Here is a 97,540-nt window from a genome sequence, read left to right as displayed (position 1 = left end):
AGGGAGCTTCGGCGGCGGGCCGAGTTCTGGATGGGGATGACTCAAGAGACTCTCCTGACCACGCGCGCCACCGCCCGGTGATAGGGGCCTGTGACGCGCGTGACTGTGTGCATGGGTCGGTATTCAGTTATCACCAATGTGCGCGGCGATGCGCGACGCCTGTCATGTCCGTGGTCTAGATCTGTACCCCGCCGGCGGTCAGATCCCTGCGCAACTGCTCCGTCTCCTGGGTGGTGAGCCCCACCAGGGGGAGCCGCAGGGGGCCGCCCGGCAGGTCGAGCAGGGCCAGGGCCGCCTTGGAGGTGATCACGCCCTGGGTGCGGAACATGCCGGTGAAGACCGGCAGCAGCCGCTGGTGGATCTCCGTGGCCTTCGCCACATCTCCTCCGGTGTACGCCTCGACCAGCGCGCGCAGCTCGGGGGTCACCACATGGCCCACGACGGACACCAGGCCCACCGCTCCCACGGACAGGAGCGGCAGGTTGAGCATGTCGTCGCCTGAGTACCAGGCGAGGCCCGTGGTGGCGATGGCCCAGCTGGCACGGCCCAGGTCGCCCTTGGCGTCCTTGTTGGCGACGATCCTGGGGTGCTCGGCGAGACGGACCATCGTCTCCGTGTCGATAGGCACACCGCTGCGGCCCGGGATGTCGTAGAGCATCACCGGCAGTTCGGTGGCGTCGGCGACGGCGGTGAAGTGCTGGTAGAGGCCCTCCTGCGGGGGCTTGTTGTAGTACGGGGTCACCGTGAGCAGCCCGTGCGCGCCGGCCTGTGCCGCGGCGCGGGCCAGCTCCACGCTGTGCCTGGTGTCGTTGGTGCCGACTCCGGCCACCACATGGGCGCGGTCGCCGACGGCCTCGACCACGGCGCGCACCAGCTCGGATTTCTCCCCGTCGCTGGTGGTGGGGGACTCACCCGTGGTGCCGTTGACGATCAGGCCCTCGTTGCCCGCGTCCACGAGGTGGACGGCGAGGCGCTGGGCGCCGTCGAGGTCGAGCGATCCATCTCCCGTGAAAGGGGAGACCATGGCGGTCAGAATCCGCCCGAAGGGGATCTGCGGTGTGGAGGTCGGAGCCATAGGTTCCACGCTACTCGTAGCTCAGCGTGCGGTGGCCCATCGGGGCGGGGCAACCTGGGGAACCCGGCACTGCCTGCTCGGGGGTTCAGGCAGCGCCGGGTCCGTTCAATCACCCTAGATGAACTTCGCGAAATGTCGCAATACGGACACCTCGACTGCCCGCCCGCCGGCCGGGGGCCGCCTCAGGGCGCCACTCGGCCGTTGGCGTTGAACGCCTCGTAGGTCAGCGGCATCAACCGAGCCCACTCCGCCTCCATCAGCTCCGCCACCATCTCGATCTCCCGCTGCGGGAAGGACGGCGTGCGGGCCCGCTCGTCCTTCGTGCGCAGGCCGAGGAAGTGCATCAGGGAGCGGGCGTTGCAGGTGGCGTACATCGTGGAGTAGAGGCCGACGGGGAGCGCCGCCCTGGCCACCTCGCGGGCCACCCCGGACTCAAGCAGCTCCTGGTAGGCGGCGTAGGAGTGGCTGTACGAATCCTCCAGCGTCTTGCCGACCAGCGCGTGCTGCTCGGGCGAGCCGGAGACGAACTCGTACTTCCCGGGGCGGCCCCGCTGGACCAGCCGGCGCTCCTCGTCCGGCACATAGAACACGGGGGCGAGCTGGCGGTAGCGACCGCTCTCCTCGTTGTACGACCAGCCGACGCGGTGCCGATGGAACTCGCGGAAGACGAAGATCGGGGCGCTGACGAAGAAGGTCATCGAGTTGTGCTCGAAGGGGCTGCCATGGCGGTCCCGCAGCAGGTAGTTGATCAACCCCTTGGAACGCTCGGGGTCCTTCCCGATCTCGTCGAGGGACCGCTCCCCCAGCGTGGAGACGCGGGCGGCCAGGAGCACGTCCGTGTCAGAGGCCGCGTGTTTGACCAGCTCCACGGTCATGTCGCTGCGAAAACTGGGGGTCTCGGGCATCTGCCGGGGTCCTTCCGATGGCCGTGCGAGTGGGGCGACCCCACCCTAAGGGGGACCACTGACAGTCCCCTGAGATCGGTGACAAAACGGATTCAGGCCGCCGAGTCGGACTCTTCGCCTGATATTTTTGTTTCTAGGCCGATCAGGGGAAGGGGCAATGACATGTCAGACGCACCAGAGCCGATGGGCTCGCACTTCCAGGGCGACCCATGGCACGACGACTACGGCGTCCTGCCCGCGCCCACGCGGCGTCGCCCCTCGGGCGCGCGGCTGGCCGGCAGCATCCTGGTCACCCTTGTGGTGATATCGGGCCTGGTGGGAGCCTTGCTCCTGGCCACGCCCGCGCTGGACACGGAGGATCGTGGGGTCCCGGAGGCGCCGGAGGCGGCCGAGACCCGCTGAGCGCGATAGCCTCACCGTTCGCAGCACTTCGACTTCACTGTGATGCGCTTGTGATACGAACGAGGAACAGCCGTGCCCCTGACTTTTCTCTCGGCCGAGCACGACGCACAGGCCGATGCCACTGAATCGCCCCTGCCCCACGGGCAGCAGGACCACTGGAGGCGCCCCTACCGGCCGGGCCCCTGGCGGGTGGCCGGTGCGGCCGTCGCCCTGCTGCTCGCCGCCTATGTCCTGATCTCCGCGGTGATCATCGCGGTCGCCGGCACCCCGAGGGGAGCGCTGGCCACGGCGGTGATCGCCCTGCTGGGGATCGTCTTCGCGCTCCGCCTGCTGCGGGTCGGGATCTGGGTCAGCTCCCGTGGCGTGCGTCGGGTGGGCATGTTCACCACCAGGACCCTCCGCTGGCGCGAGGTGACCGCCGTGCGCACCGTGCAGCAGCCGGTGAAGTGGCTGGGCCTGCCCCGCAGCGTGCAGGGCCAGGCCGTGGAGGTCGAACGCCGCAGGGGCGGACCGCTGCGGACGTTGTTGACCGACCACAACGCCGACTTCCTCACCCGGCCCGACGCCTTCGAGCGCGCCGCCGACGTGTTGGAGGCATGGGCCGACGAGTACCGCTGACCGAAGGCGGGCCGAAACGTTCCGGCACCACCGGGAGCGGGCTCCGTCAGGGTCAGCCGCGCTCCGCCGCCCCGGTCGCGCGCCTCGCGCGCGGCGGGGTGCGCCCGGCGTGCAGGGCGATGGCATGGCTCATGGCCCCGCGTGCCCTGGGCGTGTCCCTGGCGTCGTGGTAGGCGAGCGCCAGCCGGAACCAGCGGCGCCAGTCCTCGGGGGCGGCCTCCACCTCGGCCCGCCGCTCGGCGAAGGCCGCGTCGGCCGCCGCCCGGTCGATCCTGCCGCCCGGCGTGCGCGGCAGATCGTCCACCGGCAGCCCTCCCTCGGCGTCCAGCTCACGGCCGAGCCGGTTGGCGCACAGCACGAAGTGGAAGCTGCGCCAGAGGAACCATCCCCCGATCAGCGGCAGGGCGAGGACGGCGACGCCCAGCGTCACCGTCGCCCAGGTGCCTTCCCGCAGCAGCAGCACCGCGCGGTGGCCCGTCAGCCCGAAGTAGCCGATCAGCAGGGCGCTGACCAGGAAATAACCCGCCTTGGCCGCCATGGCTAGCCGTCCAGGTCCAGGAAGTGCTCCAGCCCGAGGGTCAGCCCGGGGGCTTCGACCACCTTGCGGACGCCCAACAGCACGCCCGGCATGAACGAGGCCCGGTTCATCGAGTCGTGCCGGATGGTGAGGACCTCCCCCGCGTCCCCGAGGATCACCTCCTGATGGGCGACCAGGCCGCGCAGCCGCACCGAGTGGACCGGGACGCCGTCGACCGTCGCGCCGCGCGCGCCGTCCAGCGCGGTGCTGGTGGCGTCCGGCTGGTCGGCGAGGCCCGCCGCGCGGCGGGCCTCGCCGACCAGCTCGGCCGTGCGCACCGCCGTGCCGCTGGGAGCGTCCGCCTTGCCGGGGTGATGGGACTCGACGATCTCCACGGACTCGAAGAAACGGGCGGCCTGCTGGGCGAACCGCATGCTGAGCACCGCGCCGATGCCGAAGTTCGGCGCGATCAGCACGCCCGTGGCCGGCGATTCGGCCAGCCAGCCGCGCACGGCCGCGAGCCGCTCGTCGTTCCACCCCGAGGTGCCGACCACGCCGTGGATGCCGTGCCGGACGCAGAACGCCAGGTTGTCCAGCACCACTTCGGGACGGGTCAGTTCGACGGCCACCTCGGCGCCCGCCTCGGTCAGGGTCTCCAGCCGGTCGTCCCGGCCCAGCGCGGCGACCAGCTCCAGGTCCTTCGCGTCGGAGACCGCGCGTACGGCCTCCGATCCCATGCGTCCCTGGGCGCCGATCACGGCGACCCGCAGCTTGCCCATCGTTCCCTGGCCTCTCGTTTCTCTTCGGATGCTGTGTCGCCCGCGCCGGGACGGTGTCAGACGGCCACGGCGGCCGGCAGCCTGGCCGCCTGCCGGTCCGTGAGCCGGCCGATCACGGAGAGCGAGGGCTGCTGCCCCAGCACCTCGGCGGCCACCTTGCGCACGTCGTCGGGGGTGACGGCCGCGATCCGGGTCAGCAGGTCGTCCACCGAGAGCTGCTCGCCCCAGCAGATCTCGCTCTTCCCCAGCCGGTGCATCAGCGAGCCGGTGTCCTCAAGGCCGAGCACCGTGGACCCGGCCAGCTGGCCGATCGCGCGGCGGGTCTCGTCCTCGTCGATGCCCTGCCGGGCGACCTCGGTCAGCTGCTCGCGGCAGAGCTCAAGGACCTCGCCGACCTGGGCCGGCCGGCAGCCGGCGTAGATGCCGAAGAGTCCGCAGTCGGCGTAGCCGGAGGTGTGGCTGTAGACGCTGTAGGCGAGGCCGCGCTTCTCGCGGATCTCCTGGAAGAGCCGCGAACTCATGCCACCGCCCAGGGCCGTGGAGAGCACCGACAGCGCCCAGCGGCGCTCGTCGTTCCTGGAGACGCCCGGCATGCCCAGCACCAGGTGGACCTGTTCGGTGCGCCGGTCGATCACGTCCAGGCGGCCGGCCGTGCTGATGCCGTGGCGGCCCGAGCGCGGCGGGGCCGGCTCGGCCGAGGCCGCCCCCGAAAGGGCTCCGCCCCGCTCGAATGCCTTCCGCACCCGCTCGACCACCGTCTCGTGGTCGACGTTGCCGGCGGCGGTGACCACCAGACGGGTCGGGTCGTAGTGGGCGCGGTAGAAGTCGGCGATGCCGTCCCTGCTGAGCCCGTTGACCGTCTCCACCGTGCCGAGCACCGGGCGGCCGAGTGGGCTGTCGCCGAGCAGGGTGTGCGCGAAGAGGTCGTGCACCCCGTCGCTCGGGTCGTCGTCGGTCATCGCGATCTCCTCAAGGATGACCCCGCGCTCGGCCTCCACCTCCTCGGGCGCGATCAGCGAGTCGGTGAGCATGTCGCAGACGACGTCGATGGCCAACGGCAGGTCGGTGTCCAGCACACGGGCGTAGTAGCAGGTGAACTCCTTCGTGGTGAAGGCGTTCATCTCGCCGCCGACCTCTTCGATCACCGAGGAGATCTCCAGCGCGCTGCGCGTGGCCGTGCCCTTGAAGAGCAGGTGTTCCAGGTAGTGGGTGGCGCCGTTCAGCTCCGGGGTCTCGTCCCTTGAGCCGACGGCGGCCCAGATCCCGAAGGAGGCGGAGCGGACGGAGGGGACCGCCTCGGTGACCACCCGCAGCCCGCCGGGCAGCACCGTCTTGCGCACCGTGCCGGTGCCGCCGACGCCGCGGGGCAGGGTGGGGCGGGAACGGCGTGGACGGGGCACGGCCCGCCCCACCGTGGCGGTGGGGCGGGCCGTCGCGTGACGAGGTGCGCGAGTCACTTCTCGGTAGCGTCCTTCTCCTCGTCGGCGTCGCCGTCCGCGCCCTCGGCCTCGTCGAGGACGGGGATCAGCGACAGCTTGCCGCGCTGGTCGATCTCGGCGATCTCGACCTGGACCTTCTGGCCGACGCCGAGCACGTCGTCGACGTTCTCCACCCGCTTGCCGCCGGCGAGCTTGCGGATCTGCGAGATGTGCAGCAGACCGTCCTTGCCCGGGAGGAGCGAGACGAAGGCGCCGAAGGTCGTCGTCTTGACCACGGTGCCCAGGTACCGCTCGCCGACCTCGGGCATCGTCGGGTTGGCGATGCCGTTGATCGTGGTGCGGGCGGCCTCGGCGGCGGGGCCGTCGGCGGCGCCGATGTAGATGGTGCCGTCGTCCTCGATGGTGATGTCGGCGCCCGTGTCCTCCTGGATCTGGTTGATCATCTTGCCCTTGGGGCCGATGACCTCACCGATCTTGTCCACCGGGATCTTCACCGTGATGATCCTGGGGGCGTTGGGGGACATCTCGTCCGGAACGTCGATGGCCTCGCTCATCACGTCCAGGATGTGCAGCCGGGCGTCCCGCGCCTGCTTGAGCGCGGCGGCCAGCACGGAGGCCGGGATCCCGTCGAGCTTGGTGTCCAGCTGGAGCGCGGTGACGAACTGCTTGGTGCCGGCGACCTTGAAGTCCATGTCGCCGAACGCGTCCTCGGCGCCGAGGATGTCGGTCAGCGTCACGTAGTGCGTCTCGCCCTCGATCTCCTGCGAGATGAGGCCCATGGCGATACCGGCGACCGGCGCCTTCAGCGGGACGCCGGCGTTCAGCAGCGACATGGTGGAGGCGCAGACCGAGCCCATCGACGTGGAGCCGTTGGAGCTCAGCGCCTCGGAGACCTGCCTGATGGCGTAGGGGAACTCCTCGCGGGTGGGGAGCACCGGGGTCAGCGCACGCTCGGCCAGCGCGCCGTGACCGATCTCACGCCGCTTGGGCGAGCCGACCCGACCGGTCTCACCGGTGGAGTAGGGCGGGAAGTTGTAGTTGTGCATGTACCGCTTGCGGGTCACCGGGGAGAGGGTGTCCAGCTGCTGCTCCATGCGCAGCATGTTGAGCGTGGTGACGCCCAGGATCTGCGTCTCGCCGCGCTCGAAGAGCGCCGAGCCGTGCACCCGCGGGATCGCCTCGACCTCGGCGGCCAGGGTGCGGATGTCGGTGACGCCACGGCCGTCGATGCGGACCTTGTCACGGATGACGCGCTCCCGCACGACCTGCTTGGTCAGCGAGCGGTAGGCGGCGGAGATCTCCTTCTCGCGCCCCTCGAACTGGGAGAGCAGCTTCTCCGCGGCGACCGACTTGAGCCGGTCCAGCTCGGCCTCGCGCTCCTGCTTGCCCGCGATGGTCAGCGCCCTGGCCAGCTCGTCGCGGACGGCGTTGCTCAGCGCCTCGAAGACGTCGTCCTGGTAGTCCAGGAAGACCGGGAACTCGCCGGTGGGCTTGGCGGCCTTGGCCGCCAGGTCCGACTGGGCACGGCAGAGGACCTTGATGAACGGCTTGGCCGCCTCCAGGCCGGCCGCGACGACCTCCTCGGTGGGGGCCGGGGCACCGCCCTTGACCAGCTCGATGGTCTTCTCCGTGGCCTCGGCCTCGACCATCATGATCGCCACGTCGCCGTCGGGGAGCACCCGGCCGGCCACGACCATGTCGAAGACGGCGTCCTCCAGCTCGGTGTGCGTGGGGAAGGCCACCCACTGGCCGCGGATCAGGGCCACCCGGGTGCCGCCGATGGGGCCGGAGAACGGCAGCCCGGCGAGCTGGGTGGAACAGGAGGCGGCGTTGATCGCGACCACGTCGTAGAGGTGGTCGGGGTTGAGCGCCATGATCGTCTCGACGATCTGGATCTCGTTGCGCAGGCCCTTGCGGAACGACGGGCGCAGCGGCCGGTCGATCAGCCGGCAGGTGAGGATGGCGTCCTCGGAGGGGCGGCCCTCGCGACGGAAGAAGGAGCCGGGGATCTTGCCCGCGGCGTACATCCGCTCCTCGACGTCGACCGTGAGGGGGAAGAAGTCCAGCTGGTCCTTCGGGTTCTTCGAGGCCGTGGTCGCGGAGAGGACCATGGTGTCGTCGTCCAGATAGGCGACGGCGGAGCCGGCGGCCTGCCTGGCCAGCCGGCCGGTCTCGAAGCGGATGGTGCGGGTGCCGAAGGCGCCGTTGTCGATCACGGCTTCGGCGTAGTGAGTCTCGTTCTCCACCTTGTTGAATCTCCTCTTCTTCGCTCCCGCCGTCGTCGGCTGGAGCGGGTGGGTGGAGCACCTCCCGACGGGCCGGCCATCGATCGAAGCTCCCGGGACACCGCCCGGGGGCCACTACCGAAGACCGGCGACGGTATGAAGGCGCTCCGCCTGATACGTACGTGGTGCTTCGTGGTGCTTACAGTCCGCTGGACACCAGCCTACAAAGCCGACGGTTGCCCAGCCTCTTCTCAGCCGTTTCGGGGCGAAGCTCCGGATACGGCGAAGGGAGCGGCCCCGCGTGGGTGACCGCTCCCTCTGGGGCGTCTTACCTCGCGCCCGCCGCGCCACGGCGGATGCCGAGCCGCTCCACCAGCGCACGGAAGCGCTGGATGTCCTTGCTCGCGAGGTACTTCAGCAGCCGGCGGCGCTGGCCGACCAGCAGCAGCAGACCACGGCGGGAGTGGTGGTCGTGCTTGTGCACCTTCAGGTGCTCGGTGAGGTCGGAGATGCGCCGGGACAGCAGCGCGACCTGGACCTCGGGGGAGCCGGTGTCGCCCTCCTGGGTGGCGAACTCGGCGATGATCTTCTGCTTCGTGGCGGCGTCAAGAGACGACACACGTACTCCTCGGGGTGGTTTATCACGAGCCACCGAGTGTTCCCTGGTCTGAACCACAGGGAAGCTTCCGATACTCGGGAGGCGGGGTCCGCTGAGCGCTTCCTCCAGAGAGAATCCGGGGGCGCGTACGCAAACGGCCGCTAAGCAGGCTACAACAGGTTGGCACGCTGAGCACACTCGGGCACCCTGGACGCCCGTCCGGCCGGCGGCGGGGGCGGCTCGCGGGGCGCGGACGCCATGGGCGCCCCGCGGATCGGGCGCCGGTTCCTCCGCGGTGGCTTCCGCTGGCGGTGTCCGCTGCGCGGGGCCAGGCTCCGGGGTGCGGCGGCGGGAGGTCAGCATGATGATCATACCCGCGCCGGTGCGCGGGGGCGGGCCCGCCCGGCTGCCGCGCCGGGGCTCACCCGCAGGTTGTGCGAGCAGCGCGGGGCGGCGCGGGTAACTCGGCCGTGCGCTCCCCCCGTTGTGGGCCATTCGGTGGCGGATGGGCACGGCTTATGCTGCTCGGGTGACTTCGACACAGCAGGGGACACGGCAGGGGCTCACGCCCAGACAGGCCCGCCGGTTGCGGATGGCCATCGCCGGGGTGGCGATGGTCGCGATGGCGATCGTGCTGGTCGTGCGGCTGGGCGACGGCTCGTCCCTGCAGTCCATAGGACTCTACGGCGCCGCCTTCGTCCTCAGCGGCGCCGTGATCGAGATGAGCCGCCGGGGGCGCACCCGACTGGGCATGGCCGTGCTGGTGGCCGGCTTCGTGCTGGTGCTGGGGGCCGACTGGTACCTGCTGTCCGTCTAGGGCGAGCCCTTCCCCGGCCGCCGGCGAGGCCGGGTTCGGCCCCTGGGATCCCCGGGTGCGTGACAGTGCGCTGCGTTACGATCACCTACGGGTTCGGCGCGAGGCCGATCGCCAGACGTCCGCGCGAATGTGCGTGGAGGAGTGGGGAGTTGCCTGCATGGCCGCGACCGAGACGCCGGAAGAGATCGCCGCGCGCAAGGAGCGCGAGAAGAACGAGTTGTACGCGCTCGACATCTCGGGCGTCGAGTGGCTCAGCGCCCCCGGGGGCCCCGAGGACGAGAAGGTGGAGATCGCCTACCTGCCCGGTGGCGGCGTGGGGATGCGCAACTCCAAGGATCCCGAGACGGTGCTGCGCTTCACCGCCGCCGAGTGGGAGGCGTTCGTGCTCGGCGCCAGGGACGGCGAGTTCGACATCGACTGACGGGGCGGCCGGCGCGCGGTGGCTCGGCCACCCGGCCGGTCAACGCCTGACGCAGGTGTAGGTGCCGAAGAGCCGGCCCTCGTAGTGGGCTTCCGCGATGTCGAACCCGGCGGCGTCCAGCATCGGTTCGAAAAGCCAACGGTAGGTACTGTGTTCGGTGCGGATGTGCTCGGCGTAGTCATCGGCGGTGTATCCCCGGGTCGCGTCCTCGGACGCACCGGCCATCCAGTCCGCGAAGACCGCCTCGGCCTGCGCGGGGGCGAAGTCGTAGACGAGGTCGCGGACGCGGAGCACCCCGCCCGGGCGCAGCAGTCCGGCCATCCGCCGCAGGGCGATCGTCTTCCAGAAGTCGGGCAGTTGGTGCAGCGCGTGCCGGGTGTGGATCGCGTCCAGCGGCCCTCCCTCGTGGCGGTAGCTGAGGAAGCCGGCGCGCACCACGTCGACCTGGGACGACTCCCCCGTCTCGGCACGTCCCCGCAGCGCGCCGACCATCGCGGGCGAGATGTCGACCGCGATCACCCGCCGGAAGACGGCGGCGGCGGCGAACGCGAACCGCCCGGTGCCGGCACCGAGGTCGAGCACCGTCCCCTCGGCACCGACGCCGTGCCGGCGCAGTGCCTCGATGTCGTCGCCCGGGTCGGGGAAGCCCTGCTTCCTGTCGAAGTTGGCGACGAACTCCTCGTCGAGGTGTTCGGGGCCCGCGTGGGCCAGCTCGTCGAGCATCCAGGGTGCGGACATGCGGGGGACTGTGCCACAAGCCCGCAACGCGCGCACCGGGATATCGACTTGGCCGCCACGGCCCCGCTCCCCCGGCCGCTCACCCCGGGCGAGGCAGGGGAGGGCTAGGGGAGTTGGACCGGGACGATTAGGGTGAGGGTGGGCGCCGTGGAAAGGCGTGGGACACCGCTCCAGGACCGGCGTCCGGCGGAACCGCGGGGGAGTCCCGGCCCGTCCTCCGCATAGCGGCCCCGTGGGTGGGGAGCAGAGCAGCAGAACAGTAGCGGGAGGCGTCGTGAACAGCGATCGGGATCAGGTTCGCAAGCCCGGGGAGGAGACCTCCGGCGCCGAACAGCCCGATGACGAACTCCTTGAGGAGGAGTCCGAGCACACCGGGCAGTTCACCATCGACTACACCCCGCCCGCCTGGTACGCGGGCGGCGGCGCGAGTCAGGGCAACGCCGGGGCGCGCGAGGGCGATACGCCCGCCCGGGGCGCCGATCCCGGCGGTTCGTCCCCGGCCCCGGCCTCCCCAGGCGTGCCCGCGCCAGCCGCTCCGCCCGCCTTCCCTGGACCGCCGCCGGCTCCGCCGGAGGCGACGACTCCCCGCCCGGGCGAGCCGCCCTCGGCGCCGAGCCCGGAGCCGACCGAGGTGGGCGCGGACGATCTGGAGAGCGGGGCGACGATGCAGATCTCCGCCTCCGCCATCCGCAGGGCCCTCGGCGATTCCGCTTCGGACACGGGGCAGCGGCGGGGCGAGGAGCCTGCGCCGACTCCCGAACGGCCGCCCGCCGCTGGGCGGCCGGCCCCACCCTCTCCCTCCGGCGGGCTGCCCGGCGGGCTTCCGCCGCTGCCTCCGGACTTCCAGCTCAGACCGCCGACCCCCGACTCGCCTCCGCCGTCCTCGCCCCTGGCGGGCGCCGGCGCGGGGGGCAAGCCCACCGGCGGTTCGTCCGAACCGCCGGACATCGAGGTGGAGTTCACCAAGCCGTCGGAGGAGCCCCAGTTGAACGCCGGGAAGACGCCCGAGGATTCGGGTCCGAGCTCGCCGCCCATGGGCATGCCGGTGCCGCTGCCGCCCAAGCCCCCTGGGCAGGACCGACAGGACGGCCAGGACGGGCAGGAGGCGGCCCCGCACGGGGATCCTCGGCAGGGCGGCAGCGCGCCCGCCTCCCCGTTCCCCACCCCGCCGAACGCGGGCGGCGCCTCGACCAGCCCGCCGGACCCCTGGTCGTCGCCGGCGAAGCCGCCGACCGGCGGGCCCGCCGAAGCGGCCCCGCCGGCGCCGAGCCCCGCCGACGCCTGGCCGACGCCGCCCGACCCCACCTCGGGTGGGCTGGTGGCGCAGCCGCCCACCGCGATCGGCAGCTGGCCCGCGCTCGCGGCGCGGGCCGCCGACGACGCGCCGCCGGCCGGCGGCCCGGCCGAGCCGCCGAAGCCGCCGGGCTCGGCGCTGGCGCCCTGGGGCGCGCCGCCGGCGCCCAGCGGCGACCAGCCCGGGCAGGCGCCGGGCGCCGTGCCGCCCCCGGCGCCCGGTGGTTGGGGTGCGCCTCCCGGCCAGCCGGGGCAGGCGCAGCCGCCGCATCCGGCCGCTCCCAACCAGCCAGTCCCGCCCGCCGCGCCGCAGCCGCAGGTGGGCCCGCCCGGCGTGCCCGGCTACCCGGGCGGCCCCCAGCCGGGTGGCCCGCCGGCGCTGCCCCAGGGCCAGCAGCAACAGCCCGCGCAGCCGGGGTATCCGCAGGCCCAGCCGCAGCAGCCGCACCCGGGGCAGTACCCGCCGGGGCAGGCGCCCGGCCAAGCCCAGGGCCAGCTCCCCGGCCAGTTCCCCGGCCAGGCGCCGTACCAGGGACAACCCCCCGCGCAGGGGCAGCAGCAGGCCCCGGCCGCGTTGCCGCCCGGGCAGCCGCAGCAGTTCCCCGGCGCCGGTCCCGAGCAGTACCCGAACCAGGTGCAGCCGGGCGCGCTGGGCTACACCGCGTCCGTCGAGCTGTCGTCGGATCGGCTGATCCAGAGCAAGCGCAACAACAAGCAGCGTTCGCAGCCGGCTTCCAAGCCGGGCTCGCGGTTCCGGCTCGGCGGCAAGGCGGCCGAGGTCGAGCGGCAGCGCAAGCTGAACATCATCAGGACGCCGGTGCTGTCGTGCTACCGGATCGCGGTGATCAGCCTCAAGGGCGGCGTCGGCAAGACCACGACCACCACGGCGCTGGGCGCGACGCTCGCCAGTGAGCGGCAGGACAAGGTCATCGCGATCGACGCCAACCCGGACGCCGGCACGCTGGGCCGCCGGGTGCGGCGGGAGACCGGCGCCACCATCCGCGATCTGGTGGCGGCCCTGCCGCATCTCAACAACTACATGGACATCCGGCGCTTCACCTCACAGGCGCCCTCGGGCCTGGAGATCCTCGCCAACGACGTGGACCCGGCGGTCTCCACCACCTTCAACGACGAGGACTACCGCCGCGTCATCGACGTGCTGGGCCAGCAGTATCCGGTGATCCTCACGGACTCGGGCACGGGGCTGCTCTACAGCGCGATGCGGGGCGTGCTCGACCTGGCCCACCAGCTGATCATCGTCTCCACGCCCTCGGTCGACGGCGCCAGCAGCGCGAGCACCACGCTCGACTGGCTGGCCGCGCACGGCTACGGGGATCTGGTGCGGCGCAGCGTCACCGTGATCTCCGGGGTCAGGGAGACGGGCCGGCTGGTCAAGGTCGAGGACATCGTGGCGCACTTCCAGACCCGTTGCCGGGGCGTGGTGGTGGCCCCGTTCGACGAACACCTGGCCGCCGGCGCCGAGTTGGACCTGGATCTGATGCGGCCCAAGACCCGTCAGGCGTACTTCGACCTGGCCGCGTTGATCACGGAGGACTTCGCCAGGATGCAGCAGGAGCAGGGGCTGTGGACGCCGGACGGCGGCATGCCCCCGCAGGTCGCTCCCCCGCTGCCCGGCCAACAGCCGCCGCACCAGGCCGGCTACGGCTACCCGCAGCAGGGGCAGCAGCCGGGCTACGGCTACCCGCAGCAGCAGCCGCCGCAGCCCGGCTACGGCTTCCCCCAGCAGCAGCCCCCGCAACACCAGCAGCAACAGCCGCCGCAGGGCGGGCCCGGCGGGTATCCGGGCGCTCCCGGGCCGGGGCAGCCGGGCGCGTGGCGCCCGCCGCAGCCGCCGGGCAACTGACGACGGCGCGCGTTCCGCGCCGGCCGGGCCAGCGGGCTCAGCCGGCGCGGGTCAGCGCGCGCACCCGCTCGATGTCCTGGTGGATCTGCGCGAGGAAGGCGTCGAGCGAGTCGAAGGTCTCCTGGCCGCGCACGAAGGCGCCGAACTCCACGGCCACCCACTGCCCGTACAGCTCCAGGTCGGTGCGGTCCAGCGCGTATGCCTCGACGGTGCGCGCGGTGCCGTGGAAGTGCGGGTTGGTACCGACCGAGACGGCCGCCGGCAGCCGTTCGCCGTCGGCCAGCAGCCAGCCCGCGTAGACCCCGTCGGCCGGCACGGCCGAGTGGGGCACCAGATCCAGGTTGGCGGTGGGGATGCCCAGGTCACGGCCGCGCCTGGCGCCGTGCACCACCTCGCCCTCGACGCGGTGCGGGCGGCCGAGCACCTCGGCCGCGCTGGCCACCTCGCCCTCGGCGATCAGCCGGCGGGCGAGCGACGAGGAGAACGGCTCGCCGCCGCCGGCCGTGCCGCGTGCGAAGAGGTCGACGACCCGCACCTCGAAGCCATAGGTCTCCCCCAGCTCCGCCAGGGTGTCCACGGTGCCGGCGGCGCGGTGGCCGAAGCGGAAGTTGGGCCCCTCGACGACCAGCCGCGCCCTGAGCCGTTCGACCAGCACCTTCACCACGAACTCGGCGGGCGAGAGCTGCGAGAACTCCTTGGTGAACGGGAGCACCAGCACCGCGTCCACGCCGAGCCCCGCCATCAGCTCGGCGCGCCGATCGTGCGGGGCGAGCAGCGGCGGATGGGTCCCGGGGCGGGTGACTTCCTTGGGGTGCGGGTTGAAGGTCACGACCACGCTCGGCAGCCCCAACTCCCGGGCCTCGGCGACCGCCTGCCCGATGATCAACTGATGCCCGCTGTGCACACCGTCGTACGAACCGATGGTGACGACGCTGCGCCCCCAGTCCCCGGGGACATCCGCCATGTCACGCCAGCGCTGCACCGTTTCGCTCCTCGCCGCCTCTTGTGTGTCCTGCCGGTCCACGGTACCCGGAGCGCTCGGACGGGGAACGTCCGCCTCACCTCCGCGCACGGCGCCGGAGCCGGGCCTCAGACGAAGACCGCGAGGCTTCTGCTGCGCTCCCCGTCCGTCTCGACCAGGGCCAGGAAACGGCCGTCGGGATCGAACACGGCGACCGGTCCGGCGGGCAGCTCCGGGGTGGCGATCCTGGCCCCGTTGCCCAGCAGGGTGGCCTGCCGCTGGTCCACGTCCCACCGGGGGAACGCGGCGGCGGCCGTCTCGGCCAGCGGCGAAACGGCCAGTTCGGCGCGGAGCTCGTCCAGGGTACGGGCGTCCGTCAGCGCGTAGGGGCCGACCCGGGTGCGCCGTAGGGCGGTGAGATGGCCGCCGCAGCCGAGCGCGGCACCGAGGTCCCGCGCCAGCGCGCGGACATAGGTGCCGGACGAGCAGACCACGCGCGCGGTCAGATCGGTGACGGGGGTGCCGTCCGCCGCGGTCAGCTCACGCGCGGGACCGGTCTCGAACGTGTGCACGGTGACCGGCCTGGGCGGCAGGATGACGTCCTCGCCGTCGCGCATCCGCTGGTAGGAGCGCTTCCCGTCGATCTTGACGGCGCTGACCTTCGCCGGCACCTGCATCAGCGCGCCGGTGAGCGCGGCCACCTCCTGGGCCACGGCCGCCGCGTCGAGCCCCACGGCGCCGAGGGCCTCGGTGGCCTCGCCCTCGGCGTCGTCGGTCACGGTGGACTGGCCCAGCCTGATGGTGGCCTGGTACTCCTTCTCCCGGAGCGCCAGATGACCGAGCAGCCGGGTGGCGCGCCCCAGGCCGAGGAGCAGCACCCCGGTGGCCATCGGGTCGAGCGTGCCGGCGTGGCCGACGCGGCGGGTGCGGGCGATGCCGCGCACCACGGCGACGACATCATGGGAGGTGTGGCCGGCCGGCTTGTCGACCACGACGAGCCCGTCGGGGCCGTCCGCCGACCTGCGGCGGCTCATCGCTCGGTGTCGGTTTCGGCCTCGGAGCCGGCGTCCGGCGTGGCCGGCTCGTCGTCCTCCCGGGCCTCCTCCTTGACATACGGGTCGGCGCCCGCCGCGTAGGTGGCCCCCGCCGCCTCCTGGCGCAGCCGCTCGTCACGCTCCCGCGTCCGGTCGAAGAGGCTGTCCATGGTGCGGGTCGTCTCGGGAAGCGCGTCCGGCACGAAGGTGAGGCTCGGCGTGTGCTTGACGCCGGCCGCCGCGCCGACCGCCGAGCGCAGTGCCCCCTTGGCGCTGCGCAGCCCGGCGGCCACCTCCTCGCGGTCCGCCTCGTCGCCGTAGACCGTGTAGAAGACCGTCGCCTCCCGCAGATCCCCGGTGACCCGGGTGTCGGTGATGGTGACCCGGGTGCCGAGGCGGGGGTCCTTGATGCCCCGGTGCAGCTTCTCGGCCACCACCTCCCGGATGAGGTCAGCCAGCCGCTTCGCCCGCGCCCTGTCCGCCACGGTCCCTCTCCTCGCTCTTGCTCTTGCTCTCTCGTTTCACGACCGCCGTGCGGTGGCCGCTACTCGTCGTCCTCGCCGTGGATCCGCCGCCGCACGGACAGCAGCTCCACCTCGGGGCGGCCGGCCACCAGCCGCTCGCACTCGTCCAGCAGGCCGGACAGGTGCCCGGAGTCCCCGGACACGGCGGCGAGCCCGATGGTCGCCCGGCGATGCAGGTCCTGGTCGCCCACCTCGGCGACGCTCACCCGGAATCTCCGGTGCAGTTCGGCCACGATCGGCCGTATTACCGCACGCTTCTGCTTGAGCGAGTGAACGTCGCCCAGCAGCAGGTCAAAGGACAGTGTCCCGGTATACATACCGAAGATCGTAACGGGCAGGGCCGGGGCGGCTCGACGAGGTTTCCCCCGCCGAGCCGGCCCCGGCCCCAGCTGTCAGGCGCGCGGCTTCTCGCGCATCTCGTAGGTGGCGATGACGTCGTCGATCTTGATGTCGTTGAAGTTCCCGAGGTTGATACCGCCCTCGAAGCCTTCCCTGATCTCCGTCACATCGTCCTTGAAGCGGCGCAGACCCTCGATGTTGAGGTTCTCCGCGATCACCTTGCTGTCGCGGACCAGGCGGGCCTTGGTGTTCCGCCTGACCTCGCCCGAGCGGATGAGCACACCCGCGATGTTGCCGAGCTTGGAGGAGCGGAAGACCTCGCGGATCTCCGCGGTGCCCAGCTCGACCTCCTCGTACTCCGGCTTGAGCATGCCCTTCAGGGCCGACTCGATCTCCTCGATCGCCTGGTAGATGACCGAGTAGTACCGGACGTCCACGCCCTCGCGCTCGGCGGCCTGGGTGGCCCGACCCTCGGCGCGGACGTTGAAGCCGATGACGATCGCGTCGGAGCCGGCCGCCAGGTCGATGTCGGTCTCGGTGACCGCGCCGACCCCACGGTGCAGGACCCGCAGGTCGACACCCTCGCCGACGTCCAGCTGGAGCAGCGAGGCCTCCAGGGCCTCGACCGAACCGGAGGCGTCGCCCTTGATGATGAGGTTGAGCTGCTGGATCTCGCCGGCCGCGAGCACCTTGTCCAGGTCTTCGAGGGAGACCCTGCGGGTGCGCTTGGCGAACGCCGCGTTCCGCTCGCGGGCGGCGCGCTTCTCGGCGATCTGCCGCGCGGTGCGGTCCTCGCCGACCACCAGGAAGTTGTCCCCGGCGCCCGGCACGTTGGTCAGACCCTGCACCAGCACCGGCGTGGCGGGGCCGGCCTCCTGGACGTTGCGCCCGGCGTCGTCGAGCATCGCCCGGACGCGGCCGTGCGCGTCGCCGGCGACCATCGTGTCGCCGACCCGCAGCGTGCCGCGCTGCACCAGCACGGTGGCCACGGCGCCTCGGCCACGGTCCAGATGAGCCTCGATCGCGATGCCCTGGGCCGCCTGGCGGGGGTTGGCCCGCAGGTCGAGGGTGGCGTCAGCGGTGAGGATCACCGCTTCGAGCAGGCCCTCGATGTTGGTGCCCTGCTTGGCGGAGATGTCGACGAACATCGTGTCGCCGCCGTACTCCTCGGCCACCAGCCCGAACTCGGTGAGCTGACCGCGCACCTTCGTCGGGTCGGCGCCCTCGACGTCGATCTTGTTGACCGCGACCACGATCGGCACCTCGGCCGCCTTGGCGTGGTTGAGCGCCTCGACCGTCTGCGGCATCACGCCGTCGTTGGCCGCGACCACCAGGATGGCGATGTCCGTGGACTTCGCACCACGGGCCCGCATGGCGGTGAACGCCTCGTGACCCGGGGTGTCGATGAAGGTGATCCGCCGGTCCACGCTGTTGACCTCGGTGGAGACCTGGTAGGCACCGATGTGCTGGGTGATGCCGCCGGCCTCGCCCTCGATGACGTTGGTCTTGCGGATCGCGTCCAGCAGACGGGTCTTACCGTGGTCGACGTGGCCCATGACGGTGACCACCGGCGGCCTGGAGGTGAGGGCGTCCTCGCCGCCCTCGTCCTCGCCGAACTCGATGTCGAAGGACTCCAGCAGCTCGCGGTCCTCCTCCTCGGGGCTGACGATCTGAACGGTGTAGTTCATCTCGTCGGCGAGGAGTTGCAGCGTCGCGTCGGAGACGGACTGCGTCGCGGTGACCATCTCGCCCAGGTTGAACAGCACCTGGACCAGGGACGCCGGGTTGGCGTTGATCTTCTCGGCGAAGTCGGTCAGCGAGGCGCCACGGGAGAGGCGGATGACCTCGCCCTTGCCGCGCGGCAGCATCACGCCACCGATCGACGGGGCCTGCATGGCCTCGTACTCCTGGCGACGCTGGCGCTTCGACTTGCGACCACGGCGCGCCGGGCCGCCGGGGCGACCGAAGGCGCCCTGTGTGCCGCCACGGCCACCCGGACCACCGGGACGGCCGCCGAAGCCACCGGGACGACCGGCGAAACCGCCGCCGCCACCGGGACGCGCGCCGGGACCGCCGCCACCACCGGGACGGCCGCCGAAGCCACCGCCGCCGCCACCGCCGCCGGGACGGTTGCCGCCACGGCCGGCGAAGCCGCCGCCACCGCCACCGGGACGCGCGCCGGGACCGCCGCCACCACCGGGACGGCCACCGGGACCGCCGCCGCCGGGACGACCGCCGGCCGAGGGCCGCTGCGGCATCATGCCCGGGTTCGGGCGGTTACCGCCCGGGCCCGGACGGGGACCGGCGCCGCCGCCCTGCGGACGCGGCATGTTGCCCGGCGTGGCACGACCGCCACCCGGGGCCTGCGGACGCGGACCGCCCTGCGACGGGCCGCCGGGGCGCGGGGCGCCGCCGCCCTGCGCGGGGCCGGCCGGGCGCGGCCCGGGACGCGGCGACTGCTGGGGGCGCGCCATGCCGGTGGAACCACCGGTGGAGAACGGGTTGTTGCCCGGGCGCGGGCCCGCCGGACGACCGCCGGACGGCTTGGGCCCGGCCGGCTTGCCGCCGGAGGGCTTCTGCGGGCCACCGGGCTTGGGGCCCGTGGGCCGCTGGGCCGGCTTGGGGGACTGCTGCCCCGGGCGCGGACCCGCCGGCCTGGCCGGCGCGGCGGCCTCGCCCTGCGGGGCGGTGAACTCGGGGGACGCCGGGGCGGCCGGCGTCTGCGGGGCCGGAGCCTGCGGAGCCGGCGCGGGCGCCGCCGGGCCCGGCCTGGGCGCGGAACCGCCCGGCTTCGGGGCGGGGCCACCCGGCTTGGGGGCACCGGCGCCTGGGCGCGGCGCGCCCGGCTTGGGGGCGCCCGGCCTGGGGGCTCCCGGCTTGGGGGCGGGGCCACCCGGCTTGGGGGCTCCCGGCTTCGCGGGTCGACGGCTGGCGCCGCCGTTGCCCGCACTCAGTGCGTCAGTCAGTTTGCGTACAACCGGCGCCTCGATCGTCGAGGACGCCGAACGGACGAACTCTCCCAGCTCCTGGAGTTTGGCCATGACGACCTTGCTCTCAACTCCAAGCTCCTTGGCGAGCTCGTATACCCGGACCTTAGCCACTTCGCTCCTTATACGGTCCGGGGGTCGGTCGTCCGCCGGACCTTCGCTACTTCACGGGCGTACTCATCGCGTACTCATCGAGTGCTCATCGCAATCTCGACCTACTTCCAACTCGCGAGGTACCTGACCATGCGGACCTCCCGCACAGTGCTCATGACAGTTCTTACGGTCTTACGGTTCTTGCGGTGTCGCCTGGCCGACCGCCGATCGCAGAGGTCCGACGTCGAGCGGCCCCTGGACCCGGAAGGCCCGTGGGAACGCCCGGCGGCGCACCGCCTGCTCAAGACAGGCCGGCATGGGATGCACATAGGCGCCCCGACCGGGCAGCGTACCGCGAAGATCGGGGACACAGCGATCCTCGATCACCACCACACGCAGCAGTCCGTCCCGCGAGAGACGCTGCCGACACCCGACACAGGTGCGCTCAGGGCAGGCTGGTGCATGGCTCCGGCCAGACACTAAGGATTCTACCTCCCCGTACCCCCGCCCAACGAACGGGCCGGGCACCGATGATCTGCTCAACGCCGGACGCGGCCCCGGTTCTTCCCCCGAGGCCGCTGGTCGGCCTACTGACCGGCGGTTTCGCCCTGTTCGGTGTCCGGGCGGATGTCGATCCGCCAGCCGGTCAGCCGAGCGGCCAGGCGCGCGTTCTGGCCTTCCTTCCCGATGGCCAGCGAGAGCTGGTAGTCGGGCACGGTGACCCGGGCGGACCTGGCCGCCTCGTCCACCACGTCGACCCGGTTGACCCGGGCCGGCGAGAGCGCGTTGGCGACCAGCTGGGCCGGATCGTCCGACCAGTCCACGATGTCGATCTTCTCGCCGTGCAACTCGGCCATCACGGCGCGCACCCGGCCGCCCATCGGGCCGATGCAGGCGCCCTTGGCGTTGAGCCCGGGACGCGTCGACCGCACCGCGATCTTGGTGCGGTGGCCGGCCTCCCTGGCGATGGCGGCGATCTCGACGGAGCCGTCGGCGATCTCCGGCACCTCCAGCTCGAAGAGCTTCTTCACCAGGCTGGGGTGCGTGCGGGAGAGCGTGACGGACGGGCCGCGAGCCCCCTTGACCACCCGCACCACATAGCAGCGCACCCGCGCGCCGTGCGTGTACTCCTCGCCCGGCACCTGCTCCTGCGGCGGCAGGATGGCCTCAAGACGGCCGATGTCCACCAGCACGCTCTTGGGATCACGGCCCTGCTGCACGACGCCGGCCACCACATCGCCCTCGCGGCCCGCGTACTCGCCGAAGGTGACGTCCTCCTCGGCGTCCCGCAGCCGTTGCAGGATGACCTGCTTGGCCGTGGTCGCCGCGATCCGGCCGAAGCCCTGCGGGGTGTCGTCGAACTCCTTGGGCTGCGCCTCGGCGTCGCCGTCCGGGAGATCCTCCGGATCCTCCTTGGCCCAGACCGTCACATGGCCGGTCTTGCGGTCCAACACCACCCGCGCCGAACGGCTGCCGCCCTCGCTGCGGTGATAGGCGATCAGAAGAGCCGACTCGATCGCCTCGACCAGCAGGTCGAAGGAGATCTCCTTCTCCCGGACGAGCCCCCGGAGGGCACTCATGTCGATATCCACGGTTACGCCTCCTTCAGGCTCTCGTCAGCGGAATCGGCCGACTGCTTGTCGGCCGCCTTGCGGTTGAACTCCAGCTCGACCCGCGCCTTGGCGATCTCGGAGAAGGCGAACCGGCGGACCGTGGGCTTGCGCCCCTTCTCCCCCGGCACCTCGACCACCACACCCTCGTCGTCCACCTCGGTCAGCCGGGCGGTGAGGTCGGCGCCCTGGTGCGGGCGCAGCCACAGCAGCCGGCCAGCCGAGCGGCGGTAGTGCCTCGGCTCGGTGAGCGGGCGCTCGGCGCCGGGCGAGGTGACCTCCAGCACATAGGGGGTGCCGCCCATGATGTCCGTGTCGTCCAGCGCCTGGGACACCTCGCGGCTCAGCTCGGCGCACGCGTCGAGCCCCACGCCCTCGTCGGTGTCGACCACCACAGCCAGGACCCGGCGCCGCCCAGCCGTGGTGATCTTCACTTCCTCAAGATCCATCGCGTGCTGGGTGGCCAGCGGCTGGACCAACTCCCGCAGCCTGTCGATCTGGGTGCTCATCCGGGTGACTCCTCGGCCGCGTCTGCTGTTGTGGGACGGCGCTCGGTTGGCTGTCTCGTCCCAGCAGCCTATCGCCTGCCGGGTCGATCGCCGACCGCCGTGGCCCGGGTGCTGGCACGCCGGGAGGTGGGGTGGCACCGGGATACCGGGAGGGCACGGGTACGCTCACGGGGCGGTGATCTTCCCGGCCGGGGCCGGGGGACGCCGGCCCGCCCCAACGAGGCGCTCCGACACGGAAAACTGTGGGAAAACGGGAAAACGGGGAAACCATGTCCATGGGCCTGCCCAGACGTTCGCTCCTGGCCGCCGGCGCGGCCCTCTCGCTGACCGCGACTCTCACCGGCTGTTCCACGGACGCGGGGGCAAGGCCCGGCGGGCCGGCCGTATCGGCCGTCAGCGTGCAGGGGCTGCGGCGGCGCACCGCGCGCCGGAGCACGGCGCTGGTCTCCCGGTACGACGCGACGGCCGAGGCGCATCCGGCCCTGGCCGAGGCGCTGACGCCGTTCCGGGACGTCGCCGTCGCCCATCTGCGGGCGCTCAGCGACGGCACGGCGAGCGCCCCCGCCGGGGCCGCCCCCGAGGTGCCGGCCGAGCCGGCCGAAGCGGTGGGCGCGCTGATCGAGGACGAGCGGCGCACCTCGGAGGAACGGCTGGCCGCGCTCGACGAGGCGCCGCCCGAACTGGCCAGGCTGCTGGCCTCGTTGGCGGCGGCCGGCGCCGCCCAGGCACAGCTGCTGGAAGGGGTGCGGGCATGAGGTCGGCCGACGAGGAGGCGGCGCCGGCGCTGGAGGCGACCCAGGCCGCGCTGGCCGCCGAGCACGCCGCCGTCTACGGCTACGGCGTGGTCGGGGCGCGGCTCGGCGAGGAGCGCGGCGACGAGGCGCGGGAGGCGTACGAGGCGCACCGCGCGCGGCGGGACGCGCTCCAGGGGACGGTGCGGGATCTCGGCGCCAGCCCGGTGGCCTCGGCCGCCGGCTACGCGCTGCCGTTCGAGGTCGCCGACGAGGCGGGCGCCGTGCGGCTGGCCGTCGAGTTGGAGACCAGGCTGGCGGGTGCCTACGCCGATCTGGTGCTGGTCGCCGAGGGGAAGGCGCGGCGCGAGGCGGCGGGCGCGCTGCGCGACGCGGCGGTGCTGGCGGCCCGCTGGGGCGGTCGGGTCGAGGCGTTCCCCGGTCTGACGGAGTATCGCGAGGAGAGCCAGGGGGATGGCTGAGGTCATGGAGTCGGCACGGGGACTGGCGCCGCCGCGGCGGCTGGCGGAGGCGTTGGGTCAGCGCGAGGCCGGCTGGTCCGCCGGGCTGCCCGCGCTGGTGGAGGAGATGTGCGCGCGCTTCGCGCTGACGTGGGAGCGCGTGGTCGAGCCGGGCGGGCGCAGCAGTGTGGCGGTGTTGGTGCGCCGCGCGGACGGTTCGCGGGCCGCGCTGAAGCTGCTGGCCCCCGGCGGTCCTGGCGAACCGTCGCCCGCCGTCCTTGAGTTGGCGGCGCTGCGCCGCTGGGACGGTCTGGGCGCGGTGCGGGCGCTCGACGCGGCGCCGGAGGCGGGCGCGCTGCTGTTGGAGCGGCTGCACGGGGAGACGTCGCTGCGCTCGCTGCCGGACGCCAAGGCGACGCTGGAGGCGGTGTCGACGTTGCGGCGGCTGTGGGTGGAGCCGGGCGAGGGGCATCCGTTCCCCTCGGTGGCCGAGCACACGGCGGCCGAGTTGCCGGCGCTGCGCGCGGCGGCGGCCTCCGACGCGGGACCGCTGGTGGAGCTGGCCCTGGCGGCCAGGGACGAGCTGCTGGCCGATCCGCCGGAGGAGCTGCTGCTGCACGGGGACTTCCGGCAGGGCTCGGTGTTGGCGTCGGACGCCGAGCGCGCCAGATGGCTGACGGTGGGGCCGCGCCCGGTGGTGGGTGAGCGGGCCTTCGACCTGGCGCGGCTGGTGCGGGATCGGCTGCACGATCTGATGGCGTCGCCCGGCGCCGCCGCGATCGCGCGGCGGCGGGTGACCAGGCTGGCGGATTCGGTCGAGGCCGATCCGGAGCGGCTGCGCCGCTGGGCGCTGTATCGGGGGGTGGCCTCGGGGGTACGGCAGTCGGCCGCCGGGCGGCGGACGGACGGCGAGGCCCTCTTTGAGTTCGCCAGCTGGTTGTGAGCCAGCTGGCGGTGAGCCGGCTGGCGGTGAGCCGGCTGGCGGTGAGCCAGCTCGCCGGGCAAGGGGCTGCCCCGCTCAGGGGCGCAGCAGCGGCAGGGGTGCCCCCATCACGGCGTAGGGGCTGGGCGCGGCGGGGAAGAGCACCCGGCGGGCGAGGTCGCGGTAGCCGAGCTTGCGGTAGAGGGCCCGGGCGGGCGACTCGGTGTCGATCGCGGAGAGGATCGACCTGGGCTCGGTGGCCTGGTCGGTGAGCGTGGTGATCAACCGGCGTCCTATGCCCCGGTGTTGGTAGGCCGGCAGCACATGGAGCTCGGTGATGGTGAAGGAGCCCTCCAGCCAGTCCTCGTTCCCCTCGCGCCGCAGATAGGGCTCCACGACCGTCGACCACCACTGCACCCGGTCGTTGGGCATGCCGTAGACGAAGCCGACGAGCCGGCCGTCCGCGCGCAGCGTGGCGCCCAGGGAGCGGGAGCCCGGGGTGGCCAGATGGCGCAGCACGATATGCCGGCGCACCTCCACCTCCTCCCGGCTGAGCCCGAACGCCTCGGCCTGGACGGCCAGCGCCTCGTCCACCCGGCTGGCCAGGTCGAGCGGTCCAACGGTGATCTCGTCGGAGGCGTCCACTGCGGCCTCACCGGGAGAAGGTGTCATGCCCGGAGGCTAACGCGCCGCGCGGACACCCGTCGCGTCCGCCCACCCCTCCGCGCGCGGGGCGGGTCGGAGCGGACGCGCCCTAGAAGAGGACGCTCATCAGGGCGCCCACCTCGGTGAAGCCGAGCCGCCGGTAGACGGCGAGCGCGGGGGCGTTGAAGTCGTTGGCGTAGAGGCTGACCAGGGGGGCGGTCTCCGTCAGGGCGTGCCGCAGCACGGTGGCGAGCCCCCGGGTGGCCAGGCCCTCGCCGCGCCGGTCGGGCGCGGTCCACACGCCCTGGAGTTGGCAGCACTGGGGGGTGACGGCGCCGATCTCGGCCTTGAAGACGACCCGGCCGTCCTCCACCCGGGCGAAGCAGCGGCCGGCGCCGACGATCTCGGCGACCCTGGCCTGATAGGTGAGCCCGCCGTCCTCGGCGTCCAGCGGGGAGATGCCGACCTCCTCGGTGAACATGTCCACGGCCGCGGGCAGCACCAGGGGCATCTCGTCCTTGCGCATCCGCCGCACCTCGGGGTCGGGGGCGACCTCGGGCGGGACGGAGCGCGTGGCCAGCAGCGGCTGGCGGCGGCGGACCTCCCTGGCCGGCCCCCAGTGCGGTTCCAGCAGGCTCCACAGCCTGGCGGTCGCGGGGACGGGGCCGACGATGGAGGAGCAGCGCCGACCCTGGGCCCTGGCGCGGGCGGCGAAGGCCAGGACGGCCTCGTCGTCCGCCTGGATGGGCACCAGATTGGCGCCCGCGTAGCAGAGGGCGGTGAGCCGGCCCTGCCGGTAGTGCCCCCACATCTCGCCGCCGAGGAAGGGCGGTTCGAGGCGGGAGTCGAGCACGCGGGCGGTGACGAAGGCGTTGGCCACCGGGTCCTCGTCGAGCACGGCGAGGACCGGGCTCAGCTCCTGGGGCGCGATGACCCGGACGGAAGGAGTGGTCAGCACGGGGACGGCCTCGCGGTCGCTGTGTCCGATGGGTGCCGGCACTGTACCGCGCGCTGGCCCCTCGTCGAGGGGCCAGCGCGGGAACGGGCGCGGGGCTCAGCCGACGGCGACCTCGGGCTCGCCGGCGGCGACGCCGTCGCGCTCCATCTGCTCGGCGATCTTCATGGCCTCGTCGATCAGGGTCTCCACGATCTTGGACTCGGGCACGGTCTTGATGACCTCGCCCTTGACGAAGATCTGGCCCTTGCCGTTGCCGGACGCGACGCCGAGGTCGGCCTCCCTGGCCTCGCCCGGACCGTTGACGACACAGCCCATGACGGCGACGCGGAGCGGCACCTCCATGCCGTCCAGGCCGGCGGTGACCTCCTCGGCCAGCTTGTAGACGTCCACCTGGGCCCGCCCGCAGGAGGGGCAGGAGACGATCTCCAGGCGGCGCTCGCGCAGGCCGAGGGACTCCAGGATCTGCGCGCCGACCTTGATCTCCTCGGCCGGCGGCGCGGAGAGGGAGACCCGGATGGTGTCGCCGATGCCCTCGCTGAGCAGGGCGCCGAAGGCGACCGCGGACTTGATGGTGCCCTGGAACGCGGGCCCCGCCTCGGTGACGCCCAGGTGCAGCGGGTAGTCGCACTGCGCGGCCAACTGACGGTAGGCGTTGACCATCACCACGGGGTCGTTGTGCTTGACGGAGATCTTGATGTCCCGGAAGCCGTGCTCCTCGAAGAGCGAGCACTCCCAGAGCGCCGACTCCACCAGGGCCTCGGGCGTGGCCTTGCCGTACTTGGCGAGCAGCCGCCGGTCCAGGGAGCCGGCGTTGACCCCGATCCGGATCGGGGTGCCGGCGTCGCCGGCGACCCTGGCGATCTCCTTGACCTTGTCGTCGAACTGCTTGATGTTGCCCGGGTTGACCCGGACCGCGGCGCAGCCGGCATCGATGGCGGCGAAGACGTACTTGGGCTGGAAGTGGATATCGGCGATCACGGGGATCTGCGACTTGCGCGCGATCGTCGCCAACGCGTCCGCGTCGTCCTGCGTGGGCACGGCCACCCGGACGATCTGGCAGCCCGAGGCGGTGAGTTCAGCGATCTGTTGCAGGGTGGAACCGATGTCCGAGGTGCGGGTGGTGGTCATCGACTGCACGGAGACCGGGGCGTCACCCCCTACCGCGACGGAGCCGACCTGGATCTGACGGCTGACGCGGCGTTCGGCCAGTTTGGTCGGTACTGACGGCATTCCCAGCGAGATGGCTGTCATGGATGTGTGCAACCCCCGGTGCGAATCGGGACCCGGAATTGGGCGTACTCCGGCCACAGAGCCTACGGCACTCACCCCGCCAGCCGTACGGGGCTGACGATATCCGCGGCCAGCACCAACAGCGTGAAACAGACGAATACCCCGGCGACGACATACGCCAACGGCATCAGTTTGGCCACATCGAAGGGCCCGGGGTCGGGCCGCCTGGTGACCCTGGCCGTCTTCCTGCGCAACGACTCCCAGAGGGCGCCGGCGATATGGCCGCCGTCCAGGGGCAGCAGCGGCAGCATGTTGAAGAGGAAGAGGGAGAGGTTGAAGCCGGCGACCAGGAAGAGGGCGGTGGCGATCTGCTGGCTGGCCGGGATGTCCAGCGTGAAGATCTCGCCGCCGACCCGGGCCGCTCCCACCACGCCCATCGGGCCGTTCTGGTCTCGCTCCTCCTGGCCGGTGATCGAGTGCCAGAGGTTGGGGATCTTGGACGGCAGAGCGAGCATGGCGTCCACGCCCGTGGTCATGATCTCGCCCATGCGGTCCACGGCCTGGGGGAAGTCCTGCTTGACCACGCCGCTGGCCGGTGAGAAGCCGAGGAAGCCGGCGGTGATGAACTCGCCCTCGACGAGGCCGCCGTTGCCGTCGGTCTTGCCCACCTGGTTCTCGATGAGGTTGGCCCGCAGCTCCATCCGCTCGCCGTCCCGGTCGACCGTGATGGTGGCGGCGCCGACGGTGTCCCTGATGCGCTGCTGGAGGTCGCCCCACTCGTCCACCGGCTGGCCCTGGAAGGCCACGATCTCGTCGCCGGGGAGCAGCCCCGCCTCGGCGGCCGGGGCCGGGATGTCGCCCGGGCGGCACTCGCGGGGCTCCTCGTTCTGCGCGACCACGCACTCGGAGACGGTGGCCACGGTGGTGGTCTGGGTGTTGATGCCGAAGCCCATGAGCACGCCGAGGAAGATCACCACGGCGAGGATGAGGTTCATCGCCGGCCCGGCGAACATCACGATGACGCGCTTCCAGGGCTTGCGGGTGTAGAACAGCCGCTTCTCGTCGCCCGGCTTCAGCTCCTCGAAGGCCGCCGCCCTGGCGTCCTCGATCATGCCGCGGAACGGAGAGGTGGAGCGCTGTCTGATGGCGCCGTCGGGGCCCGGGGGGAACATGCCGATCATCCGGATATAGCCGCCGAGTGGCACGGCCTTGACCCCGAACTCCGTCTCGCCACGCTTGCGGGAGAAGATCGTCGGCCCGAAACCGACCATGAACTGCGGGACCCGCACGCCGAACATCCGCGCCGTGGAGAAGTGGCCGAATTCATGCCATGCGATGGAGAACAGCAGCCCGAAGACGAAAACGAGTATGCCGAGGATGAACATCAGGGCCGTCATACCGTCATCTCCTGGATCAGCATCTTCCCTCGGCTCCCTCGCCGCCTCGGGGCGGTCGCCCCGCTCACCGGCGGGCCCTCGTCGCGCCGCCGCCCGGGTGCGCCCCGACCAGCTCGCGCGTGCGCAGCCGTGCCGCGCGCTCCGCTTCGAGGACGTCCGAGAGGGTGAGGGAGGTTCCCCCGGCCTCCGAGCCCCGTTCGTCCACCACCCGCGCCACGGTGTCCACGATCCCCGTGAACGGCAGCCGGCCGGCGAGGAACGCGTCCACGCACTCCTCGTTGGCCGCGTTGAACACCGCGGGCGCGACACCGCCGAGGCTACCGACCCGGCAGGCGAGCGGCACCGAGGGGAAGGCATCCGTGTCCAGCGGGAAGAACTCCCAGGTGCTCGCCTTGGTCCAGTCGCAGCCGGGGGTGGCGCCCGGCACCCGCGCCGGCCAGCCGAGCGCCAGAGCGATCGGCAGCCGCATGTCCGGCGGGCTGGCCTGGATCAGCGTCGAGCCGTCGACGAACTCGACCATCGAGTGCACATAGGACTGGGGGTGGACGACCACCTCGATCCGCTCGAACGGGATCCCGTAGAGCAGATGCGCCTCGATGACCTCAAGCCCCTTGTTGACCAGGGTCGCCGAGTTGACGGTGATCACCGGGCCCATCCGCCAGGTGGGATGGGCGAGGGCGTCGTCGGGCGTCACCTCGGCCAGCTCGGCTCTGGTCCGGCCGCGGAACGGGCCGCCGCTGGCCGTCACCAGCAGCCGGTTCACCTCGGGCACCGTGCCGCCGAGCAGCGCCTGGAAGAGCGCCGAGTGCTCGGAGTCCACCGGGATGATCTGGCCGGGCTCGGCCACCTCCCGCACCAGCGGACCGCCGACGATCAGCGACTCCTTGTTGGCCAGGGCCAGCAGGTGTCCCGCGCTCAGCGCCGCCAGGGTGGGGGCGAGCCCGATCGAGCCGGTGATGCCGTTGAGCACGGTGTGGCAGGGACGGGACGCCAACTCGGCCGCCGCGTCGGGGCCGGCGAGCACCTCGGGCAGCGGCTCCCCCACCCCGTACTGCGCGCGCAGCGTCTCGCGCAGCTCCGTGGCCAGCTCGGAGCGGGCGATGGCCACCGTGCTCACCTGGAGCCGGTGGGCCTGGCCGGCCAGCAGATCCAGCCGGTCGCCGCCGGCGGAGAGCCCGGTGACCCGGAACAGCCCCGGATTGCGCAGCACCACGTCGACGGCCTGGGTGCCGATGGAGCCGGTGGAGCCGAGGATCGTCACCTCGCGTGGCCCGTCGGGCGGTGGCTGCGCCGGATACCTCAGATGCGGGTGGGCGAGACAGGCGGGGATCTCGGTCATCTGCCTATTGTCACCATGCCCCGCGGCACCCCGGCGCCGGGCCCTGGTCAGGACCACGGCGCGGGGACCGGTTCCGGCCGGCCGGCGGCCGGCTACGAGGCGCGGGGAACGGGCCGGTGGAGATCGGGGTGCGGGGAGGGGCCCGACGGGGTCTCGGCGATCCAGGGCCCCTCGCCCGAGGGATCGGGAACGCCGGCCTCCAGCCAGGTGTGCTTGCCCTCGATGACGGAACGGACCAGCCGCCCGTCGGAGCGGTCCGTGTTGTGCCAGAGCCGGGGGAACAGCTCCTCGATCCGCAGGTGCGCCTGGCGGCAGAAGGCGTCGGCCAGCTGGTACGCCTCGGCGCCGCTCTCGCCCCTGGCGCGCAGCCGCTCGGCGTGCACGCACGCCGCCGAGATGGCGAACAGCTCGGCGCCGATGTCCACCACCCGGCCGAGGAAGCTCTGCTTGCCCTCCAGCCGCCCCTGCCAGCGGGACATCCCGTAGAAGACGGCGCGGGCCAGCCGGCGGGCCGTGCGTTCGGCGTAGCGCAGATGGAACGAGAGGTCGGGGTGGTCGGAGACCCGGAAGTCACCGTAGGAGAGGGGAAGATGGCCGCGCCCGGTGGCCAGCGACGGCAGCCAGCGGGCATAGAAGCCGCCGGCGGCCACGGCCGCCTTGCGCTTGCGAGTGAGGTTGGCGTCGGGGTCGACGAGATCGCCGGCGACCTTCAGATGGGCGTCCACCGCCTCCCTGGCGATCAGCAGCCGCATGATCTCGCTTGAGCCCTCGAAGACCCGGTTGATCCGGGTGTCCCGCAGCAACTGCTCGACGGGGACGCCGCGTTCGCCCCTGGCGGCCAGCGAGTCCGCCGTCTCGAAGCCGCGCCCGCCCCGGATCTGCACCAGCTCGTCGGCGATCCGCCAGGCCATCTCGCTGCCGTAGAGCTTGGCGACGGCGGCCTCGATCCTGATGTCGACGCGCTCCTCGTCCGCCAGCTCGCCCGACAGCTCGACCATGGCCTCCAGCGCGAAGGTGGTGGCGGCGATGAACGCGATCTTGGCGCCGATCGCCTCGTGCCTGGCGAGCGGCCGCCCCCACTGGACCCGGGCGGTCGACCACTCGCGGGCCACCTTGAGGCTCCACTTCCCCGCGCCGACGCACATCGCCGGCAGCGCGAGGCGGCCGGTGTTGAGGGTGGTCAGGGCGATCCGCAGCCCCTGCCCCTCCTCCCCGATCCGCTGCGCGGCCGGGACCCTGACCTGGTACAGCCTCGTCACGCCGTTCTCGATGCCGCGTAGGCCCATGAAGGCGTTGCGGGCCTCGACGGTGATCCCGGGTGAGTCCGCCTCCACCACGAAGGCGCTGATGCCGCCCGGGTGCCCGGGCCGCTCGGGCACCGAGGCCAGCACGACGAGCAGCTCCGCGATGACCCCGTTGGTCGTCCACAGCTTGACGCCGTCCAGGAGGTAGTCGTCGCCGTCGGGGGTGGCGGTGGCACCGAGCCTGGCGGGGTCGGAGCCGACATCGGGCTCGGTCAGCAGGAAGGCGGAGATGGCCCCCGCGGCGCAGCGGGGCAGATAGGCGCGGCGCTGCTCCTCGGTACCGAAGAGGCTGAGCGGCTGGGGGACGCCGATGGACTGGTGGGCGGAGAGCAGCGCGCCAAGAGCCGGGCTGGCCGTGCCGACCAGGGCCAACGCGCGGCCGTAGGCGAGATGGCTCAGGCCGAGGCCGCCGTACTCCGGGGCGATCCGCATGCCGAAGGCGCCCAGCTCGCGCAGCCCTTCGATCAGCTCGTCGGGGACGCGGGCGTCGCGTTCGATCGCGGCGCCGTCGACCCGCTCGGCGACGAAGGCGCCGAGCCGGGCCAGGAAGCGCTCGCCGTCGGCCGCCTCGGCCGGCTCCGGCTCGGGACGGGGATGGATCAGGTCGAGCCGTAGCCGACCGAGGAACAGCTCCTTGGCGAAGCTGGGCCGGCGCCACTCCGGGTCACGGGCCGCCTCGGCGATCCTTCTGGCCTCGCGTTCGGTGGTCAACTCATGTCACCTCACCGTCGAGATCGGGACATCCGCATTTCCACGCCGCGTTCCGGGCGCCGCCGGGCAGACGCGTTCTCGGGGACTTCGGCCGGGACACCGCGCGGGTCGGCGGTGGGCCGAACGACGGCCGGCACTCGCGGGCTCGACCGTTCACCGCCTGGGGGGAGTACTGGTGCGTATGTACCCGTTGCGCGGTGGTTCGCACCTGTTCCGAAGGGGTTTTCCCGGCCCATCGCTCGCGGCCGGGTGACCCCTCGCCACGTTCTGTCAGCCCCCGGTGCTACTTTCGGTGGTGGAATCGGGGGGTATCCATGGGTGTTCGGGAACGCGTCGCGGTGGGCCGGGTGGGCCGGGCATGCCCCCCGTGAACGCGGCGGTGGAGGACGACGGCTGGGGCCCGTGGGAGGGCCACGGCGTGGCCGTACGACGCTGCCACCACTGCGCCGCCGAGCCCGCCGTGCGGGCCGATCTCCGGCAGCTGACCGGCCCGCTGTTCTTCCAGCGGATCACCAGCCTGCGCGTTCCCTGCTGTCGGGAGTGCGGCCTCTTCTGGTTCGGGGAGTTGACCAGCCGCACGCTGCTGCGGGGCTGGTCGACGGTCCTGCTGGCGCCGGTGAACGTGGTGTTCCTCGCGCTGAACCTGGTCGCCTACGCGCGTCTGCTGCGGCTGCCGCCCGGCCGGGGCGGCCCCTGGGGGTGGGTGCTGCGCCCGGGGGGCGACGGCCCGTCAGGCCCGCGCCACCCGTGGCGGCAGGCGCTCGCCGGCGTCCTCTGCCTGCTGGTCGGCGTCGCAGTCCTCGGCTACCTGGTGTTCCTCCGGGTGCGTGCGGGCTAGCTAGCGCGCCCGGAGGATCAGCCGTCCGTCTGAAAGGACCGCACCCGACATGACCACCGACGTCATCGCGTTGACCGAAGCCGAGCCGGACCGGGACGCGCTGCTGCACGCCCTGGACTGCGCCGGGCCGCGGGCCAAGGAGATCGCGTCGAGCGGCGAGCTGCTCCGGTTGCTCGGCCCTGACCACAGCGCCGTGCTGGCCCTGCGGACGCCGCGGTGGGTGGGGGTCCCCGGCGAGGTGGCCCGGATGTTGGGGGCGGATCAGGGGCTGCCGGACGCGCCGGTCTGGTGGACCGAGGCCCGCAGCCATCTGGACGCCGACCGCGCCCACCGGGTCTGCGGCACCTTCGCCTCCCGGCTGGTCGAGCGCGCCGGCGGGCGGGTGTGGCCGGCCGCCGCGCGGATCGAGGACCACGAGCGGGCGGCCGAGCCAGGACCGCTGCCCGCCGTCGTCGCCGAGCAGCCGGCGGTGCACGAGGTGACGAGACTGACCGCCTCGGTGACGCAGGACCGCCCGGTGGTGGGCGTCTCCGACTGGCTGCTGAACGCCCTCGACGCGGTGGAGGCCAGCGTCCCGCGCCGCACCCTGTATCTGCTCACGCCGCCGGGCACCCGGCTGACGCTCCCCCTGTACGAGATGCTCGCCGGCCATGCGCTGCGCTGGCTGATACCGGACGGCGACCACTTCTACGACGGCCGCTCCGGCCTGCTGCTGAGCTGGCAGGGTCGGCCGGGCGACACCTCGCACCAGGACGACCGCGACTACCGGAAGGTGGCCGGCCGGGACGGCCGGCCGCTCAGCGCCGAGGTGTGGCGGGCCTCGGCCAAGCCCTACTTCGGCGCCGTGGGCCCGGGGGCGTCAGGGGAGCTGGCCTTCGCCGCCACCCCGCAGCGGCGCCTGTCGCTGCGGATCCGCACCCGGCACACGCCGTCGGCGGCGCTGCGGCTCGGCGCGACGGCGGAGGCGGCCTGGACGGCGCTGACCGGTCGGCCGCCGGCCGGCTGGGGCACCGGCGAGCCGGTGGGCGACCTCTGGTCGATCGAGGAGCTGACCGCGCTGGCCAGGGAGCGGGCACCGGAGCCGTCCCGGCTGGTGATCGTCGGCCACCAGGACCAGCCGGCCATCGCCACCCTGCGGATCACCCGCGACCGGCTGGGCGTCGAGCAGGATCTCTCGGTCACCTTCGGCTACGAGAGGCGGGACGACGTTCCCGACCAGCGTCGGCTGACGGCGCTCGCCGAGGAGCTGTCGACCGGTCATGGGCTGCGCACCATGCGGGTGCTCCACCGGGCCGCCAGCGCGGATCTGCTGGTCGCCCCCCCTCTTCCAGGGAGTTCCGGCCCCCCTCGGCGTGGCCGTCGGCCCGAAGGAGGCCGAGATCCCGGCCGGGGCGTTCCCGGCCGACGGGGGAGGGCCGCGGTCGGTGCGGCTCGGCGGCGGGGAGGAGGCAGGCCGCTACTTCCCGCTGGGTGGCCGGCCCGCCGACTGGCAGGAGGTGGACACGCTGCGCGAACGGCTCGTGCCCTCGCGGGCGGCGGACGACCCCGATCACGGCACGGGCCGGCAGGGCGCCGACGGGCAGGAGCCGCCGGACGACTGGCTGAGCCCACCGGACACCCCGTCCCAGCCGGCCGAGCGGGCCGAACCCGACCAGAGCGTGGCGATGGCTTGGCCGGTGGGCCTGGCGCGGATGCTGCTGTACGCGCAGTGCTGCTATGCGGCGTTCGTCTACCTGATCGTCACCTCGCTCGCCGATCCGCTGGGGGAAGGGCTGTTCTGGCTGTTCTGGACGCCCGTGCTCGCTGTGAGCGCCGCGCTGATGGCCGGGCGTCCGATGCTGTTCGGGGGGCAAGGGGTGCGCGCGCTCACCGCAGGCGTGGCGGTGGCCGGCCTGTCCATCCCGATAGCGATGGATCTCCACGATCCCGCCCCGGCGCATCGGGCCATCCAGGTGGTGATCTCCGTCCTGCTGCTGCGAGCGATGTTCGCGCCGTCGACCAGGGTCTGGTTCGAGACGCCGCTGGCGAGGAGGTATCTGCCGTCCCAGCACCTCGCCGGGCAGGCCCGGGTGTGGCAGCCCGGGTCGGCGGTCGTGACGGCGGCGGCGGCGCTGTCGCTGATCGTGCTGGCGGGGGCGCTGTCGAACGTGGTGGATCTCGATGTCCGCCCCGGGGACAGCCGGCCGAGGCCCGATCAGTCGCCGGTCCAGGAGTTCGAGTATCCCGACCCCCTCGACCTGCCCTGGCCCCACGGCTCCACCGTTCCCGAGCGGTTGTTTCCCGACGATCCGTCGGAAGGACGATGACGTGGTTCGCGTCCGCGTGCCGGTCTCCGGCGCACCCCTCTTCCCGGCGGGTTTTCCTCGTCCGGGACCGGGAGTTGAAGCGCTTCGACAGATCCCTGGACACCCCTCCGTGGCGGGATTAAGGTCGTCGGCATGACGTGCGGTGGGCGCACCGAGGCGCCGTCGAAGCGCTTCAAACCCACCGCCGCGCACCACCGCCCCCCGCCTATGGTTCCTGGAGAGAATATGGTCACCCTCGCCGAGGTCGCCCGGCACGCGGGCGTCTCTGCCAGCACGGTGAGCTACGTCCTCAGCGGCAAGCGGACCATCTCCCTGCCGACCAGGGAGCGGGTGGAGCGCAGCATCAGGGAGTTGGGCTACCACCCCAACGCCGGCGCCAGGGCGCTGGCCAGCAGCAAGTCGAACATCATCGCCCTGATGATGCCGCTTCGGACTGACATGTACCTGCCGGTGATGATGGAGATCGCCATCGCGGTGGCGACCACCGCGCGTGAACACTCCCACGACGTGCTGTTGCTCACCGGCCAGGAGGGCCCGGACGCGGCCAGGCGGGTGGTGGGCAGCGGCCTCGCCGACGCGATGATCCTGATGGACGTGGAGCTGGAGGACCAGCGCCTGCCGCTGGTGCGGGTGACGCCCCGGCCCGCCGTGCTGATCGGGCTGCCGTCCGACACCACCGATCTCACCTGTGTGGACCTGGACTTCGAGGCGACCGGGCGGCTCTGCGTCGACCATCTCTCCTCGCTGGGCCATCGGGACATCGCGGTGGTGGGCGAGGCGGCGGCGGTCTACGAGCGGCGCACCGGGTTCGCCGAGCGGACGGTGCGGGGTGTGCGCCAACGCTCGGACGAGCTGGGCATGCGGGTGCTGCACCGGCCGTGCGACGGCTCCTACGAGTCGGTCGCCGGCACGTTGGCCAGGATCTTCGACGAGCGGCCAGCCACCACCGGCATCGTGGTGCAGAACGAGGCGGCGATCGAGCCGCTGCTCAGCCTGCTGCGGCAGCAGGGGCGGGCGGTGCCGGAGGACATATCGGTGGTCGCGGTCTGCCCCGAGCAGGTCGCCGCCGGCACCTCGGTGGCGCTGACCTCGGTGGCGATCCCCGCCCAGGAGATGGGCCGGCTGGCCGTCGAGCTGGTGATGGCCAGGGCCTCGGCCGCCGGGCAGACACCGTCCGCCGTCCCGCCGCGCATCGAGCTGCTGCCGCCGGCGCTCACGCTCCGGGCCAGCACGGGCCCCGCGCCCGCGGCTCGCTGAGCCACGGGCGCGGGGTCGGGCGTCTCAGCCGCCGCTGACCGTGAAGTCGTTGGTGACGAAGGTGAGTCCGCCGGCCGACGAGGTGATCTCGTAGCCGAACTGCACGTCGCCGATGACCTCGTCCTGGCTCATCCAGCCCTGTTCGGTGATCCAGTCCAGGATCGGCAGCAGATCCACCTGCCCCGAGCTGGAGTTGCCGTCCTGGCGCAGGAACGAGTAGACGTTGTTGTGCCCGTTGCTGCCGTTGTAGACGTCCCAGGTGGGGCCGCCGAGGGTGGCCTCACCGACCGGGGAGCCCAACGGGCCCACGGGGCCGTACCAGTTCATCCACAGCATGATCTCGTGGTCGTAGTTCTCGTCCCACAGGTCGTACGCCGTGTTGTAGGCGCCGGCGGCGGGGACGGTCACGTCGTAGGTGCTGGTGAGCGAGCCGATCTCCTCGATCGGCTGGTTCACGATCCACTTCGCGTTGGGGTAGGACTTGATGCCGCCGGTGTTGGGGTGGTCGGCGGTCACCGTCCAGCTGCTGCCGGAGTCGGCCTCGACGCACTGGGTGCCCGCGCCGTCGCCCCATATGTTGTTGTAGACGATGTAGCCGTCGTCCGACGTCCAGTTGCCCCACTGTTCGCAGGTCTCCCAGACGGCCGCGTTGGCCGTGCCGGCGGAGAGGCCGACGACGGTGGTCAACGCGATGGCGGGGGCCAGCAGCAGGGTGCGGGTTCTCATGGATAGCTCCTTCACTCGGTGGGGGGTGAGCCGGTCGGAGAGAGTCAGGGGGGACGGGGGCGCGGTTTCGGTCAGCCCTTCACCGCGCCGATCAACATGCCCTTCTTGAAGTGCCGTTGGACGAAGGGCGAGAGCACGGCGACCGGCAGCAGGGCCAGCACCATCACCGCGGTCTGCACCGCCAGGCTGGGGATCTGCCCGGTGCCGATCACCTGGGCCATCCCGGCCGGCCGCTCGCCCTCGATGACGATCTGCTGGAGGACGTTCTGGAGCGGGAGCTTCTCCTGGTCCTGGATGTAGATGAAGCCGTTGAACCAGTTGCTCCAGTAGCCGACGGCGTAGAAGAGCGAGATCACCGCGAGCACCGCGCGGGAGAGCGGCAGGACGATGCCCCACAGGATGCGGAACTCCCCGGCGCCGTCGATCCTGGCGCTGTCCACGATCTCCTGGCCGACGTTCATGAAGAACGCCCGCAGCACCAGGATGTTGAAGACGTTGACCGCCATCGGCAGGATCAGCGCGGCATAGCTGTTCATCAGGCCGAGGGTCTGGATCAGCAGATACGAGGGAATCAGCCCGGCGCCGCCGAAGAACATGGTGGCCAGCAGGGTCATCAGCAGCGGCCGGTGCCAGAGCGAGCCCATCCGGGAGAGGCCGTAGGCGGCCAGCACCGAGATGGTCATGCTGAAGACCGTGCCGACCACGGTGATGCCGACGGCGATGACCATGGAACGGGCCACCTGTCCGCCGCTGAGCAGCTCCCGGTAGGCGGCCAGGCTGAAGCCGTCCGGCCAGACCACGAGACCGCCGGCGCGCGAGATGGTCTCCGCGTCGGAGAGGCTGGTGACCACCACGATCCACAGGGGGAAGAGGATCGCGAGCAGCGCGATGCCCAGGATGACGCCCTTGGCGGTGAGCCCGACCTTCGTCGGCTGCTCCTCCCACGGCGGCCTGCGGCGCCTCCCGATCTCTTCGTCGTCCTCGACGAGAACGCTGGTGTCGCTCATGAGCGCTTGTACACCCCCTGCTCACCCATCGCGTGGGCGACTCGGTTGGCGGCGAGGACCAGCAGCAGGCTGAAGACGCCCTTGACGATGCCGATGGCCGCCGCGTAGCTGAACTGGCCGTTCTGGATGCCGGTGTTCCACACATAGGTGTCCAGCACCTCGGCGGCCCCCGGGCCGACGGCCGTTCGTTGGATCATGAACTGCTCCATGCCGACGGTCAGCATGTTGCCCACCTGGAGGACCAGCAGCAGCGCGATCACCGGGCGGAGGGCGGGCAGGGTGATGTGCCAGATGCGGCGCCACCGGCCGGCGCCGTCCACGGCGGCCGACTCGTACAGCTCCTGGTTGATGGTGGAGAGCGCGGCGAGGAAGACGATGATGCCCCAGCCGGCGTCCTTCCAGATGACCTGGAAGGTGATCAGGAACTTGAAGAAGCCGGGGTCGGTCATCAGGTCGAAGCCGTCGTCCCAGCCGTTGTCGCGCAGCGACTGGGCGACGAGTCCCGCGCCGCCGAGGATCTGCTGGAAGACGGTGATGACCAGCACCCAGGAGAAGAAGTGCGGCAGATAGAGCACGGCCTGGGCCCAGGCCCTGACCTTGCTGTGCAGGATGCTGTTGATCAGGATGGCCAACGCGATGGGGACGGGGAAGAAGAAGACCAGTTGGAGCGCGGAGAAGACCAGCGTGTTCTGGAGGGCGTCCCAGAAGTAGCTGTCGTTGATCATCCGGTCGAACTGTTCCAGCCCCACCCAGGCGCTGTTGGCCATGCTCTCGAAGAAGCCGTCGCCCGCGTAGGGGCTGAAGTACTGGAAGGCGATGACGTTCCCGGCGATCGGGATGTACGCGAAGACCAGCAGCGCGGCGATACAGGGCAGCGTCATCAGGATGAGGAAGCGGTCCCGCCGCAGCCGGTGCCGGAAGGTGACGCCGCCCCTCAGCCGTGGGTCGCCACGGCGGCGGGAGCGGGAGCGCGGGCGGGGAACACGTCCACGGACGGGAGGCCGCTCCGGCTCGGGATCCGGCTCGGTGGCCGCCCGGGACACCGTGCTGTTGGACACGGGGATCTCCTTGGTTCTCGACGCCGGAACGCCCCACCCGGCCGGGGCTGTCGGGCCGGGTGGGGGGCTTTCGGCGGTGGCGGTTGCCTCAGGCGGACTGGTCGTCGAGCAGGCGCTGGTACCAGTCGCGCAGCTCGTTCCCGCCGTTGCGGCTCCACTCGGCGACCGCGTCCTGCATGTCGCTGATCGAGCGGCGGCCCCGGACCACGTCGTCCTCCAGGTCCTCGAACTGGTCGTTGAGGTTGGTGAACTGGTCGGGCTCCTGGATCTGCCGGCCGTAGAAGATCGTCTCCTTGACATAGGGCATCTGCCGCCGCAACCAGCCCGTCCAGTCCTCCACCAGCTGGGGCACGTCGGAGGCCGCGATGTAGTGGCCGGGCGAGGCGATGAAGACGTAGGTGTCGGGGACGACCTCCTCCTCGCCCTGCGCGGTGCGCACCCGCTGCTCGTCCTCGATGGTGTGGTGGACGCCCTCGACGCCGAAGGTGCGCAGCAGGTTCTCCCGGGTGCCGTAGGGCGCGGCGCAGTAGTTGGCGATCTCCAGGGCCTCGCGGACGCGCTCCTCGGGCAGGTTCTTGTTGACGAAGGTCCACAGGCTGGAGCCGTTGCCCGCGTAGAGCACCGGGTCCTCGCCGCCGACGCCGAAGTAGTCGAAGGCGTTCATCCTGAAGTCCGGGTTGGAGGTGCGCTGCTCGGTGAGGGTGTTGTGCCAGACGCCCTGCCCCTGGTTGAGCATCAGCGACTCACCGGAGGTGAAGCGGACCAGCGCGTCGCCCTGGTTGGCCACTCCGTCCGGGTGCACCACGCCGGCGTCGAAGAGGCGCCTGGTCCAGTCGAGCGCCTCCAGATAGGCGTCCGTCTCGAAGCGGTTGACCAACCTGCCGTCCACCTCCTCCCAGTACTGCGGCTTGTCGGGGAGCACCCCGTGGATGATGAACGAGGACCACTTCATGTCCTCGCAGGCCCAGACGCGGTTGCGGGCGGAGGTGATGTCCTGGCAGAAGGAGAGGAAGTCCTCGGCGCTGGTGGGCGGTGACCAGCCGTTGGCCTCGAAGATGTCCTGCCGGTAGAAGGGGATCACGCCGCCGATGGGCGGGGCCGGCATGGGCAGGCCGCGCAGCGCGCCCCCGAAGATCGACGACTCCCAGGCCGCGGTCGGCACGGCGGCGAGGTTGGGGTACTCCAGCACCCGGTCCCCGGAGAGGTAGGGCCCGAGGTCGGCGAAGCGGCTGCTGATGGCGCGCGGTATCTGGCCCTGGAGCTCCCAGCCCGGCACACAGACCAGGTCGGGGATGTCGCTCCCGGCGAGCACGGCGCCCAGCTTCTCGCCGTAGGTGTTGCCGTCCTGGGTCTGCCAGTTGATCCGCACCCCGATGGCCTCGTCCATCGCCGTCCAGTAGTCGTTCCCCGACGAGGGCGGGGTGCCCCACAGCGGGGTCATCACCCGGAACTCGCCGCCGGAGCCCTTGGGTTGGGGAACGGTGACGCCCATCTCCTCGGTGGTGATGAAGGAGGTGTAGCCGGGGCTCGAACCGTTTTCCGCCGGGATGTCGGGCTCGAAGGCCACGTCGGAGGCGCGGTAGGTCGGAAGGATGCCCTCCAACTCGGTCTCCGCGACGCGGCCCTCACCCCCGCCGCCGCCCGAGGCGCCGTCCGACGAGCAGGCGGTCAGCAGCGGGACACCACCCGCCGTCGCGGCGGCTGCCACCGCTGTCGAGGCGAGGAACCGTCTTCTGCTGGGCGCGGAGGGGGAGTTCGGCATGGCGGGAAACCCTTCCAAGGTTCGGCCGCTTCGGGACCCCGTGGAGGACTGTCTGGTCGAAGCGCTTCGATGTTGCGCCGAGGTTAAGACCCCCCAGCGGGGCGCACAAGCCCTGTTTCAGAGAAAGTTGAGGGGGCGGGCGACGCCATGGAAAGCAGGGGAGACATGATGCGGAACGGCGGCGGCCTTCTGGGGCTTGACAGGGGGCCGACGGAAAACCGAGCATCGAAGCGCTTCGAAAAACCAGGTCGCCGTGGGGACCACGCACCCTCGGGGCATCCGTCACCACCACCGTCTGGGGAGCCTCCTTTGACTGCCGAGCCACCGCCGTTCCGTGATGCCGGGCTGACCGTTCCCGAGCGGGTGGCCGACCTGTTGGGTCGGCTGAGTCCCGACGAGCGGATCGCCCTGCTGCACCAGTTCGCGCCCGCCGTGCCCCGGCTCGGCCTGGCGGCGTTCCGCACCGGGCAGGAGGCGCTGCACGGGGTGGCCTGGATGGGCACGGCCACCGTCTTCCCGCAGGCCGTGGGGCTTGGCGCGACCTGGAACCCGGAGCTGGTGCGGCGGGTCGGCGAGGCCACCGGGCGGGAGGTGCGGGCGATGGCCGCCAAGGACCAGAGAGTCGGCCTCAATGTCTGGTCCCCCACCGTCAACCCGCTGCGGCACCCGCTGTGGGGCCGCAACGAGGAGGGCTACGCGGAGGACGCCCGGCTCACCGGAACGCTGGCCGCCGCCTACACCCGGGGGCTGGTCGGCGACCATCCGGTGTACTGGCGCACCGCGCCCGTCCTCAAGCACTGGCTGGCGCACAACCACGAGGTGGACCGGGACACGGCCAGCACCTCGCTCCGGGCGCGGGTGCTGCGTGAGTACGAACTCCTCGCCTTCGCCGGGCCGGTGCGCGCCGGCGCGGTGGCCGGGGTGATGCCGGCGTACAACCTGGTCAACGGCCGGCCCAACCATCTCTCGCCGCTGCTCGACCTGCTGCGCGAGCTGGCCGACATCCCGCTGGTGGTCTGCTCCGACGCGGGCGCGCCCTCCAACATCGCGAACTCGCAGGGCTACCTCCCCGACCAGGCGTCGGGGCTTGCCGCCTCGCTGCGCGCCGGCGTCGACAGCTTCACCGACCACGGCGAGGACTCCGCCCCCACCGTGACCGCGTTGACCGAGGCGCTGCGGCGCGGCCTGCTCACCGAGGAGGACATCGACCGGGCGGCGACCCGGCTGCTGACGATGCGCCTGCGGCTGGGCGAGTTCGACCCCGAGGCGCACCCGTTCGACCGGGAGGCGGCCCACGACACCGTGGAGCACCGGGAGTTGGCGACGCTGGCCGCCGAGCAGGCGGTGGTGCTGCTGAAGAACGACGGGCTGCTGCCGCTGCCGGCCGGCCGCTCGGTCGCGGTGCTCGGCCCGCTGGCCGACGAGGTGAAGCTGGACTGGTACAGCGGCTCGCCGCCGTACCGGGTCAGCCCGGTGGACGGGCTGCGCGCCCATCCGGCGGTGGGCGCCGTCACCTTCGACGACGGCGCCGATCTGGTGCGGCTGCGCGCCGACGCCGGCTGGGTCGTCGTGCCCACGACCCCCGTGGCGGCCGAAGGGCCGGCGGACCAGGCCGCGTTGGACCCGGCGCTGCTGGCCGGGCGCACCGATCTGCCGCCCCTGACCGTGGACGGCATCGCCTCCGCCTCCACCCTGCGGCTGGTCGACTGGGGCGGCGGCGCGCTGACGCTGCGGGCGGCCGACGGGCGCTATCTGTCGGTCGCCGATGACGGCCTGGTGCGCGCCTCGGCCGAGCGGCCCGGTGGCTGGGTGGTGCGGGAGGTGTTCGGTCTCGAACCGCACGGCGCTGGTCACCTCCTGGTCCATCGGGCAAGCGGTCGTCCGGTGTCGGTCGCCGCCGACGGCCTGAAGGTTGCCGCCGAGGGGGAACCCGGCACGGTGTTCACGGTGGAGACGGTCCGCGACGGGCGCGCCGCGGTCGCCGAGGCGGCGCGGGCCGCCGACGTGGTGGTGCTGGTGCTGGGCAACGATCCGCATATCAACGGGCGGGAGACGGAGGACCGCACCACGCTGCGGCTGCCGGAGCGGCAGGAGGCGCTCTGGCGCGCGGCGCACGCCGCCAACCCCAGGACGGCGCTGGTGCTCTCGTCGTCCTATCCGTACGCGGTGCCGGAGGCGGACGCCGCGCTGCCCGCGCTGCTGTGGACCGCGCACGGCGGGCAGGAGGCGGGCACGGCGCTGGCCCGGGTGCTGTACGGGGATGTCTCACCGGCCGGCCGGCTGCCCCAGACCTGGTACGGCGACGACGCTGAGCTGCCGCCCATCAGGGACTACGACCTGATCACCGCGCGCGCCACCTACCTCTACCACGACGGCGATCCGCTCTACCCGTTCGGTCACGGCCTCGGCTACACCTCGTTCGAGTACCACGGTCTTACGGTGCGCGCCGAGGGCGAGACGCTGGTCGCCGAGGTGACGCTCGGCAATGTCGGGCCCAGGGACGGCGACGAGGTGGTGCAGCTGTACGCCGGCTCGATCGATGCGGCGCTGCCCCGGCCGCACCGTTGGCTGATCGCGCACCAGCGGCTCACCCTGGCCGCCGGCGAGCGGCGCCGGGTGCGGCTGACCGCCCCGCTGACCGAGGCGCTGGGCATGTGGGACGTGGCGCACTCCCGGTGGGTCGTGCCGCCGGGCGGCTACGAGCTGGCGGTCGGCGCCTCCAGCCGGGACATCCGCCGGCGGGCCCCCTGGCGGGTGGCCGGGGAGCCGCCCGCGCCCCGCCCGGTGCGCGAACGCGGCCTCCTCGCGGCCGACTTCGACGAGGTCACGGGGGCCGAGCTGGTCGACGCCAGCCGCACCTCGGGCGACGCGGTGGCCCCCACCGACCCGGCGCGTCCGGCGGTGCTCCGCTTCCGCGCCTGCGATCTGGGCGCCGGCGTCACATCCGGCACGGTGCGCGCGGCCAGCGTCGCCGGCGGCTCGGGCACCGTGGAGCTGGCGGACGCGGAGGCCGGTGTCCTCGCCACCTGGGCGGTGCCGGACACCGGCGACGTCTACCGCTACGCGCCGGTCACCGTCGATCTGGCGCGTCCCCTCGCCGGGGTACGGGAGCTGCGGCTGACGCTACGGGGCGAGGTGCGGGTGACGGGGATCGACTTCGGCTGACCGGCGTCCGAGGCCGCTTCACGTCCCCAACCTCACAGGGCGATAGATTCAGGCCGTGCCCCTGGGTCTGGGCCAGCCGCCGTAGTGCACCGCCCTGGTGGGCAGCACCACCCGGCGGGGTGGCGGGGCGGGGCCGGTGGGGCGCATCCGGTCGATCAGCAACCGGCCGGCCTCGCTGCCGAGTTCGTCGCTGTCGTAGGCCTGGACGGTGAGCGGCAGGCCCAGCACGTCGGCGAGTTCGAAGTCGTCGAAGCCGGCGAGCGCCACGTCCTGCCCGGCCGCCGTCACCGCGCGGAAGGCGCCGATGGTGTTGCGGTTGTTGGAGCAGAACAGCGCGGTCGGCGGCTCGGCCAGGGCCAGCAGCTCGGACGCGGCGTTCATGGCCGCTTCGACGTCCTGCTGTCCCTGGCGGACATGGCGCTCGTCCGCCCGCACGCCGGCCGCCGCCAGTGCCTCGCGGTAGCCGCGCAGCCGTTCCTCGCTGGTGTAGACGGCGGCCGGCGGGCCCAGGAAGCCCACCCTGCGGTGGCCGGCGGCCAGCAGCCGGGCGGTCGCGTTCCTGGCGCCGCCGAAGTCGTCCACCAGCACGTGGTCGGCGTCGAACCCGACGGGCGGCCGGCTGGCGCAGACCACGGGGACACCGGCGTCGACGGCGGCGGCCAGATGCCGCTGGTCGCCGCTGGCCGGGACGACGACGATGCCGTCCACCCGTCGCCCCACCAGATCGGCGACCAGCTCCCGTTCGTTGTCCAGATCCTGTCTGGTGTTCCCTATCACCGTCTTCAGACCCTGCTGACCCACGACGCTGTCCACGCCCAACGCCAGCCGCGAGTAGAAGGGGTTGGCGAGGTTGGTGACGACCAGGCCGACGAGGCCGCTGCCCCGGCCGAGACGGAGGCTGCGGGCCACCGTGTTGGGCCGGTACCCCAGCTCGGAGATGCCGGCCAGCACCTTCTCCCGGGTGGCCGGCGACACCCTGGGGTCGTCGCGCAGCACCCGGGTGACCGTCATGGCGCTGACCCCGGCGCGCCCCGCGACGTCCCGCAGCGTCGGTCGGTCGCCCGGGGGCCTGGCCGCTGCTGCCATGGTGGCCAGCCTCCTTCCTTGGGCCGCCGGCCGGGTCTCAGCCTTCGGCGGCGATATGCGCGGCGCCCAACAGGGGGGCGTCGGAGTTCAGTTCGCTCGTGGTGATGGTAGCCAGCGTGGGCACCTCGCCGAGCCCGGCGCGCAACGCGGGGCCGAGCACGTCGAAGGAGCCGGCCATCGAGCCGCCGACGACCAGGGCGGTGGCACCGAACGCGGTCAGGCAGGGCGCGAGCGCCCGGCCGAGACCGGTGAACGCCGCGTCCAGCACCCGCGAGGCCCGCGCCTCCCCGCGCCTGGCCCGCTCGGCGATGCCCATGACGTCCAGGCCCGGCTCGCCGTAGTCGGCGAGGATCGCGCGGCGGGAGACGGACTCCTCCAGCGGCCGGCCCGCCACCCGCAGCAGATCGGCACGCCCCTCGGGCGGGACGCCGGGGCCTTCCTCCCGGATCCGTCCCTCGGCCAGGAACGCCGAGCCGACGCCGGTGCCCAGGGTGATCCCCACGCACCGCTCCCGGCCGCGGGCCGCACCGGCGAGCCACTCCCCCAGCAGGAAGGCGTGCGCGTCGTTGCCGAAGACCACCCCGGCGGGCGGCCCGGGGAGTCCTTCGGCCAGGGCCAGGCCGACGTCGACCCCCCGCAGGCTGTCGAACTTGCCGACGCTCTCGAACCGGCCGATCCCCCGCCGGTAGTCGAACGGCCCGGGGGTGGCCACCCCCCAGACGGCGCCCCGCGCCGCCTCGGGCGGCAGGCCGAGGCCGGCCGCGCAGCGCAGCAGCGTGTCGAGGATCGGCCCGGCGTCGCCCCGCCCGTCCAGCGGGTCGCGCCGCTGGGCCGTCACGGACCGCCGCGCCGGGTCGACCAGCGCGGCGGTCACATGGGTGCCCCCGATGTCGAGGACCGGGATCACCGGACCAGCGCCTTCACGACCCGGGCGCCGCCGGCGTGCGGCAGCAGGCGGTAGCCGCCCACGGCCGCCGGCAGGGTCAACGTCTCGGCGAACGCCAGCTCGTGCTCGTCGCCCGCGTCCGTGGTGACCGTCACCCCGGCGCCCTCGACGACGTTCAGCACATGGAACCGGTCCGCCGTGTCGTCGCGCACCGTCGCCCCGTCGTCCAGGGTGAACCGCCGCACCTCGTAGAAGATCTCGGCCAGTTCGCCCAGCACCTCCTCCCGCCAGCCTGGGCCCTCGCGCAGCGTGCGGGGCGCGGGCACCAGATCGCGTGCGACCGCGTCGCCTCGCCGTTCGGTGTCCAGGTTGGCCAGCGCGTGTTCGTGGGGCAGCGGGCGCGGCTTCCCGTCGGCGGCCGGCCGGAGCCAGTCGTAGAACCTGAGGCTGTAGAGGTACGGGGTGGCGCTGATCTCCAGCACCAGGTTGCCGGCGCCGCTGGAGTGCGGGGTGCCGGCGGGGATCAGGAAGAGCTGCCCCTGTTCGGCGGGGAAGGTCCGCACATGGTCCTCGGGCCGGATCGGCGTCCCCTCGGCGGCCGAGGCGCGCACCTCGGCGGCGAACCCGGCGATGTCGGCGTCCTCCCGCAGCCCGAGGAACACCCGGCTCCCCGGCGTGCCGACCGTCACGTAGTACGTCTCGTGCTGGGTGTAGGACCAGCCGAGGCGCTCACGCATGAAGCGCTCCCGGGGATGGCAGTGCACCGAGAGGTCGCCCCCGTCGACCGTGTCGAGGTAGTCGAAGCGGATGGGGAAGGACGTGCCGAACGTGGCGTGTGCCGCGCCGCCCAGCAGCTCGCGCGGGTGGCGTACGCACAGCAGCTGGAACGGCACCTCCACCTGGCGGTCGGCGTCCGCACCGATCAGGACTCCGGACTCGGGGGCGATCAGCTCATAGCCGAGCGCCGTGTTGCGCGCCCCAGGCGCGAAGCCCAGCTCGCGCTGCGCCCAGTGCCCGCCCCACGGCGTGGAGTTGAAGTACGGGCGGGTGCGGACCGGGCGGCGGGCCAGCGCCGCGAGGGTGGCGCGCAGCCCGTCGCCGTCCAACAGGCTGGGCTCCTCGGGCTGTTGCGGGTCGAGCCAGCCGTCGATCCGGTCGACCAGCGCGTCCCGGTGCGCGTCGAGCATCGGCCAGTCCACATAGAACAGCCGGCGCAGCTCGGCCGGTTCGCCCGGCAGGCCGAGGTTCTCCCCCGCGCCGCCGGCGATCGCCGCCTCGGCGTACCGCTTGGGCAGGTCGACATACCAGAGCGACTGGTGCTCGACCAGCGCCGCGCCGGGTCCGTAGACCAGCAGCAGCCCGCCGGTGGCGGGGGGCGCCGTGGGCGGTTCGTCGAAGAGCGCGGCGAGCGGGGCGTCGGCGAGCTTGGGGAAGTACGGGTCGTCGCGCCCCGGCGGCACGGTGCGGCGCCGCACCTCGGCGGGCTCCGCGTAGCCCGCGCGCACGTCGAGGGTGGTCACCTCCCTGCCCTGGGCGGCGAGTTCGCCGGCCAGCCGGTCGACGAGCGGGGTCCAGTCCAGGCAGGCCGGGCCGTCGAGGGCCACCACGGCCGGCGACGCCGGCAACCTGTCGGTCACCGCGCGCCAGCCGGTGGCCAGATCGGCCCCCGGGGCCGGGGCGTAACGCGGATCGAGCCGGTACACACGTTCTCCTAGGTGCTTCTCGGTGGTTCTGTGCTGTTCTGTGCTGTGCCGTGCTTCTTGTGGGGTCGGCGGCACGCCGGTCAGCGTCGGCGGAGGAGGACCCCGGTGGTGCCGAGCGGCTCCAGGGGGACGTCGATCCGTCCCTCCGCGACGGTCAACGCGTCGGTGGGCTCGCCGAGATAGCTGGCCAGCTGGGCGGAGTCCACCGGGAAGCCGAGGCGCACCTGGCAGACGGACGCCTCCTCGGCGAACGACTGGAGGCGCAGCAGCACCCCGCCGTCCGCGTCGGGCGTGGTGGCGCCGACCAGCCGGACCCTGGGGTCGTCGATCTCGACGAGGCCCAACGTGGCGACGGCCTCCCGTTCGCCCGCCGTGCCCCTGGCCCGCACGGCGTGCAGCGGCCGGCTGGTGGCGGCGGCGGTGCGCGCGCCGAGGCCCGCGCCCGCGGCGCCCGAGGCGCAGGCCACGCTGTAGCGGAAGGGCAGGGTGAACGCCTGCTGGCTGGGGAAGTTGGTGTCCCAGAGGTTGTTGTGGATCCAGGAGAAGACGGTCGCCGGCTCGTCCTCGTCCAGCGTCTTCGGGAACGGCGCGTAGGGCAGCGCGATATTGCCGAACTGCACCAGCGGCGCGTCCTGCGTGGACCAGGCGACCGTCAGCCCGTTCTCCTCCCAGGTCACCCAGCGGCGGATCGCGCGCATGTGCTGGGCCGACCCCGGGACGACCGGCAGCCCGCTGCCGGTGACCCCGCCGGACGCCTCCATCCGCACGGTGGGGTTCTCGAAGGCGAAGGGGAAGGCGAAGTAGGCGCTCTCCTTGCCGAGCGTCGCGTCCTTGTCGACGACGTTCTCCACGTCGAGGCGGGCGATGCCGTGCGGCAGGGTCAGCGTGGTGCGCACCGTGTGGGCGCCGGCCGGGCGGGTCTCGAAGACCAGGATCTCGGCCACGGCCGTGGTCCGCCGGTCGATCAGCGCCGCCGGCGGCGCCACCGCCCGGGCGCCCAGGTGCTCCAGCCGGTCGGACGCGGTGGTCCTGCTGGAGTTGTGGTTGAACGCGCCGGCCGTGGTGTAGCTGTCGTGCAGATAGCCGTTGAAGCCGACGACCGGGTCCCGCGCGACCAGCTCGGTGCCGGTCGCCCTGTCCACCAGCGAGGCGATACAGGCCCTGGCCAGATCGACCCGCACCCGCAGGAACGCGTTCTCAAGCACGGTGGCGTCCGCCCTGGCCAGCGCCCTGGCGGCGGTCTCGGCCGGGTTCTCCCTGTTGCTGCCGCCGGTCGGGTTCCAGCCGGTCGCCGACCTCAGCCGCGCGCCCGCCGCGCCGTCCGTCGCGCTCGCCTCGGCGGCCACCACGTCGAGCCGTACCGAGCCGGCCGCCGGCACCTCGTCGACCCGCGCCAACAAGAAGCGTCCGGCGTCCCGGTGGGTGTCGTTGACCTGGGGGCGCTCCTCGTGCGGGACGCGCTCCCCGGTGCGCGCGTCGACCAGCTCCACCGGCTGCTCCAGCGGGACGCTGCTCTCCGGCAGGAAGATCTCCGCGACCTCGGTGCGCGTGAAGGAGCAGGTGTTCACCACATGGAACGAGGCGGCCACGCCCGCCGGTTGGGCGAGGCGCTGGCCGAGCCTGGCCGAGGCGCGGTTGAGCAGCGACTGCCCGTCGTCGTGTCCCCGCCTGGCCTGGGCATACTTCCAGTGCCACTGGTCCTCGCCCGAGTGGCCGTGGTCATGGCCGTGGGTCCACGGGTCGCCGGCGCCCCAGGTGTGCTCGTCGAAGAGCGAAACGGCCTCGTACACCTCACCGGCCGCCACGCTGTCGTCGGCCGGTCCGGCCGCGCCCAGCACCCCGGCGAAGGTGCCGAGCGTCTGCGCGTCGGCGACCACGCCCTGCGCGGTACGGGCCAGCGACAGCGGCATCGCCCCCGAACCGACGCCGTCCACCCACCAGTCGGTCCAGTCGCCCTCGAATGTCTGGATCCGGTCGCCGAGCCGGGACTCGGCGTCGGCGAAGAAGTCCTCGTTCCGCGACAGGCGCAGCTTGGGATAGGCCCAGGTCTCGTTCCAGCGCCGCACGGTCTCGGCGATGATCCGGCGGGGCGGCGCGTTGTCGCCGAACTTGCCCTGCACCCGCAGGTGCAGCACATCCCACGGGTAGGGCTCGCGGGAGATCGTCTCCTGGTCCATGGACCAGCCGAAGACGCCCCCGGGGTACGGGTAGGGGTTGCTGGCCAGCGAGGTCAGATAGGCCGGCAGCAGATCGTCCACCTGCCCGTAGTCGGTGTCGAAGCCGAGCAGCGGGCCCTCCATATAGGCCAGCCCGTGCGGGGTGTCCGTCATCCACACCAGCACGCTGCGCCCGCTGGGCGCCTTCCACCGGAAGAGCCTCGGCAGGTTCTCCCCGCCGACCAGATGCGGCACGGAGCGCCCGGCCCAGTTGTGGGCCACCGACAGGTAGCGCACGCCGGCCGACGCCAACGCGTCCACCATGCCGACCACATGGCCGGGCACATCGGTCTGCATGGCCGAGGTGAACGTGACGCCGTACCGCCGCGCGACCTCGCGGGACAGCCGCAGCAGCTCGTGGAGCTCGTCCGTGGAACAGGTCTCGCTGTGCAGGTTGAACGGCATCGCGGTCAGCTCGATGCGGCCCTGCCGCACCCGGCGGGCGAACTCCTCGACCTGCTCGGCCGGTCGGGCGTCCGCCCACTGCTTGAACGACCACAGCGACTCGACGCACCAGCGGAACCGCGAGTCCTCCGACCAGTCGTCGGTCTCCCCCGTCAGTTCGAGGCAGGAGTCGAGGAAGGACAGATGCTCGGCCAGCACCCGGCCCTGTGGGTCGGTGTAGCCGATGTCCAGATGCGAGTGGTGGATCAGATGCAGCGTCCACTGCCGCTGCGGGGTCAACGTCACCTCGACGCCGTCCGACGACGCGGGCAGGCTCACGGTGACCGTCTCCGGCGCGGACACCGCGGGCACCAGCAGTCGGACCGAGCCGCCGGGGCCGGCCATCCGCTCCACCGGCAGCGCGGTGCCCGCCGCGGTCCGCACGGCCAGCGGCCCCGGCTCCCAGCCGGCGGCCTCGGCGGTGACGCGCAGCGACTGAAGGAGCCCGCCGTCGGCCGCCCGGCGCAGCAACGGCTCCTCGGTCAGCCGGACCGGGGTGGTGCCGAGCACCCCCTCGGCGGACACCACCCGGGCCCGGAGGCTCTCCCGTATCCGGTCGTTGTCCCAGGCGGTGGTGCGAACGAGAGCGCGCGTGGTCATGAGATTCACTCCAGGATCTGCGGGTTTCGCTTGCGGGCTTGGCTCGGCTCGGTCGGGGTCAGCTGGCGTTGGTGGTGATGCCGCGCAGGAAGAGGCCGCGGAACACCAGGAAGACGAGCAGGGTCGGCACGGACACGATCAGCGCCCCGGCCAGGATCACCGGCGGCCCCGAGGAGCCGTAGGCGGTGTTGAGCGTGGTCAGGGCCGCCATCACGGGTTGGACCTCGGGGCTGCGGCTGAGCGTGATGCCGAACAGCAGGTCGTTCCAGACGGCGGTGAACTGGAAGATGAACGCCGCGCCCAAGCCGGGCAGCAGCAGCGGCACATGGATCTGCCAGAACAGCCGCCGGAAGCTGGCGCCGTCCAACAGCGCCGCCTCGGTGACCTCCGGCGGCATGGTGGTCATCTGGTTGCGGATCAGGAAGAACGCGAACGGCACCGCCCAGGCCGCGTAGATCAGCATCAGGCCGAGCCGCGAGTCGTAGAGATTGGTGTCCGCGTAGAGCCCGAAGAGCGGCGCCAGGAAGATCTGGAGCGGGAAGACCGTCCCCGAGTAGATCAGCCAGAACCAGGCGGCGGGCCTCGGCACCGGCAGCACCACCACGGCGAACGCGGCCATCGCGGCGACCACCACCCCGGCCGCGCCACACACCACGGCGTAGATCAGGGAGTTGACGAAGCTGCTCCCGATGGCCGCCTCGTCCCAAGCGGTCCGCAGGTTGTCCCAGAGCGCGAAGTGCTCGGGCAGCCAGCTCGGTTCACCCGGGTAGGCGTCGGCCGGGATCAGCGCGTTGACGACCAGCAGATAGAGCGGGATCAGCCACAGCAGCGCGCAGCCGACGACGAAGACGGTGCGTGCGGAGCGTCCTATCACGATGCCCTCCCCTTAGTTCCGTGCCGAATCGGGCATCTGACGGCGTAGGTAGAGCCAGGCGGAGGCGACCACGATCACGGTCAGCACGACGGCGATGGCCGAGCCGTAGCCCACGTGGAAGAGGCGGAACGTCTCGCGGTACATGGTCAACGCGAGGGTCTCCGATGACCGGGAGGGACCGCCCTTGGTCAGAATCCAGATCATGTCGAACGCCTTGAGACTGTTGACGATCGCCATGCCGACCACCACCACGGTCACCGCGCGCAGTTGGGGCAGCGTGACATAGAGGAACATCCGCCACCCGGACGCCCCGTCGAGCGAGGCCGCCTCCACCGTCTCCCGGGGAATGGCCCGCAGGCCGATGACGAACAGCACCACGTTGAGCCCGGTGCCCTGCCAGGTGGAGGCGACGATCATCGCCAGGGTGTTGTGGGGCCACTCCAACAGCCAGGAGTGGGTCAGCCCGTCCAGGCCGAACGCGCGCAGCATCTGGTTCACCGCGCCGTCCGTGGTCAGCATGAAGTTCCAGAGCACGGCGGTCGCCGCGCCCGAGATCGCGTAGGGCAGCACGACCAGCAGCTGCGCCACGCCGCCGAACCGCATCCGGTAGGTCGCCACCGCGATCAACAGGCCGAGCAGCACCGGCAACAGCAGCGTGCCCGCCACCCACATCAGGGTGTTGAGCAGCGACCGGGAGAAGATCGGATCCTCGGCCAGCCGGCTGTAGTTGTCCAGGCCGACGAAGCTGCGGGAGAAGCCGTTGTCCTCGAAGAGGCTGCCGTAGACACTGCGGAAAAACGGATAGACCAGCAGCACGCCGACCAGGGCGAGCGCCGGCAGCAGCCAGGGGAAGGCGGCGAGCGGACCGCCCATCTTCCGGCTCTGCCTCCCGTTGTGCCGTGCCCCGCCCGCCGGCGTGCGCACCGGTATCCGGCGCCGGGGGCGGCCCGTGGTGAAGGCGCTCATGAGCGTGCCGCCTCCCGCCAGACCTGCCAGGCGTCGTCGGCGCGCTCCTGCATCGTCGCCAGCGTCGATCGGTAGGACGAGGGGTTCAGCAGGAACCCGGCCAGATCGTCGACCGTCGCCTCCACCAGTTCGGGCGGCCCCAACTCCCAGAACCGGTTGAGCAGCGTCAACTCGCTCTGTCTGACGGTGTCGACGATGCCGGCGACCATCGGGTTGGCCGGCACCACCCCGGGGTTGGGCGAGCCGTCCTGAAGCGTGTGGGAGAACGCCTCGGCGACCTCCGGATGCAGCCAGGACCCGGCGGCCTCCAACGCCTCCCGTTTGTCTGGGCCCTTCACCGTGCAGACCAGGGCGCTGGACTCGAAGATCATGCAGGGCGGCGCCCCGGGATCGGCCATCGGCAGCACGAAGGCGTCCAGGTTCCTCCCCGGCTCGCCGCCGGCCGAGACGAAGTTGGGGGTGAAGAACGTGCCGCCCGGCATCATCCCGACCGTGCCGCGCATCACCCCGGCGGCGGCGTTCACATGGTTCATGTCCAGCGCGGTGAACCAGTCGTTGTCGCTGAACTCGGCGATGGTGAGCAGGGCGCGCTCCGCCCTGGCGTCGGTATAGCTCGCCTGGCCGTTCATCAACTCCTCGTAGAACACCGGGTCCTGGCGGCTGAGCACCTCCATGAACCAGATGAAGGCGGGCCACCGGCCGTCGGTGGTGGCGTGCAGCGGGGTGATCCCGGCCGACTTGAGCGCGCCGCAGACGTCGATGAACGCGTCCCAGCTGGTCGGGGGCTCCAGGCCCAACTCGGCGAAGACCTCGGTGTTGTAGAAGAAGACCCAGTAGGCGAGGTTCATCGGCAGGCCGTACACCCGCCGCTGGTGGGTGAAGGCGGGCCGCAGCGAGGCATCCACCCAGCCGGCCTCCTCGGCCGCCTCCCACTGCGACGTCAGATCCTCGATCCCACCGGTGCGGGCGAGATCCTGAAGGCGATAACCGGACCAGTACTTCAACATGTCGGGCGTCTTGTTGGTGCGCAACGAGGACTTGACCATCTGCTCGAACGACTCAAGGGACGGGATCACCTCGGGCACCAGCTCGATGCCCGCCAGGGACCGCATCCGCTGGCCGGCACTGCTGAGCGGATCGCGCCAGTCCTGGTTGTCGCCGTGGAGGGCGACCTTGCCGGCGGGCTGACTCATGGTCGAACCACACGCCGTGGCGAACGCCCCGACGGCGGCGGCCAGTACCGTGCGGCGGGCGACGGGGGGTGTGAGAAGGGGACGGCGACTACCTGGCATGGCGGCTCCCAGCGAGGTCCACTCGGCGTGTTATCGTTAACACATGCCAGGCAGCTTCGGGGCGCGGCCCGCGCCGTGTCAAGAGGTGTGCGGATACTGGTTTTTGGTGATCTTGTGCGAAACAACCGGACATGGCCCTGACCGGCGGCCCTGACCGGGCCGGGCTTGGCCACCGGGCGGCTGGGCGAAGCGGTCGCCGTGGGGACGGCGGCCCAGACCGGGGAGGGGCTGACCGCCGTGGGAAGGCACTGACCGGGGTGGGCTTGGCCACCGGGCGGTGCCCCTAACGCCGTGGGCCTGGCCACCGGGCCGCTGCACGGAACAACCTCCGTGGGGACGGCCGACGGGCCCGACCGGGCAGGGGCTGACCGCCGGGGGAAAGGCACTGACCGGGGTGGGCCTGGCCACCGGCCCGCTGCGCGAAGCGACCGCCGTGGGGACGGCCGACGGGCCCGACCGGGAGGGGCTGGCCGCCGGGCCGTTGCACGGAACAACCTCCGTGGGGACGGCCGACGGGCCCGACCGGGCAGGGGCTGACCGCCGGGGGAAAGGCACTGACCGGGGTGGGCTTGGCCACCGGCCCGCTGCGCGAAGCGACCGTCGTAGGAACGGCGACGGGCCCGACCGGGGAAGGGCTAACCGCCGGGCCGCTGCACGGAGTGACCGCCGTAGCGGCTGGGGTGGGCGGCCGGGGTGGGCTGGTCGCGGGCCTGGTGCGCGGGGCGTTCGGGGTGGGGGGCGAGGTGGGTCCGGGCCGGTGCGTGGAGTGTCGGGGGCCGGGAGCGTGTCCCGCCGTGGGGCTGGGGGCCTGGCGATCGGGTGCGGGCGAGCAGGAACTCCGAGCGGACCGCGTTCGTCGTAGGGGCTGTCCTTCGGGGGCCGGAGTGTGTTGGGCCGGCGGCGCACCAGGGGTTGGACCCCGGCCCGTCGCTCCTTGGGGGGCGGGCCGGGGACGCGTCAGCCTCCGTGCGGCGGCTCGGGGGGCGTGCGTCAGAGAGTGAGGCCGGTGAGGACCATGACGCGTTCGTAGGTGTAGTCCTCCATGGCGTACTGGACGCCCTCCCGGCCCACGCCCGACTGCTTGACGCCGCCGTAGGGCATCTGGTCGGCACGGTAGGACGGGACGTCGCCGATCACCACGCCGCCGACCTCCAGCGCGCGGTGGGCGCGGAAGGCGGCCTGGAGGTCGCGGGTGAAGACGCCGGCCTGGAGGCCGAAGGTGGAGTCGTTGGCCGCGGCGAAGGCGGCGGCCTCGCCGTCCACCCTGGTCACCGAGAGGACGGGCCCGAAGACCTCGTCGCAGGAGATCCGGGCGTCGCCGGGGACGTCGGCCAGCACGGTCGGGGCGAAGCTCGCGCCCTCCCTGGTGCCGCCGGCCAGGACCGAGGCGCCGCCGGCGACCGCCTCGTTCACCCACTCCTCGACCCGGCGGGCCGCGTCCTCGCTGACCAGCGGGCCGACATCGGTGGCCGGGTCAGACGGGTCCCCGGTGACCAGGCCGTCGACGGCGGCGATCAGTCGGGGCAGCAGCCGGTCGTAGACCGAGGCGTCCGCGATCACCCGCTGCACCGAGATGCAGGACTGCCCGCCCTGGTAGTTGGAGAAGGTCGCGATCCGCTCGGCCGCCCAGTCCAGATCGGCGTCGTCGGCCCAGTCGGCGAGCACCACGGCGGCGCCGTTGCCGCCCAGCTCCAGGGTGACCCGCTTGCGCGGCACCGAATCCCTGATCGACCAGCCGACCGGCACCGACCCGGTGAACGAGATCACCGGCAGCCTCGGGTCCGCCACCAGCTCGGGCATCGCGTCGTTCGGCACCGGCAACACGCTCACCGCGCCGGCGGGCAGCTCCGTCTCGGCGAGCAACTCGCCCAGCAGCAGGCCGGAGAGCGGGGTGGCGGGCGCCGGCTTGAGCACGATCGGCGCGCCGGCGGCGATCGCCGGCGCGACCTTGTGGGCGCAGAGGTTGAGCGGGAAGTTGAACGGGGCGATGCCGAGCACCGGGCCGTAGGGCACCCGCCGGGTCAGCGCCAGCCGGCCGGTGCCGCCCGCGTCGGCGTCCAGCCGCTGCGCGGTGCCGCCGTTGAAGCGGCGCGCCTCGTCGGACGCCCAGCGGAAGACCGAGAGGCAGCGGGCCACCTCGACCCTGGCCCATTTGATCGGCTTGCCGTTCTCCGCCGAGATCAGCCGCGCCACCTCGTCCGAGCGTGCCTCGATGGCGGCCCGCACGTGGTCGAGGGCCGCGGCCCGGACGTAGGCGGGGGTGGCGGCGAACTCCTCGGCGACCTCGGCGGCGCGGGCCACCGCCTCCTCCGTCTGCTCGGCCGTGGGCACGGAGACCACCCCCACCGTGCGGCCGTCCCACGGCGAGGTGACCTCCAGGGTGCGCTCGCCGCGCGCCGCGCGCCCGGCCAGCCAGAACGCCTGCGGGGATGTCGTTGACGTCATCACGGTCCGCCCTTCCAAAGCTCTGGAAACCAGCGGCGAAAGGGACGGCACGCCCCTCGCCCGCACCCACCGTAGGCGCTCGACCGCCCGGACTTCTTGTCCGGTTTGTAGCGGCGCGGCGGGCCGACACTGCCATTTGGTAGGGCTGGACAAGGAACCGACGCGCAAGGGGGGACGGGGCCCTTCAGGCCCTGGGGTACCGCCGGGCGGCCACCCCGCTGGCCTTGAGCGCCAGCCACAGCTCCATCCGCAGATCCGGATCGTCCAGGGACCGGTCCAGGATCTCCTCGACGCGCCGCATCCGGTAGCGCAACGTGTGCCGGTGCACCCCCAGATCGGCCGCCGCCGCGTCCCACTGCCCGTGCCGGGAGAGCCAGGCCCGCAACGAGGCCAACAGATCGCCGCGTCCGCTCTTGTCGTGCTCGCGCAGCGACCGCAGCATCCCGTCCGCGAAGGCCCGCACCGCCTCGTCGCCCAGCAGGGGCAGCACGGAACCGACGGCCACATTGTCGTGCTCCACCAGTGTGTCGCCCCGCCGCCTGGCCACCAGCAGGGCCTCCCTGGCCTGTTGGTAGCCGGCGTCGACGCCGGCAAGACCGGTCGGCGCCGACAGGCCGACGACCACGCCGTCCCCGGACTTCGACGCGTGGTCGAGACAGGCGGCGACCGCGCCGCCGCCGTCGGCCAGCAGCAGCACCAGGCCCTCGCCGTCCGGCGCGGCCAGCACCGACTCGCCGGCGCGGGCCGCCGCGCCCTCTATCGCCTGCCCCAGCGCGGTCAGCGCCGCCGGCTCCGCGCCCTCGACGGCCACCACCCGCAGCGGCGCGTCCAGCAGGCCGCCGTACAGCTGGCCGGCGACCGCCCTGGCGTGGTCCGGCTCACCGCTCAGCAACATCCGCAGCACCGCGCCGCCGAGCCGGGACTCGGCCAGCTGGTAGGCCAGCGAGCGCTCCGTCACCAGGGTGAGCAGCGCGACCGCCGCCTGCACCGCGTACCGGCCCGTGGTGCCGAGCGGGGCGGCGGTGCCGATCGCCAGCACGGCGCGGTCCCGCTGCCCGGTGCCGACCATCTGGAGCTCGACGCGGTCCGCCCCCGGCGGCCCGCCGTCCTCGGCCGGCACCGCGCAGACGGTGCTCGCCGGGGCCGGACGGTCGCCCAACCGCCGTACCTCCTCGGCCAACCGCCCCGCCCGGCGCGCGGCCCAACCGGGAGCGACGGCCGTCACGGCGCCCGAACGGTCGCAGAGCGCGGCCCAACCGTCCACCTGCGCCGCCAGCCGCGTCAGCAGCGCCTGCGGCCCCTCGGGCGAGACCGCCGCCCTGGTCAACTCGCGCTGCGCGGCGAAGCCGGCCGTCACCGTGCGGTACTGCTCGGCGGCGATCGCGGCGGAGACCGCCTTGCTGATCGCGATGAACGGGGTGCGCTGCGGCACCTCGAGCAGCGGCAGCCCCGCCTCCCGCACCGCCTGGAGCAACTCGGGGGTGACCTCCGGGTGGTTGACCCCGACGCCGAAGCCGAGCCCGACCACCCCCGCCGCGGTCAGTCGCGCCACATAGGCGCGCATCGCGTCCAGTTCGTCCACCGGAAGCTTGAGCCCGATGGTCAACAACAGCTCGCCGCCGTCCAGAAAAGGCGTCGGATCGGTCATCTCGCTGGTGTGCGCCCACCGCACCTCGGTGTCCAGCCGGTCCTCCCCCGCGCGGACCCGGAGCCGGAGCGCGCTGTGCTGCGTGAGTGCGGCGAGAGTGGGTCGCATATATCACCTAGGGCAGCCGGATCGACGTCACTGGCACCGTATCGTGGCCGGTCACGGCGTCCCACCGGCCCCCGTGACCGGGGCGGCGGGTATCGGCCACCTCCCGACGGCGGCCTCAGCCGAGCCGCAGCAGCACCGGCGGGGTGGGCTCGCCCTCCACCGACGTCATCGACAGCACCGCGTGCCGCGGAGGCACCCGGTGCGCCAACTCCGAGGCGGACCAGCGCTCCCGCTCCACCCGTCGCACCGTCACCGAGTCGGTGGTGGTCTCCCGCCCCGTGAACAGCTTCCGCACCCCGCGCACCGTGCGCCGCACGATGCCGCCGGCGCGGTCCGGGGTTCTGGTGATGTCCTGGTCCTCCGTCCACGCGGTGCCCCAGGCGCGGGCGAAGTGCTCGGCGTCCCAGGTGGTGAGCCCGGAGAACGCCATCCGGCAGCCGACCGCGCCCAGCAGTCCCGCGCGCAGCTCCGCCGGCACGTCGTCCAGGGTGCGCAGCGACAGCACCGCACCCGCGTTGGCGCCCCGCAGCTGGGTGAGGCCGCGCACCGTGCCGGGCGTGATGGCGGCGGTGGCGTCGTCGAGGACCAGGACGGCGAAGAGGGAACGGTCCGGGCGGCTGGTGACCGAGGCGGCGAACTGCGCGAGCAGCAGCCGGGTGATGATCCGGCCCGCCTCCGCGTGCCCGGCGGCCGGCAGGTCGACCCGTACCCGCAGCGGATGGGTGAGCGCGGCCAGCGAGAACGGGGCGCCATCGGACTCGACGGAGAAACCGGCCCGGTCGAGCAGCGCCAACCTGTCGGCGAGCCGCCGGCCGAGGTCGTCGACGCGGCGCGACTGGCGCTGCCGGGAATCCAACTCCCGCTGCTGGTCGTGCGCCCCGGCCAGCGCCAGGTCCTCGCGCAGCGTCGCCAGCAGCGCCGGCGCCCCGTCCAGCATGGCGCGCAGCTCGGGCACGCCAGGCAGCCGGCCGTAGGCCGCGTGGTAGGGGCCGATCAGCTGGATCAGCACTGCGGCGGCCTCCCTGGTCTCCGCCTGGGAGCCGCCGACCAGCGCCTCCCCCAGCAACCCGGCCGCCTCGTCGGTGTCGGCGGCGCCGCCGTAGAGCGCCAGCTGGTGGGTGCTGCGCCGGTCGCCCACCCGCACCAGCACGTCGAAGGCGTGGTCGGGGCCGAGGCCGCTGGCCGCCGTGCCCACCGCGACGACGGCGGCCTGGCCCGTCAGGGCGTGCAGACAGAGCGCCTCGACCACCGGACGCACCACCCGCCCCGTCTTGCCCGCGCCGGGCGGGCCGACGGCCAGCAGCGAGGTGCCGAGCACGGCCGGATCGAGCGCGATGTCCACGGCCCGGTACTCGTAGGGGTTGCGCTCATCGTCCACCCCCGAGCCGATCCGCACCTGGCGGGTGAGCAGATCGTGCTGGGCGGCGCGGACCGGCAGATCCCGCTCGCCCGACGGGTGCGGGAACGCGCCGGCGCCGTGGAGCCGCACGGCCTCGCCGAAGGCCGGCAGCTCCGTCGGCCTGGCCCGCACCGCGCTCCAGGCGTGCGCGATCCTGGCGTAGTCCAGATCGTTCATCGCCCCGTCCCGCACCTCGGCCAGCAGCCGTTCGGCCGCCGCCTCGGCGCCGGCGGCGCGGAGCTCGGTGAAGTCCGTCAGCCGGGCGATCTCGGCCCGCTCCTCGGCACTCCCGGGCGCGCCGTCCCGCGCCAACAGCGCCAGCGGATACCGCCGCCCGACGGCACGCCACCCGCCGAGCCAGCCGAAGAGCAGCAGCAACAGGGCGGTGTAGAGCAGGTAGTACAGGTTGTAGACCACCACATAGGCGGCGGTGTCCCCGTCCTCCCACAACGCCCGCGGCACCACGGCGTCGAGGGGGTCGAGCCAGAACATCCACACCTCGCGGAAGCTGAGCCGCCACACGATCCAGGCCGCGAGGAGGGCGGCGACGGCGCGCAGCGTCCGACCGGGGTCCTGGCGTTCGAGGTCGGGGCGGTGGGACCAGATCCGCAGCACCGTGGGTCGCCAACGTCGCCAGAGCGCCGCCGCGTTGCCCAGCCGGCCGAAGACGTACGCGAGCCCGCACAGCAGCAGCCACTCGTACACGTAGACGGCGGCGAGGCGGGCGCTCATCGAGTCCCAGGACTTGATGCCCATCCAGTCGAGCGGCCGAAGGACCCAGTCGACGTACTCGTTGGCGTACAACGACCAGACGAGCCAAGCCGTCAGGAACGCCAGGAGGGCGCCGCCGTGGAGTTCGCGGTCGCTGGGGCCGTTGGGGTCGTGGGGTGGTTTGGCGATGTGGTCGGCGCGCCAGATGCCGGGGCGGGTGGCGGGGCGTGGCTTGCGCAACCAGCGGGTCAGCGGCGGGACTTCGACCGCCTGCGGCTGGTGGGTCGCCGGCGGCGCCCCGGGGGGCGGGGGAACCACGGGGGTGTGGTCCGCCGTCTCGTGGGGCATGCGCCTCGGCTTCCCGGTACCGTCGCTGTCCATTGATCCCCCATGATGCCGACCGCCGCGCCTGGAACGCCGGTTGTCGTCGCGTCGGAGGGGCCCCGACCGCTTCGCTGACCGTTCGTCCACGGCCAAATCTAGTGCAGCCGTAGCCCTCCCGTGCCGCCCGCCGATCCACCGGTGTGAGGTGCGCGAACGGGCTCTCGAATATGCGAAGGGGCAAGTTGTGCGAAAGCGTTCCCCTGGGACATCCGGTGCGCTACGTTCCTGGCTCATCCCCCAGTCAAGGAAATCCACGGGCGGAACGCCATGACACGCGCCATCTCCCTGCGAGACGTGACCAAGATCTACCCACGGGACGTGGTCGCCGTGGATCGCCTGTCCATGGACATCGGTCCCGGTGAGTTCGTGGTGCTCCTCGGCCCCTCGGGATGCGGCAAGACGACCGTGCTGCGGATGATCGCGGGTCTGGAGGACATCACCTCGGGTGAACTGCTCTTCGACGGCGAGCTGTCCAACGCGATACCGCCCGGTGAACGCCGGTTGGCGATGGTCTTCCAACACTACGCGCTCTACCCGAACATGACGGGCCGTCAGAACATCGACTTCCCGCTGCGCATCGAGTCGCCGCACCAGGACACCACCTCCCGGGTGCGGGAGGCGGCCCGGCTGCTGGGCATCGAGGACCTGTTGGAGCGCTACCCCGGGCAGCTCTCCGGTGGCGAGCGCCAGCGGGTGGCGATGGGACGGGCGATCGTCCGCCGCCCGTCCGCCTTCCTGTTGGACGAGCCGCTCTCCAACCTCGACGCCAAGCTCCGCACCCGGCTGCGCGCCGAGATCGCGACCCTGACCCGGCATCTCGGGGTGACCACGGTCTATGTGACGCACGACCAGGCGGAGGCCATGTCGCTCGGCGACCGGGTGGCCGTGATGCGGGACGGCGTGATCCAGCAGATGGACAGCGCCAGGGTGGTCTACCAACGCCCCGAGAACGTCTTCGTGGCGGCCTTCGTCGGCACGCCCCGGATCAACCTGCTGCGGGCCACGGTGCACGCGCCGCTCGGCGGCCGGATGGGCATCGACTTCGGCACCCAACGCATCGAGCTGCCCCAGCCGTTGTCCGTGGACCACCAGATGCTGCGGGTGCAGATGGGGCGGGAGATCACCGTGGGGCTGCGCTCCGAGGCGGCCAGGATCGCCACCCCGCAGGAGATGCGCCCCACCGAGGCGCTGCTCAACGGTGTGGTGCAGCACGTGGAGTTCCAGGGGCACGAGTCGCTGGTGCATGTGTCGACGGGGGCCCGTCCGGCGCGGGTCGAGGGTCTTGAGGCGCCGCGTCCGCCGGCCAGGCGGTCCCGGGTCGGGCGCCGTTCGCGGCTCGGCGGCTCCGGCGGCCTGGGGCGCCTGCTGGGCCGGCAGCGGACCCCGGCCGGGAGCCCGCGCGAGCCGGCCGAACCGCGCGACCAGGAGTCCGAGGGCCCGCCGGCCACCGCGGCGGGCCGGATCACGGACGGCCTCGTGGTGCGCATCCCGGCCGACGCCCAGCCCCGGCTGGGCGAGCGGGTGCCCCTGCTGGTCGACCTGAACCAGATGTACGTGTTCGACGAGGACGGCCGGCGGATCTGTCCCGCCTCGCCGCGCAGCCCCTCGTTGCAGCCCTGATCGCGCGCGGGCCCCGGGGGCGGGACGCCAGGCGACGAAGTGGCCAAAACCATGCCGCGTTGACTCCGTGGTGGCGCGTGCCCGGGGCGCCGGGCCGGCCCTAGCCTGCGGGGGAAGTGCCCGACGCACCCCCTTCGCGACGAGGAGTCCACTCATGAGCGACACGAACGGAAGGGCCGGAGGTCCCGCTCTCCCCCAGGAGCGCAGGCTGGTCACCGAGATCCCGGGGCCCAGGTCCCAGGAGTTGATGGCGCGGAAGCTGGCCACGGTGGCCGCTGGTGTCGGCACCGTGATGCCGGTCTTCGCCGCCAGGGCGGGCGGCGGCATCGTCGAGGACGTGGACGGCAACCGGCTGATCGACTTCGGCGCCGGGATCGCCGTCACCTCGGTCGGCAACAGCGCCGAAGCCGTGGTGCGGCGCGCCACCGAGCAGCTGAGCCGGTTCACCCACACCTGCGCGATGGTCACCCCCTACGAGGGCTATGTCGAGGTCTGCGAGGAGCTGGCGCGGCTCACCCCCGGTGACCATCCCAAGAAGTCGATCCTGCTGAACTCCGGCGCCGAGGCGGTGGAGAACGCGGTCAAGATCGCGCGCTACCACACCAAGCGGCAGGCGGTGGTGGTCTTCGAGCACGGCTACCACGGCCGCACCAACCTCACCATGGCGCTGACCGCCAAGGACATGCCGTACAAGCACGGCTTCGGCCCGTTCGCGCCGGAGATCTACCGGGTGCCGATGGCCTACCCCTACCGCTGGCTGACCGGGCCCGAACGGTGCGCCGAGGAGGCGGCGGCGCAGGTGATCGAGCAGATCACCAAGCAGGTCGGGGCCGACAACACGGCGGCCATCGTGGTGGAGCCGATCCTCGGCGAGGGCGGCTTCATCGTGCCGGCCCGCGGCTTCCTGCCGCGCGTCGCCGAGTTCGCCAGGGAGCACGGGATCGTGCTGGTCGCGGACGAGATCCAGTCCGGCTTCTGCCGCACCGGACAGTGGTTCGCCTCCGAGGACGAGGGCCTGGTGCCCGACCTGATCACCACGGCCAAGGGCATCGCCGGCGGGCTGCCGCTGGCCGCGGTCACCGGCCGCGCCGAGATCATGGACGCCGCCCATGTGGGCGGCCTCGGCGGGACCTACGGCGGCAACCCGGTGGCCTGCGCCGCCGCGCTCGGCTCGATCGAGACCATGCGCGATCTCGACCTGCCGGCCAGGGCGCGGCGGATCGAGGAGATCATGCTGCCGCGTCTGCGGGCGATGGCCGAACGCTTCCCGGTGATCGGCGATGTGAGGGGCCGGGGCGCCATGGTGGCGATCGAGTTGGTGCGCCCGGGCGGCAAGGACCCCGACCCGGCGACCACGGCGGCCGTGGCGGCGCGCTGCCACCGGGCGGGGCTGCTGGTCCTGACCACCGGCACCTACGGCAACGTGGTGCGCTTCCTGCCGCCCCTGGTGATCGGCGAGGACCTGCTCGGCGAGGGGCTCGACATCCTGGAGAGCGCGCTGGCCGGGAGCTGAGCCGTCCGCCCACCTGGCGGGTCACGCGCCGAGGCCGGGGCGGCGTGGCCCGGCCACGGTGGCGGCGGCCTCGTGCATCGCCAACTCCAGGACGGCGGGGTCGGTCAGCAGACCTGAGCCGTCCGGCGGCACCAACCAGCGGGCGGCCGGGACGGACCGGTCGGGGCGTGGCACCACGATCCAGCTGCCGTGTCCCGCCGCCCGCACCCCGGTGCCGAGCCAGCGGCCCGCGGTGCCGGCGGGGACGAAGAAGCCGACCCGCCGCTGCCGGCCGTCCGCCAGCACGGGCCCGGGGCGGTCGATGATCCGGCCGAGCACATCCAGCGTGGCAAGACCCAGCACGGGCGGCAGGATCAGCACGTCCCACAGCCGCCCCGCGGGCAGCAGGGCCACCCCCTGTGGTTGGCGCTCCCACTCCCATCGGCAGGTCGCCGGGCTGGGCGCCGCGGCGGCCAGCCACTCCAGCGCCGTCCTGGCTCCGTTCTCGTCTCGCATCCCGCGTCCCTTCTGCCGCCGGCCCAGGGCGGGCCGGTTCTCTCCCTCTTCGGTGGAGAGGGCGGCGCGGGTGGATCGTTACGCCACTTCGGTGAGTTTCCGCGAAGGCGGCCGGCGCCGGGCGCGGCTCTCAGACGTCGAGGCTGGCGCCTGGCGGGTCCTCGTCCTCGGGCCGCTCGTCGTCCGGCGGCCCGTCCGGCTCGCCGGAGCCGGGGAGGGGCAGCTGCCAGTAGGCGTACTCGTAGTCGCCGCCCGGCGCGTAGTCGATGCCGAGATCCCGGGCGCCCCGCTCGACGGCTATCCGGAAGGCGACGCTCCGGCTCTCGCCCGGGGGCAGGTCCTCGATGTTGCGGGCGACCTGGTACACCAGGTGCGATTCCACCTCGGTGCCGTTCACCAGGGCCCGGATCGAGTCGTCGAAGACCTCGACCGAGTCGTCCGAGCCGTTGGTGACGTTCACGGTCAGCTCGATCTCGTTGTCGTGGACGCGCCGGGGCTCGTTCATCCGGACGGCGAGACCGTCCTCGAAGACGACCTCCTCGCCCGGCTCCGCGAGGTAGTCGGAGCCGGCGGCGGTCTCCACCCCGATCAGCGTGAGGATCCGGACCACCAGGACCACGGTGAGCGCGACGCCTATCACCGCGCCGCCGACGCCGGACCACAGCCCGCCGAGCGCCGCCGGGCGGTTGGTGGCCGCGCCGCGCTTGGCGCGGCCGGCGCCGATCAGCCCGAAGGCGACGGCGAGGAGGCCGAGGAAGACGGCCAGCGGGCTGAGGAACACCGTCCAGCTGATGGAGGCGGCGACGACGCCGAGGATCAGCGCGGCCAGCCCCGTGCCGTTGCGCGGCAGGATCGGCGGCGGCGGCACGAAGCCCGGGTACCCGGGCGGCGGGTAGGGCAGGTGCGGCGGCTGGTAGCCGCCGGGCGGTGGAGTGGCGCCCTTGGACCAGCCGGGGAACTGCCCGGGCACGGGCGTGCCGGGCGCGGTCGCCGGCCCGGCGGGCGGCGGCGGGGTGGCCGGAGGATCTTCCGTCGGTGGCCGAGTCGGATACGGCGGCTGTTCCTCGGTCACGGCACCTCCACATTCTGCGAGCCCTAACCCTACGGGCCCGTGAGCGCCCCGTAAGCCCCGCCTACCATGAGCGCAGGTCGAATCCGAGGAGGCGTCTTGTCCCAGCTGCCGGAACCCCCCGCCACCGGCGGTGATCTCGCCGCGTTCGTCGCCGGGCTGCCGAAGGCCGAGCTGCATGTGCACCATGTGGGCTCGGCCTCGCCCCGGATCGTCGCCGAGCTGGCGGCCCGCCACCCGGACTCGCCGGTGCCCAAGGACCCGGAGAGGTTGGCCGAGTTCTTCACCTTCCGCGACTTCGCGCACTTCATCGAGATCTACATCTCCGTGGTCAGCCTGATCAAGACCCCGGAGGACGTGCGGCTGTTGACCTACGAGGTGGCCAGGGACATGGCCAGGCAACGGATTCGCTACGCCGAACTGACCGTCACGCCCTACTCGTTGGCGCTGCGCGGCATCGCCGACGAGGCGATCGTGGAGGCGATCGAGGACGCCAGGATGACGGCCGAGCGGGATCTGGGCGTGGTGCTCCGCTGGTGCTTCGACATCCCGGGCGAGCTGGGTCTGCCCGCCGCCGAGGGCACCTTGGCGTGTGCGCTGGGGCAACAGCCGGACGGGCTGGTCTCGTTCGGTCTCGGCGGGCCGGAGCAGGGGTGGCCGCGCGCGCTGTTCAAGCCGGTCTTCGACCAGGCGATCGCCGCCGGGCTGCGCAGCGTGCCGCACGCGGGGGAGACCACCGGGCCGGAGACGGTGTGGGACGCGCTGACCTCGCTGCGCGCCGAGCGGATCGGACACGGCATCAGCTCCGCCCACGACCCGGAGCTGCTGGCCCATCTGGCGCGCGAACGGATTCCGTTGGAGGTCTGCCCGACGTCCAACGTGGCGACGGGCGCCGTGTCCTCGCTGGCCGAGCACCCGCTGCCGCGCCTGGTCGAGGCGGGCGTGCCGGTGACGATCAACAGCGACGACCCGCCGATGTTCGGTACCGACCTGTGCCAGGAGTACCTGGTCGCGGCGCGGCTGTTGGGCCTGGACGAGGCCGGCGTCGCCGGCCTGGCGAGGAACGCGGTGGCCGCGTCGTTCCTCGACCCGGCCGGCAAGTCCAGGCTGACCGCCGAGATCGACGACCACCTCGCCACATGGGCGCGGTGATCGCGGTCGCCCACCGGGGCGATCCCTACCGGGTCAGGGAGAACACCCTGCCCTCCTTCACCTCCGCCGCCGAAGCGGGCGCGGACTCGGTGGAGCTGGACGTGCGGACCACGGCGGACGGCGTGCCGGTGGTGCTGCACGACGCGACGCTCAGCCGGCTGTGGGGCCATGACGCGCCGGTCGCGGCGCTGACGGCCGCCGAGGTGCGGCGGCTCACCGGCGGCGGGGTGCCCACCCTCGCGGAGGCGTTGGCGCACTGCGCTGAGCTGGGCGTGCGGGTCCTGCTCGACCTGCCGGAACGTTCCCCCGAGCGGGCGCGGGCGGTGGTCGACGAGGTGCGGGCCGCTGGCTCGGCCGCCCGGGTCTGGTACTGCGGGGATCCCGGGGCGCTGCGCGCGGTACGCCGCGCCGAGCCGGACGCGGAGATCGCGCTCACCTGGAAGCGGACGGCCGCGCCGCGCCCCTCGCTGCTGACCGACGTCCGGCCGCGCTGGCTCAACTACCCGCTGGGGCAGGTGACTCGGGACCGGGTGGACTGGACGCTGGACGCCGGCTACCAGGTCGCGGCCTGGGTGGTCGACAGCCGCCGCACGATGCGGCGGCTCCGCGACCTGGGCGTCACCGTGATCATGAGCAACCGCGTCGCCACGCTCCGCGCCGTCGTCGACGCCCCGCCCCGGGCGCTGGAGGCCAGGGGCGGGGCGGTGCCCTGACGCCGGAACCCCACGCCCGGGACGGGAGCCGCACCAGCACCGAACGACCCAAGCCGCTCCCGGACCTCGCCCCCCGGGCCGGGGTGGTGGCCCGGGGCGGGCCGCAACGGCTACAGCGCGGTCATCACATGCTTGATCCGCGTGTAGTCCTCCAGCCCGTAGGCGGAGAGGTCCTTGCCGTAGCCGGACTTCTTGAAGCCGCCGTGCGGCATCTCGCCCACCAGCGGGATATGGGTGTTGATCCAGACGCAGCCGAAGTCCAGCGCCTTGGACATCCGCATGGCGCGCGCGTGGTCCTTGGTCCAGACCGAGGAGGCCAGGCCGTACTCGACGCCGTTGGCGAACTCCACGGCCTGGGCCTCGTCCGTGAAGGACTGCACGGTGATCACCGGCCCGAAGACCTCGCGCTGCACGATCTCGTCGTCCTGTGCGCAGCCGGCGACGACCGTCGGCGCGTAGAAGTAGCCGCGCTCCCCCACCCGGTGGCCGCCGGTGGTCACCTTGGCGTGGGCGGGCAGCCGCTCGATGAAGCCGGAGACCTTCGCCAGGTGGTCGGCGTTGTTGAGCGGGCCGTAGGCGCAGTCGGGGTCCGACACGTCGCCGGTGCGGACCTCGGCGGCGGCCTCGGTGAGCGCCTGGACGAAGGCGTCGTGGTGGGAGGCGTGCACCAGGACCCGGGTGGCGGCGGTGCAGTCCTGGCCGGCGTTGAAGAAGCCGGCGTCCCTGATGCCCTCGACGGCGGCGGCCAGGTCGGCGTCCTCGAAGATGACGCAGGGCGCCTTGCCGCCCAGCTCCAGGTGGACCCGCTTGAGGTCGGCCGCGGCGCTGGTGGCCACCTCCGTGCCGGCGCGGACCGAGCCGGTGATGGAGACCATGGCGGGGATGGGGTGCTCCACCATCAGCCGGCCGGTGTCCCGGTCGCCGCAGACCACGTTGAAGACGCCCTTGGGCAGGATCTCACCGAGCAGTCCGGCGACATAGGAGAGGGAGGCGGGGGTGGTGTCGGACGGCTTGAGGACCACGGTGTTGCCGGCCGCCAGCGCGGGGGCGAACTTCCAGACCGCCATCAGCAGCGGGTAGTTCCACGGCACCACCTGGGCGCAGACCCCGACGGGCTCACGTCGCACGAAGGAGGTGAGCCCCGCCAGGTACTCGCCGGCTGACTTGCCCTCCAGCATCCGGGCGGCGCCGGCGAAGAAGCGGATCTGTTCGAGCATCTGCGGGAGTTCCTCGCCGCGGGTCAGCTCCAGGGGCTTCCCGGTGTCGCGACACTCGATGGACAGCAGCTCGTCGGCGTTCCGCTCCAGCGCGTCGGCGACGCGCAGCAGCGCCAGCTGGCGGTCCGCCGGGGTGGCGTCCCGCCAGGCGGGGAAGGCCGCCTCGGCGGCGGCCATCGCCGCGTCCACGTCGGCGGTGCCGGAGAGCGGCGCCGTGGTGTACGGGGTGCCCGTGGTCGGGTCGATCACCTCGCTGACCCGCCCGTCGGCAGCCTCCCGGAACTCCCCGTCGATGTAGTTGCGCACGCGGCGCGGCTCGGTGCTCACGGAGCCCTCCTGCCTTCCCGGTCCGATGGCTTGGAACGCTCACCCTATGCCCAGGACCCCCGCGCACAACACCGCCACCGACGATAGATCCGACGCCTGGAGTGGCCAGATCCAGGAAAATCGCCACCCAAACCCTGATCGAAAGGAATTTCTTACGTCACGGCCGGGTGGCCGTGCACCGTCCGGAGGATTCTTCGCACCGGTCGTCGCGTCGCGGTCCGCTTTGGGAAGGGGGGTGTGTCAGCGTGCAGGGGTGCCGTGAACGGCCGGACGCCCTCCCGTTCGGCGGGCGGGCGACGGCCGGCCATTCCAGCGGAAGGTGCCCCACCCATGGCCCCACCCGACGACCACGTGCTCTGGGCGCGCGACCTGGAGTACGCCCACCGTGGCTCACCCGCCCTCCTCGGCGTATCCCTCGGGGTGCGGCAGGGCGAGATCCTCGCCGTCACCGGCCCACGGGGGGCGGGGAAGACCACACTGCTGTCCTGCCTCAGCGGCCAACTCCGCCCCCAGGGTGGGGAGGTGTGGTTCAACGGGGTCCCGGTGCACGAGCTGGCGCCGGCCTCGCGGGACCGGCTGCGCCGGGACCGCTTCGGCTGGGTGGGGGAGAGCCCGCAGCTGGTGCCCGAGCTGACCGCCTGGGAGAACGCGGCGCTGCCCCTGCTGCTGGCGGGTGTGCCGGGGCGGCAGGCCCGCAAGACCGTGACGGAGTGGCTGGAGCGGCTGGACATCGCCGAGTGCGCCAGGACGCGGCCCGCCGGGCTTCGCCAGGCGCAGCGTCAACGGGTCGCGCTGGCCCGGGCGTTGGCGCACAAGCCGGAGGTGCTCTTCGCGGACGAGCCCACCGCCCCGCTGCACCGCGCCGACCGGGCGCAGGTGCTGCGCACCCTGACCACGGCGGGCCGCACGCACGCCATCACGGTGGTGCTGGCCACCCACGACCCGGAGGTCGCCACCCTGGCCGACCGCACGCTCAGCCTGGTCGACGGCCACACCAGCGCCGCTCCCGAGGCCGTCGAGGATGACATCACATGCTCGCTCTCCGGCTAGCCCGAGGTTCGGACCCGGCGGCGCTCGCCCGTCGGCTGCTGCTCGCCTCGGCGGCGGCCGGCGTCGGGTTCCTGCTGCTCAGCGCCCTGGCGCGGGCCGCCGCTCACCCCGAGGACGGCCGGCTCGCCGGGCTGCGGCTGCTGTGGTGCCTGGTGCCGCTGGCCGCCACCGCGCAGTTGGCGGTGGCCGTGGCCAGGGCCGATCCGGCGGCGCGACCCCGTTCGGGCCTCGACACCGCGGGGCACGGCCCGGCGCGGACCCCGGTGCTGGCCGCGATCTCCACGGCGGTGGCGGGGCTGTTGGGCAGCGCGCTGGCCCTGTTGGTCTTCCTGCATCTGCGCGGCGACCTGTCGGGGCTGCCGTTCGACGGGGCGGCGACCGGCCCGTTGAACGGGGGCGGTTCGCTGCCGCTGGGGGCGGCGTTGACCCTGCTGGCGGTGGCCCCCGCGACGGCGGCGGGCGCGTCGGCGCTCGGGCTGCGCGGCACGGCGGTGGCCGCGATGCCGGCGCCGGCGGGGCTGCCGTGGGGCACCGCGCTGATCGCCGGCGGCCTCGCCCTCGGCACGTTGACCGGCGAGCCGACGGCCGAGGCGGCGGACGGCTGGCTGCCGCTGCCCGACCCGCTGGACACCATGCCCTTCGGGGTGGTCGGCGGTTGGCTGCTGATCGCCGCCGGAGTGGTGCTGACCGGCCCAGGGCTCGTCTATCTGGCCGGGCAGGCGCTGTCGGCCCACCGGCCGGGGGCGCTGCGGCTGCTCGCCGGGCGCGGTTTGACGGAGGAGGCCAGGCGCCTGGGCCGGCCGGTCGCCGCGCTCACCGTCACGGTGGGTGCCGTGCTCGCCGCCGGTGAGCTGGGCGCCCTCGGGGACTTCGGGCTCTTCGGGACGCTGGGCCTGACGGTGGTCGCGGCCGGCACGCTGGGCAGCGTGCTCACCGTGGCGGAGCAGATCAGGGCGGAACGCCGGCCGGCGATGACCAGCCTGGTGCGCGTCGGCACGGGGCGACGGGCGCTGCGCCTGGTGGTGGCGGCGCGCTGCGCCGCCCTGGTCGCGGTCTTCGGCCCGCTGGCCTGGCTCACCGCAGAACTCCTGACGCTGGCCGCCCGCCACTGAACGCGCGCCGGCCCCCCGGGCGCCGTTGCCCGGGGGGCCGGTGGTCGCCCTTCCGGCTCAGGCGCCGGGGAGCGCCAGGAACGGCGGGAACGGAGCGTCGGCCACCGTGCCCTTGCCGACCCGGACCGGCAGCAGCGGAACGCCGACCACGCCGTCGGGCAGTGTCACCTTCGCCAGGTAGTGTCCCGGCGACACATGCGCGAAGCCGAACCAGCCCGAGCCGTCGGCCCGCGCCACCCGCTCCTCGCCGCGGCCGAGCGGGATCAGGGTGACCTCGGCGCCGTCCAGCGCGGTGCCGTCCCGCAGGGCCAGCTCGCCGGTGACATGGCCCTCCTGCGGCGTGGACTTCCACGCCATGTCGGGCACCTCGGCGCGCTCGGCGAACGGCGCGTCCGCGCCGGTGGTCAACGCCTCGGCCAGCGCGCCGCGTTCGGCCTCCGGGGTGGATTCGGGGACGTCGATGGACGCGGTGGCGTAGGAGTAGCCGCTCCAGCCGGCGACGGTGTTGCCCGCCGCCGTGGGGGCCAGCGCCTCCTTGGCCTGCTGGACGCTGTCGGCCACCGAGTTGAGGTAGAGCGCGGGCCCGTTGACGGCCTGCCGGTCGCCCTGCGCGTCGGCCAGGAACTCCGACCACTCGCTGTACATCTCGGCCTGCTCGGGCTCCCAGTTCCGCTTGTAGTTCATGGCCACGACGGTGTCCATGATCCCCTCGTCCAGCCAGCCGTCCCAGTCCTGGAGGACCTCACCGTAGGTGCGGGTGTTCTCGAAGCCCCCGACCCGGCTTGGGCCATGGCCGTAGGTGATGGCGTCCATGGAGAGCCTGGCCTGCGGGTTCTCCTCCCAGATGCCCAGGTAGAGGCGGCGCACCAGCCCGGTGACCTGGTCCCTGCGCCAGTCGGACCACTGCGCGTCGGACGGCTCGGGCACGTCGTCCCGGCCGGTGGCGTGCTGGAACCTGGCCACCGAGACGTCGTTGTAGCCCCAGTCGCTGTGGGTGGTCTCCGAGCTGCCGTCGGGGTAGCGGACGTAGTCCAGGTTGATCCCGTCGACGTCGTACTCGCGGACGATGCTGCGCACCGCGGACTCGATGTAGTCGACGGCCGCCGGGTGGCCCGGGTCGATGTAGGCGTTGGCGCCGCTGAACTCGGTGCCGTCCGCCTTCTTGTTGAGCCAGCGTTCGGCGCCCTCGGCCGTCGGGCCGTGCTGGTTGAAGACGTGGTCGGGCGAGGTGGGCGGAGTGGCGCTGTTCCAGAGGGTGTTGACGTTCACCCAGGCGTGCACCTCAAGCCCGGCGGCGTGCGCCTGCTCGATGACCTCGTCCAACGGGTCGTAGGGCGCGGGGTCGATGGCCGCGTCGGTGCGCGGGTAGAGCGCGCGGTTGCAGAAGCAGTCGTAGCGGCGGGCGGTCTGCACGATCAGGGCGTTGGCGTTGACGGCCCGCGCGTCCTCGATCAGCGTGCTGACCTGGTCCGGGCTGTAGATGCCCGCGTTGAACGCGTCGACCCAGTAGCTGCGCCACTGTTCGGGCGGCGCCTGGTCGGCCTGGGCCGGTGCCGCGACGACGGCGCCGCCGAACAGCAGGCTGAGACAGGCGAGAAGGGTGAGCAGAGTCCGTCTCATACGGGGATCTCCAGGAGAGGTGTGACGACAGCAGCCGACAATTTACTTCGCCAACGTGACCCCGTATAGACGAAAACTTTCACCTTCTCAGGAACTTTCTAGCGGACCCCGTCCGAGAGTTGATCGACCGTCGGCGTCTCGGCCGGACGAGGGGGCAGCGGCACCACCTCGTCGGGGTCGAAGGAGAGGCCCACCCGCTCCCCCTCCTCCGGGGCGGCGCGCAGTGGACAGGATGCCTCCACCAGGGGCCCCGAGGAGTCGGTCCTGATCAGCAACAGCACATGATCGCCACGGAAGGTGCGCGCGTGCACGGTGCCGGTGAGTCCGCTCGCCTCAACCGGCGTCAACAGGACCCCGGAGGGGCGCACCAGCACCTCCCGCACGCCTGGCGCCGTGTCGGCCGGCACCGGCAGCACGCCCCAGGGCGAGGCGGCCCCGCCGTCGCCGACGGTGGTCTCGACCACGTTGCGGAAGCCGAGGAAGCGGGCCACGAACGCGTCCGCCGGCCGCCGCCACACCTCGTCCGGCGTGCCGGCCTGCACCACCCGGCCGTCCCGCATCACCGCCACCCGGTCGGCGAGCGCGAACGCCTCGCCCTGGTCATGGGTGACGGCCAGCACCGTCGTGCCCAACCGGCCGAACAGCTCCCGCAGCTCCAACACCAGCCGCTCCCGCAGATCACGGTCCAGCTGGCCCAGCGGCTCGTCCAACATCAGCAGCCGGGGGTCAGGCGCCAACGCGCGGGCCAGCGCCACCCGTTGCTGCTCCCCGCCGGAGAGCGTGGCCACCGCGCGGCGCCCGGCGCCCGGCAGCCCGACCAGCTCCAGCAGCTCGGCCACCCGGCGCGCCGCCTCGGCCTTCCCGGTGCCCCGCACCCGCAGGCCGAAGGCGATGTTGCCGGCCACGTCGCGCTGCGGGAACAGCTGGTGGTCCTGGAACATCAGCCCCAGGCCCCGCCGGTGCGCCGGCACCCCCGCCTGGTCGCGCCCGGCCAGCCGCACCGTGCCACCGTCGACCGGGATCAGCCCGGCGACCGCCCGCAGCAGGGTGGACTTGCCGCTGCCGCTCGGCCCCAGCACACAGACCGTCTCCCCCTCGGCCACCCCCAGCGCCACCGAGCGCAGCGCCGAGCGCTCGCCGTAGCGCACACTCACACGATCGAGTTCCAGCAGACTCACCCGTGACTCCCAGCCATCAGAAGGTTCCGGCGGAACGACTGGGCGTCAGCCGCTCCAGCAGCAGCAGGACGACGGTGCACACCAGCATCAGGATCACGCTGAGCGCCATCGCCTGTCCGTAGTTCAGCTCCCCCGCGCGACCCAGCAGCCGGGCCACCGCGACCGGCAGCGTCGGCTCGTCGGGGCGGGCGATGAAGACCGTGGCCCCGAACTCGCCGAGCGAGACGGCGAAGGCGAACCCCGCCGCCACCAGCAACGCCCGCCTGACCAGCGGCAGATCCACCTCCCGCCAGACCCGCGCCGGCGAGGCGCCCAGCACCGAGGCCGCCTCCCGCAGCCGGTCGTCCACCGCGCGCAGCACCGGCAGCAGCACCCGCACCACGAACGGGACCCCCACCAGCGCCTGCGCCAGCGGCACCAGGATCCAGGAGGACCGCAGGTCCAACGGCGGCTCGTCCAGCGCGATCAGGAAGCCGAAGCCCACCGTCACGGCCGAGGTGCCCAGCGGCAGCATCAGCAGCGCGTCGAACCCCCGGGTCAACCGGCTCGCCCGCCGGGTCAGGGCGATCGCGGCGCAGCCGCCCACCACCACCGCGATCACCGTGGCCACGGCGGCGAAGCGCAGCGAGTTGCCGACCGCCTCCCAGGGCGCGACCAGAAACGTGCCATCGGCGTGCGCCAGCGCCCGGTAGTGCGCGAACCCATAGCCGTCGGGCCCGGAGAGCGAACGTTCCACCAGCACCCCGAGGGGCAGCGCCAGCAGCAGCCCGATGGTGGTCAACACCCCGGCCAGCAGCGCCCACTGCCCGGCGCCGCGCGGCCGGTGGGAGGTGGACGCCGGATCGACGAGGGCGAGCGCCGTCTCCCGCCGCCGGGTGATCAGCCGGTGCGCCACCAGCAGCGCGACCACCGCCGCCAGCTGGAGCAGGGTGAGCACCGACGCGGTGGACAGCCGCAGCAGCTGCGCGGTCTGCCGGTAGATCTCCACCTCAAGCGTCGCGTGCCGGGGCGAGCCCAGGATCTGGATCACCCCGAAGGAGGTGAAGGTGAAGAGGAAGACCATCAGCCCGGCGGCGGCCACCGACGGCACCAGCGCCGGCAGCGTCACCCGCCGCCACGCGGTGAGGCGGCTGGCGCCCAGCACCCGCGCCGCCTCCTCCTGCCGGGGGTCGAGCTGCGCCCACAGCCCGCCCACCGTCCGCACCACCACCGCGTAGTTGAAGAAGACATGGGCCAGCAGAATCGCCCACACCCCGTTGTCCAGCCGCACCCCCCAGGTGGTGTCCAACAGCCCACCGCGCCCCAGCAGGGCCAGAAAGGCGGCCCCTGTGACCACCGTGGGCAGCACAAAGGGCACGGTGACGGCCGCGTGCAGCAGCCGCTTCCCAGGGAAGCTGAGGCGGGCGAAGACATAGGCACCCGGCAGCGCCAGGGCGAGCGTCAACGCGGTGGACGCCGCCGCCTGCCAGCAGGTGAACCACAGCACCTTCCTGGTGCTCTCGTCGCCCAGCACCTCGCCGAGCTGGCCCCACTGCCAACTCCCGTCCACCAGCAGGCCCCTGGCCACGATGGCGGCCACCGGGTAGCCGAAGAAGACCGCGAAGAACACCAGCGGCACCGCCAGCAGCGCCGCCCTGGTCAGGGTCGACCTGGTCACCTGACGACCAGGTCGGTCCACTCGTCGATCCACTCCTCGCGACGCTCGGCGATCTCCTCGGGCGCCACCTCGCGCAGGTTCTCGACCGGCTCGGCGTAGCGGGTGAACTCCTCGGGCAACTCGGCGTCCTGCCGCGCCGGATGGACGAACATGTTCAGCGGCATGTCCTCCTGGAACTCCAGGCCCAGCAGGAAGTCCAGCAGCGCCCTGCCGCCCTCCGGGTTGGCGGCGCCGTCCAGCAGCCCCGCGAACTCGATCTGCCGGAAGCAGGTCTCCGTCGACACCCCGGTGGGCGCCTCCTCCGGCCGGTCCTCGCCGCCGTAGACCACACCGGCCGGCGGGCTGGTGGCATAGGAGACCACCAGCGGCTTGTCACCGCCCTGACCGGCGCCCGAGAAGCGCTCGTTGTACGCCTGCTCCCAGCCGTCGACGACCTCGACGCCGTTCGCCCGCAGCCGCTCCCAGTACCCGGTCCAGCCGTCCCCGTCCTCGCCGAACTCGGCGACGGTGGCCAGCAGGAAGCCGAGCCCGGGCGACGAGGTGGCGGCGTTCTGCACCACCAGCAGGTCGGCGTACTCGGGCTCGGCCAGCTCCTGGAGGGTCAGCGGCGGTTCGAGCTCGTGCTCGGCGAAGTAGGCGCGGTCGTAGTTGACGCAGATGTCGCCGGTGTCCATCGGCGTCACCCGGTGCTCGTCGTCCAGCCGCAGCTCGGCGGGCACCTGGTCCAGACCCGCCGCCTCGTACGGCTCGAAGACGCCCTCGTCCAGCGCGCGGGAGAGCAGCGTGTTGTCCACGCCGAAGAGCACGTCGCCCTGCGGGTTGCCCTTGGACAGCACGGCCTGGTTGACCATCACCCCGGCGTCGCCGGCCCGCAGCAGCTTCACCCGGTAGCCCGTCTCCTCGGTGAACGCCTCCAACACCTCGTCCGAGACCAGGAACGACTCGTGGCTGACCAGCACGACCTCCGTGCCCCCCGAGCCCTTGTCCGAGCTGTCCGAACCGTCGGAACCACAGGCGGTGAGGGCGCCGAGACCGAGGGCGAGCAGGGCGGCGGTGGCCCGGTGAATGCTGCTGCGCTGCATGGTGTCGCTTTCTTAACGCGGGCAGACGCGAGCAGCATGAGAGGAAGTCCGAACTTCCTACCCAGCATGACCTGGGCGAGGTTCGAGGGTCTGCGGCCGGTGCCGCACTCTCAGCGCTGCGAGCGCTCCCCTGTCGGATGACGCACACCCCGTGTGTGCGCTTGTGCAAGTGTTCGAAGGGCCACGATAGCAGCCGCCGCCGACACCAGGACGGTCAGCGTTCGGCAGCCGCCAACTGCCCGCAGGCGCCCTCGATCTCCTGCCCCCTGGTGTCCCGCACCGTCACCGGCACACCACGCGCCTCAAGCGCCGCGACAAAGGCCCGCTCGTCCTCGGGCCGCGAAGCCGTCCACTTGGAGCCGGGCGTCGGGTTCAACGGGATGAGGTTGACGTGGGCACCGCGCCCCCTGAGCATCTTGCCCAGCAGATCGGCCCGCCAGGCCTGGTCGTTGATGTCCCTGATCAGGGCGTACTCGATGGAGATCCGCCGCCCGGAGCGCTCCGCGTAGTCGGAAGCGGCGTCCAGCACCTCGCGCACCTTCCAGCGGGTGTTGACCGGCACCAGCGTGTCCCGCAGCTCGTCGTCCGGCGCGTGCAGCGACACCGCGAGACGGCAGCTGAACCCCTCGTCCGTGAACCGCCGCATCGCCGGCACCAGGCCCACCGTGGAGACCGTGATCCCGCGCTGGGAGAGGCCCACCCCGTCGGGCGCCTCGTCCGTGAGCCGCCGGATGGCGCCGACCACCCGCTTGTAGTTGGCCAACGGCTCGCCCATGCCCATGAAGACGATGTTGGAGAGCCGCGCCGGGCCGCCCGGCACCTCGCCGTCCCGCAGCGCCCTGGCCCCGTCCACGATCTGGTGCACGATCTCGGCTGTGGAGAGGTTCCGGTCGAGCCCCGCCTGCCCGGTCGCGCAGAACGGGCAGTTCATCCCGCAGCCGGCCTGTGAGGAGACACACATGGTGACCCGCTCCGGATAGCGCATCAGCACGGACTCCACCAGGGTGCCGTCGTGCAGCCGCCACAGCGTCTTCCGGGTGGCGCCCCCGTCACAGCTGATATGCCGCACCACGCTCATCAGGGAGGGGAGCAACTCCCCCGCCAGCCGCTCACGCGCGGCGGCGGGGATGTCCGTCCAGCTCGTGGGGTCGTCCGAGAGCCGGGCGAAGTAGTGCCGCGACAGCTGCCGCGCGCGGAACGGCTTCTCGCCCAGCGCCGTCACCGCCTCCCGGCGTTCGGCCGGGGTGAGATCGGCGAGGTGCCGGGGCGGCTTCTTGGCCCCACGCGGCGCGACGAAGGTGAGTTCTCCTGGTACAGGCATGATGCCTCCAGTGTCGCAGACTCAGGCCGGGCGCCGACCGGGCCACCGGGGCCAGGACATGGGCGCCCGGTGCCGCCTCAGCCGGCGCCGACGAAGACCAGCAGCAGGAGCCAGGCGACGGGCGCCGTGGGCAGCAAAGAGTCCAGGCGGTCCATGATCCCGCCGTGTCCTGGCAGCAGCGTGCCCATGTCCTTGATGCCCAGGTCACGCTTGATCATCGACTCGCCCAAGTCCCCCAGGGTCGCGCTGATGGCGACCCCGAGACCGAGCAGCACGCCCTGCCACCAGGTGCCGTCGTCGATCAGCGTCGCCATGGACACCGCGCCGGCCACCGTGGCGAAGAGCACCGCGCCGGCCAGCCCCTCACGCGTCTTCCCCGGGCTGATCCTGGGCGCCAGCTTCCTCCGGCCGAACCGCCAGCCCACCGCGTAGGCGCCGGTGTCGCTGACCACGGTGAGAAGTATGAAGACCAGCACCCGCCGGTGTCCGTCGTCCGCGGCCAGCATCAGCGCGACAAAGGTCGCCAGGAACGGCACATAGAAGGCGGCGAAGACCCCGGCAGTGACATCCCGCAGATAGTTCTCAGGGGACTGGAACATGCGCCAGAGCAACACCGCCAGCACCGTCAGCGCCATGGCGGACCAGGCGCCCTCGGCGCCCTCAAGATAGCCGGCGACCACCATGGCCACCCCGCCCGCGGCCAACGGGGGCAGCGGCACCCGCAGTTGCTTGCGCTCGGCGAGGCGGGTGGACAGCTCCCACAGGCCGACGACCACGGCTGCGGCTATCACCACGAGGAAGGCCGGCTTGTAGGCGAAGAGCACGGCCAGCACGACCGCGCCGAGCGCCACCCCCACCGCCACGGCGGCGCGGAGGTCGCGGCCCGCGCGCTTCCGCTGCGGAGGGCCGGGGGGCCTGGCCGGCGGCGACTGCCCGGTGGCCGGGGACGACCCCCGGGTTGATTCATTCACGGATGACAGCGTCTTTCTCGGTCCTGATCGGTCGTGCTCGCAACTGAGCCCGTTTCACACCCGATCGGTCAGACTTCGAGCAGCTCGGCTTCCTTGTGCTTGAGCAACTCGTCGACCTGCGCCACATGCTTGGCGGTGGTCTCGTCCAACTCCTTCTCACCGCGCCGGCCCTCGTCCTCGCCGACGTCGCCGTCCTTGATCGCCTTGTCGATCAGTTCCTTGGCCTTGCGCCGCACCCCGCGAATGGAGATCTTGGCGTCCTCGCCCTTGGTCTTGGCGACCTTGATGTACTCCCGGCGGCGCTCCTCCGTCAGATCGGGGAAGACCACGCGGATGATATGACCGTCGTTGGTCGGGTTGACCCCCAGATCCGAATCCCGGATCGCCTGCTCGATATTGCGCAGCGCGCTCTTGTCGAACGGGGTCACCACCGCCATCCGCGCCTCCGGCACGGAGAACGACGCCAGCTGGTTGATCGGGGTCATGGTGCCGTAGTACTCGGCCACGATCTTGTTGAACATCGCCGGGTGGGCTCGGCCGGTGCGGATCGCCGCCAGATCCTCCTTGACGACCACGACCGCCTTCTCCATCTTCTCCTCGGCTTCGAGGAGGGCTTCTTCGATCACCACGTGCTCCTGGTTCGATGTGTGGGGGCGTGACGGGCCGTCAGGCCCGCTGGCCCTGGCTGTTGACGAGCGTGCCGATCTTCTCACCCTTTACCGCACGGGCGATATTGCCCTCCGCGAGCAGTTCGAAGACAAGAATCGGCAGTTGGTTGTCCCGGCACAGGGTGATCGCGGTGGAGTCGGCCACCCGGAGATCCCGGGTGATCACCTCGCCGTAGTCCAGCGCGTCGAACTTCACCGCGTCCGCGTTGCGGGCCGGATCGGAGTCGTACACCCCGTCCACCCCGTTCTTTCCCATCAGCAGCGCCTCGGCATGGATCTCCAGGGCCCGTTGGGCGGCCGTGGTGTCGGTGGAGAAGTAGGGCATGCCCATGCCGGCGCCGAAGATCACGACGCGCCCCTTCTCCAAGTGCCGCACGGCGCGCAGCGGAATGTACGGCTCCGCGACCTGCCCCATGGTGATGGCGGTCTGCACCCGGGAGTCGATGCCCTCCTTCTCCAGGAAGTCCTGGAGGGCCAGGCAGTTCATCACCGTGCCCAGCATCCCCATGTAGTCGGAGCGCGCCCGGTCCATCCCGCGCTGCTGCAGCTCGGCGCCACGGAAGAAGTTCCCGCCGCCGATCACCACCGCGATCTGCGCACCGTCGCGCACCACGGCCGCGATCTCTCTGGCCATCTTGTGCACGACATCGGGATCGACACCGAGCCCACCGCCGCCCGCGAATGCCTCACCCGACAGCTTCAGCAGAAATCGGCGGGGTTTGTTGTCGTCCTGGTTCATGGAACTCTCCTCGTGCACACGCCAAGGAGGCCACTGCCAGCGGACCTTACGGTTCCCCTGCCCGGCAATGGCCTCCTCGTCACAACTGCGGTCGCCCCGGTCGTCGCGAAGCGTCGCGCGGCCGGACGGCCTTCCGCCCGACAATAGCCGGGTACCGTCCGCCGTGCGGCGGACGGCGCGTCCCGGGACGTCGCGTAGCGCCGGATCAGGCCCCGACGCGGAAGCGCGCGAAGCCCTGGAGGCTGACGCCGGCCTCGGTCAGGATCTTCTGCACCGACTTCTTGTTGTCCTTGGCGAACGGCTGGTCCACCACCACGTGCTCCTTGAAGAAGCCGTTGATCCGGCCGTCCACGATCCTGGAGAGGGCGGCCTCCGGCTTGCCCTCCTCGCGCGCGGTGGCCTCGGCGATGCGGCGCTCGTTCTCCACCACGTCGGCGGGCACCTCGTCGCGGCTCAGGAAGCGCGGCGCGAAGGCGGCGATGTGCTGCGCGAGATCCTTGGCGACCTCGGCGTTCTCGCCGTCCAGCTGGACCAACACGCCCACCTGCGGGGGCAGGTCGGGGCTGGTGCGGTGCAGGTAGCTGGCCACATAGCCGCCGGTCAGCCGCGCGAAGCGGTCCAGCACGATCTTCTCGCCCAGGGTGGCGTTGGCCTCGTCGACCAGCACCTGGACGGTCTTGCCCGGCTCGATCTCGGAGCCGAGGAGCGCCTCGATGTCGGCCGGCGCGGTCGCGAAGACGTGGTCGGCGACCTGCTGGGCCACCGCCTGGAACTTGTCGCCCTTGGCGACGAAGTCCGTCTCGCACTTCAGCTCGACCAGCACGCCCGAGGCGTTGTCGTCGGCGAGAACGACGACGACGGCGCCGTTCTCCGCCGTGCGGCTCTCGCGCTTGGCCACGCCCTTCTGGCCCTTGACGCGCAGGATCTCCACGGCCTTGGTGACGTCGCCCTCGGCCTCGTCCAGCGCCTTCTTGCAGTCCATCATGCCGGCGCCGGAAAGCTCACGGAGCTTCTTGACGTCGGCGGCGGTGAAGTTCGCCATGGTTACGTGATTCTCTTCCCGGATCTCGTCGTTGGGGTCGCTCGGCGTGCAGTCGCCGCACCGACCGGAGACGGCGGTGCGGGGGCCGATCTGACTCCCCGCACCGCCTCATGCTCTTCAGCTGTCGTGCCACGGGCCCGCCAGGGGCCCTCGGCGCGCCGGACTCGTCAGGCGGACTCGCCGGCGGGCTGCGCCTCGGCGGCCGGCTCACCCTCGGCGGCGGGCGCCGCCTCGGCGACGGGCTCGGCCACGGCGGGAGCGGCCTCCGCAGCGGGGGCCTCGGCCTCGGCGGAAGCCTCGGCCGGCGCCTCAGCAGGCTTCTCCTCGGCCTTCTCCTCGGCGCCGGTGAGCAGCTCGCGCTCCCACTCGGGCAGCGGCTCGCCGGCCGGCTTCTCGCCGTCCTTGGCCTGCGAGGCACCCGAGCGGGCGATCAGACCCTCGGCGACGCCGTCGGCGATGACCCGCGTGAGCAGGGTGACCGAACGGATCGCGTCGTCGTTGCCCGGGATCTTGTAGTCGACCTCGTCCGGGTCGCAGTTGGTGTCGAGGATCGCGACCACCGGGATGTTCAGCTTGCGAGCCTCGCCAACGGCGATGTGCTCCTTCTTGGTGTCCACGATCCAGACGGCGCTCGGCACCTTCTGCATCTCGCGGATGCCGCCCAGGGTCTTCTCCAGCTTGGCCTTCTCGCGGGAGAGGACGAGGAGCTCCTTCTTGGTGAGGCCGGAGGCGGCCACATCCTCGAAGTCGATCTGCTCCAGCTCCTTGAGGCGCTGCAGCCGCTTGTGCACCGTCGAGAAGTTGGTGAGCATGCCGCCCAGCCAGCGCTGGTTCACATAGGGCATGCCCACGCGGGTCGCCTGCTCGGCGATGGCCTGCTGGGCCTGCTTCTTGGTACCGACGAACATGACGGTACCGCCGTGCGCGACGGTCTCCTTGACGAACTCGTAGGCGCGGTCGATGTACGACAGCGACTGGAGCAGGTCGATGATGTAGATGCCGTTGCGCTCGGTGAAGATGAAACGCTTCATCTTCGGGTTCCAGCGGCGGGTCTGGTGCCCGAAGTGGACGCCGCTCTCAAGCAGCTCCCGCATCGTGACGACGGCCATGGCCGTTCTCCTTGTGCAGACTCGGTTGTCAGCGCCGACCGGGGGGCCGGCGCTCCTGACGCCCCGACGCGCAGTGCCGGGGGTCGACCTGTCTTATGACCGCCACGGACCGAGACGCGCTGCCGCCTACGCCCCGGCGGGAGCCGGAGCGCCCCGGCGGCGGGGCGTGCGAGGTCGATCCGGGTGCCCGGATCGCCACGAGAAGTGTACGGGACCGCCGCAGGCCCGGGCGACAGCCCGTCGGGAGGCGGGGAACGGCCGCCGATGAGGGTCTGACGCCGGCCGTCGAACGGCACGGGTGACGCCGTGTTCGAGCCGCACGATCACTCAAAGGTGTGGCGGAGTTTTCCACAACGACTGACTTATCCACCAAGATCCACATCTTTTCCGCAGAGCCGTCACAGTGTGTGACGGAGGTGATGCGGCATGAATCAGCGAGGTGCGCTGGGCCGCTTCGGCGAGGATCTCGCCGTGCGGCGGCTGCGACGGTCGGGAATGACCGTCCTTGAGAGGAACTGGCGCTGTAGCGCCGGGGAGATCGACATCGTGGCGGCGGATCGGTCGGCCGGTCCCGCGCTGGTGGTCTGCGAGGTGAAGACGCGCAGGGCCCGCGGGTTCCAACATCCGATGGCGGGGCTCTCGCCCTCCCAGGCACGGCGGCTGCGCGCGCTGGCGCAGCGGTGGCTCTGCGAGCGCTGGCTCGCGGCACACCCGGCGCCGCCGCCCGGCGGCGTCCGGATCGACCTGATCGGGGTGCTGCTGCCCGAGCGCGGCGCCGCGCGGGTGGAGCATGTCAGGGGGGTGGCGTGATGGCCTTCGCACGCACCTGTGCCGTCGCCCTGGTCGGGGTGGAGGGCGTCGTGGTCGAGGTACAGGCCGATCTGGAGCCGGGCGTGGCGGCGTTCTCCCTGGTGGGGCTCGCTGACAAGTCGCTCAGCGAGAGCCGGGACCGGGTGCGGGCCGCCGTGGTCAACTCCGGCACGGCCTGGCCGCAGAAGAAGCTCACGGTGGGCCTGAGTCCGGCCGCCGTCCCCAAGTGCGGCAGCGGGTTCGATCTCGCCGTCGCCTGCGCCGTGTTGGCCGCCGCCGAGCGGATCGATCCCCGGTCGATCGCCGATGTGATGATGATCGGCGAGCTGGGCCTGGACGGGCGGGTGCGCCCGGTGCGCGGGGTGCTCCCCGCCGTGCTCACGGCGGCCGGGGCCGGCTATCGCCAGGTGGTGGTGCCGGAGCAGACGGTGGCCGAGGCCGCGCTGGTGCCCGAGGTGGCGGTGCTCGGGGTGCGCAGCCTGCGGCAGTTGATCGCGCTGCTCTCCGACGAGCCGGTGCCCGATGAGCCGGTGGAGGAGGAGCCGGCCGGCTCCCGGCTCCCGCTGGGCTCCGGCTGGGGCCAGCCGCCGGCCGGCGATCTCTTCAGCCCGCTCCCCGACGGCCGCACGCCGGATCTGGCGGAGGTCTCCGGCCAGTCGCTGGCCCGCAAGGCGCTGGAGGTCGCCGCCGCCGGCCGGCACCATCTGCTGCTCAAGGGCGCCCCAGGCGCGGGGAAGACGATGCTGGCCGAGCGGCTCCCCGGGCTGTTGCCGCCGCTGACCAGGCAGGAGTCGCTTGAGGTCAGCGCGGTGCATTCGGTGAGCGGCTCGCTGCCGACGGGCCGGCCCCTGATCGATCGGCCGCCCTACTGCTCCCCCCACCACTCCGCCTCCATGCCCGCCCTGGTCGGCGGCGGCAGCGGAGTGCCCCGTCCCGGCGCGATCTCGCTGGCCCACCACGGCGTGCTCTTCCTGGACGAGGCCGCCGAGATGAGCAGCCAGGCGCTGGACGCGCTGCGCCAACCCCTGGAGTCGGGCTGTGTGGTGGTGGCGCGCGCGGCGGGCGTGGTGCGGATGCCGGCCAGGGTGCTGCTGGTCATGGCCACCAACCCCTGCCCCTGCGGGCGCCATGGCTCTCCGCTGGGGGACTGCGAATGCCTGCCCAGCACGGTGCGCCGGTATCGGGCCAGGCTCTCGGGGCCGCTGCTCGACCGGGTGGATCTGCGCGTCCCGGTGGAGCCGGTGAGCCGGGCCGAGCTGATCGCCCCGGCCTGCGGCGGCGAGTCGACGGCGCGGGTCGCGGGGCGGGTGCTCGCCGCGCGGGCGCGCGCGGCGGCTCGGTTCGCCGACACCCCCTGGCGCACCAACAGCGAGGTTCCGGGCCACGAGCTGCGCACCCGGTGGGCGCCATCGCCCGGAGCGCTGGACAGGGCCGAGCGGGACATGGATCGCGGGCTGCTCACGGCCCGAGGGCTCGACCGGGTGCTGCGGGTCGCGTGGACGGTGGCCGATCTCGCCGAACACGACCGCCCCTCCGCCCTCGATGTGGACGCGGCCCTGGAGCTGCGGACGGGCGTGCGGCGCGGCTCGGGCCTCGCGGGGAGTCTGTCGTGATCCCCCCGCCCGAACGGCTGGCGCGGGCCGCTCTGGCCCGGGTCGCGGAGCCAGGTGATCCGCTGGTGGGGCGTTGGCTGGCCGAGTCGGGCCCGCTCGCCGTCTGGGATGCGTTGCGCTCGGGCGGTGCGGCGCTGCCCGGGGCCAGTGCCGAGCGCTGGGCCGGGCTGCTGCTGCGCGCCCGGCGCGCGAGGCCGGAGGCGGATATCGGGCTGATCGGTGAGCTGGGCGGGCGGTTCGTCTGCCCTGGTGATCGGGAGTGGCCGACCCAGCTGGACGATCTGGGCGTGACCAGGCCGATCGGGCTGTGGTTGCGCGGGGCGTGCTCGCTGCGGTTCGTCTCCCTGCGTTCGGTGGCCCTGGTGGGGGCCAGGGCCTGCACGGACTACGGCGCCCATGTCACGGTCGAGTTGGCGACCGGCCTGGCCGAGCGCGGCTGGACGGTCGTCTCCGGCGCCGCCTACGGGATCGACGGCGCCGCGCATCGCGGCGCGCTGTCGGTCTCGGGGGCGACGGTCGCTGTCCTGGCCTGTGGGGTGGACGTCAGCTATCCCTCCGCGCACCGGGAGTTGCTCGACCGGATCGCGGCCGGCGGGCTGCTGGTCGCCGAGTTGGCGCCGGGCGACCATCCCACACGCGGGCGCTTCGTTCTGCGGAACCGCGTCATCGCCGCGTTGACCAGGGGCACGGTGGTGGTGGAGGCGGGCCGGCGCAGCGGCGCGCTGAACACCGCGAGCCACGCCCGGCGCGTGGGCCGGCATCTGATGGCGGTCCCGGGCCCGGTGACATCCGGTCTGTCGGCCGGCGCGCACCGCCTGATCCGGGCGGAGGCGACGCTGGTCGGGGACGCGGCCGAGATCGTCGAACTGGTCGGTGAGATGGGCGAGCTGGCCGATCCGGGGCCTTCGCCCCTGGTGCCCCGCGATCTGCTGGCGCCCCGGGCGGCCCTGGTGTTGGACGCGCTGCCGGGCCATGGGGACAGCACGCTGACGGAGGTGGCCGGCGGCGCGTGCACCAGCGAGGCGGACGCCCTCGCCAGACTGCGGGAGCTCTGCGGCCTCGGCTTCGTCGAACGGGTGGGCGAGCGTTGGCGGTTGGCTCCCGAGTCAACCCGACACGCGCGGGTCGTGCCGGCGAGCGCCCATGGCGGCCCGTAACTCCAGGGTGCGGCCAGCGGAACGTATCTGCGCATCGGCGCGGACACGGCACCTGCGCGATGCGACCTCTCAGTCACGCTACGCTCACAGAGTTCTGTCGCCAGAACCCGCACGGACCCCCCTCAGAACGGCTCAAGACGACGTATGCCCCAGCACTCCCTCGGGCCTTGGCATGTGGCCCAGGCAGCACCGGCCGTGGCGGAGGGCGCCATGATCCCCCCGGCCCCCTCAGCGCTCGACGAGCTGTGGCGTGCTTACAAGTCATCGGCGGACGAACGGCTCCGCGAGCAGCTGATCCTCCACTACTCACCGTTGGTGAAGTACGTGGCCGGTCGGGTGAGCGTGGGGCTGCCCCCCAACGTGGAGCAGGCCGACTTCGTCTCCTCGGGCATCTTCGGCCTCATCGACGCCATCGAGAAGTTCGATCCGACCCGCGCCATCAAGTTCGAGACCTATGCCATCACCCGGATCAGGGGGGCGATGATCGACGAACTGCGCGCCCTGGACTGGATTCCCCGCTCGGTCCGGCAGAAGGCCCGGGCCATCGAGCGGGCCTACGCCACCCTGGAGGCCTCCCTGCGGCGGACGCCCTCGGAGGCCGAGGTCGCGGCGGAGATGGATATCGCCCTGGAGGAACTGCACGCCGTGTTCAGCCAGTTGTCGCTGGCCAATGTCGTGGCCCTGGAGGAGCTCCTGCACGCCGGGGAGGGCGGCGGCGACCGGCTCAGCCTGATGGACACGCTGGAGGACACCGCGGCGGACAACCCGGTGGAGGTGGCAGAGGATCGCGAGCTGCGCCGTCTGCTGGCACGCGCGGTCAACACGCTGCCCGATCGGGAGAAGACGGTGGTGACCCTCTACTACTACGAGGGGTTGACGCTCGCCGAGATCGGCGCGGTGCTCGGGGTCACGGAGAGTCGGGTCAGCCAGATCCACACCAAGTCGGTGCTTCAGTTGCGCGCGAAACTCGCCGATGTGACCGGCTGATCCGGCCACCGGCACCGGTGGGCCGGCTGACGCCCTACAGTGAGAAGGTGCCCAGGATTCGAGCAGCCACGGTGGCCGAGCACCGCAAGATGCGGCGCGCTGCCCTGCTGGACGCCGCGCGCTCCCTCCTGGCCGAGGGCGGCGCCCGCGCCCTGACGTTCCCGGCGCTGGCCGAGCGGACGGGGCTGGCCCGCTCCTCGGTGTATGAGTACTTCTCCTCCCGGGCGGATCTGGTCGCCGAGCTGTGCGCCACCGACTTCCCGCTCTGGGCCGCCGAGATCGAGGCGGCGATGGATGCCGCGGACACGCCTCGGGAGAAGATCACCGCCTATGTGCGGCAGCAGTTGGCCCTCGCCACCGACCAGCGCCACCAGGCCGTCGTCGCCATCTCCAGCAGCGAGCTGGACGATGCGACGCGGGCGGGCATCAGGGCGGCCCACGGCGCGTTGGCCGAGCTGGTGGTCGGAGTGCTGCGGGACCTGGGCCACCGGGAGCCGGCCGTGGTGGCCGGGCTGCTGCGCGGGATCATCGACGCGGCCGTCACCACCGTCGCCGCCGCCGACGGGCCCGACGCCCCCTCCTTCGAGCGGATCGCCGAAGTGGCCGCCCGGGTCGCCGTGGACGGCGTGGCCGCCGGCGAGGCCATCGCCCTCGACGGGCTCGGGAACGCCGAGGGTCGGCAGCAGCCGGGCGGGCCCCCGGCGTAGCAGCCGCTCGGGAACGAGCGCGAGCGGATCCTCGTAGCGGTCCTCGCGCCGCAGGCCCCAGTGCAGGCAGGGCACGGCGCAGTGGAACGGCCCGGACGCCAGCTCGCCCAGCACCTGCCCGGCCACCACCCGATCCCCCTCCCGCACGGCCGGCGTGACCGGCTCATGGGTCAGCCGGAGTGGGGGCAGCCCGGAGCCCGCCAGCTCGACCGTGACCACTCCGCGCCCCGCGACCGTTCCGGCGAAGGAGACCCGCCCCTCGGCCGCCGCCCGCACGAGGGCCCCGGGCGCGGTGGCCAGATCCACCCCCCGGTGTCCCGCGGCCCAGGGCCGGGGCGGCGGCTCGAAGCCTCGCTCCACCACGGGCCGCTCGCCCCCGTCCGCCCCCGGCACCGGCCAGCCGGACCCGGCCGAGCCCTCGCTCGCCCCGAGGGCTTCCCCGACGGCGGAACCGCCGCCCTGCTCCCCCGGTCGGGCGTTCGCCACCTGCGGGGCGCTCGCCCTCGCGAGCTCGGAGGAGGCGGCGGCGGGCGCACGGGACGGGGACGAGGACGCCGGCCCCGGGCCCAGCAGGGCCAGGGCGGACGTCAGACACAGCAGCGCGGTCAGCGGACCGATGAGCGACCTCATGCCGCGCAGACTGGCATGCCGGCGAGGCCCAGAGGGGCAGTGATCGCAAATCTGTGGACAACCGGGCCACTGGCGAGAAACCGCTCACCCGCGCGAGTGAAACGGAAGCACTAGCCTCCGCGCCCGCCCCGAAAACCGTTGTCCTCGGGCAGGTCCAACTCGCTGCGGTTGAGCTCCTCGATGTTCACGTCCTTGAACGTGAGCACCCGCACCTGCTTGACGAAGCGAGCCGGCCTGTACATGTCCCAGACCCAGGCATCCGCCATGGAGACCTCGAAGAACACCTCGCCCTGAACCGAGTGCACCTGCATCTCGTAGTCATTGGTGAGGTAGAAACGACGCTCAGTTTCGATCACATACGTGAATAGCCCGACCACGTCCCGGTACTCCCGGTAGAGCTTCAGCTCCATCTCGGTCTCGTACTTTTCGAGGTCCTCGGCACTCATGGCGTGATCCCCTTCAGCCGTGCGTCCCCTCATTGTGCGTCACCGATGACGAGCGCACGCCATCGCGCCGGGAACGCGAGGTCAGCCGGGCGATCGGCGGATAGGCGGCGCCGGCGATGATCAACACGGCGCCCGCCCCCGTGGCCCACACCAGCGGCCACAGCGGGCCGTCCCCCGACACGCCGCCCGGCTGCTCGGCGAAGCCGCTGGCCTCGGGCAACGAGCCGATCCGGTCGAACGGCCAGACTGTGGCCTCCACCCGGGCGGACACCGCGTCAACCGGCACCGTCCCCGGGTTGCCCTCCGCGAGCAGGCTGCGCGAATCCAGGGAATCAGACCGATCATCCCCGAGCAGGAACAGCTCTCCCTCGGGCACCTCGGCGGTGAAACCGGTCGGCGAGGCGGCGTACTCCTCGTACTCCTCATCCAGATAGGGCTCGTCGATGGGATCGCCGTTCACCAGCAACCGGCCGGAGTCGTCACAGCAGGCGACCGTGTCGCCGCCCATGCCGACGACCCGCTTGATCATCGGCAGATCGCCCCACTCGGCGTCGCTGAAGACCACCACATCCCCGCGCCGGACCTCATGGCCCTCGATCCGCTCGGCGAGCACCCGATCCCCCGAGGACACCACGGGGGCCATGGAGTCCGTCGGCACCGTGTACGGCTGATAGAGAAACGCGGCCAGCACGAACCCGCCGAGAAACAGCACACAGCCAAGGCCCACCGCAACGCTGGACAGCGCACGGCCGAGTCGTCCACCACGGCGTGGAGTCCCGCTCATCGGCGCCCCCTCCCGATTCGTCTCAGGAGGTGACACTACCCAGCGGCCGGGAGTCGATCAGCCCTCGGGGGATCGCGTCCCCGTCACGGACGTGGTCACGACCGCCGGCACCTGCCCGGCCGTGGCGGCCCGGTGGCGGCGCCACCACGCCAGCGGCACCACGCCCACCAGCGCCGCTGAGCCCGGCGTCCCGGCGAGCGCGGCGCCGGCCACCGCCCCGAGCTCGCCCGAAACCGGCAGCGTGCCCCAACGCGTCACCGGCCAGGCGATCACGATCGCGCGGCCCACCACGTCGTCCTCGGAGACCGTGCCCTGCCCGGGGAGGTTCTGGTGGTAGCGGGAGTCGAGGGAGTCCTGGCGGTGGTCGCCCATCATCCACAGGCGCCCCTCCGGCACCTCGATCGGGCCGAACGGCCGGTCGTCGCAGGGGGTGTTGCCGGGATAGAGATAGGCGCTCTCGTCCAGAGCCTCGCCGTTCACCAGGACGGGACCGCCCTTGTGGCACTCCACGGTGTCCCCACCGACCGCGATCACCCGCTTGATCAGGTCCTGGTCCTCGGCGGACGGCATCAGGCCGATGAAGCTCAGCCCGTCCTGGATGACCGCGCCCACCCCCTCGTTGGACGGGGACTCGCCGAGCCAGCCACCCGGATCGTGGAAGACCACCACGGCGCCCCGGTCCGGCGTGTTGCCGAACCAGGGGGTGAGCTTGTCCACCAGCACCCGGTCCCCGCGCTGGAGGGTGTTCTGCATGGAGTCCGAGGGGATGGAGAACGCCTGTAGCAGGAACGTCTTGATGACCAGCGCCAACGCCACGGCGATGACGATGAGGATCGGCAGTTCCTTCCAGAAGGACCGCTGCTTGCGCCGACCGGCGCCGTCCCCGGCGGCCTCGTCCCCGCCGGCGCTAGCCGGATCCGTCTTCTCCAGCCGGATCCGCTCCTCCTCGGCAGCCTCGGGCGCGACGTCTTCGGCGTCGCCGGCGGCCGACCGCGCGTCGGAGGGACCATCGCCGGGCGGCTCGCCAGTCGGACTCACCGGACGACGCTCCTCCGGCTCCTCCGCGTTGGATCGCGCACCCACCGCCACATCCCCCACATCCGCTCCTCTTGCTACGCAGTGACCCGTCCGAGGGCCGCAACAGGCCCACCACACCCATAACGAGCGGGAGTTCCGCAGGAATCGGCAGGGAGGGCTTTTCCTTGGCTTGGCCGGAACCCCGGGCGTCGACGGTGCCGCCTCCCGGCTCCGGCACCCCGGAGAACGCCTCCGTGTCGCCGAGCCGTTGCCAGTGTCCGAAGGGCCACGCGATCACCATGGCCCGCCCCACCACAAGGTCCTCCGGTACCGTACCTTGCCCCGGGTCGTCCAGGTGATAGCGGGAATCAGCGGAGTTGGAGCGATGATCCCCCATCACGAAGAGGCGCCCCTGGGGCACCTCGACGTCGAACTCGATCTGGGACGGCGGATTTCCCGGGTAGAGGTAGGGCTCGTCCAACGCGGCACCGTTCACCGTGATCCTGCCGCCCTCGTCGCAGCAGACCACCGTGTCACCGCCGACCGCGATCACCCGCTTGATCAGGTCCTGGTCGTCCTGGGACGGCAGCAGACCGATCCAGGTCAGCGCGTCCTTGACCTGCTTGATCCCCATCGGGGGATCGTCGACCTCGCCCACGGGCTCCTGGTCGAGCCAGCCGCCCGGGTCCTTGAAGACCACCACGTCGCCGCGGCTCGGCTCCCAGCCGAACCAAGGGGTGAGCTTGTCGACCAACACCCGGTCGTCGATCTTGATCGTCTGTTCCATGGACCCCGAAGGGATCACGAACGCCTGCACCAGGAACGTCTTCAGGAAGAGCGCGATCAGCAGCGCGGTGCCGATCAGGATCGGTATCTCGCGGGTGGCGCGCAGCCGTCTGCGGCGCTTGATGCGCTTCGCCGCCCGGCGACGATCCGCGCGGCCCTCGCCCGGGCCGCGCAGCGTGGCGGGAGGCTCCTGGGCCCCCGGCTCCTGGGAGGACTCCCCCGCCGGCTCGCCCGGCTCCGCCGACGGCTCGCCACGGGGTGCGGCGTGCCGGCCCCAGCGCGGCTCGTCCGACGGGCTGGACGGTGCGTTGGGCTCCTGGCCGCCCTCCCCGCCCGGCCGTCTCCGGCCCGCGCCACCGGCCCGCCGACCGCGCGGGCGGCCACGCTCACCCATGGTCCGACCGGAGGGAAGTCCAGTGGCCGATGGGCCAACCGACCCACTCGGCACGGCCGATGACCTTGTTTTCGGGGACGGTGCCGCCTCCCGGGGCGCCGAGGTACTCCCGGGAGTCCGCCGAGTCCGAACGGTGGTCGCCCATTACCCACAACCGTCCCTCAGGCACTCGAATATCAAACCTGACATTCGAAGGTTTGTCCCCCGGATAGAGATATGGCTCGTCCAACGGCTCGCCGTTGACCTCGATCCTTCCCTCGTCGTCGCAGCAGATCACCCGGTCTCCCCCGATGCCGATCACCCGCTTCACGAAGTCCGTATCGGACGACCGCGCCAGCCCCACGGCGCCGGCGGCCGTCCGCACCAACCCCTCGATCAGCCCGGGGTCCGGCTTCTCGGCGACAAACGATCCGCTGCCGTCGAAGACGACGATGTCACCGCGGCGGATCTCGCCCCCGAACGCGTACGCCAGCTTGTTCACCAACACCCGGTCACCGACGCGCAGCGTACCCTCCATGGACCCGCTGGGGATCACGAAGGGCTGCATCACGAACCTGCTGACCAACGAGGTGATCACCACCGTGGCCAGCAGCACGGAGAGCCAGAAACGCGTCGAGCGCGACCAACGCCTCCTGGCCCTGGGCCGGTCGGAGGACTGGTCGCGCTCGGAGCGTTCTGCTGCGGGCTCTGCCGGGGGTTCTGCCGCGTCGGAGTCAGTCACGCGGAGATGCTAACCGGCCGCCCGAGCGGCTCAGTTCTCCCGCTTCTCCTTGATCTTCGCGGCCTTGCCCCGCAGGTTGCGCAGGTAGTAGAGCTTGGCGCGGCGGACGTCACCGCGGGTCACGACCTCGATCTTCTCGGCGACCGGGGTGTGCACCGGGAAGGTGCGCTCGACGCCCACGCCAAAGCTGATCTTGCGGACCGTGAAGGTCTCCCTGACGCCGGAACCCTGGCGGCGGATGACCACGCCCTTGAACTGCTGCACCCGGGAGCGGTTTCCCTCGATGACGCGGACGTGGACGTTGACGGTGTCCCCCGGCCGGAAGTTCGGCACGTCCTCGCGCAGCGATGCGCTGTCGATGCTGTCCAGGAGGTTCATGGTCTGCTGCTTTCCTCGTCGATGCCACAGGTCATCGGCGGAACGTTCGATATGACGGGTGGGTGCGGCCCGGACGCACTCGGCGGCGTCCGTCCCCCTGTGGCGGGGTCGCGCGCCGGGCGTGAGCCAGCGACCTATTCTTCCACGGCGGAGGACACACGCCAAAATCGGCCATCGGGGCCCGGCTCCCAGCCCAGCTCGGTCAGCGTCTCCCGATCCTGCCGGTCGAACGCCTCAACGGCGCAACCGGCGATCAGATCCGGCCTGTTGGCGCTGGTGCGGCGGAGCGCCTCGTCCCTGCGCCAGCGGGCGATCCGGCCGTGGTGGCCGCTGCTGAGCACCTCGGGGACGATCCGCCCGCGCCACTCGGGCGGCTTGGTGAAGACCGGCCCCTCCAGCAGCTCAGCCATCGCGCCGGGCGCGAAGGAGTCGTCCCGATGCGAGGCGGCGTTGCCCAGCACCCCGGGGAGCAGCCGGGCCACGGCCTCGACCATCACCAGCACCGGCGCCTCGCCGCCCGCCAGCACGTAGTCCCCGATGGAGACCTCCCGCACGTCCAGCCGCTGCGCGTACTCGTCGATGACCCGGCGGTCGATGCCCTCGTAGCGGGCGGGCGTGAACACCAGCCAGGGCTCCGCGGCCAGCGCGACCGCCAGCTCCTGGGTGAACGGCCGGCCGCTGGGCGTCGGGACGATGACCACCGGCCGCCCCTCGCCCGAGGCGAGCACCGCGTCCAGCGCCTCGCCCCAGGGCTCGGGCTTCATCACCATCCCCGGGCCACCGCCATAGGGGGTGTCGTCGACGGTGTGGTGGCGGTCGTGGGTCCAGGAGCGGAGGTCGTGCACGCGGACGTCGAGCTGCCCCCGGGCGCGTGCCTTGCCGACCAGGGAGACGTTCAGCGGCTCCAGGTACTCGGGGAAGATCGTGATGACGTCCAGCCTCATGCGCCGGCCTCGTCCGAGGCGCCCCCGGCGCCGGCGTCGAGCAGCCCAGGCGGGGGGTCGACGACCACGCGGCGGCCCCTGATGTCGACGGTCGGCACGATGGCCTCGACAAACGGCACGAACACCTCGCCGCCGTCCGGCCTGGTCACCACCAGCAGGTCCTGGGCGGGCGGATGGGCGATCTCCGTGACCTCGCCGACCGGCTCGCCCCCGGTGGTGACCACCTGGAGCCCGACCAGCTGATGGTCGTAGAACTCCTCGGGGTCGTCCGGGAGTTGCTCCGGGTCGACCTCGGCGACCAGCAGCGTGTTCCGCAGCGCCTCGGCCCCGTCACGCCCGGTGACGCCGACGAAGCGCAGCAGCAGCCGACCGCTGTGCACCCGCCCGCTCTCGATGGTCAGCGGGCCCGTCTCCGGCGGCTCCGTGGCCAGCACCTGGCCGGGGGCCAGCCGCAGTTCGGGCTCGTCCGTGCGGACCTCGACGGTGACCTCGCCCTTGATGCCATGGGCCCGGCCGACCCGCGCGACGACCAGCTGCACTGTGTTTCCGCTCCTCGGTGGATGGGGGCCACCCCACACCGGCGCACGGCCGGTCGTCGATGGCCGGGAGACGCGAGGGCCGGGTGCGACGACTGCCGCACCCGGCCCTTGCGTGTGATGCCACGTGACGCCTCAGCGGACCTCGTCCGCGTCCACCAGATCGACGCGGATGCCCTTGCCGCCGAGCGCGCCCACGACCGTGCGCAGCGACCGCGCGGTGCGACCGTTGCGGCCGATCACCTTCCCCAGGTCGTCGGGGTGGACCCGGACTTCGAGGACGCGTCCCCGACGCAGGGTGCGCGAAGCGACCTGGACCTCATCGGGATGATCGACGATGCCCTTCACCAAGTGTTCCAGGGCCTCCTCGAGCATCTCAGCCCTCGGACGACTCGGCCGGGGCCTGCGCCTCGGAGGCGGCCTTCTTGTCGGCCTTCTTCGCCTTCGGAGTGATGGCCTCGCCCTTGGGCGCGCCACCGGACTCCTTGGCAGCGGCCTCGAAGGTGGCGCGGCGGTCGGCCTTGGGGGCGGCGACCTTCATGGGCGGCGGGGCCGGCAGACCCTTGAACTTCTGCCAGTCGCCGGTGACCTTGAGGATGGCCAGCACGGGCTCGGTGGGCTGGGCGCCGACGCTCAGCCAGTGCTGCACGCGGTCCGTGTCCACCTCGATGCGCGAGGGGTTCTGCACCGGGTGGTACAGGCCGATCTCCTCGATGGCCCGGCCGTCACGGCGGGTGCGGGAGTCGGCGACGATGATGCGGTAGTGAGGCGAACGGATCTTGCCCAGTCGCTTCAACTTGATCTTGACTGCCACGAGTGTGGTGTCTCCTGCGTGATTGACGTGGTGAGCCCCGCCCTCGCCGCGTGGGGTTGCGGCGGGCCCGGGCCCGGTGGACGCGTCAGCCGGAGGAGAGAGGGTCCTGTGCGACTGTCGAGTTCAGCGGACCATTCTGCCACAGTCGTTCAGGAGGAGGCTCCCACCGTTACGACGTCCACGATCTGGAAGGGCTTCTTGCAGGCCCCGCAGACGATCGGCGCCTGGGCCAGGACGGAGGGGACCACGCGGACGTTGCGCCCGCACTCGCAGACGGCCTTGACGCGCACCCCTCCGCCGGAGGAGCCATGGCGGGCGGCGGGCCCCCGGAAGCTGCGCTTGGTGTCCGTGGCCGTGGCGACGAGATGCGCCTTGAGGGCGCGCTGGAGCCGCTCGGCCGTGGGCCGGTAGCGGCGCCTGGTCTCGGGGCTCATGGTGACGAGCGAGAAGCCGCTGCTCGGATGCGGATCCTCGGGGTGGTCCAGGCCCAACTCCTCGGCGATGGCGAGGAAACGGCGGTTGTGGTAACGCCCGGCCCGCGAGGTGTCCCGCACCCCTCGGGCGGCTGCGATGCCGTGCACCGCCTCATGCAGCAGGCGTTCGAAGGAGAGCTCGGCCCCGCAGGCGGACGAGGACTCTCCGATCAGGGATTCGGGCGCGGCCAGATCCGGCAGCTCCGGGTGGTGCCGTTGGATATCGGCCCACGCGTGTGCCAGCTCGGCGGCGAGTACTGGTGGTGTCGTGCTCACGTCGTGCTTAACGAGCGACATCCCCGGTGTGTTCCGATTCCGGGGCAAGTCCGCGAATTTGCACTTACCAGTCAGTTCGTAGCACACACCGACCAGCTCGCCCACCCCCCACACCCGTTCCGGGGCGGCCGACGGGCCGCCCCGGAGAGCGGGGGATCAGTAGGAGCGGCCCACCACGGCGATGGTGCCGGGGGCGTCGTCCGAGGCGGGCACGGAGCCGTCCTCGGCGACGAGACAGCGAACGGTGACCGCGTCCTGCGCGAGCCTGGCCTCGCCCTCGGGGCCGAGGTCGGCCCAGGGGATCCTGGCCCAGCCGCCGGCCTTGGTCGCGGCCTCGACCGCCTCCTCGATGGTCGAGACGTCCCAGGTCCTGCTCTCCCGGCGCTCCCTGGACTGCCGCAGCAGCAGTTCCTGGTCCTCCTCCAGGACCGTGGGCACCACCGTGGGCAGCGCGTCGACGGCCACCGGCTCCTTGCCGCCGGCGATGCGCCGGACCAGCATCGCGGTGCCGCCGGCCAGATCCCGGGGGCCGACCTCGATCCGCACCGGGACGCCCTTCAGCTCCCAGTCCACCGCGCGCCGGCCGAACGGCACATCCGTGCGGTCGTCGACCTCGACGCGCACCCCGGCCGCTGAGAGCGCGGCACCGATCTCGCGGACCTTGGCCAGCACGGCCTCGTCTTCCTTGATCGCCAGCACCACGGCCTGGGTGGCGGCGAGCCGGGGCGGCACCCGCAGCCCGTTGTCGTCGCCGTGGGACATGATCATCCCGCCGATGGTGCGGGTGGAGAGGCCCCAGGAGGTCTGCCAGACCAGCTCGCGCTCGCCGTCCTTCCCGAGGAAGCGGGTGTCGAAGGCGCGGGCGAAGTTCTGGCCCAACTCGTGGCTGGTGGCCATCTGGAGGGCCTTGCCGTCGCCCATCATCGCTTCCAGGGTGAGCGTGTTGATGGCGCCGGCGAACCGCTCGGAGGGGGTCTTGCGCCCCCACACCACGTCGATGGCCATCACGTCGCTGATCACGTCGGCGTAGACGTCCGTGTGGATCAGCGAAGCGAAGTCCCTGGCGTCCTCGTAGCTGGCGTGCGCCGTGTGGCCCTCCTGCCAGAGGAACTCGGTGGTGCGCAGGAAGACCCGCGGGCGCATCTCCCAACGGACCACGTTGGCCCACTGGTTGATCAGCAGCGGCAGGTCGCGGTAGCTCTGCACCCACTTCGCGAAGTACTCGTTGATGATGGTCTCGGAGGTGGGCCGCACCACGGCGGGCTCCTCCAGCTGCTTGCCGCCACCGTGGGTGACCACGGCCAGCTCGGGGGCGAACCCCTCGACGTGCTCGGCTTCCCTGGCCAGGTAGGACTGGGGGATCAGCAACGGGAAGTAGGCGTTGCGCGCGCCGGCCGCCTTGATCCGGGTGTCCAGCTCCGCCTGCACCCGCTCCCAGAGACCGTAGCCATACGGTCGGATGACCATGGTGCCGCGCACCGGCCCGTTGTCGGCCAACTCGGCCTTGCTGATCACTTCCTGGTACCAGCGCGGGAAGTCCTGCGCCTGGGGGGTGAGTACGGGAGCCTTTGCCATGGCGCAGATGGTACGGGGGAACGGGCTCCAACCGTGAATCCGTTGCCGCCGGAGCCCGTTCCCCGCCGCCGTCACTTCGGCGGCAGGATGTCCCGGAACTCCTTGGGCAGCTCGAAGTCACCCGGGTCCTGGCCGGCGCCCGGGATGCCGAACGTGCCGCCGTCCTCCTGACGACCGCCCGCCTCCGCCTCGGCCTGGCGCTTCATCGGGTTGCCCGACCTGCGCCGGCCCTTGGCCTTCTTCGGCTGCTGCTTGCCCTTGCGCTTGCCACCGCCGGGGCCGCCCATCCCCGGGATGCCCGGCATCCCTGGCATCCCGCCGCCCTGGGCCATCTTGGACATCATCTTGCGGGCCTCGAAGAACCGCTCCACCAGGCCCTTGACCGCGCTGACGTCCACCCCGGAGCCGCGCGCGATGCGGGCCCGGCGCGAGCCGTTGATGCTCTTCGGGTCGGCGCGCTCGCCCGGGGTCATCGACTTGATGATGGCGGCGGTGCGGTCCACCTCGCGC

At 72.4% G+C, this 97,540-nt stretch carries 87 protein-coding genes and 2 pseudogenes (2 of these 89 only partly in view); 24 read left to right on the top strand and 65 right to left on the bottom strand.

All coding sequences use genetic code 11. The annotated features are described in order from the left end of the window. The 3 genes from K4G22_RS24620 to thyX form a co-directional block, all read right to left on the bottom strand. Positions 1-45: the beginning of a ribonuclease J gene (locus tag K4G22_RS24620; protein ID WP_228082525.1), read on the bottom strand. It extends 1,641 nt beyond the left edge of the window; the window shows 45 of its 1,686 coding nt (coding positions 1-45); the start codon lies at positions 43-45; the stop codon falls past the left edge of the window. Between the two features lie 130 nt (positions 46-175). After that, positions 176-1,075 (bottom strand): 4-hydroxy-tetrahydrodipicolinate synthase, encoded by a 900-nt coding sequence (dapA, locus tag K4G22_RS24615; protein WP_228082524.1) that lies wholly within the window; start codon positions 1,073-1,075, stop codon positions 176-178. A gap of 182 nt (positions 1,076-1,257) precedes the next feature. Beyond that, complete coding sequence (thyX, locus tag K4G22_RS24610) at positions 1,258-1,980, bottom strand: FAD-dependent thymidylate synthase (protein ID WP_228082523.1); 723 nt, start codon at positions 1,978-1,980, stop codon at positions 1,258-1,260. Between the two features lie 162 nt (positions 1,981-2,142). On the opposite strand from thyX, the gene K4G22_RS24605 reads away from it, so the two are divergent. After that, on the top strand, positions 2,143-2,382 hold the full coding sequence (locus tag K4G22_RS24605) for a hypothetical protein (protein WP_228082522.1): 240 nt from the start codon (positions 2,143-2,145) through the stop codon (positions 2,380-2,382). Positions 2,383-2,454: 72 nt separating this feature from the next. After that, positions 2,455-3,000, top strand: a complete 546-nt coding sequence (locus K4G22_RS24600; protein ID WP_228082521.1) for a hypothetical protein — start codon at positions 2,455-2,457, stop codon at positions 2,998-3,000. A gap of 52 nt (positions 3,001-3,052) precedes the next feature. On the opposite strand, the gene K4G22_RS24595 is transcribed toward K4G22_RS24600, so the two are convergent. The 5 genes from K4G22_RS24595 to rpsO form a co-directional block, all read right to left on the bottom strand. Continuing rightward, positions 3,053-3,538 carry a hypothetical protein gene (locus K4G22_RS24595; RefSeq protein WP_228082520.1) on the bottom strand — a complete coding sequence of 162 codons (486 nt, stop codon included), beginning with the start codon at positions 3,536-3,538 and terminating at the stop codon, positions 3,053-3,055. 2 nt (positions 3,539-3,540) lie between these two features. Next, entirely contained in the window at positions 3,541-4,296 is a 756-nt protein-coding gene (gene dapB / locus K4G22_RS24590; protein WP_228082519.1) for a 4-hydroxy-tetrahydrodipicolinate reductase, read from the bottom strand. A gap of 56 nt (positions 4,297-4,352) precedes the next feature. Further along, positions 4,353-5,753 (bottom strand): M16 family metallopeptidase, encoded by a 1,401-nt coding sequence (locus K4G22_RS24585; protein WP_228082518.1) that lies wholly within the window; start codon positions 5,751-5,753, stop codon positions 4,353-4,355. Further along, positions 5,750-7,981 carry a polyribonucleotide nucleotidyltransferase gene (locus K4G22_RS24580; RefSeq protein WP_228082517.1) on the bottom strand — a complete coding sequence of 744 codons (2,232 nt, stop codon included), beginning with the start codon at positions 7,979-7,981 and terminating at the stop codon, positions 5,750-5,752. Before K4G22_RS24580 ends, K4G22_RS24585 begins: the two co-directional genes overlap by 4 nt. A 307-nt stretch (positions 7,982-8,288) precedes the next feature. After that, the gene (gene rpsO / locus K4G22_RS24575; RefSeq protein WP_228082516.1) at positions 8,289-8,579 is read right to left on the bottom strand and encodes a 30S ribosomal protein S15; all 291 of its coding nucleotides are present in this window, start codon (positions 8,577-8,579) and stop codon (positions 8,289-8,291) included. 508 nt (positions 8,580-9,087) lie between these two features. Here rpsO and K4G22_RS24570 point away from each other — a divergent pair. Both K4G22_RS24570 and K4G22_RS24565 read left to right on the top strand, forming a co-directional pair. Then, positions 9,088-9,375, top strand: coding sequence for a hypothetical protein (locus K4G22_RS24570; protein ID WP_228082515.1), 288 nt, complete (start codon positions 9,088-9,090; stop codon positions 9,373-9,375). 157 nt (positions 9,376-9,532) lie between these two features. Continuing rightward, a complete protein-coding gene (locus tag K4G22_RS24565; protein WP_228082514.1) occupies positions 9,533-9,796 on the top strand; it encodes a DUF397 domain-containing protein in 264 nt (87 codons plus the stop codon). A gap of 39 nt (positions 9,797-9,835) precedes the next feature. Here the strand turns inward: K4G22_RS24565 and K4G22_RS24560 are convergent, their stop codons facing one another. After that, positions 9,836-10,534, bottom strand: a complete 699-nt coding sequence (locus K4G22_RS24560) for a class I SAM-dependent methyltransferase (RefSeq protein ID WP_228082513.1) — start codon at positions 10,532-10,534, stop codon at positions 9,836-9,838. A 274-nt stretch (positions 10,535-10,808) separates the two neighbouring features. Between K4G22_RS24560 and K4G22_RS24555 the strand changes: the two genes are divergently transcribed. Beyond that, positions 10,809-13,691: an SCO5717 family growth-regulating ATPase gene (locus tag K4G22_RS24555; protein WP_228082512.1), complete on the top strand. Its 2,883-nt coding sequence runs from the start codon at positions 10,809-10,811 to the stop codon at positions 13,689-13,691. A 37-nt stretch (positions 13,692-13,728) separates the two neighbouring features. Here K4G22_RS24555 and K4G22_RS24550 read toward each other — a convergent pair whose 3' ends face one another. The 8 genes from K4G22_RS24550 to rimP form a co-directional block, all read right to left on the bottom strand. Further along, entirely contained in the window at positions 13,729-14,673 is a 945-nt protein-coding gene (locus K4G22_RS24550; RefSeq protein WP_228082511.1) for a bifunctional riboflavin kinase/FAD synthetase, read from the bottom strand. A gap of 107 nt (positions 14,674-14,780) precedes the next feature. Continuing rightward, positions 14,781-15,686 (bottom strand): tRNA pseudouridine(55) synthase TruB, encoded by a 906-nt coding sequence (gene truB, locus K4G22_RS24545; protein ID WP_228082510.1) that lies wholly within the window; start codon positions 15,684-15,686, stop codon positions 14,781-14,783. Further along, positions 15,683-16,171, bottom strand: a complete 489-nt coding sequence (gene rbfA, locus K4G22_RS24540; RefSeq protein ID WP_228082509.1) for a 30S ribosome-binding factor RbfA — start codon at positions 16,169-16,171, stop codon at positions 15,683-15,685. Before rbfA ends, truB begins: the two co-directional genes overlap by 4 nt. Positions 16,172-16,230: 59 nt before the next feature. Next, positions 16,231-16,527: a DUF503 domain-containing protein gene (locus K4G22_RS24535; protein ID WP_228082508.1), complete on the bottom strand. Its 297-nt coding sequence runs from the start codon at positions 16,525-16,527 to the stop codon at positions 16,231-16,233. Between the two features lie 75 nt (positions 16,528-16,602). Continuing rightward, positions 16,603-19,650, bottom strand: a complete 3,048-nt coding sequence (gene infB, locus K4G22_RS24530; RefSeq protein ID WP_228082507.1) for a translation initiation factor IF-2 — start codon at positions 19,648-19,650, stop codon at positions 16,603-16,605. Positions 19,651-19,821: 171 nt separating this feature from the next. After that, positions 19,822-20,109: a YlxR family protein gene (locus K4G22_RS24525; RefSeq protein WP_228082506.1), complete on the bottom strand. Its 288-nt coding sequence runs from the start codon at positions 20,107-20,109 to the stop codon at positions 19,822-19,824. 107 nt (positions 20,110-20,216) lie between these two features. Beyond that, the gene (gene nusA / locus K4G22_RS24520; protein ID WP_228082505.1) at positions 20,217-21,221 is read right to left on the bottom strand and encodes a transcription termination factor NusA; all 1,005 of its coding nucleotides are present in this window, start codon (positions 21,219-21,221) and stop codon (positions 20,217-20,219) included. 2 nt (positions 21,222-21,223) lie between these two features. Next, positions 21,224-21,748, bottom strand: coding sequence for a ribosome maturation factor RimP (gene rimP / locus K4G22_RS24515; RefSeq protein WP_228082504.1), 525 nt, complete (start codon positions 21,746-21,748; stop codon positions 21,224-21,226). A 275-nt stretch (positions 21,749-22,023) separates the two neighbouring features. On the opposite strand from rimP, the gene K4G22_RS24510 reads away from it, so the two are divergent. The 3 genes from K4G22_RS24510 to K4G22_RS24500 are packed head-to-tail and all read left to right on the top strand — an operon-like array spanning position 22,024 to position 23,883. Further along, a complete protein-coding gene (locus K4G22_RS24510) occupies positions 22,024-22,503 on the top strand; it encodes a hypothetical protein (protein WP_228082503.1) in 480 nt (159 codons plus the stop codon). Beyond that, entirely contained in the window at positions 22,500-22,961 is a 462-nt protein-coding gene (locus tag K4G22_RS24505; protein WP_228082502.1) for a ferritin-like domain-containing protein, read from the top strand. Before K4G22_RS24510 ends, K4G22_RS24505 begins: the two co-directional genes overlap by 4 nt. Then, positions 22,954-23,883, top strand: a complete 930-nt coding sequence (locus K4G22_RS24500) for an aminoglycoside phosphotransferase family protein (RefSeq protein WP_228082501.1) — start codon at positions 22,954-22,956, stop codon at positions 23,881-23,883. Before K4G22_RS24505 ends, K4G22_RS24500 begins: the two co-directional genes overlap by 8 nt. Before the next feature lie 75 nt (positions 23,884-23,958). On the opposite strand, the gene K4G22_RS24495 is transcribed toward K4G22_RS24500, so the two are convergent. The 6 genes from K4G22_RS24495 to K4G22_RS24470 all read right to left on the bottom strand — a co-directional run bounded on the left by K4G22_RS24495 (position 23,959) and on the right by K4G22_RS24470 (position 31,446). Further along, complete coding sequence (locus tag K4G22_RS24495; protein ID WP_228082500.1) at positions 23,959-24,534, bottom strand: GNAT family N-acetyltransferase; 576 nt, start codon at positions 24,532-24,534, stop codon at positions 23,959-23,961. A gap of 82 nt (positions 24,535-24,616) precedes the next feature. Continuing rightward, on the bottom strand, positions 24,617-25,465 hold the full coding sequence (locus tag K4G22_RS24490; protein ID WP_228084219.1) for a GNAT family N-acetyltransferase: 849 nt from the start codon (positions 25,463-25,465) through the stop codon (positions 24,617-24,619). A gap of 96 nt (positions 25,466-25,561) precedes the next feature. Further along, positions 25,562-26,716, bottom strand: coding sequence for a flavodoxin-dependent (E)-4-hydroxy-3-methylbut-2-enyl-diphosphate synthase (gene ispG / locus K4G22_RS24485; RefSeq protein WP_228082499.1), 1,155 nt, complete (start codon positions 26,714-26,716; stop codon positions 25,562-25,564). A gap of 71 nt (positions 26,717-26,787) precedes the next feature. Continuing rightward, positions 26,788-28,092: a M50 family metallopeptidase gene (locus tag K4G22_RS24480; RefSeq protein WP_228082498.1), complete on the bottom strand. Its 1,305-nt coding sequence runs from the start codon at positions 28,090-28,092 to the stop codon at positions 26,788-26,790. Positions 28,093-28,156: 64 nt separating this feature from the next. Then, entirely contained in the window at positions 28,157-29,431 is a 1,275-nt protein-coding gene (gene dxr / locus K4G22_RS24475) for a 1-deoxy-D-xylulose-5-phosphate reductoisomerase (protein WP_228082497.1), read from the bottom strand. Between the two features lie 92 nt (positions 29,432-29,523). Then, a complete protein-coding gene (locus K4G22_RS24470) occupies positions 29,524-31,446 on the bottom strand; it encodes an acyl-CoA dehydrogenase family protein (protein WP_228082496.1) in 1,923 nt (640 codons plus the stop codon). A 358-nt stretch (positions 31,447-31,804) separates the two neighbouring features. Here K4G22_RS24470 and K4G22_RS24465 point away from each other — a divergent pair, with 358 nt between their 5' ends. Then, complete coding sequence (locus tag K4G22_RS24465) at positions 31,805-32,284, top strand: hypothetical protein (protein WP_228082495.1); 480 nt, start codon at positions 31,805-31,807, stop codon at positions 32,282-32,284. Between the two features lie 261 nt (positions 32,285-32,545). On the opposite strand, the gene K4G22_RS24460 is transcribed toward K4G22_RS24465, so the two are convergent. Beyond that, positions 32,546-32,884, bottom strand: coding sequence for a hypothetical protein (locus K4G22_RS24460; protein WP_228082494.1), 339 nt, complete (start codon positions 32,882-32,884; stop codon positions 32,546-32,548). Here K4G22_RS24460 and K4G22_RS32035 point away from each other — a divergent pair. The 3 genes and pseudogenes from K4G22_RS32035 to K4G22_RS24445 all read left to right on the top strand — a co-directional run. Then, positions 32,784-33,569 (top strand): annotated as a pseudogene (locus tag K4G22_RS32035) (DUF6177 family protein); the annotation flags it as partial. The gene K4G22_RS24460 and the pseudogene K4G22_RS32035 sit on opposite strands and share 101 nt — an antisense overlap. 67 nt (positions 33,570-33,636) lie before the next feature. Next, a complete protein-coding gene (locus tag K4G22_RS24450; protein WP_228082492.1) occupies positions 33,637-34,590 on the top strand; it encodes a hypothetical protein in 954 nt (317 codons plus the stop codon). Positions 34,591-34,815: 225 nt separating this feature from the next. Then, positions 34,816-35,847, top strand: coding sequence for a LacI family DNA-binding transcriptional regulator (locus tag K4G22_RS24445; RefSeq protein WP_228082491.1), 1,032 nt, complete (start codon positions 34,816-34,818; stop codon positions 35,845-35,847). 24 nt (positions 35,848-35,871) lie between these two features. Here K4G22_RS24445 and K4G22_RS24440 read toward each other — a convergent pair whose 3' ends face one another. The 4 genes from K4G22_RS24440 to K4G22_RS24425 form a co-directional block, all read right to left on the bottom strand. Beyond that, positions 35,872-36,573: a GH12 family glycosyl hydrolase domain-containing protein gene (locus tag K4G22_RS24440; protein WP_228082490.1), complete on the bottom strand. Its 702-nt coding sequence runs from the start codon at positions 36,571-36,573 to the stop codon at positions 35,872-35,874. Positions 36,574-36,644: 71 nt separating this feature from the next. Further along, positions 36,645-37,580: a carbohydrate ABC transporter permease gene (locus tag K4G22_RS24435; protein WP_228082489.1), complete on the bottom strand. Its 936-nt coding sequence runs from the start codon at positions 37,578-37,580 to the stop codon at positions 36,645-36,647. Further along, positions 37,577-38,638, bottom strand: a complete 1,062-nt coding sequence (locus tag K4G22_RS24430) for an ABC transporter permease (protein ID WP_228082488.1) — start codon at positions 38,636-38,638, stop codon at positions 37,577-37,579. Before K4G22_RS24430 ends, K4G22_RS24435 begins: the two co-directional genes overlap by 4 nt. A gap of 88 nt (positions 38,639-38,726) precedes the next feature. Next, a complete protein-coding gene (locus K4G22_RS24425; RefSeq protein ID WP_228082487.1) occupies positions 38,727-40,400 on the bottom strand; it encodes an extracellular solute-binding protein in 1,674 nt (557 codons plus the stop codon). Between the two features lie 309 nt (positions 40,401-40,709). Here K4G22_RS24425 and K4G22_RS24420 point away from each other — a divergent pair, with 309 nt between their 5' ends. Next, positions 40,710-43,565, top strand: a complete 2,856-nt coding sequence (locus K4G22_RS24420) for a glycoside hydrolase family 3 C-terminal domain-containing protein (RefSeq protein ID WP_228082486.1) — start codon at positions 40,710-40,712, stop codon at positions 43,563-43,565. 48 nt (positions 43,566-43,613) lie between these two features. Here the strand turns inward: K4G22_RS24420 and K4G22_RS24415 are convergent, their stop codons facing one another. The 10 genes from K4G22_RS24415 to K4G22_RS24370 form a co-directional block, all read right to left on the bottom strand. Further along, complete coding sequence (locus tag K4G22_RS24415; RefSeq protein ID WP_228082485.1) at positions 43,614-44,651, bottom strand: LacI family DNA-binding transcriptional regulator; 1,038 nt, start codon at positions 44,649-44,651, stop codon at positions 43,614-43,616. 37 nt (positions 44,652-44,688) lie between these two features. Next, positions 44,689-45,558: an ROK family protein gene (locus K4G22_RS24410; RefSeq protein ID WP_228082484.1), complete on the bottom strand. Its 870-nt coding sequence runs from the start codon at positions 45,556-45,558 to the stop codon at positions 44,689-44,691. Next, on the bottom strand, positions 45,555-47,240 hold the full coding sequence (locus tag K4G22_RS24405; RefSeq protein WP_228082483.1) for a class I mannose-6-phosphate isomerase: 1,686 nt from the start codon (positions 47,238-47,240) through the stop codon (positions 45,555-45,557). Before K4G22_RS24405 ends, K4G22_RS24410 begins: the two co-directional genes overlap by 4 nt. A gap of 80 nt (positions 47,241-47,320) precedes the next feature. Next, on the bottom strand, positions 47,321-50,500 hold the full coding sequence (locus K4G22_RS24400) for a glycoside hydrolase family 38 N-terminal domain-containing protein (RefSeq protein ID WP_228082482.1): 3,180 nt from the start codon (positions 50,498-50,500) through the stop codon (positions 47,321-47,323). A 58-nt stretch (positions 50,501-50,558) separates the two neighbouring features. Then, positions 50,559-51,371 (bottom strand): carbohydrate ABC transporter permease, encoded by an 813-nt coding sequence (locus K4G22_RS24395; RefSeq protein ID WP_228084218.1) that lies wholly within the window; start codon positions 51,369-51,371, stop codon positions 50,559-50,561. A gap of 15 nt (positions 51,372-51,386) precedes the next feature. Continuing rightward, positions 51,387-52,340 (bottom strand): carbohydrate ABC transporter permease, encoded by a 954-nt coding sequence (locus K4G22_RS24390; protein WP_228082481.1) that lies wholly within the window; start codon positions 52,338-52,340, stop codon positions 51,387-51,389. Continuing rightward, complete coding sequence (locus tag K4G22_RS24385; RefSeq protein ID WP_228082480.1) at positions 52,337-53,533, bottom strand: extracellular solute-binding protein; 1,197 nt, start codon at positions 53,531-53,533, stop codon at positions 52,337-52,339. Before K4G22_RS24385 ends, K4G22_RS24390 begins: the two co-directional genes overlap by 4 nt. Before the next feature lie 1,089 nt (positions 53,534-54,622). Next, positions 54,623-56,077: an aldehyde dehydrogenase family protein gene (locus tag K4G22_RS24380; RefSeq protein WP_228082479.1), complete on the bottom strand. Its 1,455-nt coding sequence runs from the start codon at positions 56,075-56,077 to the stop codon at positions 54,623-54,625. A gap of 184 nt (positions 56,078-56,261) precedes the next feature. Beyond that, positions 56,262-57,833 (bottom strand): PucR family transcriptional regulator, encoded by a 1,572-nt coding sequence (locus K4G22_RS24375; protein WP_228082478.1) that lies wholly within the window; start codon positions 57,831-57,833, stop codon positions 56,262-56,264. Positions 57,834-57,948: 115 nt separating this feature from the next. Beyond that, the gene (locus K4G22_RS24370) at positions 57,949-60,291 is read right to left on the bottom strand and encodes an ATP-binding protein (RefSeq protein WP_228082477.1); all 2,343 of its coding nucleotides are present in this window, start codon (positions 60,289-60,291) and stop codon (positions 57,949-57,951) included. Between the two features lie 303 nt (positions 60,292-60,594). Between K4G22_RS24370 and K4G22_RS24365 the strand changes: the two genes are divergently transcribed. Further along, entirely contained in the window at positions 60,595-61,947 is a 1,353-nt protein-coding gene (locus tag K4G22_RS24365; RefSeq protein WP_228082476.1) for an ABC transporter ATP-binding protein, read from the top strand. A gap of 154 nt (positions 61,948-62,101) precedes the next feature. After that, positions 62,102-63,460 (top strand): 4-aminobutyrate--2-oxoglutarate transaminase, encoded by a 1,359-nt coding sequence (gabT, locus tag K4G22_RS24360; protein WP_228082475.1) that lies wholly within the window; start codon positions 62,102-62,104, stop codon positions 63,458-63,460. A 21-nt stretch (positions 63,461-63,481) separates the two neighbouring features. Here the strand turns inward: gabT and K4G22_RS24355 are convergent, their stop codons facing one another. Together K4G22_RS24355 and K4G22_RS24350 are read right to left on the bottom strand one after the other, a co-directional pair. Next, positions 63,482-63,955 carry a hypothetical protein gene (locus tag K4G22_RS24355; protein ID WP_228082474.1) on the bottom strand — a complete coding sequence of 158 codons (474 nt, stop codon included), beginning with the start codon at positions 63,953-63,955 and terminating at the stop codon, positions 63,482-63,484. Between the two features lie 130 nt (positions 63,956-64,085). After that, positions 64,086-65,027: a hypothetical protein gene (locus K4G22_RS24350; protein WP_228084301.1), complete on the bottom strand. Its 942-nt coding sequence runs from the start codon at positions 65,025-65,027 to the stop codon at positions 64,086-64,088. 66 nt (positions 65,028-65,093) lie between these two features. Here K4G22_RS24350 and K4G22_RS24345 point away from each other — a divergent pair, with 66 nt between their 5' ends. Continuing rightward, the gene (locus K4G22_RS24345) at positions 65,094-66,176 is read left to right on the top strand and encodes an adenosine deaminase (RefSeq protein ID WP_425336745.1); all 1,083 of its coding nucleotides are present in this window, start codon (positions 65,094-65,096) and stop codon (positions 66,174-66,176) included. Then, positions 66,164-66,889 carry a glycerophosphodiester phosphodiesterase gene (locus tag K4G22_RS24340; protein WP_228082472.1) on the top strand — a complete coding sequence of 242 codons (726 nt, stop codon included), beginning with the start codon at positions 66,164-66,166 and terminating at the stop codon, positions 66,887-66,889. The genes K4G22_RS24345 and K4G22_RS24340 overlap by 13 nt, the downstream gene beginning before the upstream one ends. A 110-nt stretch (positions 66,890-66,999) precedes the next feature. On the opposite strand, the gene K4G22_RS24335 is transcribed toward K4G22_RS24340, so the two are convergent. Then, complete coding sequence (locus K4G22_RS24335) at positions 67,000-68,433, bottom strand: gamma-aminobutyraldehyde dehydrogenase (RefSeq protein WP_228082471.1); 1,434 nt, start codon at positions 68,431-68,433, stop codon at positions 67,000-67,002. Between the two features lie 330 nt (positions 68,434-68,763). On the opposite strand from K4G22_RS24335, the gene K4G22_RS24330 reads away from it, so the two are divergent. After that, the gene (locus tag K4G22_RS24330; RefSeq protein WP_228082470.1) at positions 68,764-69,483 is read left to right on the top strand and encodes an ABC transporter ATP-binding protein; all 720 of its coding nucleotides are present in this window, start codon (positions 68,764-68,766) and stop codon (positions 69,481-69,483) included. After that, positions 69,465-70,595, top strand: coding sequence for a hypothetical protein (locus K4G22_RS24325; protein ID WP_228082469.1), 1,131 nt, complete (start codon positions 69,465-69,467; stop codon positions 70,593-70,595). Before K4G22_RS24330 ends, K4G22_RS24325 begins: the two co-directional genes overlap by 19 nt. Before the next feature lie 57 nt (positions 70,596-70,652). On the opposite strand, the gene K4G22_RS24320 is transcribed toward K4G22_RS24325, so the two are convergent. The 10 genes from K4G22_RS24320 to rpsB form a co-directional block, all read right to left on the bottom strand. After that, positions 70,653-72,215, bottom strand: coding sequence for a family 10 glycosylhydrolase (locus K4G22_RS24320; RefSeq protein WP_228082468.1), 1,563 nt, complete (start codon positions 72,213-72,215; stop codon positions 70,653-70,655). Between the two features lie 98 nt (positions 72,216-72,313). Then, the gene (locus K4G22_RS24315; RefSeq protein WP_228082467.1) at positions 72,314-73,393 is read right to left on the bottom strand and encodes an ABC transporter ATP-binding protein; all 1,080 of its coding nucleotides are present in this window, start codon (positions 73,391-73,393) and stop codon (positions 72,314-72,316) included. Between the two features lie 16 nt (positions 73,394-73,409). After that, on the bottom strand, positions 73,410-75,050 hold the full coding sequence (locus tag K4G22_RS24310; protein WP_228082466.1) for an ABC transporter permease: 1,641 nt from the start codon (positions 75,048-75,050) through the stop codon (positions 73,410-73,412). Continuing rightward, complete coding sequence (locus K4G22_RS24305) at positions 75,047-76,132, bottom strand: thiamine ABC transporter substrate-binding protein (protein ID WP_228082465.1); 1,086 nt, start codon at positions 76,130-76,132, stop codon at positions 75,047-75,049. Before K4G22_RS24305 ends, K4G22_RS24310 begins: the two co-directional genes overlap by 4 nt. A 214-nt stretch (positions 76,133-76,346) precedes the next feature. Further along, positions 76,347-77,453: a dual-specificity RNA methyltransferase RlmN gene (gene rlmN / locus K4G22_RS24300; RefSeq protein WP_228082464.1), complete on the bottom strand. Its 1,107-nt coding sequence runs from the start codon at positions 77,451-77,453 to the stop codon at positions 76,347-76,349. A 77-nt stretch (positions 77,454-77,530) separates the two neighbouring features. Continuing rightward, entirely contained in the window at positions 77,531-78,424 is an 894-nt protein-coding gene (locus tag K4G22_RS24295) for a phosphatidate cytidylyltransferase (protein ID WP_228082463.1), read from the bottom strand. Between the two features lie 68 nt (positions 78,425-78,492). Then, complete coding sequence (gene frr, locus K4G22_RS24290; RefSeq protein WP_228082462.1) at positions 78,493-79,050, bottom strand: ribosome recycling factor; 558 nt, start codon at positions 79,048-79,050, stop codon at positions 78,493-78,495. A gap of 40 nt (positions 79,051-79,090) precedes the next feature. After that, entirely contained in the window at positions 79,091-79,831 is a 741-nt protein-coding gene (gene pyrH, locus K4G22_RS24285; protein WP_228082461.1) for a UMP kinase, read from the bottom strand. A gap of 205 nt (positions 79,832-80,036) precedes the next feature. Continuing rightward, positions 80,037-80,873: a translation elongation factor Ts gene (gene tsf / locus K4G22_RS24280; RefSeq protein ID WP_228082460.1), complete on the bottom strand. Its 837-nt coding sequence runs from the start codon at positions 80,871-80,873 to the stop codon at positions 80,037-80,039. 167 nt (positions 80,874-81,040) lie between these two features. Then, entirely contained in the window at positions 81,041-81,982 is a 942-nt protein-coding gene (gene rpsB, locus K4G22_RS24275; protein WP_228082459.1) for a 30S ribosomal protein S2, read from the bottom strand. A gap of 426 nt (positions 81,983-82,408) precedes the next feature. On the opposite strand from rpsB, the gene K4G22_RS24270 reads away from it, so the two are divergent. From K4G22_RS24270 to K4G22_RS24250, 5 genes are all read left to right on the top strand, one after another. After that, positions 82,409-82,792 carry a YraN family protein gene (locus K4G22_RS24270; RefSeq protein WP_228082458.1) on the top strand — a complete coding sequence of 128 codons (384 nt, stop codon included), beginning with the start codon at positions 82,409-82,411 and terminating at the stop codon, positions 82,790-82,792. Further along, the gene (locus K4G22_RS24265; protein ID WP_228082457.1) at positions 82,792-84,405 is read left to right on the top strand and encodes a YifB family Mg chelatase-like AAA ATPase; all 1,614 of its coding nucleotides are present in this window, start codon (positions 82,792-82,794) and stop codon (positions 84,403-84,405) included. The genes K4G22_RS24270 and K4G22_RS24265 overlap by 1 nt, the downstream gene beginning before the upstream one ends. Beyond that, positions 84,405-85,562: a DNA-processing protein DprA gene (gene dprA, locus K4G22_RS24260; RefSeq protein ID WP_228084217.1), complete on the top strand. Its 1,158-nt coding sequence runs from the start codon at positions 84,405-84,407 to the stop codon at positions 85,560-85,562. Before K4G22_RS24265 ends, dprA begins: the two co-directional genes overlap by 1 nt. Before the next feature lie 144 nt (positions 85,563-85,706). Further along, positions 85,707-86,549 carry an RNA polymerase sigma factor WhiG gene (whiG, locus tag K4G22_RS24255; protein WP_228082456.1) on the top strand — a complete coding sequence of 281 codons (843 nt, stop codon included), beginning with the start codon at positions 85,707-85,709 and terminating at the stop codon, positions 86,547-86,549. Positions 86,550-86,620: 71 nt separating this feature from the next. Then, entirely contained in the window at positions 86,621-87,256 is a 636-nt protein-coding gene (locus K4G22_RS24250; RefSeq protein WP_228084216.1) for a TetR/AcrR family transcriptional regulator, read from the top strand. 84 nt (positions 87,257-87,340) lie between these two features. Here the strand turns inward: K4G22_RS24250 and K4G22_RS24245 are convergent. The 14 genes and pseudogenes from K4G22_RS24245 to ffh all read right to left on the bottom strand — a co-directional run. Continuing rightward, a pseudogene (locus tag K4G22_RS24245) lies at positions 87,341-87,886 on the bottom strand (peptidoglycan DD-metalloendopeptidase family protein); the annotation flags it as partial. A 110-nt stretch (positions 87,887-87,996) separates the two neighbouring features. Next, on the bottom strand, positions 87,997-88,332 hold the full coding sequence (locus K4G22_RS24240) for a DUF2469 domain-containing protein (protein WP_062205944.1): 336 nt from the start codon (positions 88,330-88,332) through the stop codon (positions 87,997-87,999). A gap of 13 nt (positions 88,333-88,345) precedes the next feature. Beyond that, the gene (gene lepB / locus K4G22_RS24235) at positions 88,346-89,116 is read right to left on the bottom strand and encodes a signal peptidase I (RefSeq protein WP_228082455.1); all 771 of its coding nucleotides are present in this window, start codon (positions 89,114-89,116) and stop codon (positions 88,346-88,348) included. A 57-nt stretch (positions 89,117-89,173) separates the two neighbouring features. Further along, complete coding sequence (lepB, locus tag K4G22_RS24230; protein ID WP_228084215.1) at positions 89,174-90,046, bottom strand: signal peptidase I; 873 nt, start codon at positions 90,044-90,046, stop codon at positions 89,174-89,176. Then, positions 90,024-91,313, bottom strand: coding sequence for a signal peptidase I (gene lepB / locus K4G22_RS24225; RefSeq protein WP_228082454.1), 1,290 nt, complete (start codon positions 91,311-91,313; stop codon positions 90,024-90,026). Before lepB (K4G22_RS24225) ends, lepB (K4G22_RS24230) begins: the two co-directional genes overlap by 23 nt. Further along, complete coding sequence (gene lepB, locus K4G22_RS24220) at positions 91,306-92,034, bottom strand: signal peptidase I (protein WP_228082453.1); 729 nt, start codon at positions 92,032-92,034, stop codon at positions 91,306-91,308. Before lepB (K4G22_RS24220) ends, lepB (K4G22_RS24225) begins: the two co-directional genes overlap by 8 nt. A gap of 30 nt (positions 92,035-92,064) precedes the next feature. Then, complete coding sequence (gene rplS / locus K4G22_RS24215; RefSeq protein WP_062205932.1) at positions 92,065-92,412, bottom strand: 50S ribosomal protein L19; 348 nt, start codon at positions 92,410-92,412, stop codon at positions 92,065-92,067. A 134-nt stretch (positions 92,413-92,546) separates the two neighbouring features. After that, positions 92,547-93,356, bottom strand: coding sequence for a tRNA (guanosine(37)-N1)-methyltransferase TrmD (trmD, locus tag K4G22_RS24210; RefSeq protein ID WP_228082452.1), 810 nt, complete (start codon positions 93,354-93,356; stop codon positions 92,547-92,549). Continuing rightward, the gene (gene rimM, locus K4G22_RS24205; protein WP_228082451.1) at positions 93,353-93,895 is read right to left on the bottom strand and encodes a ribosome maturation factor RimM; all 543 of its coding nucleotides are present in this window, start codon (positions 93,893-93,895) and stop codon (positions 93,353-93,355) included. The genes trmD and rimM overlap by 4 nt, the downstream gene beginning before the upstream one ends. Before the next feature lie 132 nt (positions 93,896-94,027). Further along, positions 94,028-94,267: an RNA-binding protein gene (locus K4G22_RS24200; RefSeq protein WP_062205924.1), complete on the bottom strand. Its 240-nt coding sequence runs from the start codon at positions 94,265-94,267 to the stop codon at positions 94,028-94,030. Position 94,268: 1 nt separating this feature from the next. After that, positions 94,269-94,706 carry a 30S ribosomal protein S16 gene (rpsP, locus tag K4G22_RS24195; protein ID WP_228082450.1) on the bottom strand — a complete coding sequence of 146 codons (438 nt, stop codon included), beginning with the start codon at positions 94,704-94,706 and terminating at the stop codon, positions 94,269-94,271. Between the two features lie 149 nt (positions 94,707-94,855). Next, positions 94,856-95,476: a hypothetical protein gene (locus K4G22_RS24190; RefSeq protein ID WP_228082449.1), complete on the bottom strand. Its 621-nt coding sequence runs from the start codon at positions 95,474-95,476 to the stop codon at positions 94,856-94,858. Positions 95,477-95,611: 135 nt separating this feature from the next. Beyond that, positions 95,612-97,030 carry a proline--tRNA ligase gene (proS, locus tag K4G22_RS24185; RefSeq protein ID WP_228082448.1) on the bottom strand — a complete coding sequence of 473 codons (1,419 nt, stop codon included), beginning with the start codon at positions 97,028-97,030 and terminating at the stop codon, positions 95,612-95,614. 71 nt (positions 97,031-97,101) lie between these two features. Further along, positions 97,102-97,540 carry the 3' end of a signal recognition particle protein gene (ffh, locus tag K4G22_RS24180; RefSeq protein WP_228082447.1) on the bottom strand. Its footprint extends 1,115 nt past the window's final position, so only the last 439 of its 1,554 coding nucleotides appear in the window; its start codon lies beyond the right edge, outside the window; it ends in the stop codon at positions 97,102-97,104.

This window comes from Streptomyces profundus (assembly GCF_020740535.1).
Lineage (GTDB): Bacteria > Actinomycetota > Actinomycetes > Streptomycetales > Streptomycetaceae > Streptomyces > Streptomyces profundus.
The sequence above is the reverse complement of the archived record's forward strand: the minus strand, read 5'-3'. Positions and strand labels throughout refer to the sequence as shown.

Bases quoted from the DNA above. Each gene is read 5' to 3' on its own strand.
- trmD (WP_228082452.1), bottom strand. From the start codon at position 93,356: ATGAGGCTGGACGTCATCACGATCTTCCCCGAGTACCTGGAGCCGCTG.
- K4G22_RS24535 (WP_228082508.1), bottom strand. From the start codon at position 16,527: ATGTATACCGGGACACTGTCCTTTGACCTGCTGCTGGGCGACGTTCAC.
- gabT (WP_228082475.1), top strand. From the start codon at position 62,102: ATGAGCGACACGAACGGAAGGGCCGGAGGTCCCGCTCTCCCCCAGGAG.
- rimP (WP_228082504.1), bottom strand. From the start codon at position 21,748: ATGAGCACCCAGATCGACAGGCTGCGGGAGTTGGTCCAGCCGCTGGCC.
- K4G22_RS24435 (WP_228082489.1), bottom strand. From the start codon at position 37,580: ATGAGCGACACCAGCGTTCTCGTCGAGGACGACGAAGAGATCGGGAGG.
- K4G22_RS24380 (WP_228082479.1), bottom strand. From the start codon at position 56,077: ATGACGTCAACGACATCCCCGCAGGCGTTCTGGCTGGCCGGGCGCGCG.
- whiG (WP_228082456.1), top strand. From the start codon at position 85,707: ATGCCCCAGCACTCCCTCGGGCCTTGGCATGTGGCCCAGGCAGCACCG.
- K4G22_RS24330 (WP_228082470.1), top strand. From the start codon at position 68,764: ATGGCCCCACCCGACGACCACGTGCTCTGGGCGCGCGACCTGGAGTAC.
- K4G22_RS24605 (WP_228082522.1), top strand. From the start codon at position 2,143: ATGTCAGACGCACCAGAGCCGATGGGCTCGCACTTCCAGGGCGACCCA.
- K4G22_RS24445 (WP_228082491.1), top strand. From the start codon at position 34,816: ATGGTCACCCTCGCCGAGGTCGCCCGGCACGCGGGCGTCTCTGCCAGC.
- K4G22_RS24265 (WP_228082457.1), top strand. From the start codon at position 82,792: ATGGCCTTCGCACGCACCTGTGCCGTCGCCCTGGTCGGGGTGGAGGGC.
- K4G22_RS24305 (WP_228082465.1), bottom strand. From the start codon at position 76,132: ATGCAGCGCAGCAGCATTCACCGGGCCACCGCCGCCCTGCTCGCCCTC.
- rplS (WP_062205932.1), bottom strand. From the start codon at position 92,412: ATGAACCTCCTGGACAGCATCGACAGCGCATCGCTGCGCGAGGACGTG.
- K4G22_RS24500 (WP_228082501.1), top strand. From the start codon at position 22,954: ATGGCTGAGGTCATGGAGTCGGCACGGGGACTGGCGCCGCCGCGGCGG.
- K4G22_RS24480 (WP_228082498.1), bottom strand. From the start codon at position 28,092: ATGACGGCCCTGATGTTCATCCTCGGCATACTCGTTTTCGTCTTCGGG.
- K4G22_RS24465 (WP_228082495.1), top strand. From the start codon at position 31,805: ATGCCCCCCGTGAACGCGGCGGTGGAGGACGACGGCTGGGGCCCGTGG.
- dxr (WP_228082497.1), bottom strand. From the start codon at position 29,431: ATGACCGAGATCCCCGCCTGTCTCGCCCACCCGCATCTGAGGTATCCG.
- K4G22_RS24505 (WP_228082502.1), top strand. From the start codon at position 22,500: ATGAGGTCGGCCGACGAGGAGGCGGCGCCGGCGCTGGAGGCGACCCAG.
- K4G22_RS24270 (WP_228082458.1), top strand. From the start codon at position 82,409: ATGAATCAGCGAGGTGCGCTGGGCCGCTTCGGCGAGGATCTCGCCGTG.
- K4G22_RS24390 (WP_228082481.1), bottom strand. From the start codon at position 52,340: ATGAGCGCCTTCACCACGGGCCGCCCCCGGCGCCGGATACCGGTGCGC.
- K4G22_RS24320 (WP_228082468.1), bottom strand. From the start codon at position 72,215: ATGAGACGGACTCTGCTCACCCTTCTCGCCTGTCTCAGCCTGCTGTTC.
- K4G22_RS24365 (WP_228082476.1), top strand. From the start codon at position 60,595: ATGACACGCGCCATCTCCCTGCGAGACGTGACCAAGATCTACCCACGG.
- K4G22_RS24400 (WP_228082482.1), bottom strand. From the start codon at position 50,500: ATGACCACGCGCGCTCTCGTTCGCACCACCGCCTGGGACAACGACCGG.
- K4G22_RS24495 (WP_228082500.1), bottom strand. From the start codon at position 24,534: ATGACACCTTCTCCCGGTGAGGCCGCAGTGGACGCCTCCGACGAGATC.
- rpsB (WP_228082459.1), bottom strand. From the start codon at position 81,982: ATGGCCGTCGTCACGATGCGGGAGCTGCTTGAGAGCGGCGTCCACTTC.
- rlmN (WP_228082464.1), bottom strand. From the start codon at position 77,453: ATGCCTGTACCAGGAGAACTCACCTTCGTCGCGCCGCGTGGGGCCAAG.
- K4G22_RS24385 (WP_228082480.1), bottom strand. From the start codon at position 53,533: ATGAGTCAGCCCGCCGGCAAGGTCGCCCTCCACGGCGACAACCAGGAC.
- dapB (WP_228082519.1), bottom strand. From the start codon at position 4,296: ATGGGCAAGCTGCGGGTCGCCGTGATCGGCGCCCAGGGACGCATGGGA.
- K4G22_RS24510 (WP_228082503.1), top strand. From the start codon at position 22,024: ATGGGCCTGCCCAGACGTTCGCTCCTGGCCGCCGGCGCGGCCCTCTCG.
- K4G22_RS24440 (WP_228082490.1), bottom strand. From the start codon at position 36,573: ATGAGAACCCGCACCCTGCTGCTGGCCCCCGCCATCGCGTTGACCACC.
- lepB (WP_228082455.1), bottom strand. From the start codon at position 89,116: ATGAGCGGGACTCCACGCCGTGGTGGACGACTCGGCCGTGCGCTGTCC.
- ispG (WP_228082499.1), bottom strand. From the start codon at position 26,716: ATGACAGCCATCTCGCTGGGAATGCCGTCAGTACCGACCAAACTGGCC.
- K4G22_RS24240 (WP_062205944.1), bottom strand. From the start codon at position 88,332: ATGAGTGCCGAGGACCTCGAAAAGTACGAGACCGAGATGGAGCTGAAG.
- K4G22_RS24415 (WP_228082485.1), bottom strand. From the start codon at position 44,651: ATGGCAGCAGCGGCCAGGCCCCCGGGCGACCGACCGACGCTGCGGGAC.
- K4G22_RS24425 (WP_228082487.1), bottom strand. From the start codon at position 40,400: ATGCCGAACTCCCCCTCCGCGCCCAGCAGAAGACGGTTCCTCGCCTCG.
- K4G22_RS24565 (WP_228082514.1), top strand. From the start codon at position 9,533: ATGGCCGCGACCGAGACGCCGGAAGAGATCGCCGCGCGCAAGGAGCGC.
- K4G22_RS24345 (WP_425336745.1), top strand. From the start codon at position 65,094: ATGAGCGCAGGTCGAATCCGAGGAGGCGTCTTGTCCCAGCTGCCGGAA.
- thyX (WP_228082523.1), bottom strand. From the start codon at position 1,980: ATGCCCGAGACCCCCAGTTTTCGCAGCGACATGACCGTGGAGCTGGTC.
- K4G22_RS24375 (WP_228082478.1), bottom strand. From the start codon at position 57,833: ATGCGACCCACTCTCGCCGCACTCACGCAGCACAGCGCGCTCCGGCTC.
- K4G22_RS24190 (WP_228082449.1), bottom strand. From the start codon at position 95,476: ATGTCGCTCGTTAAGCACGACGTGAGCACGACACCACCAGTACTCGCC.
- K4G22_RS24325 (WP_228082469.1), top strand. From the start codon at position 69,465: ATGCTCGCTCTCCGGCTAGCCCGAGGTTCGGACCCGGCGGCGCTCGCC.
- dapA (WP_228082524.1), bottom strand. From the start codon at position 1,075: ATGGCTCCGACCTCCACACCGCAGATCCCCTTCGGGCGGATTCTGACC.
- pyrH (WP_228082461.1), bottom strand. From the start codon at position 79,831: ATGAACCAGGACGACAACAAACCCCGCCGATTTCTGCTGAAGCTGTCG.
- K4G22_RS24560 (WP_228082513.1), bottom strand. From the start codon at position 10,534: ATGTCCGCACCCTGGATGCTCGACGAGCTGGCCCACGCGGGCCCCGAA.
- tsf (WP_228082460.1), bottom strand. From the start codon at position 80,873: ATGGCGAACTTCACCGCCGCCGACGTCAAGAAGCTCCGTGAGCTTTCC.
- K4G22_RS24200 (WP_062205924.1), bottom strand. From the start codon at position 94,267: ATGCTCGAGGAGGCCCTGGAACACTTGGTGAAGGGCATCGTCGATCAT.
- lepB (WP_228082454.1), bottom strand. From the start codon at position 91,313: ATGGGTGAGCGTGGCCGCCCGCGCGGTCGGCGGGCCGGTGGCGCGGGC.
- K4G22_RS24370 (WP_228082477.1), bottom strand. From the start codon at position 60,291: ATGCCCCACGAGACGGCGGACCACACCCCCGTGGTTCCCCCGCCCCCC.
- K4G22_RS24340 (WP_228082472.1), top strand. From the start codon at position 66,164: ATGGGCGCGGTGATCGCGGTCGCCCACCGGGGCGATCCCTACCGGGTC.
- K4G22_RS24355 (WP_228082474.1), bottom strand. From the start codon at position 63,955: ATGCGAGACGAGAACGGAGCCAGGACGGCGCTGGAGTGGCTGGCCGCC.
- K4G22_RS24595 (WP_228082520.1), bottom strand. From the start codon at position 3,538: ATGGCGGCCAAGGCGGGTTATTTCCTGGTCAGCGCCCTGCTGATCGGC.
- proS (WP_228082448.1), bottom strand. From the start codon at position 97,030: ATGGCAAAGGCTCCCGTACTCACCCCCCAGGCGCAGGACTTCCCGCGC.
- truB (WP_228082510.1), bottom strand. From the start codon at position 15,686: ATGAGCCGCCGCAGGTCGGCGGACGGCCCCGACGGGCTCGTCGTGGTC.